This window comes from Adlercreutzia sp. DFI.6.23 (assembly GCF_024462535.1).
Taxonomy (GTDB): Bacteria; Actinomycetota; Coriobacteriia; order Coriobacteriales; family Eggerthellaceae; genus Adlercreutzia; species Adlercreutzia rubneri.
In genome coordinates, this window is the sequence record NZ_JANGBP010000011.1 from 1 (window position 1) to 97643 (window position 97643).

95 protein-coding genes, 2 tRNA genes and 1 pseudogene are annotated in these 97643 nt (G+C 60.4%); 54 read left to right on the forward strand and 44 right to left on the reverse strand.

All coding sequences use genetic code 11. From position 1 onward, the window contains the following. Positions 1 to 411: 411 nt before the first annotated feature. The 7 genes from rpsF to NE591_RS10215 all read left to right on the forward strand — a co-directional run bounded on the left by rpsF (position 412) and on the right by NE591_RS10215 (position 7236). Positions 412 to 705 (forward strand): 30S ribosomal protein S6, encoded by a 294-nt coding sequence (gene rpsF / locus NE591_RS10185; protein ID WP_022738031.1) that lies wholly within the window; start codon positions 412 to 414, stop codon positions 703 to 705. A 54-nt stretch (positions 706 to 759) separates the two neighbouring features. Then, complete coding sequence (locus tag NE591_RS10190; RefSeq protein ID WP_114540538.1) at positions 760 to 1269, forward strand: single-stranded DNA-binding protein; 510 nt, start codon at positions 760 to 762, stop codon at positions 1267 to 1269. Between the two features lie 20 nt (positions 1270 to 1289). Continuing rightward, a complete protein-coding gene (rpsR, locus tag NE591_RS10195; protein WP_022738039.1) occupies positions 1290 to 1550 on the forward strand; it encodes a 30S ribosomal protein S18 in 261 nt (86 codons plus the stop codon). Between the two features lie 17 nt (positions 1551 to 1567). Next, positions 1568 to 2152, forward strand: a complete 585-nt coding sequence (rplI, locus tag NE591_RS10200) for a 50S ribosomal protein L9 (protein WP_114540539.1) — start codon at positions 1568 to 1570, stop codon at positions 2150 to 2152. Positions 2153 to 2332: 180 nt separating this feature from the next. Beyond that, positions 2333 to 3724: a replicative DNA helicase gene (gene dnaB, locus NE591_RS10205; protein WP_227069955.1), complete on the forward strand. Its 1392-nt coding sequence runs from the start codon at positions 2333 to 2335 to the stop codon at positions 3722 to 3724. A gap of 9 nt (positions 3725 to 3733) precedes the next feature. Beyond that, positions 3734 to 5014, forward strand: coding sequence for a DNA repair exonuclease (locus NE591_RS10210; RefSeq protein ID WP_256156663.1), 1281 nt, complete (start codon positions 3734 to 3736; stop codon positions 5012 to 5014). Beyond that, the gene (locus tag NE591_RS10215; RefSeq protein WP_173111258.1) at positions 5011 to 7236 is read left to right on the forward strand and encodes an ATP-binding protein; all 2226 of its coding nucleotides are present in this window, start codon (positions 5011 to 5013) and stop codon (positions 7234 to 7236) included. Before NE591_RS10210 ends, NE591_RS10215 begins: the two co-directional genes overlap by 4 nt. Here NE591_RS10215 and NE591_RS10220 read toward each other — a convergent pair. Then, complete coding sequence (locus NE591_RS10220) at positions 7231 to 7446, reverse strand: hypothetical protein (RefSeq protein ID WP_022738058.1); 216 nt, start codon at positions 7444 to 7446, stop codon at positions 7231 to 7233. The two genes, NE591_RS10215 and NE591_RS10220, sit on opposite strands and share 6 nt — an antisense overlap. A gap of 153 nt (positions 7447 to 7599) precedes the next feature. Between NE591_RS10220 and NE591_RS10225 the strand changes: the two genes are divergently transcribed. The 4 genes from NE591_RS10225 to NE591_RS10240 all read left to right on the forward strand — a co-directional run bounded on the left by NE591_RS10225 (position 7600) and on the right by NE591_RS10240 (position 12669). Next, positions 7600 to 8925, forward strand: coding sequence for an adenylosuccinate synthase (locus tag NE591_RS10225; RefSeq protein ID WP_173111261.1), 1326 nt, complete (start codon positions 7600 to 7602; stop codon positions 8923 to 8925). Positions 8926 to 9115: 190 nt separating this feature from the next. Then, entirely contained in the window at positions 9116 to 10408 is a 1293-nt protein-coding gene (gene purD / locus NE591_RS10230; RefSeq protein WP_173111264.1) for a phosphoribosylamine--glycine ligase, read from the forward strand. A gap of 104 nt (positions 10409 to 10512) precedes the next feature. Next, positions 10513 to 11958 carry a coproporphyrinogen III oxidase family protein gene (locus tag NE591_RS10235; RefSeq protein WP_173111267.1) on the forward strand — a complete coding sequence of 482 codons (1446 nt, stop codon included), beginning with the start codon at positions 10513 to 10515 and terminating at the stop codon, positions 11956 to 11958. Positions 11959 to 11967: 9 nt separating this feature from the next. Then, positions 11968 to 12669, forward strand: a complete 702-nt coding sequence (locus NE591_RS10240) for an A24 family peptidase (RefSeq protein WP_173111270.1) — start codon at positions 11968 to 11970, stop codon at positions 12667 to 12669. Between the two features lie 44 nt (positions 12670 to 12713). Here the strand turns inward: NE591_RS10240 and NE591_RS10245 are convergent, their stop codons facing one another. Then, positions 12714 to 13811 carry an ATP-binding protein gene (locus NE591_RS10245; protein WP_173111273.1) on the reverse strand — a complete coding sequence of 366 codons (1098 nt, stop codon included), beginning with the start codon at positions 13809 to 13811 and terminating at the stop codon, positions 12714 to 12716. A gap of 296 nt (positions 13812 to 14107) precedes the next feature. Here NE591_RS10245 and NE591_RS10250 point away from each other — a divergent pair, with 296 nt between their 5' ends. Continuing rightward, positions 14108 to 15412 carry an ATP-binding protein gene (locus NE591_RS10250; RefSeq protein ID WP_173111276.1) on the forward strand — a complete coding sequence of 435 codons (1305 nt, stop codon included), beginning with the start codon at positions 14108 to 14110 and terminating at the stop codon, positions 15410 to 15412. An 82-nt stretch (positions 15413 to 15494) separates the two neighbouring features. Beyond that, a tRNA-Phe gene (locus NE591_RS10255) sits at positions 15495 to 15570 on the forward strand. Between the two features lie 206 nt (positions 15571 to 15776). On the opposite strand, the gene yfcE is transcribed toward NE591_RS10255, so the two are convergent. Continuing rightward, positions 15777 to 16364 carry a phosphodiesterase gene (gene yfcE / locus NE591_RS10260; protein ID WP_114540549.1) on the reverse strand — a complete coding sequence of 196 codons (588 nt, stop codon included), beginning with the start codon at positions 16362 to 16364 and terminating at the stop codon, positions 15777 to 15779. A 278-nt stretch (positions 16365 to 16642) separates the two neighbouring features. On the opposite strand from yfcE, the gene NE591_RS10265 reads away from it, so the two are divergent. Then, a complete protein-coding gene (locus NE591_RS10265) occupies positions 16643 to 17992 on the forward strand; it encodes a sensor domain-containing diguanylate cyclase (RefSeq protein WP_157013001.1) in 1350 nt (449 codons plus the stop codon). An 89-nt stretch (positions 17993 to 18081) separates the two neighbouring features. Here NE591_RS10265 and NE591_RS10270 read toward each other — a convergent pair whose 3' ends face one another. From NE591_RS10270 to NE591_RS10290, 5 genes are all read right to left on the reverse strand, one after another. Beyond that, positions 18082 to 18990, reverse strand: a complete 909-nt coding sequence (locus tag NE591_RS10270) for a hypothetical protein (protein ID WP_114540551.1) — start codon at positions 18988 to 18990, stop codon at positions 18082 to 18084. Positions 18991 to 19208: 218 nt separating this feature from the next. Next, positions 19209 to 20045 carry a pyrroline-5-carboxylate reductase gene (gene proC / locus NE591_RS10275; RefSeq protein ID WP_114540552.1) on the reverse strand — a complete coding sequence of 279 codons (837 nt, stop codon included), beginning with the start codon at positions 20043 to 20045 and terminating at the stop codon, positions 19209 to 19211. 341 nt (positions 20046 to 20386) lie between these two features. Further along, positions 20387 to 21790 carry an APC family permease gene (locus tag NE591_RS10280; protein ID WP_114540553.1) on the reverse strand — a complete coding sequence of 468 codons (1404 nt, stop codon included), beginning with the start codon at positions 21788 to 21790 and terminating at the stop codon, positions 20387 to 20389. A 302-nt stretch (positions 21791 to 22092) separates the two neighbouring features. Further along, positions 22093 to 22998: an acetamidase/formamidase family protein gene (locus NE591_RS10285; protein ID WP_227069936.1), complete on the reverse strand. Its 906-nt coding sequence runs from the start codon at positions 22996 to 22998 to the stop codon at positions 22093 to 22095. Positions 22999 to 23067: 69 nt separating this feature from the next. Then, positions 23068 to 23529, reverse strand: coding sequence for a pyridoxamine 5'-phosphate oxidase family protein (locus NE591_RS10290; RefSeq protein ID WP_114540554.1), 462 nt, complete (start codon positions 23527 to 23529; stop codon positions 23068 to 23070). A 259-nt stretch (positions 23530 to 23788) separates the two neighbouring features. On the opposite strand from NE591_RS10290, the gene NE591_RS10295 reads away from it, so the two are divergent. The 3 genes from NE591_RS10295 to NE591_RS10305 all read left to right on the forward strand — a co-directional run bounded on the left by NE591_RS10295 (position 23789) and on the right by NE591_RS10305 (position 26936). Beyond that, entirely contained in the window at positions 23789 to 25009 is a 1221-nt protein-coding gene (locus NE591_RS10295; protein WP_114540555.1) for an LPXTG cell wall anchor domain-containing protein, read from the forward strand. A gap of 59 nt (positions 25010 to 25068) precedes the next feature. Further along, complete coding sequence (locus NE591_RS10300; protein WP_114540556.1) at positions 25069 to 25602, forward strand: phosphatase PAP2 family protein; 534 nt, start codon at positions 25069 to 25071, stop codon at positions 25600 to 25602. 218 nt (positions 25603 to 25820) lie between these two features. Next, positions 25821 to 26936 carry a helix-turn-helix transcriptional regulator gene (locus NE591_RS10305; protein WP_114540557.1) on the forward strand — a complete coding sequence of 372 codons (1116 nt, stop codon included), beginning with the start codon at positions 25821 to 25823 and terminating at the stop codon, positions 26934 to 26936. 2 nt (positions 26937 to 26938) lie between these two features. Here NE591_RS10305 and NE591_RS10310 read toward each other — a convergent pair whose 3' ends face one another. From NE591_RS10310 to NE591_RS10325, 5 genes and pseudogenes are all read right to left on the reverse strand, one after another. Further along, complete coding sequence (locus tag NE591_RS10310) at positions 26939 to 28171, reverse strand: PLP-dependent aminotransferase family protein (protein ID WP_114540558.1); 1233 nt, start codon at positions 28169 to 28171, stop codon at positions 26939 to 26941. Positions 28172 to 28543: 372 nt separating this feature from the next. After that, positions 28544 to 29158: a DUF1269 domain-containing protein gene (locus NE591_RS10315; RefSeq protein ID WP_114540559.1), complete on the reverse strand. Its 615-nt coding sequence runs from the start codon at positions 29156 to 29158 to the stop codon at positions 28544 to 28546. Between the two features lie 141 nt (positions 29159 to 29299). Continuing rightward, positions 29300 to 29806 carry a nitroreductase family protein gene (locus NE591_RS16290; protein ID WP_371130585.1) on the reverse strand — a complete coding sequence of 169 codons (507 nt, stop codon included), beginning with the start codon at positions 29804 to 29806 and terminating at the stop codon, positions 29300 to 29302. 42 nt (positions 29807 to 29848) lie between these two features. Further along, positions 29849 to 30214 (reverse strand): annotated as a pseudogene (locus tag NE591_RS16295) (VOC family protein); the annotation flags it as partial. A 66-nt stretch (positions 30215 to 30280) separates the two neighbouring features. Then, positions 30281 to 30697 (reverse strand): hypothetical protein, encoded by a 417-nt coding sequence (locus NE591_RS10325; protein WP_114540560.1) that lies wholly within the window; start codon positions 30695 to 30697, stop codon positions 30281 to 30283. Positions 30698 to 31010: 313 nt separating this feature from the next. On the opposite strand from NE591_RS10325, the gene NE591_RS10330 reads away from it, so the two are divergent. Together NE591_RS10330 and NE591_RS10335 are read left to right on the forward strand one after the other, a co-directional pair. Next, positions 31011 to 31085, forward strand: a tRNA-Gly gene (locus NE591_RS10330). A 207-nt stretch (positions 31086 to 31292) separates the two neighbouring features. Then, positions 31293 to 32030, forward strand: coding sequence for a nitroreductase family protein (locus NE591_RS10335; RefSeq protein ID WP_227069933.1), 738 nt, complete (start codon positions 31293 to 31295; stop codon positions 32028 to 32030). Positions 32031 to 32193: 163 nt separating this feature from the next. Here NE591_RS10335 and NE591_RS10340 read toward each other — a convergent pair whose 3' ends face one another. Both NE591_RS10340 and NE591_RS10345 read right to left on the reverse strand, forming a co-directional pair. Next, entirely contained in the window at positions 32194 to 33651 is a 1458-nt protein-coding gene (locus tag NE591_RS10340; RefSeq protein WP_114538581.1) for an aldehyde dehydrogenase family protein, read from the reverse strand. Positions 33652 to 33675: 24 nt separating this feature from the next. Beyond that, complete coding sequence (locus NE591_RS10345) at positions 33676 to 34455, reverse strand: SDR family oxidoreductase (RefSeq protein ID WP_114538582.1); 780 nt, start codon at positions 34453 to 34455, stop codon at positions 33676 to 33678. Positions 34456 to 34578: 123 nt separating this feature from the next. On the opposite strand from NE591_RS10345, the gene NE591_RS10350 reads away from it, so the two are divergent. Both NE591_RS10350 and NE591_RS10355 read left to right on the forward strand, forming a co-directional pair. Next, the gene (locus NE591_RS10350; protein WP_114538583.1) at positions 34579 to 35265 is read left to right on the forward strand and encodes an HAD family hydrolase; all 687 of its coding nucleotides are present in this window, start codon (positions 34579 to 34581) and stop codon (positions 35263 to 35265) included. A 5-nt stretch (positions 35266 to 35270) separates the two neighbouring features. Continuing rightward, complete coding sequence (locus NE591_RS10355) at positions 35271 to 35729, forward strand: VanZ family protein (protein ID WP_227069931.1); 459 nt, start codon at positions 35271 to 35273, stop codon at positions 35727 to 35729. A gap of 273 nt (positions 35730 to 36002) precedes the next feature. On the opposite strand, the gene galE is transcribed toward NE591_RS10355, so the two are convergent. After that, positions 36003 to 37220, reverse strand: coding sequence for a UDP-glucose 4-epimerase GalE (galE, locus tag NE591_RS10360; protein WP_114538584.1), 1218 nt, complete (start codon positions 37218 to 37220; stop codon positions 36003 to 36005). A 314-nt stretch (positions 37221 to 37534) separates the two neighbouring features. Between galE and NE591_RS10365 the strand changes: the two genes are divergently transcribed. The 4 genes from NE591_RS10365 (at position 37535) to NE591_RS10380 (ending at position 45149) form a co-directional block, all read left to right on the forward strand. Then, positions 37535 to 38947 (forward strand): phosphoglucosamine mutase, encoded by a 1413-nt coding sequence (locus NE591_RS10365; RefSeq protein ID WP_157012183.1) that lies wholly within the window; start codon positions 37535 to 37537, stop codon positions 38945 to 38947. Between the two features lie 430 nt (positions 38948 to 39377). Then, positions 39378 to 42455 carry a type I restriction endonuclease subunit R gene (locus NE591_RS16300; protein WP_256156664.1) on the forward strand — a complete coding sequence of 1026 codons (3078 nt, stop codon included), beginning with the start codon at positions 39378 to 39380 and terminating at the stop codon, positions 42453 to 42455. 8 nt (positions 42456 to 42463) lie between these two features. Then, positions 42464 to 43972: a class I SAM-dependent DNA methyltransferase gene (locus NE591_RS10375; protein WP_173114827.1), complete on the forward strand. Its 1509-nt coding sequence runs from the start codon at positions 42464 to 42466 to the stop codon at positions 43970 to 43972. After that, positions 43896 to 45149, forward strand: coding sequence for a restriction endonuclease subunit S (locus NE591_RS10380; protein ID WP_231699533.1), 1254 nt, complete (start codon positions 43896 to 43898; stop codon positions 45147 to 45149). The genes NE591_RS10375 and NE591_RS10380 overlap by 77 nt, the downstream gene beginning before the upstream one ends. Here NE591_RS10380 and NE591_RS10385 read toward each other — a convergent pair. From NE591_RS10385 to xerA, 3 genes are all read right to left on the reverse strand, one after another. Further along, the gene (locus NE591_RS10385; protein WP_173114821.1) at positions 45115 to 45618 is read right to left on the reverse strand and encodes a restriction endonuclease subunit S; all 504 of its coding nucleotides are present in this window, start codon (positions 45616 to 45618) and stop codon (positions 45115 to 45117) included. The genes NE591_RS10380 and NE591_RS10385 overlap by 35 nt on opposite strands. Beyond that, positions 45615 to 46466 carry a hypothetical protein gene (locus NE591_RS10390; RefSeq protein WP_173114818.1) on the reverse strand — a complete coding sequence of 284 codons (852 nt, stop codon included), beginning with the start codon at positions 46464 to 46466 and terminating at the stop codon, positions 45615 to 45617. The genes NE591_RS10385 and NE591_RS10390 overlap by 4 nt, the downstream gene beginning before the upstream one ends. Before the next feature lie 62 nt (positions 46467 to 46528). Further along, positions 46529 to 47497 (reverse strand): site-specific tyrosine recombinase/integron integrase, encoded by a 969-nt coding sequence (xerA, locus tag NE591_RS10395; RefSeq protein WP_173114816.1) that lies wholly within the window; start codon positions 47495 to 47497, stop codon positions 46529 to 46531. Positions 47498 to 47591: 94 nt separating this feature from the next. On the opposite strand from xerA, the gene NE591_RS10400 reads away from it, so the two are divergent. The 4 genes from NE591_RS10400 to NE591_RS10415 all read left to right on the forward strand — a co-directional run bounded on the left by NE591_RS10400 (position 47592) and on the right by NE591_RS10415 (position 50015). Next, positions 47592 to 47867 carry a type II toxin-antitoxin system RelB/DinJ family antitoxin gene (locus NE591_RS10400; protein WP_256156665.1) on the forward strand — a complete coding sequence of 92 codons (276 nt, stop codon included), beginning with the start codon at positions 47592 to 47594 and terminating at the stop codon, positions 47865 to 47867. Next, complete coding sequence (locus NE591_RS10405) at positions 47864 to 48169, forward strand: type II toxin-antitoxin system YafQ family toxin (RefSeq protein WP_173114814.1); 306 nt, start codon at positions 47864 to 47866, stop codon at positions 48167 to 48169. Before NE591_RS10400 ends, NE591_RS10405 begins: the two co-directional genes overlap by 4 nt. Positions 48170 to 48351: 182 nt before the next feature. Beyond that, a complete protein-coding gene (locus NE591_RS10410) occupies positions 48352 to 48969 on the forward strand; it encodes a restriction endonuclease subunit S (protein ID WP_173114812.1) in 618 nt (205 codons plus the stop codon). Positions 48970 to 49088: 119 nt separating this feature from the next. Then, positions 49089 to 50015 carry a restriction endonuclease gene (locus NE591_RS10415; protein ID WP_173114810.1) on the forward strand — a complete coding sequence of 309 codons (927 nt, stop codon included), beginning with the start codon at positions 49089 to 49091 and terminating at the stop codon, positions 50013 to 50015. Positions 50016 to 50082: 67 nt separating this feature from the next. Here NE591_RS10415 and NE591_RS10420 read toward each other — a convergent pair whose 3' ends face one another. The 3 genes from NE591_RS10420 to glsA all read right to left on the reverse strand — a co-directional run bounded on the left by NE591_RS10420 (position 50083) and on the right by glsA (position 52301). Continuing rightward, complete coding sequence (locus tag NE591_RS10420; protein WP_173114808.1) at positions 50083 to 50499, reverse strand: hypothetical protein; 417 nt, start codon at positions 50497 to 50499, stop codon at positions 50083 to 50085. 17 nt (positions 50500 to 50516) lie between these two features. Then, positions 50517 to 51269 (reverse strand): NAD-dependent protein deacylase, encoded by a 753-nt coding sequence (locus NE591_RS10425; RefSeq protein ID WP_173114805.1) that lies wholly within the window; start codon positions 51267 to 51269, stop codon positions 50517 to 50519. A 63-nt stretch (positions 51270 to 51332) separates the two neighbouring features. After that, a complete protein-coding gene (gene glsA / locus NE591_RS10430) occupies positions 51333 to 52301 on the reverse strand; it encodes a glutaminase A (RefSeq protein WP_173114803.1) in 969 nt (322 codons plus the stop codon). A gap of 120 nt (positions 52302 to 52421) precedes the next feature. Between glsA and NE591_RS10435 the strand changes: the two genes are divergently transcribed. Both NE591_RS10435 and NE591_RS10440 read left to right on the forward strand, forming a co-directional pair. Continuing rightward, a complete protein-coding gene (locus tag NE591_RS10435) occupies positions 52422 to 53072 on the forward strand; it encodes an HAD family hydrolase (protein ID WP_173114801.1) in 651 nt (216 codons plus the stop codon). Between the two features lie 172 nt (positions 53073 to 53244). Continuing rightward, positions 53245 to 54612: an MFS transporter gene (locus tag NE591_RS10440; RefSeq protein ID WP_256156688.1), complete on the forward strand. Its 1368-nt coding sequence runs from the start codon at positions 53245 to 53247 to the stop codon at positions 54610 to 54612. A gap of 310 nt (positions 54613 to 54922) precedes the next feature. Here NE591_RS10440 and NE591_RS10445 read toward each other — a convergent pair whose 3' ends face one another. From NE591_RS10445 to NE591_RS10475, 7 genes are all read right to left on the reverse strand, one after another. After that, positions 54923 to 55444 carry a hypothetical protein gene (locus tag NE591_RS10445; RefSeq protein WP_256156666.1) on the reverse strand — a complete coding sequence of 174 codons (522 nt, stop codon included), beginning with the start codon at positions 55442 to 55444 and terminating at the stop codon, positions 54923 to 54925. Between the two features lie 127 nt (positions 55445 to 55571). Next, positions 55572 to 56048 carry a GNAT family N-acetyltransferase gene (locus tag NE591_RS10450; RefSeq protein ID WP_173114795.1) on the reverse strand — a complete coding sequence of 159 codons (477 nt, stop codon included), beginning with the start codon at positions 56046 to 56048 and terminating at the stop codon, positions 55572 to 55574. 93 nt (positions 56049 to 56141) lie between these two features. Next, a complete protein-coding gene (locus tag NE591_RS10455) occupies positions 56142 to 56591 on the reverse strand; it encodes a zinc ribbon domain-containing protein (RefSeq protein WP_173114793.1) in 450 nt (149 codons plus the stop codon). A gap of 437 nt (positions 56592 to 57028) precedes the next feature. After that, on the reverse strand, positions 57029 to 57739 hold the full coding sequence (locus NE591_RS10460) for a metallophosphoesterase (RefSeq protein WP_173114791.1): 711 nt from the start codon (positions 57737 to 57739) through the stop codon (positions 57029 to 57031). A gap of 39 nt (positions 57740 to 57778) precedes the next feature. After that, positions 57779 to 58198 carry a GIY-YIG nuclease family protein gene (locus NE591_RS10465; RefSeq protein WP_173114782.1) on the reverse strand — a complete coding sequence of 140 codons (420 nt, stop codon included), beginning with the start codon at positions 58196 to 58198 and terminating at the stop codon, positions 57779 to 57781. Between the two features lie 29 nt (positions 58199 to 58227). Next, a complete protein-coding gene (locus tag NE591_RS10470; RefSeq protein WP_371130584.1) occupies positions 58228 to 59085 on the reverse strand; it encodes an alpha/beta hydrolase in 858 nt (285 codons plus the stop codon). A 442-nt stretch (positions 59086 to 59527) separates the two neighbouring features. Then, positions 59528 to 59995 carry a hypothetical protein gene (locus tag NE591_RS10475; RefSeq protein ID WP_256156668.1) on the reverse strand — a complete coding sequence of 156 codons (468 nt, stop codon included), beginning with the start codon at positions 59993 to 59995 and terminating at the stop codon, positions 59528 to 59530. Between the two features lie 221 nt (positions 59996 to 60216). On the opposite strand from NE591_RS10475, the gene NE591_RS10480 reads away from it, so the two are divergent. The 5 genes from NE591_RS10480 (at position 60217) to NE591_RS10500 (ending at position 63515) form a co-directional block, all read left to right on the forward strand. Further along, a complete protein-coding gene (locus NE591_RS10480) occupies positions 60217 to 60489 on the forward strand; it encodes a helix-turn-helix transcriptional regulator (protein ID WP_256156669.1) in 273 nt (90 codons plus the stop codon). A 252-nt stretch (positions 60490 to 60741) separates the two neighbouring features. Continuing rightward, positions 60742 to 60876 carry a hypothetical protein gene (locus NE591_RS10485; protein WP_256156670.1) on the forward strand — a complete coding sequence of 45 codons (135 nt, stop codon included), beginning with the start codon at positions 60742 to 60744 and terminating at the stop codon, positions 60874 to 60876. Between the two features lie 333 nt (positions 60877 to 61209). Next, positions 61210 to 61488 (forward strand): hypothetical protein, encoded by a 279-nt coding sequence (locus NE591_RS10490; protein WP_256156671.1) that lies wholly within the window; start codon positions 61210 to 61212, stop codon positions 61486 to 61488. 113 nt (positions 61489 to 61601) lie between these two features. Further along, on the forward strand, positions 61602 to 62564 hold the full coding sequence (locus NE591_RS10495) for an Abi family protein (RefSeq protein WP_075844146.1): 963 nt from the start codon (positions 61602 to 61604) through the stop codon (positions 62562 to 62564). A gap of 531 nt (positions 62565 to 63095) precedes the next feature. Continuing rightward, the gene (locus NE591_RS10500; RefSeq protein ID WP_256156672.1) at positions 63096 to 63515 is read left to right on the forward strand and encodes a YjdF family protein; all 420 of its coding nucleotides are present in this window, start codon (positions 63096 to 63098) and stop codon (positions 63513 to 63515) included. 83 nt (positions 63516 to 63598) lie between these two features. Here NE591_RS10500 and NE591_RS10505 read toward each other — a convergent pair whose 3' ends face one another. Next, on the reverse strand, positions 63599 to 63925 hold the full coding sequence (locus NE591_RS10505; RefSeq protein ID WP_256156673.1) for a GyrI-like domain-containing protein: 327 nt from the start codon (positions 63923 to 63925) through the stop codon (positions 63599 to 63601). A gap of 68 nt (positions 63926 to 63993) precedes the next feature. Further along, positions 63994 to 64317: a helix-turn-helix domain-containing protein gene (locus tag NE591_RS10510; RefSeq protein ID WP_199409583.1), complete on the reverse strand. Its 324-nt coding sequence runs from the start codon at positions 64315 to 64317 to the stop codon at positions 63994 to 63996. Between the two features lie 155 nt (positions 64318 to 64472). Between NE591_RS10510 and NE591_RS10515 the strand changes: the two genes are divergently transcribed. After that, positions 64473 to 64826, forward strand: coding sequence for a cupin domain-containing protein (locus NE591_RS10515; RefSeq protein ID WP_117820993.1), 354 nt, complete (start codon positions 64473 to 64475; stop codon positions 64824 to 64826). 268 nt (positions 64827 to 65094) lie between these two features. Here the strand turns inward: NE591_RS10515 and NE591_RS10520 are convergent, their stop codons facing one another. Further along, positions 65095 to 65655: a TetR/AcrR family transcriptional regulator gene (locus tag NE591_RS10520; protein ID WP_256156674.1), complete on the reverse strand. Its 561-nt coding sequence runs from the start codon at positions 65653 to 65655 to the stop codon at positions 65095 to 65097. Positions 65656 to 65798: 143 nt separating this feature from the next. Here NE591_RS10520 and NE591_RS10525 point away from each other — a divergent pair, with 143 nt between their 5' ends. Genes NE591_RS10525 through NE591_RS10535 form a run of 3 tightly spaced genes read left to right on the forward strand, consistent with a single transcriptional unit; the run spans position 65799 to position 67581 of the window. Beyond that, positions 65799 to 65999 (forward strand): hypothetical protein, encoded by a 201-nt coding sequence (locus tag NE591_RS10525; RefSeq protein ID WP_089572807.1) that lies wholly within the window; start codon positions 65799 to 65801, stop codon positions 65997 to 65999. Beyond that, on the forward strand, positions 65996 to 66685 hold the full coding sequence (locus NE591_RS10530; RefSeq protein WP_256156675.1) for a radical SAM mobile pair protein A: 690 nt from the start codon (positions 65996 to 65998) through the stop codon (positions 66683 to 66685). Before NE591_RS10525 ends, NE591_RS10530 begins: the two co-directional genes overlap by 4 nt. Then, positions 66673 to 67581, forward strand: coding sequence for a radical SAM mobile pair protein B (locus NE591_RS10535; protein WP_256156676.1), 909 nt, complete (start codon positions 66673 to 66675; stop codon positions 67579 to 67581). Before NE591_RS10530 ends, NE591_RS10535 begins: the two co-directional genes overlap by 13 nt. A gap of 1163 nt (positions 67582 to 68744) precedes the next feature. On the opposite strand, the gene NE591_RS10540 is transcribed toward NE591_RS10535, so the two are convergent. Both NE591_RS10540 and NE591_RS10545 read right to left on the reverse strand, forming a co-directional pair. Continuing rightward, positions 68745 to 69566, reverse strand: coding sequence for a nucleotidyl transferase AbiEii/AbiGii toxin family protein (locus tag NE591_RS10540; RefSeq protein ID WP_256156677.1), 822 nt, complete (start codon positions 69564 to 69566; stop codon positions 68745 to 68747). Further along, positions 69566 to 70096, reverse strand: coding sequence for a type IV toxin-antitoxin system AbiEi family antitoxin domain-containing protein (locus NE591_RS10545; RefSeq protein WP_256156678.1), 531 nt, complete (start codon positions 70094 to 70096; stop codon positions 69566 to 69568). Before NE591_RS10545 ends, NE591_RS10540 begins: the two co-directional genes overlap by 1 nt. 194 nt (positions 70097 to 70290) lie before the next feature. On the opposite strand from NE591_RS10545, the gene NE591_RS10550 reads away from it, so the two are divergent. Genes NE591_RS10550 through NE591_RS10560 form a run of 3 tightly spaced genes read left to right on the forward strand, consistent with a single transcriptional unit; the run spans position 70291 to position 71875 of the window. After that, on the forward strand, positions 70291 to 71292 hold the full coding sequence (locus tag NE591_RS10550) for a hypothetical protein (protein WP_256156679.1): 1002 nt from the start codon (positions 70291 to 70293) through the stop codon (positions 71290 to 71292). Next, a complete protein-coding gene (locus NE591_RS10555; protein WP_256156680.1) occupies positions 71289 to 71519 on the forward strand; it encodes a hypothetical protein in 231 nt (76 codons plus the stop codon). Before NE591_RS10550 ends, NE591_RS10555 begins: the two co-directional genes overlap by 4 nt. 17 nt (positions 71520 to 71536) lie before the next feature. Then, positions 71537 to 71875: a hypothetical protein gene (locus NE591_RS10560; RefSeq protein WP_256156681.1), complete on the forward strand. Its 339-nt coding sequence runs from the start codon at positions 71537 to 71539 to the stop codon at positions 71873 to 71875. 184 nt (positions 71876 to 72059) lie between these two features. Here the strand turns inward: NE591_RS10560 and NE591_RS10565 are convergent, their stop codons facing one another. After that, on the reverse strand, positions 72060 to 73205 hold the full coding sequence (locus tag NE591_RS10565; RefSeq protein WP_256156682.1) for a helix-turn-helix transcriptional regulator: 1146 nt from the start codon (positions 73203 to 73205) through the stop codon (positions 72060 to 72062). Between the two features lie 325 nt (positions 73206 to 73530). Continuing rightward, positions 73531 to 74511, reverse strand: coding sequence for a glutamine-hydrolyzing GMP synthase (gene guaA, locus NE591_RS10570; RefSeq protein WP_256156683.1), 981 nt, complete (start codon positions 74509 to 74511; stop codon positions 73531 to 73533). Between the two features lie 436 nt (positions 74512 to 74947). Here guaA and NE591_RS10575 point away from each other — a divergent pair, with 436 nt between their 5' ends. After that, complete coding sequence (locus NE591_RS10575; protein WP_256156684.1) at positions 74948 to 77164, forward strand: sodium:proton antiporter; 2217 nt, start codon at positions 74948 to 74950, stop codon at positions 77162 to 77164. A gap of 293 nt (positions 77165 to 77457) precedes the next feature. Here the strand turns inward: NE591_RS10575 and NE591_RS10580 are convergent, their stop codons facing one another. Beyond that, positions 77458 to 78714 carry an MFS transporter gene (locus NE591_RS10580; RefSeq protein ID WP_157012457.1) on the reverse strand — a complete coding sequence of 419 codons (1257 nt, stop codon included), beginning with the start codon at positions 78712 to 78714 and terminating at the stop codon, positions 77458 to 77460. 150 nt (positions 78715 to 78864) lie between these two features. On the opposite strand from NE591_RS10580, the gene NE591_RS10585 reads away from it, so the two are divergent. The 3 genes from NE591_RS10585 to NE591_RS10595 all read left to right on the forward strand — a co-directional run bounded on the left by NE591_RS10585 (position 78865) and on the right by NE591_RS10595 (position 82202). Beyond that, positions 78865 to 79194, forward strand: a complete 330-nt coding sequence (locus NE591_RS10585) for a co-chaperone YbbN (protein ID WP_161128117.1) — start codon at positions 78865 to 78867, stop codon at positions 79192 to 79194. Beyond that, positions 79194 to 80684, forward strand: a complete 1491-nt coding sequence (locus NE591_RS10590) for a DUF2252 domain-containing protein (protein ID WP_157012459.1) — start codon at positions 79194 to 79196, stop codon at positions 80682 to 80684. The genes NE591_RS10585 and NE591_RS10590 overlap by 1 nt, the downstream gene beginning before the upstream one ends. A 219-nt stretch (positions 80685 to 80903) precedes the next feature. Then, entirely contained in the window at positions 80904 to 82202 is a 1299-nt protein-coding gene (locus NE591_RS10595; protein WP_157012460.1) for a GGDEF domain-containing protein, read from the forward strand. A 111-nt stretch (positions 82203 to 82313) separates the two neighbouring features. Here the strand turns inward: NE591_RS10595 and NE591_RS10600 are convergent, their stop codons facing one another. Next, a complete protein-coding gene (locus tag NE591_RS10600; RefSeq protein WP_157012461.1) occupies positions 82314 to 82901 on the reverse strand; it encodes a TIGR00730 family Rossman fold protein in 588 nt (195 codons plus the stop codon). Positions 82902 to 83114: 213 nt separating this feature from the next. Between NE591_RS10600 and NE591_RS10605 the strand changes: the two genes are divergently transcribed. Beyond that, positions 83115 to 84137, forward strand: coding sequence for a VanZ family protein (locus tag NE591_RS10605; protein ID WP_157012462.1), 1023 nt, complete (start codon positions 83115 to 83117; stop codon positions 84135 to 84137). Positions 84138 to 84184: 47 nt separating this feature from the next. On the opposite strand, the gene NE591_RS10610 is transcribed toward NE591_RS10605, so the two are convergent. After that, entirely contained in the window at positions 84185 to 84355 is a 171-nt protein-coding gene (locus tag NE591_RS10610) for a response regulator transcription factor (protein ID WP_330037496.1), read from the reverse strand. A 19-nt stretch (positions 84356 to 84374) separates the two neighbouring features. Between NE591_RS10610 and NE591_RS10615 the strand changes: the two genes are divergently transcribed. The 3 genes from NE591_RS10615 (at position 84375) to NE591_RS10625 (ending at position 88238) form a co-directional block, all read left to right on the forward strand. Continuing rightward, positions 84375 to 85250, forward strand: coding sequence for an amino acid permease (locus tag NE591_RS10615; RefSeq protein WP_256156685.1), 876 nt, complete (start codon positions 84375 to 84377; stop codon positions 85248 to 85250). Positions 85251 to 85271: 21 nt separating this feature from the next. Then, positions 85272 to 86393, forward strand: a complete 1122-nt coding sequence (locus tag NE591_RS10620; RefSeq protein ID WP_256156686.1) for an aminotransferase — start codon at positions 85272 to 85274, stop codon at positions 86391 to 86393. Positions 86394 to 86840: 447 nt separating this feature from the next. Beyond that, positions 86841 to 88238, forward strand: coding sequence for a uracil-xanthine permease family protein (locus tag NE591_RS10625; RefSeq protein WP_232325637.1), 1398 nt, complete (start codon positions 86841 to 86843; stop codon positions 88236 to 88238). 298 nt (positions 88239 to 88536) lie between these two features. Here NE591_RS10625 and NE591_RS10630 read toward each other — a convergent pair whose 3' ends face one another. Next, on the reverse strand, positions 88537 to 88902 hold the full coding sequence (locus NE591_RS10630; protein WP_114548547.1) for a DUF488 domain-containing protein: 366 nt from the start codon (positions 88900 to 88902) through the stop codon (positions 88537 to 88539). Between the two features lie 524 nt (positions 88903 to 89426). Between NE591_RS10630 and NE591_RS10635 the strand changes: the two genes are divergently transcribed. Continuing rightward, a complete protein-coding gene (locus tag NE591_RS10635) occupies positions 89427 to 89996 on the forward strand; it encodes an NAD(P)H-dependent oxidoreductase (RefSeq protein ID WP_114548548.1) in 570 nt (189 codons plus the stop codon). Between the two features lie 10 nt (positions 89997 to 90006). Here NE591_RS10635 and NE591_RS10640 read toward each other — a convergent pair whose 3' ends face one another. From NE591_RS10640 to NE591_RS10655, 4 genes are all read right to left on the reverse strand, one after another. Further along, positions 90007 to 91209: an excisionase gene (locus NE591_RS10640; RefSeq protein ID WP_157012466.1), complete on the reverse strand. Its 1203-nt coding sequence runs from the start codon at positions 91207 to 91209 to the stop codon at positions 90007 to 90009. A 180-nt stretch (positions 91210 to 91389) separates the two neighbouring features. Beyond that, positions 91390 to 92856, reverse strand: coding sequence for an MATE family efflux transporter (locus NE591_RS10645; protein WP_227069438.1), 1467 nt, complete (start codon positions 92854 to 92856; stop codon positions 91390 to 91392). Between the two features lie 163 nt (positions 92857 to 93019). Further along, complete coding sequence (locus NE591_RS10650; RefSeq protein ID WP_157012467.1) at positions 93020 to 94270, reverse strand: ATP-binding protein; 1251 nt, start codon at positions 94268 to 94270, stop codon at positions 93020 to 93022. Positions 94271 to 94535: 265 nt separating this feature from the next. After that, positions 94536 to 95459 (reverse strand): LysR family transcriptional regulator, encoded by a 924-nt coding sequence (locus NE591_RS10655; protein ID WP_161128430.1) that lies wholly within the window; start codon positions 95457 to 95459, stop codon positions 94536 to 94538. A 201-nt stretch (positions 95460 to 95660) separates the two neighbouring features. Between NE591_RS10655 and NE591_RS10660 the strand changes: the two genes are divergently transcribed. Both NE591_RS10660 and NE591_RS16305 read left to right on the forward strand, forming a co-directional pair. After that, positions 95661 to 97241: an FAD-dependent oxidoreductase gene (locus NE591_RS10660; protein WP_256156687.1), complete on the forward strand. Its 1581-nt coding sequence runs from the start codon at positions 95661 to 95663 to the stop codon at positions 97239 to 97241. 200 nt (positions 97242 to 97441) lie between these two features. After that, entirely contained in the window at positions 97442 to 97582 is a 141-nt protein-coding gene (locus NE591_RS16305; RefSeq protein WP_371130586.1) for a twin-arginine translocation signal domain-containing protein, read from the forward strand. The last annotated feature ends 61 nt before the right edge of the window (positions 97583 to 97643 follow it).

The window sequence follows — 97643 nt, forward strand, 5'->3', positions numbered from 1 at the left end:
GCCCGCGAGAGACAAGGGCGGTACGGCTTGAACGAAGTGAGAGGCAGCGCCTTTAGACGCTGCCGGCCCCCCTCGGCCTTATAGGCCCAGAGCAAACCACCCCTTTGAGGGGTGGTTCATGATTGCTATCGAAATTAGTTCCGTGGGGGCAACCAGAGTCGTGCCCTGGGGGGACGGAGATACGACGCTGATACGGTTGGCGCGAGGAACGAAACGGGACATTTCCGCGTCATTTTTACGGTTCGCTTGGTTTACCATGGCCCCAGCGACCGAGGCAATGTGTGCTTACCGTGATGGAGAAACGCAGGTTCAACCGCAGCGGGAAAAGCTCTGCTAAGATAGCAAGGCTATTCCTGCTCCGGTGTGTGCCTTCACCAGCCCGGAGCCGTAAAGTCCAAAGGAGGTGAGCTGATGAAGGCGTATGAACTGCTGTTTATTGTTGCTCCGACGATTGACGACGAGACGCGCGCTGGCGTTATGAAGCGCATCGAGACGACGATCACCGACGCCCAGGGCGTGGTGGACAACGTCGACAATTGGGGCAAGCGTAAACTCGCTTATGAGATCAACGGTCTGTCTGATGGCGACTACACTCTCATCGATTTCCATACTGACCCGCAGAGCATTGCCGAGCTCGATCGCGTGCTGCGCATCAACGATGCCGTTGTGCGTCACATGATCGTCGCCCGCACCGATCGCGACTAGTTGGAAACTGAGCGGTCCCGCAAAGGGGAGCGCTCACCATGAGAAGAGGTAGAAATGAGCATTAATCGAGTGATCATCAGCGGCAATCTGACCCGCGACCCCGAGCTGCGCAGCACCCAGTCCGGCATGGACGTCATGAGCTTCGGCGTGGCCGTGAACGACCGTCGTCGTAATCCTCAGACCAACGAATGGGAGGATTATCCGAACTTCGTTGACTGCACCATGTTCGGCAACCGGGCTCGCAGCCTGCACCAGTACTTGTCCAAGGGCACCAAGGTGGCCATCGAGGGCAAGCTTCGCTGGAGCCAGTGGGAGCGCGATGGTCAGAAGCGCAGCAAGCTCGAAGTCATCGTTGACGAGCTCGAGTTCATGTCGAGCCGCAGCGGCGGCGGCGCTCAGTCCTACGGCGGCGATTTCGGCGGCAACCAGGGCTATGCTCCGGCGACTCCGGCCTATAGTGCTCCGGCTCCCATGCCCGCACCGGCCCCGACGCCCGCGCCCATGCCCGCTGCTCCGGTTATCGACGCTTCCTCTTCCGTGTACGATGATGACATTCCGTTTTAAGCGAAACGAAAGAGGTTAATATGGCCGATTACGCTAAGCAGCCTCGTCGTAAGTATTGCCAGTTCTGCAAGGACGACGTGGAGTATATCGATTACAAAGATACTCAAATGCTGCGCAAGTACGTTACCGATCGTGGCAAGATCAAGCCCCGTCGCGTGACCGGTGCCTGCACCCAGCACCAGCGCGACATCGCGGAAGCTGTTAAGCGCGCCCGCGTCATGGCTCTCATGCCCTATGCCGTTCCCGCTGTCAGCGGCCGTGGCGATCGCCGCAACCGCTAGGCGAAGGGAGGAGAACCATGAAAGTTATTCTTCTGAAGGAACTCCAGGGCAAAGGCGGCGAGGGTGACGTCATCGACGTCAACCGCGGCTTTGCCAACAACTTCCTGCTGACCCAGGGCTATGCCGTGAAGGCTACCCCGGGCAACCTGAAGCAGCTTGAGGAGCGCAAGAAGAACATCGCCAAGCGCGAGGAGACTCGCATTGCCGATGCCAACGCTCTGGCCGAGAAGCTGAACGACGCCACCGTGCGCGTTATCGCCCAGGTGGGCGAGGAGGGCGTGCTCTTCGGTTCCGTCACTGCTCCTCTGGTGGCCGACGCCATCGCCGAGCAGCTCGACATCGAAATCGATCGTCGTCGTGTAGAACTGGGCAAGCCCATCAAGATGACCGGTACCTACCATGTGCCCGTGTCTCTGTACCGCGACATCAAGGGTACGGTAACCGTGGTCGTCGCTGGTGAGTCCGAGGCCGAAGAGGCCATCGACGCTATCGAGGAAGCTATCGATATCGCCGAGACTCCGGCCGACGAGATGGTTGAAGTTGACGGCGAAGTTGCCGCCGACGGCACCGTCGAGGTTGAGGTGACCGAGACCGAGGAGTAGTCCTCGTCTTGCGAGACCCTTTGATGGCCCCTCTTCGGAGGGGCCATTTTCTATAATGAGCCTGTTTCCCGTGAAACAGTGGCGGTAAGCCGAGTTCCAGCGTTCGCGGGAAGAAACGCGATACAATAGGCGCACCGACGACGCGAAGGATGTTTCATGCCCTACCAGCCTCAGCCTCCCATGGATGCCAACAATACGCCCGGACTTGCGCCCCGCGCGCAGTTGCCTCAGAACATCGAGGCAGAGCAATCGGTGCTCGCCGCCTGCCTGCTCAACGGGGAGGTGACCGAAGAGGCGGTCATGCGGCTGCGTCCGGAGAATTTCTTCCGTCCGGCCCATCGCATCATCTTCGAGGCCATCATCAGTCTCACGAACCGCCACATTCCCGTTGACCCCATCGCTCTCGCCGACACCTTGAAGTCCACGGGGCAGCTGGAGGCCGTGGGCGGCCGCGCCTATCTGGCCGAGCTAGCCGACAACACCTTCTCGCTCACCAGCTGGGAGCGCCATGTCGACATTGTCAAGCGGCAGTCCATTTTGCGCGAGCTCGTGTTCGCCGCCACGCAGATTAACGCTCTGGCCTATGACGCGCCCGATGATTTGGATCAGGTGGTGGAAGAGGCGGAGAAGACGCTCTTCAACGTAACCGAGAAACGCGTCAGCTCGTCGTTCCGCAAGATGGACGAGTTGGTAAGCGACGCCTACGAGGAAATTTCCCGTCTCGCCAACCAGAAGGACAAGATGGCCGGCGTTCCCACGGGCTTCAAGGACGTCGATGAGCTGTTTCACGGGTTTCGCGGCGGCGATCTGGTTATTCTGGCGGCGCGCCCCGGTGTTGGCAAAACCTCCTTTGCACTGAACCTGGCCACCAACGCGGCTAAATCCGGCGCCGCTGTGGCGTTCTTCTCGTTGGAGATGGGCGCCGAGCAGCTGGTTCAGCGTATCCTGTGCTCCGAGGCTCGCGTGAATCTCTCGAAGCTGCGCAGCGGCTTCATCGCCGAGGGCGACTGGGGTGCCTTGGCCGAAGCCTCGGGCAAGCTCTCCCAGCTGGATATGTTCATCGACGACACCCCAGGCCTCTCGGTACTGGAAGCCCGCGCCAAGGGCCGCCGCGAGCTGCATGGCCTGAAAGAGGGCCAAAAGGGCCTCATCATCGTGGACTACCTGCAGCTCATGCAGCCGGGTCCCATGACGGCCAATAAATCTACCAACGACCAAGTGAGCGAAATTTCCCGCGGACTCAAGATTCTCGCCAAGGAAATGAACATGCCGGTGCTCGCCCTGTCGCAGCTGTCCCGTGCCATCGAACAACGCGGCAAGGACAAGCGCCCCATGCTTTCCGACCTGCGCGACTCCGGCGCCATCGAGCAGGACGCCGATATCGTCATGTTCATCGACCGTTCCATGAACGAGATCGAGGCGGAAAGCGAGTCGCGCCCCGATTTGGGCATGGCCAAGCTCATCGTCGCGAAGCACCGCAACGGCGCCACGCGCGACATCGACTTGGCCTTCAACCCCGAGTTCACGAAGTTCATGGACTTTATTGACGACTCCCGCGTGGGCAGCTTCTAGGGTCTGTTCGTGCCGGAAACGCTGACATTCATCCACGCTGCCGACCTGCACATCGGTGCGCCGTTTCGCGGCCTGAGGGCGCTGTCCGATGAATGGGCGCGCCGTTTGGTAGATGCCATTCCCGGTGCTTGGGATCGCGTAGTGGAGGCGGCCGTGTCGCGCAAGGTCGATTTCGTGGTCGTTTCCGGCGACATCTTCGATTCGGTTCGCGCGTCCTATCGCGACTACCTGCGTTTCTTCGATGGATTGAACCGCCTGGATGCGGAGGGCATTCCCTCCTACCTGTGCACCGGCAACCACGATCCGCTGAGTCTTTGGCAGCAGGATTTCTTCGCGTTGCCCCCGTCCGCTACGATGCTCGCCGCCGATCGTCCCGATTTCGCCCTGTACGAGCGCGACGGGCGTCCCCTTGCGGTCATCGGAGGCCGCGGCTACCCGAACAAGGTGTGGTCGCCCAACGAGGACATCGCCGAGGGTATCACCCGCGCCGCCGCCATTCGGGCATTGGGCCCGCGTGCCGCCGAGGCGCCTTTTGCGGTGGGCGTGCTGCACACCGGGCTTACGCTCGATCCCGTGAAGGCTCCCACCGACCCCGTGGCGCTGCTGCGTGCTGGATTCGACTACTGGGCGCTCGGCCACATTCACAAGCGGTGGGTCAACGACGAGCGTGTGCCGCGCATTGCCTTTTCCGGCTGCATTCAAGGGCGCGATGTGCGTGAAACGGGCCCGCGCGGTGTCAACCTCGTCACGCTGGCGGTTGACGCGCCGCCGAAGGTGAGCTTCATCCCCACGGCCTCGGTGGTGTGGGAAAAGGTTCGCATCGACGTCTCCGATTGCACGAACATTCCGGCTCTGGTGTCCAAAACCATGCGGGAGCTGTTCGCGGTCAACGGCGACGCCTCCTGCGAGATGATGGTGTCGCGCATCATTCTCACCGGAGCGACCTCCCTTCACGAGGTGCTCGGCCGCCCCGGGGTGCTGGAAGAGGTGCGCGCCTCTTTGAACGATGCGTACTCGGAATTCTACTGCGATAGTCTCATCGACGAGACAACGGCTCCCATCGATGAAGAGGCGTTGCGCGCCGAGGGGCTGTTCCCAGCGGTGTTTCTTCGCACCGTTGATCGGCTCTCCGAGGATGTCGAAGGGCAGATCGACTATTTGCAGGAAGAATACCTCGCGCGCAACGTTCCCCTTACGGCGGCGCTTTCCGAGAAGAAGGCGCGCCAGCTCACGAACGAGGCTGCCCGGCTTGTGCTCGACTTGCTGCTGCAGGGGGGCGACGACCGATGACCGAGCCGCGCATCTACCTTCGCTCTATCCACTTGGAGCGCTTCGGCCGCTTTCACGATACGGTGGTCGGGCCCTTCAGCGATCGCATGAACATCGTCCTCGGCGCCAACGAGGCGGGCAAGACGACCGTGGCCTCCTTTGTGGGCGGCGTGCTGTTCGGTTGGGAAGAGGCTCGAGGAAACCGGAACACCTACAAGCCCGAGGGGGCCGAGCGAGCGGGCTCGCTGCTTTTCGCGCGGTCGGCGGGGGCGGACGCGAGCGCGGGTGCGAGGGAAGACGAGGAGACGTTCGTGCTTTCCCGCGCCCGCAATGCCGACGGCCTGCAGGGAGACACCTTCCTGGTGGAAGACATCGACAAGGACACCTATCGCACGATGTTTTCCCTGAACAGCGATGAATTGCGCTCGCTGCGCAACACGACGGACACGACGGCGAAGTTGCTGACGGCCGGTTCGGGCACAGGTTCGTCGCCGGCCCACGCCCTCGCTCATGTGAACGAGCGCTTGGCGGCATTCACCTCCCGCGCCGCCTCGGCCGAGCAGTCGATCCCCCAGCTTCTGGCCCGGCGCAACGCCCTGCGTGCCGAGCAGCAAAGCGCGGCTGACGTCGCCGATGCCTATCGTGCCCAAGATCGCGAGCTGCACGAGCTGGAGCCCGAGCGCGCCGCCATGGGGGAGCGGGTGGAAGAGGCCAACCGCGTGATTGAGGCGCTCACCATGGCCAAAAGTTCTCTGGCGGCTCTGGATGCCGAACGCGACAAGCTTAAGGGGGATATCGCCCGGCTGGCCAAGAGCGAGGAGGAGGCAGCCAACAACTACGAACTTCACGAGCGTTCCTGCGGGCGCCGCCTCGCCCGCCTGACGGCCTCCGACGAGCGGGCCTTGCGTGACCGCTTGGAAAACCTCGCGACCCGTCAATCGCGGCAGGCCCATGCCGTGGAGGTGGCTCGCGCGAACTACACATCCTCCGTGGCAGTGTACGAGGCTCTGCAGGAAACGGCCGACGATGAGGCCGATCGCCGCAGCGAGCGATCGAAGAGGCGCATTCAGGTGGCATTCTGCGTGGTCATTCCCGCCGTGCTGTTTCTTCTGGGCGTCCCTCTTTTCATCGAGGGCCGTGCCCGCGGTGCTCTCAGCTATATGGCCATCGGATTTCTCCTCTCCGTCTTCGCGGCGCTCATGGCCACCGGCGGCTTCGCCATGTTGTTCCGGCCGAACAAGGAGGAAGGCGCCCGCAAAGCCCGTTTCGACGACGCCCATTGGGTGATGATCCAGGATAAGAAGAAGCTGGAAGCGTGCCAGGCTGAGGAGGGATCGGTGGCCGCGCAGGTACGCGAGGCGCTGGATGAAGAAGGGCTGGGCGAGGCCCAAGGGTCGGTGCGCCAGGCTCGGGCACTTCTTGACGAGGCCCGCGAGGCACGTCAGGCCATGGCGCTGTGTCGTCAGCGCCAGCAAGCGGCGGCCGCTCGGCGAGCGGATGCCGAGCATCGCCTTCAGGAAATCGCCTCTGAACGGGCGGCGGCGCTTCAGCGCGCTGGATTGTCGCCTGAAAGCGGGGTAGGCGATGTCGAGGAGGAGCTCGAGCGGCGCGTTCGCCAGCGCACGGGGCTCATTGAGGCGCTGGAGTCCATGAACCAGCGAGCAGGGGAGTTGGCCGCTGTCCTCGCCCAAGCCGAAACGGAGCGCGACTTCGATCGCATCAAAATTGAGGTGCAGGAAGTGACCACGCGCTTGGAAGAGGCGCGCACCGATTTCGCGCGATTGCTTCTGGCCAAGCACATGCTGGAGGCGGCCATTGCCACCTGGGAATCGAAGCGCCAGCCAGAGGTGTATCTGCGGGCGAGCCGGTTGCTGTCCCTCATGACCGAAGGGCGGTGGACTCGCGTGAGCCTTACGCGCGAGGGCACTCTGGAGGTAGCCGACGCCCTCGGGCGCACGCGCCAGCCGGTGCATTTGTCCCTCGGCACGTGCCAGCAACTGTACCTGGCCCTGCGTATTGCGCTTCTTACCTGCGCCGATAACGTGGGGAGGGCCATTCCCATCCTCGCCGACGACATTCTCGTGAATTTCGACGAGCAGCGCCGGCTGGGGGCCGCCCGCGCTTTGGTGGAACTGTCGGAGCAGCGCCAGGTCATTCTCTTCACCTGTCACGAAGGGGTCGCGAGGGCCTTGAAGAAGACCGCGAAGCAATCAGGACGCCCGGCGACGGTGATCAACTTATAGGTTAAACGGGTGTGGCTGCATGAACTCAGTCACCAGAAAGACCACGAAGGACAGCACGAGCAGAATCCCCACAACGATGCTGAAGATGCGCCGGTTGCGCTGCAGGCGTCGCAGTGCCGTGCGCCTTACGAAGGCCCGATCGCCCTCGGGCGTGCCCAGGGGAGGATCTGCCGCAGGGGGCGTGCGGCGCGGTGGCTGGTTGTCGGTCATGTAGGGTCCTTCGCAAGCGGAAGCGTCTTAACTCCGTAAATCTTAGCACGAAGCCCTCCATTCCGAAGCATTAGCCTGTGCGGCTGGTATACTGAGCCCTTGCGGAATGTCGTTTTCAGGGCATTCCCCGCCCAACGTCGAAAGGACTTGAAGATGCCCAGCACAGTGCTCGTCGGCGCCCAGTGGGGCGACGAAGGCAAGGGTAAGATCACCGACCTCATCGCCAGCGACTACGATTACGTGGTGCGCTTCCAGGGAGGCAATAACGCCGGCCACACCGTCATTCACGGCGACAAGAAGCTGGCGCTGCACCTGATGCCCTCCGGGGTCATGTACGAGAACGCCGTGCCGGTCATCGGCAACGGCGTCGTGGTAGACCCGGGCGTGCTCGTGAAGGAAATGGCCATGCTTGAGGCCGAGGGCATCTCCTGCAAGAACCTGAAGATTTCCAACGACGCGCACCTTATCATGCCGTACCACAAGGATCTCGATGGCGCCGACGAGAAGAGCCTCGGCGACAAGAAGATCGGCACCACCAAACGCGGCATCGGCCCCTGCTACCAGGACAAGATGGGTCGCAAGGGCATCCGCATGCAGGACTTGCTGGACGAGAAGATCTTCCGCCTGAAGCTTGAGGCGGTGCTGGCCCAGAAGAACCCCATCTTGGAGAAGATTTACGGTCTGCACACCTACACGGTGGAGGAGATCTGCGACGAGTACCTGCCTTACGCGCGCATTCTGGCTCCCTATGTGTGCGAGTCGGCCCATATGCTGAACGAGGCGCTGGGCGATGGGAAGTCCATCCTCTTCGAAGGCGCCCAGGGCACGCTGCTCGACATCGACCATGGCACCTACCCGTTCGTGACCTCGTCCAGCTGCTGCGCCGGCGGCGCCTCCACGGGCACGGGCGTCGGCCCCAAGGCCATCGACCGCGTGCTGGGCATTCAGAAGGCCTACATCACCCGCGTGGGGGAGGGCCCCTTCCCCACGGAGCTGAAGTTCCCCGAGAACGGCGGCACCGGTCAGGATGCGGAGGACGGCGAGCTTCTGTGCGCCGCCGGTCATGAGTTCGGCGTCACCACGGGTCGCAAGCGCCGCTGCGGCTGGTTCGATGCCGTCATCGGGCGCTACGCCGCCGAGGTGAACGGGCTTACGGACGTGGCCCTCACGAAGCTGGACGTGCTTTCGGCCTTCGACACCATCAAGGTGTGCGTGGCCTACGAATGCGACGGCGTGCGCTACGACTACTTCCCCATGCAGCAATCGGTGCTGCACCACGCGAAGCCCATTTACGTGGAGCTGCCCGGCTGGAAAGACGAGGACATCACCGGTTGCCGCACCTACGAGGAGCTGCCGGAGAACACGCGCAAGTACATCGAGTATTTGGAAGAGGTGTGCGGCGTGCCCATGAGCATCATCTCGGTTGGCCCCGATCGCGACCAGACGATTATCCGCATGTCCTGGTTGAGGGACGAGTAGCTTTTACCTGCTGTCCGGGCGCGTCCCCCCGAGAGGGGTGCCGTGCTCAGACAGATGCGAAATGCGCTCATCCGATTCCGGCTCGCGGAATCGTGGGGCGCACTTCGCATAACTGCGCGCGGCACCCCTCCCGGGGGGACGCGCCCTACGCTAAGAAACAACTTGCTGCAAAGCGAGGAAAGGAACGAACGTGAACATTCTGCTGATCGGTTCGGGTGGGCGCGAACATGCCATCGCGTGGGCGCTGCAGAAGTCTCCGAACACCGACGTGCTGTACGTGGCGCCGGGCAACGGCGGCACGGCGGAAATCGCCGAGAACGTCGATCTGGATATCGCCGACGGCGAGGCGCTGCTGAGTTTCGTGCACGAGCGCAACATCGGGCTGGTGGTCATCGGCCCTGAGGCACCGCTGGTCGATGGCGTGGCCGATCTGCTGCGCGCCGACGGCGTCCCGGTATTCGGGCCCAACGCCGACGGCGCTCAGCTGGAAGGCTCCAAGGCCTATTCCAAGGCATTCATGGAAGCCAACGATATTCCCACGGCCGCTTACGGGCGCTTCGACGACGAGGCCGCTGCGCTTGCCTACGTGCGCGAGCAGGGCGCGCCCATTGTCATCAAGGCTGACGGCCTGGCGGCGGGCAAGGGCGTTGTGGTGGCCGAAACCGTGGAAGATGCCGAGGCTGCCGTGCGCGCCTGCTTCGACGGTGCCTTCGGCGATGCCGGCTCCACCGTGGTCATCGAGGAGTGCATGACGGGCCCCGAATGCTCGCTTCTGTGCTTCGTCACCGCCGGACAGTCGTTCCCCATGGCCCCCGCCCAGGATCACAAGCGCGCCTACGACGGCGACTTGGGCCCCAACACCGGCGGCATGGGCGTGTACTCGCCGGTGCCCATCGTCACCGACGAGGAAATGGCTGCCATGGTGGCCATCATGGAGAAAGCGGCCGCCGCTACGGCCGTTGCTCCCTTCACCAGCGACTATCGCGGCACCCTGTACGGCGGCTTCATGCTGACCCCGGAAGGCCCGAAGATCGTGGAGTTCAACGTGCGCTTCGGCGACCCTGAGACGCAGGTCGTGCTGCCCCGCTTGGAAAGCGATCTGGTGGAGATCATGCTCGCGGTGGCCGAGGGGCGCCCCGAGGACGTGCAGCTGGAGTGGTCCGACGACTGGGCCGTTTCCGTGGTGCTTGCCAGTGAGGGGTACCCGGGCGCTTACGAAAAGGGCAAGGTCATCTTGGGCATCGAAGAGGCCGAGGAGCTGCCCGGCGTGACGGTTTTCCATGCGGGTACTCGCCGCAACTACGATGGCGAGCTGCTCACCAACGGCGGTCGCGTGCTGAATGTGGTGGCCAAAGGCGACGGCTTCGAAGAGGCTCGCGAGCGCGCCTACGAGGCCTGCGACCTCATCAACTTCGAAGGCAAGATGTACCGCCACGACATCGGCAAGAAAGCTTTGCAGGGCCGCAGCGCGTGGGATCAATAGCCGCTGTCTAGAGGTTCAGCGCTAGGGATAGATTCCGTAGGGGCGGACCAAAGGTCCGCCCTTCTCAACCAAGGCAACCAGCCAAGAAAGAAGGAATGCGCGATATGCTTTCAGAACGAATGCTTTCCAAGGTAGTGGAGGCGTGCACGGCCAACTACCTGCAGCTTAAGCCCTGCGACGAGGCGTTCATGCCCTCGCCCAACCCGGGGCAGCCTTATATGCTGTACATGCATGTGCCGTTCTGCGAGCGTTTGTGCCCCTACTGCTCCTTCAACCGCTTCCCCTTCCGCGAGGATCGCGCGAAGCCCTATTTCCAGAACATGCGCCGCGAGATGCGCATGCTGAAGGATCTTGGCTACGACTTCGATTCCGTGTACATCGGCGGCGGCACGCCCACCATTATGATCGACGAGCTGTGTGAGACTATCGATATGGCCCGCGATCTGTTCTCTGTCAAAGAGGTCTCCAGCGAGACAAATCCGAACCATCTCACCCATGAGTACTTGGAAAAGTTGAAGGGCCGTGTGCAGCGCCTGTCCGTGGGTGTGCAGTCCTTCGACGACGACTTGCTGCGCCAGATGGATCGCTACGAGAAGTACGGCAGCGGCCAGGAGATTCTCGAGCGCATTCAGGAGGCGTCGCCGTACTTCGTTTCCATGAATGCCGACATGATCTTTAATTTTCCCGCGCAGAACGAGGACACGCTCATCCGCGACATTGAGATGGTGGTGGCCTCCGGCGCAAGCCAGACGACGTTCTACCCGCTGATGGCCTCGCCGTCGGTGCAGCGGTCACTGGCCGCCACGGTGGGCAAGGTGGACTACAACCGCGAGCGCCGCTTCTACGAGATCATCTGCGATCTGCTGCTGGGAGATTTGCCTGGCGGGCAGCCGGGCCTGTTCGAGTTGGGCAGCGCCTGGACGTTCAACCGCCGCGGCACCGGTGCGGCCGGCGAGGACGCCATGATCGACGAGTACGTGGTCGATTACGAGGAGTACCCGGCCATCGGCAGTGGCGGCATCACCTATCTGGGCGAGAATTTGTACGTGAACACGTTCTCGGTGCGCGAGTACAACACGGCCATCGAGGCGGGGCATATGTCCATGATGGGCAAGACCACGTTCTCGCTGCGCGACCGCATGCGCTACCGCTTTATGATGCAGCTGTTCGGTCTGCGTCTTGATAAGCGCCAGTTTGCGCGCGATTTCGGCATGTCCGTCGAGCGCGGCCTGCCCGTGGAGATGGGCTTCATGCGCGCGTGCGGGGCTTTTGCCACCGACAACGCCGAGGAGCTGACGCTGACCCCCAAGGGCCGCTATCTGGTGGTGGTCATGATGCGCCAGTTCTTCATCGGTGTGAACAACCTGCGCGACCAGGCTCGCGCGGCGCTCACGGGAGAGGAGCGCGAGCTTATCTTCGGCGACGGGAAAGATTGCGGGACCGTGGTGGCCAAGCCGGCATCGGCCGACGCTGTCGCGGCGGAAATTGCTCGGGAAGAGGAGGCCTCGGCGATTCTTGATGGCACTCAAGCCGTGGCTTCGGGGGAATAAACGGCGCCGATGACTTATGTTTCCATCATAACGCTGGTCACGTACGCCCTCGTGCTGGGGTTGCTAGCCGTCGTATCCGTTATCGATGTGCGGTCGCGGCGCGTGCCCAATGTGCTGGCCGGCGCACTGGGTCTTCTGTGGGTGGCTTGGCGTGTGGTGCTCGGGTTCGCGGGAGCGCACATGGGCTTGGGTTTCCGAGCTGAGTTCCTCGGGCCCGCGCCTGATGTGCTGGTGCCTCCCGGGTTGGAAATCGGCGGCATCTCCTTTGCGAGCGGCATCTTAGGCGCTGTGGTGCTCGGCGGAGGCTTGCTTGTGCTGACGACGGTTTACGAGCTTGTTCGGCGCAAGGAGGCTTTCGGCGGCGGTGATATCAAACTCATGGCCGTGCTTGGGTTGTTTCTCGGGTTAGAGCGCGGGGTTGTTTGCCTGCTGACGGCGTGCGTGCTCAGTGTCGCCTATGTGTTTGGCCGCGAGATTGGCCGCCGAGTGATGGGACGAGGGCGGCGCAGCTGTCGGAAAGGCGCGGGAGCGTCCGACGCGTTGCTTGGCCGAGGCCGCGGATCTTCCGATCCGGCTTCTGTTAGTGAGCCCTTCTTGAGCGGCGCCATTCGGGAAGTTACCACCGAGCAGGATCGCGATTCCCTCCTCGCCGGCACGATGCCCTTTGCCCCTTTCATCGCCCTCGGCACCCTCGTCGCCTTCGTGGCGTAAACTGAGCACCAAACATGAGTCGAGGGGGCATTCCCCCCGACTCATCACTCATTCCGTTTGCGAAGGTGCTCGGCGAGGAAGGGGACGTCGAAAGCGACCTTTCCCCGGCCGGCGCTTTTGATGACGCCGCCCTCAATGAGCCGTCGACGGTATTTCTGCGCATAGTCGACCGTTGCACCCATGGCCTCAGCGATGGCGGCTATAGGCGCAGGATCTCCCAGTACGGCCATAGCTTCAAGAAAGTTTACGTCGCGTTCAGAAAGAGCGGCGAGCGTGGTGGCGCAGACGTCACTTTGGAAATCATCGCCCGAGGTTCGGAGCGCTTCGGCGAGGCTTTCTTCAGACACCTTGCCGTTTTCAGCATAGAGACAGGTGTAATGCCCCACAAGCTGAAGAAGATAGGGACTGCCAGCGGTGTACGCCGCCGCGTCACGGCGCAGATCGCTTGCTATAGCGATGCCAAGAGAGTCGAACGATCGCTTGAAGAAGGCATCCACTTCCCCCTGCTCCAGCGGAGGAAGAGTAATCTTCCGCGCTCGGTTGAGGAACGTGAGCACTCTGTCGTTGAGCGTTGTGGAAACAGCTCCCGGCAGACCGGCCATAACAAGGGACACATTCAGCCTCTCGCCCACCATTTCCTGGTAGGTGCCGATGAGGTGACGAACCTCCGGCGACGAGGCCTGCAGTTCATCTATCAGGATAAGCGCCCCCCGATCTTTTGCAGTGAGTTGGCGGCACAGTTGCACGAGTCGCTGTTGGGGGCTTTTGGTTGTTGCCGCGTCCCTCTCTAGTTGGATGCCCGCTGAGAAACCGAGCGCTCCTACGCTGCCGCCGGTGAGATGCAGCTTTCCGTCTGCAGATAGCTGACAGTCGTCCTCGAGCTTTTCGAGAATGCGCTCAAGCATGCCATCTGAGACAATGGTGGGGTTGGCCACGGCGAACCCCTGCTTTCGCATGCGGTCAGCCAGCTCCCAAAGAAGCACCGTCTTCCCGCTTCCTCGCTGGCCCAGTATCACAACAGCTCGCTCGCGGCTGCCCGGCCGCGATTGAAGGCCCTGCTCCAACTGGTCGAGTAGCTGTTCACGGCCCACCAGGAAAGAAGGGCGGTTACCGAAGGAGGGGGAGAACACCTCGTCATACATAGTTTTCCTTTCTTTCCTTTGTTTTCCTTTCTTTCCTATTATTTCCTTTTTTTCCTATTTGTCAAAGTGACGGGTAATTCGCCCGCAGTGCTGCGGCCCCGGTGTCGCTGCTCAGCAGTAGGACATCAGCTCTCAGCTGCCGCTGATTTAGGGGTGTTTTGTCGCAGGGCTCCTTGAGAGGCCTTCTGCGAAGCGCCATTGGACTACAACCCACAAATTCGGATTTTAGTAAATTTTAATTCGGATTTTGGTAAAATGAAACTCGGATTTTAGTAAACAATCCGAGAGGAGTCACTGTGGGTCAAGCATCCGTCAAGCCCCAAGGATACCTTCCTCGCCTCGTTGATGAGCAGGTGGAACGTTGTCTGAGGATATTCGGCGCCGTGGAGATAGAGGGCACGAAGTGGTGCGGAAAGACATGGACGGCGCGGCAACATGGCGCCTCCATCAGCTACGTGGACGAAGAGCTGTCCCTGGCGCAGGACGACCCCTCGCTCATGCTCATGGGGGAGCGCCCGCATGTCATTGACGAGTGGCAGCACGTACCCGCCATCTGGAACCTCGTGCGCCATGGTGTTGACGAGACGAGGGGCCTACGGGGCGCCTGGATCCTCACGGGCTCTTCGACGCCGCCCAATCACCGCAGCGCGGCAGGGGAGGGGGATAAAAGGCACAGCGGCGCGGGGCGAATCGGCCGCATCAAGATGTCCCCTATGACGCTCTCCGAATCGGGGGAATCCGAGAAAAGCGTCTCTCTCGCCCGACTTTTCGAGGAACCCCCTGTTCCGGTTATCGTCGGGGGCAATACGGAGCAGCTCGTCGATGTGACCTGCCGGGGTGGCTGGCCTGAAGCAGTCGACCTTTCTCCCTTGGATGCCCAGGCGATTGTCCGCGAGTACCTCTCTGCGATCTGTTATGAGAGCGCTCCCGACCAAGGTCTTGATCCTTTTGTTGCCGAGCGCATCATCGCCTCGCTGGCTCGCAATTTGGGGCAGGCTGCCACCTATGGCACCATTAGGGAAGACGCCCTGGGGTCAACGGGAGACGACCTCGCCGATCGCCAAATCGGCGAGTATCTCAGCTTCTTCAATCGTATCTATCTTGTCTCGGAGGTTCCCGGCTGGGAGCCCCCGTCCCGCTCGAAGAAACGCCTGCAGGTCAAGCCGAAGCGGTATTTGGCAGACCCTTCGCTCGCCGTCGCAGCGCTCGGCATGTCGCCGGCTGTCCTGCTCGAGGATTGGCAGACGTTTGGACTGGTTTTCGAGAACCTATGTCTTCGCGACCTCGTTGCATATACCCGTGCGCATGAGCTCGCCCGCCCTATTCCCGTTCGCTACTACCGCGATGACTCCGGGCTCGAGGTGGACGCCATCGTGGAGCTGGCGGACGGCCGTTGGGCCGCCTTCGAGATCAAGACGAGTGAAAGTAAGGTCGACCAGGCGGTTTCGAATCTCAAACGGCTTCGCAAGAAACTCTGCGAGAACCCCCGAGCTCAGACGAGGCCCCCAGCGTTCATGGCCGTTATCGTGGGCATAGGGAAGTACGCGCGCGTCGTTGAGGAGGGCATCTACGTTATACCCATTCGTGCGCTGACGGCATAATGCGGCAAAAAAGTTCTTGCAATGGGGAGGGCATCCCGCTAAAATATACGGACGCGCAAGGAACCAGTGGTTTCGCGCCTATGGTCGGGTAGCTCAGTTGGTAGAGCAGCGGACTGAAAATCCGCGTGCCGAGGGTTCAAGTCCCCCTCCGACCACCATGAATTTGAAAAGACCCCCAGTCATGGGGGTCTTTTTGTATCTGGGCAAATCCCCTGGTGGGCCCACGGAAGCAACGGCGATCATTCGCGGTTGCTCCAAACCACAGGACTCAGGGGAATCTCAGAAAGAATCTCTGAATTCAGAGATTAATATCAGAATTCAGAGATTCTTCCGAGATCGCAGGCTGTATCTTAAAAGGCACGGCCTAGAGCTGATGCAGTTCTACGGTGCCGTGCTCGTAGATGGCGTAGCTGGCGGAGCCATCTTTGGGGTGACCGATGCTGCCGGGATTGACGAAGGTGACCGCTGGCGCAGCGAAAGTCCCGGCTCCTTCTTCCTCGCTCGTGCCCCGCGCGGCCGCGATGCCTTTTGCGAACGCCGGCGCCGCTTCCGGCCCGATGCCTTTCACGTGGGTGTGGCCCGAGAGTACGAATGATCCTGCAGGAAGCCCCGCAACGGCGGCCGCCAAATCCAGATGCCCATGGGTGAGCAGCAGCGTCGTCCTCTCGTCCACTACCAGCGCATAATCGCCTAGGCAGGGGAAGTTCAGCACCATCTGATCCACCTCGGAGTCGCAGTTGCCCCGCACTGCCGTGATGCGATCGGCCAGCCCGTTCAGCAGCTTCGCCACCTGGGCCGGCGCGTAGCCCTCGGGCAGGGGGTTACGCGGCCCGTGATACAGCAGGTCGCCAAGCAGCAGCAGCCGGTCGGCGCCCTCTTCGCGAAAGCGCGCCACCAGCATTTCAGCGGCTGGCAGCGCGCCGTGAATATCGGAAGCAATGAGATAGCGCATAGGGCTCTCCTTCAAAACGGGTACGCTCCCATAGCGCCCCATCGATAGTGCCTCGCCAGTATAGCAGCGCTCTTCGAAACATCGGCATTCGTCATAGATTGGCAATAGATCGTGCCGTTGACCTCCGTGTCGCAACAAATAATTACATGCGAGGAAGGAGTTGTTGCAGCAACGGCTTCCGAATGCGTCAGCGGTGGTATGATCGTGGGGGAGAGAACGAGGCGCGAGGAACCGCAGCTGGCGGCTTTTCGTTTGGATGAAGCGCAAAGGGGCTGGTTATGACGATATTTCATCGGGTGACCGAGGGCAAGCTCGGCTCTCATGATGGGTGCGCGATCGAAGATGAGGTGTCCCAGGAATTTCTTGATCGCATTCCCGGAGGTCTGTTTCGCTATCGCGCCGACGATGAAGGCGGCACGATCGATTATGTGAGCCGCGACGTGCTGGAGCTGTTCGGCTGCGCTACCTACGAGGAATTCTGCGCCATTACGGACAACAGCTTTATCGGCATGGTCCACCCGGATGACCGCCGGCGCGTCACCGACGAGATAACCTCCCAGATCAAGTGCGGCAACACCTACGCGGTTACCTATCGGCTGAATCGTCCCGACGGCGCCGAAGTATGGGTGGACGACCGCGGCCGCTATGTGGTGGACGACGAGGGACAGGCGTGGTTCTATGTCACCATCATCGACATCACCGAGAAGATGAGCTACCAGCGCAAGCTGGAACGGGCCGAAGAGCGGGTGGAAATGCTCACAGTGCTCTCGCGCGACGTTATCTTCGATATCGACTGCCAGGCGCAGACCGGCGAGATCTTCGGCGATTTCGAGGCGCGCTTCAACCGTGAGCCGCAGTCGGACGACCTCATTTTGCAGAAGCGTTGCGACAAAGAATGCTCTATCGATCTGGAAGTGCACGACATCGAGCGCATTCGCGACATCGTTGCGCAAGGCGACTTCATCGATATGGAAACCTCGCTACCCAATGCGGAAGGCGACCCCATCTGGTGCCGCTACCAGTCTTTCGTGCTATTCAACGGCGTTGGTTGTCCCGTTCGCCATGTGGGTCGTCTTCTGGACACCCACGAGATGGTCATGCGCGAGGCCACCCTGCGGAAGAAGGCCGAGCTGGATGGCCTTACGGGCATCTTCAATCGCGAGGCCGCCATGACGCGCATCGAAAAGGCGCTGACGAGTGAGGATTGCGCCCAAGGTTGCAGTCTCTTTCTCGTGGACGTGGACAACTTCAAGCAGGTGAACGACGGTTTCGGCCACCCGGAAGGCGATCGGGTGCTGCAGGAGATTGCCGCGTTTCTCAGCCGGAACATGCGTAAGGATGACGTGGTGGCCCGCCTCGGTGGCGACGAGTTCGCCGTGTTTGCCGCCGGTCTCGTGCCTGGGCCGGCTTTAGACCGCGTGCTGTCCCAGCTGTCCGGCGGCATTTACGCCACAACGCCGCGCCCCGCCGATATGCCCGAGGGCTTACACCCCTCCATCACCATCGGCGCGGTGGCCTGCACCCGCACGCCCGTCACCTTCGACGACCTGTACCAGGTGGCTGACGAGGCGCTCTATGTGGCCAAGCGCGCCGGCAAAAGCCAGGCGGCGCTGCGGTACCTCGACTAACTCGACTAATCCTTGCTCCGATAAACGGCCGGCGTCCGTCTTCCTTCGAAGGAGCCGGGCGCTGGCCGTTTTGTGATGTTCGCGAAAGGCTAGCTCACCGTGTAGAAGGCGTACTCGGCCTCGCCCTGGGGGAAGGTGGCCTTTATTTCGTAGAGGTAGTTCGGCTCGATGCGCAGGGCCGTGGTGCCATCGTCGCCCAAGGTGTAGGGCACGTCCTCGCCATCGGCCTGCGGGTCAACTTTCGCCGTATCGCCTTTCACCAAGGGCTGGCGCTCGATTTCTACAGACGTCGGGTTCACGGAGAAGGCTGCGAAGGCGTCGACGCCGCTAGGGATGCGTGCGTCGATCACCGTCTCGTTCAGCGCACCGCTTCCGTCGGCGGCAAACCCATCAACCTGGGACGTGCTGGTTTGGCCGTCTTCTGTTTGCCACTGCCAGTCAAACTCGTAGGGATTCAAGACGACCGAGGTGTCGGCCTGATCCGTTTTGTAGCTGAGGCTGCCGACGGGTACTTGGCTCTGATCGGGGGCAGCGAATACGGTGTCCACGATGTCGGCGTACTGCTCGGCATCGGCAGGGCTGCCCGTTTCAACGACCTCGACCTTTGTGATGCCGGGGTACTGCCCCGGGTAGCTTTCCAGCATGATGCCGTTGCCCGTGACCTGCACGATATTGCCCGCGACCAAGGCCTCTTCGTCGGTCTGCTGCCCGTCGACGATGATGGTCGCGTCATCAATTTCCGTAGGAATGTAGGGAGTCTGCGTCTCCTGGTCGACGAAAAGCACCTGATCGCCGTTGGCGTAGGCAACCATAGCGGTGCTGACGATGTCGCCCTGGGTCGCCTCGCTTGCTCCGTCAGCAGAGCGATTTCCCACGGCATCGGGTTTGCCAGGCGAGTCGTTGGTGCCGCCGGTGCAGCCGGGCAACATGAGCATGAAGCTGGCGGCAGCAAGTGCCACCACGAGCAGAGCAAGGGAGGTGCGAATATGTTTCCTCATGGCGAGACCTTTCAACGAGGAGCAGAGGGGCGTTTTGAAGGAATGCCTTGCGCTGTTCCAGAACGTCGCCTCCTTAATGCGGTTGACTTTCCCATGATAATGCACAGAAAAGCGAGGAGGATTTGAGCGATTGCGAAACGTTCCTGGCTTGCTACGCAATTTCACCCATTCTGCACGGTTTTCCAGCGGAACGTGCCTGCGTGTGGATTTTGCGGCGCCTAAAGGGCCTTCGCCTTTTCTACGCAGGCGACGATGGCGTTCATGACCGACGCACGGAAGGCACCCTCTTCCAGGGCTTTCACGCCTTCGATCGTGGTGCCGCCCGGTGAGCAGACCATATCCTTCAGGTCGCCGGGATGCCGTCCTGTTTCCAGAACGAGCTGGGCCGAACCGGCCACGGCGGCGGCGGCGAACTCATAAGCTTGGGCGCGCGGCATCCCAGCGGCCACGGCCCCGTCGGCCAAAGCTTCGATGAACATGAAGACAAACGCGGGGGAGGAGCCAGCTGCGGCGCTGGCGGCGTCCATCAGGCGCTCGGGAATGACGATGGCCCGGCCGAAACTTTCCATGAGTCGTAGGCAGAGGGCTTCGTCGGCCTCCGTCGCCCCCGGCCCAGGCACGACGGCGGTGCACCCGGCGTTTACGAGGGCCGGGGTGTTCGGCATGCAGCGGATGAGCCGCATGGCGGTAACATCGCGATTGAAAAGGGCCGCGATGCGCTCGAGTGTGAGACCAGCGGCGATAGAGATAACCAGTGTGTTCTCGTTTACGACCTCGCGAATTTCGGCGATCACTTCGGGGAAGAACTGGGGCTTTACGGCGAGCACCAGCACATCGGCCGCTTCGGCAACTTCGCGGTTGCTGGCAGTGACGGCGATGCCGAATTGCTCGGCGCGCTTCTGTCGCGTGGCCTCGGTCTTGGCCGAGCCGATGATGTTGGCAGCGGTGATCACCGTCGCGTCGCCGTCTTCGCCGCTGAACGTTGTGCCCTCGCGCAGCAGGCCTCCGATAATGGCCGTGGCCATATTCCCCAGCCCAACGAAACCGATCTTCATGGGAATCCTCCCCTTTCCTTTCTGCAAGGACCCGCAAACTGATTCCATCATTTTCGCGCGTCCAGAGGTGTTGAGTTCTCTCGAAACTCCCATCTATTTCTGGTTCGCCCCTCGAAACTCCCATCTATTTCTATTCTGCGGTTACTAGACTGATCTGGGAAAACGCAAAGAAGTTCCTGGTCAGCGCATTGGAAATAGATGGGAGTTTCGAGGGGCGAACCTAGTATACAAGAAGAGCCCCCGACATGGCCGGGGGCTCGAAAGATGCCGTGCGCTACGGCGGGCAAAGCTGCTGGATCGGTGGATGCCTTTCGGAACCGTTAGGCCCGCAGGAACAGCGGCTACACTTCCAGGTTCTTGAAGGCGTCGGGCACTTCTTTGAAGCCCTTGGAAATGACAGCGGCAATGATGAGGCCCACGATGAACCAGCTGATGCCCACGCCATAGGTGAGCGCATCGAAGCCGGTGAACACGTAGATCAGAATAAGGATACCGATCCAGGGGCAGATGAGGTAGCGCAAGACGGCCTTGGCGCCGCGCTGCTTCTCCTTGCACCAGAAGTACCAAAACACGCCGAAGTTCAGGACGATGAACGACGCCAGCGCGCCGAAGTTCACCATGGGGGCGAGCACCGTCATGCCGCCGAATTGACCGGCGGTCAGAGTGAGGACCAGCGAGAACGCGCCCAGGAAGATAGCGGCCACCCAGGGGGTCTGGTACTTGGGATGCACCTTGCCGAGCACGCGGGGCAGCACGCCGTCGCGGCCCATGGAGAACAGCAGGCGCGAAGAGGCGATCTGGGCATTCATGATGTTGGCGATGCCGATGGCGACGATGTTGATAACCAGCATGAAGTTCTGCAGCAGCAGACCGCCGGCAGCGTAGCAGGCATCGAAGAAGCCCATGTCGGGATCGGTATTCGCCCAGTCGGGAAGAATGAGAGCGGCCACATAAGTCTGAGCCACGAACACGACGATCATGATGCACAGCGCGATGAGGATGCCCTTGCCGATGTTCTTCTCGGGCTTGTAGGTTTCCTCGGCCAGGGTGGACATGCCGTCGAAACCGAGGAACGACAGGCAGGCCAGGGATACGGCCGTGGCCACAAAGTGGAGGTCGACCTCGCCGGGCTTGTAGAACGGCTCGGTGGAGAACTCGCCGTAGCCGCCGCCGCCGGAGACATACATGCAGCCCACAGCGATGAACACGATGAGCGCCAGGATCTCCACGGCGAAGATGATCCAGTCAACGCCCTTCGACATGGTGATGCCGCGCACGTTCACAAACGTGTTGAAAGCGATGAACACGACCACCCAAAGCCACCAAGGCGAGCCAGGCACGAGGGTGGTTCCCCAGTTGGCGACCATGACCAGCAGAAGAGAGGGCACCAGGATGTAGTCCAGCAGGATGAGCCAACCGGACATGAAGCCCACATGCGGGTTGATGGCGCGCTGCACGTAGGAGTACACCGAGCCCGCGATGGGGAACTTGCTGGACATCGCGGCGTAGCTCAGGGCTGTGAAGCTGATGGCAACGAATCCGATGATGTACACGAGCGGGGTCAGACCACCGGAATCAACCTGCAGCGAGCCCCAGATGGACTGCGGTGCGATGAGCACCATGAACAAAACGCCGTACAGAACGACGTCGTGAAGCTGAAGGCCGCGCCTCAGCTCCTGCTTGTAGCCGAACGCCTCGATGTCCTCGCCGAGGCCGATAGTCGGCTCTTGGATGGGTTGTGACATAGACGTCTCCTCTCTATCCCTTCCAAGTCTTCTCCTCGTGAATCGTGCGGCCCGTGATCCCTCCCAACACGGGTCGGGCGATTCCCCTTTCCTGCGCATTGTGCGCGGCCATAGCTTACCATTTGACTCAAGGTAAAAGGACAAGAACAAGGGAAAACTCGCCTGTATAGGCATGATATTGGGGGAAGTGCGGGGAAGAGGGGCGAGGCGAGAACGTCAAACGAATAAAAAAGCAGCAAAGCAGAAAGAGGCCGGCGTGCGAGCCGGCCTCTCGGAGGGGGTGCTGTTGCGGGTGCTGGCGTCTACCCCACCAGCGGCGGGAACTCGGTCAGCTTCGGGGTGCCGATGCGCAGGGACAGCTGCACCTCGCAGGGCTTGCAGCCCTGGCTGATCTCCACGTCGGATTGCACCGACATGTACATGTAGGTTTCCACGGCGTCCCATCCGGTGATGCGCATGAGCAAGCGCTGCATCTCCTTCGACGCGCACACGAGCGCCTCGTTGTACTCCTGGGCGCTGGTGTTCACGTACCACTTGCCCGCCGGGCCGAAGGTTTCCAGCACCGGCCAATGCAGCTCGAAGTTCTTCAACACGTTCACGCGGACGGTGATCTGCGCGGCGATCTCGATACCGGTGCCGCACAGTTCGGCGTCGCCCATGGTGGCGTGCACGTCGCCCATCTGCAAAAGCGCGCCGGGAACGCGCACGGGGAAGTAGAGACGGGTGCCCTTGGTGATGAGCTTGTTGTCCATGTTGCCGCCGTAGTTGCCCACGAAGCCATCGGCCGGTGCCCCCTCGTCTGGCGCGGTGCCGATGACGCCGATCATGGGGTTGATGGGGAAGCGCACGCCGTTGAAGTCGGCCATGCCGCCCTCGATCTTGATCTTCTTCGTGCGGTAATCGGTGCCCTCGAACAGAGGACCGCAATGGTCGTCAGTGGCGATGGTGCCCTCGTCGGCCACCTGGATGTCGTAGATGTCCACGACGAGCACGTCGCCCACTTCAGCGCCTTCCACGTACACAGGGCCGGCGGCGGGGTTGGTGATGTTGTAGGAGAAGTCCATGTCCTTCATGGTGACGGTTTCGTCGGTCAGGCGGCCCGAGAAGCAGTCGAGCGTGTTGAACTGCAGCACCTCGCCCGGCTGGGCGGTGTAGCACGGCGGATTGTCCTTCGAGAATGCGTACACCCTGTCTTCGATGATTTGCACGGTTTCCTCCTCTGCTTGCGTGATGGCGCGACCCCTTGCCGCGCTGGGTTCCATCATACTCTTCTTAGATTACTCGTGCAGGCGGGCCTTCGCGGTTATCTCGGTCGTGGTGATTTTCCACACGAGCGTGTGTGAAAGCTCCTCAGCCAGGGCGGTGTCGAAATGGGCGAGGTTCTCGGCAGCGTAGCGCTCGACGATGGCGTGCAGGGCGGCAATGCGCTCGGCGTCGTCGGTCACCTCGGCGATGGTGCCGCGCACCACGGCGCTGGCATACTCGGTGGAGTACGCCTCGGGCAGCGGCACGACATCGCGCACGCCTACCAGGCACACTGCGGGGTGCTCGCGCAGAAGCTTCGACTTTGTGCCGTGCTTGGCGGAATGAACGTAGATGGCGCCCTCGAGCACCGCCGGAGACACGGGGATGCTGTAGGGAAGCCCCTCGTCGTCGGTGGTCGAAAGTATGGCGTAGGGGCACGTCTCAAGCACGTCCCAGCCGAATTCCTCGCTTTGCTCGCGGTCCTTCCTGCGCATGGATGCCCCTTTCGACGCTCGTGGATGCTGTCCGCATTATAGCGCGGGAAACTTTAGGAGAGCATCGCCAATTCAATGCGGAAAAGTCATCAATGTTTAACTTATGGAATGGGAGCATTCTCGTGCTTTTCCTGGGGATAGGTGATTGAATACCTATCCCGTTTTTAGTACAGTTTCTCTGTAAGTCTAGCAATATACTAGACATTAATAAGATGAGCGATGTCGGCCCCGGGCCGACGCTGATTGAAAAGAGTTTCACGTGAAAACGCTGCTTACTTTTGCTTCGCGATCTTGTGCTGCGCTGAAAAGCCGCCTCGGCGTGCCGGTGATGGCCGGCGTTCTCGCCCTTGCCCTTGCCGCGGCACCGCTTCCGGCCATGGCCATGGAAGATGACCGCACTGACGAGTCGGTCTTGGCGGTCCCTGCGACCGCCAGCGGTGAGGCGGCCGGCGAGAAGACCGGTGCCGACGCTAATGCCGATGAGGAGGCGACGCAAACGGTCACCATCTACCATTTCGAGCTCGTGCACTACGACGACCCGACGCTCGAGGATTGGGGCGTTCCTGAGCTGACCGGTACGCGTCTGCTCGGCACCACGACGGTGGAAGGCTTGAAGCCGGGCGATGTGGTGAAGGCATGGGATCATGTGGGCACCAACCCCGGGTTCGCCTTCTTCGACGGCTGGCCGCGTGAGCTGACCGTTTCGGAAGACCCGTCGAAGAACGCCATTCGGCTGAACTACTTCCGTCAGTCCAGCGATGTGACGGTGAACTACTACGAGGCGTCCTTGCTGGACGCTTCAGGGTCGATGCCGCTGTACAACCATACGGTGGTCGAGACGATCGGCGATCATACGGTCGGGTTCACGAAGATGGGCAGCGAGGTACGTAGCAACGAGCTGTTCGCCGACGTTCTAACGGGCGATGAGCTGACCGAGGCGACTGAACCCGTTGATGGTCTGGCCTATGTGGGCAGCTACCCCGAGGACGTGTTCGTGAACATGGACTCCTCGAAAAACGAGATCAACCTCGTCTACACGTGTCCTGTGGTGCGACCCGATGAGATTGAAGTGGGAACCGAATCGACCGAGACGCCCGACGATCCGGACGCGGGCGAGACGCCTGGTGATCCTGTCGCGCCGGAGGCTCCGGATGCAACGCCCGACGGGCCCTCCGACGGCGTCACGGGCGATGGGGGCAGCGCGCCGGGGACGCCGGGCGGCTCCTCGGGCAGCGGTTCGGACGCGAGCAAGCCGAACGCGGGAGCGACTTCCAACGGCGGCAGCCAAGGCACCCAAGTGATCGATGAGGCTGCGGCGGAGAATGCCAATCACGCCGAAGCGGAGGCTGCTTCCAAAGACGGTGTGCTGACGCTTCCTCAGACGGGCGACGAGAAGGGCCTGGTGTTCGCCGTGATCCTTCTTGTGAGTGGCGTTGCCGCCGTTGGGGCCGCCATGGCGTTTCGCAAGATTCGCCGTTAGCGCGCGTTTCTTCGTTGTACACTCTGGGAGGCAATCTTCAGTAAGAGGAAGCGACAACGGTGGGAACGAATCAGGCACGCTGCGAACAACATTACGAGCAACGCTATGAGCAATGGGCGGCTCCCCTGCGGGGCCGCCCTGGCGTTGTTCGGGCGCTCAACATCGTCAACCGCGGCATCGTGATAGTGTTCTATGTGGTCTATGCTTTGTTGCTCGGGTGGGCCTGCGTGAGCGATCCGTGGAGGCTGGTTCCCCTCGTCGGCGTCACCGCCGTGGGGTTCGTCGCAGTGAGTTTCTTCCGGAGGCGGTTCAATGCGCCGCGGCCCTACGAGTGCTGCGCCATCGCGCCGCTCATTGCTCGCGATGGCGCGGGTAAGTCGTTTCCGAGTCGGCATACCTTCTCGGCCTTCGCCATTGCGGCAAGTTGGTTCGTGGCCAGTGTGCCCGTTGCCGTCGTGCTGCTGGTCGCGGCCGGTGTGCTCGCGGTTTGCCGCGTTCTCGGCGGCGTGCACTTTCCGCGTGACGTTGTTGCCGGTGCCCTCATTGGCTCCGCTACGGGTGCGCTTGCTGCTTTTCTTGCGGCGCTGCTCTAAAGGCTTGACCTGGGGTTTGCAACCAGAAGGCGCTTGTGCGTTGCGGAAATTGATGCCGTAAGTTGGTAGAATGCACCTTGCGTGACAGGTAAAGTGATCGTTGTTGATCAACCGAACTTGTCCTTTGGGGAAGGCGACGACTGATGGCACGGGTTCCTTCGCGGCGCCCGAAAGCACAGGGCAGCGGCCTTCCCTCGTTCAGAGAAAGTAGGCCCACCATGAGCTTCCGTGATAACCTTCAACATCTTCGCGCTACCCATGCGATGACCCAGGAACAGCTGGCCCTCATGCTTGGCGTCAGCCGTCAGTCCGTCACGAAGTGGGAGGCCGAGAAGTCCTATCCCGAAATGGACAAGCTGCTGAAGCTGTGCCAGATCTTCGACGTGACGTTGGACGACCTTGTGCAGGGCGATCTGACGACCAGCGCGCCCACCCCCGCTGTGCAAGCGCGTGCCGCCATCTTGCGCGAGGCCGCCGGTGGGCCGCCTCAAGATGTGTGCGGCTACGACGAGCACATGCGCACCTTTGCGTGGAAGATCGCCTGGGGCGTGTTCGCCATTCTCGCTGGAGTGGCGCTGCTCATGGCCTGGGGCGGCTGGGCCGAGGCCTCGGCGCCTTCCCTGGAGGCCGTTGGGCTCATACCGCTGTTCGCCGGCATCGCCATCGGCCTTGCCTTCATTCTCACCGGCGCCTTCCAGCACACGGAGTTCCAGCGCAGCCATCCCTTCATCCAGGACTTCTACACGGTGGAGGACCGTCAGCGCGCCCAGCGACTCTTCGCGTGGCTGCTTGTTGCGGGCATCGTGCTCATCTTCACGGGCATTGTGGCTCTTGCTCTGACCGAGGGGGCCAGCGAGTTCGTTCAGGAAGAAATGGCTGCCCTTATGATGGGGCTCGTTGCAGCGGGCGTGTGGTGCATCGTCTACGGTTCTATGATGCTGGGTCGGTTGAACATCGCCAACTACAATGACGCGCGCGAGCAGACCATCGCCGAGAGCGACGAGGGGAAGCTCATCGTGAACTCCGACGCCGCGGCGCTGCGCGCGATGTACACCGACGAGCAAATCTGCTCGCTGCTCGGCGTGCCCGAGGCGACCGATGACGAGATCGATCGCGCTCGGGCCCGTATCGAGCGCAAGCGCCGCAAGGATCAGCTGGCGAGCGGCTTGTGCGCCATCATCATGATCATCGCCACTATTGCCGGTTTGGTCATGCTGTTTGTGCCCGAGTATCGGACGCCGTATTTCTGGCTCGCGTGGGCCATTGGCGGCCTGCTGTGCGCCGTGGCCGCCATCGCGGTCGGCTCCTTCGTGAAGGACCAGCCGAGCCAGTAGCCTTACAGCGCCTCAGCGATGGCCTCGGCGAGGCGGCGGATGCCGTCGCGGATGGTCTCCTCATCGGCGTTAGTGAAGTTCAAGCGCATAGTGGAGCGAGCACCCGGCTCAGCATAGAAGGGCTCGCCAGGCACGAAGGCGACGTTGCGCTCGAGGGCCTTCGGGAACAAGTCCATGGTGTTGATGCCCTCGGGCAGCGTTGCCCACAAAAACATGCCGCCCTCCGGCTTGGTGAAGGACACCTCGGCCGGGAAGCACTCGGCCATGGCGTCGGTCATGGCGCGGGCCTGGTCGCGGTACAAATTGCGGATCTTCACCAGGTGCTCGTCCAGGTCGTTGTGCTCCAGGTAATCCAAGATGACGTACTGGGCGAACACGTTGGTGTGCAGGTCAGCCGCCTCCTTGGCCGTGTTGATGGCCTTCAGCAGCGCGTGGTCCTTGGTGAGGATGTAGCCCATGCGGAAGCCGGGCGTGACCGTCTTCGAGAACGACCCCATGATGACGCCGTGGGGCAGCGCCGTGCCGCCGATGTAGGGTAGCGACTCGCCTTCGAAACGCAGCTCGCCGTAGGGATCGTCTTCCACGACCACGATGTTACGGCCGGTCAGCGCCTCGCGCACCTGGCGGCGCCCCTCGGCGGAGTAGGTGAGCCCCGTGGGATTCTGGAAGTTCGGAATGAGGTAGATCATTTTCGCGCCGGCGTCGAGTGCCGCGTTCAGCTCGTCGATGTTCAGGCCGTCCTCGGTCAGTTCCACCTCGTGGAAGGTCGGCTGGTTCAGCGCGAAGGCCTGAATGGCGGCCAGATAGGTCGGCTTCTCCACGATGACGCCGTCGCCCTTGTCCAGCAGCACCTTCCCCAGAAGGTCGAGGATCTGCTGGGAACCGGTGGTGATGAGCACGTCGTCGGCGGTGTAATCGGTGCCGAAGCGCTTGTTGTAGCGGCGGGCGATCCAATCGCGCAGCCCCTCGATGCCGGCGGTGGCGGAGTACTGAAAGGCGTCAGCGCCGCGCTCGGCCACCACACGCTGCATCGATTCCAGCAGCGCCTCCTGCGGGAATGAGATGGGGTTGGGCAGGCCGCCAGCGAAGGAGGTCACCGCGGGGTCGGAGGCGGCGGCCAAGATGGCGCGCACGAACGACGGCGGCGTGTTGGTGATGCCGTCGGACAGAAGCTCGTCGATGGGGAGTTCCCCGACGGCCTCGGTGGTCTCGGTCGCGATGGTCTCGTTGCTCATGGTGTTGCCTCCGCTCGGTTGAAAGCGCTTCGTCGATGGCGTTGCGTTCGTTGACTGACTTGCGTACCTTTCCATTTTTCCACGAACCGGCCCGTGTGCAACCATTATTTCGGCTTACGTGTAGAAGTGCTCCGCTTAGGGCGCAAAGTTCGGCGGCGAGTTGGGATAGCGGTATGGTTGGGATGATGTTGTGGTTAGGGTGTCGCTGAGGCCGGGGCGCGGCATGGGGGGCGCCGGCGAGGGAAGATGCCAAACCGCTTCATATTGCCGGCGCCAGGCGCGACGAGGGATACCGAACTGACGATCTTGCCCGGGCACATGCAATGCTGGGACATGGAAGGGCGGCCGAAGCCGCCCTGTGGGAATCACGCGTTACAGCCGCGCTTTGAAGTCCTCGAACTTTTGGTGGATGGCGGCGCGCTTTTCGGCTCGCTCCTTCTCGCGATCGGCCTTCTTCTGGGCGCGCAGCTTTTCGCGGGCTTCCTTGGCCAGCTGCTTCTGCTGCTCTTCGGCTTGCTCCACCTCGTCGGCGATCTCGCCGGCGTCCCAGCGGGTGATGGTGCACCGGTAGTCGGCCAGGCGCAGATCGAAGGCCTTCTCGTCGCTCTCCTGCACCAGTGCCACAATGGCCGTCTTGCCCTCGCCGAGCGCCTGGCTGCCGTACAGGATGAGCGAGCTGTTGTCGTCGGCGTCATTGGCGTCCATGATGCTGCCCGTGAGCAGCCCGATGCTGGCGCCGAGCAGCACGCCGAGCGGGCCACCGAGGATGCCCACGACGCTGCCGATAAGGCCGCCGGTCCAGGTGTCGTCGGTAGAGTCGATGCCGGAATCGAAGCCGTCGACGGGGACGATCTTGCCGTCCCCGTTCTTAATCACGGCCATCTGCAAGATGGTGTAGGCGGAGTTCACTGAATCGTTCTTCAGCTGGGAGAAGGCCTGGTAGGCCTGGGCTTCCACGTCGAAGGTGATCATAACCACGTTTTCCATGATGTTCCTCTCGTTTACGGGTCAAGGGGCGCGCTGCCGTCCCGCTTTCAGGCAGCAGCAGCTGCGTCGCATCATAGCCGCCAAAGAGAAGGGAACCGCCTGGGGCGCCCCGCCGTTACCGAACAGAGACGCCCTTGATGATTAGAAGCGCTCTTCGTGCACCTTCCCCAGCAGTGCTTCATCGAAGGGGCGCCGCGGGGCTTCGGCTTCGGGCATGCCGAGAGAGAGGATGGCCTCCAGCTGGTAGGGGGCTGGCACCTTCAGGAGGTTCGCAACGAACTCGTGGGTCGAGCGTCCATCGGCCGCCTGGCGAAGGCGTCCCTGAATCCAGCAGCTGCCCACGCCCGAGGCTGCCGCCTCCAGCTGCATGTTCGCCATGACGATGGAGCAGTCCTCCACCCAGGTGTCGGCCAGAGTCGGGTCGGCCACGACGACGATGGCGGCGTCGGCTCCGGCGAGCATGGCCGCGCCCTGTTCGCGGCATTCGGCCAGGTCGTCCAGCATGGCTCGGTCGTGCACGACGATGAGTTCCCACGGCCGCCGCGAGCGTCCCGACGCCGAGCGCAGTCCCGCCTCCAGAATGCGGTCGAGCAGCGCTTGCGGAACCGACTCGCCGGAATAGCGGCGCAAGCTGCGGCGACGCGCCATGGCGTCCAGCACATCCACGCCGCCCTGAGGCGTGAACTCGGCCTTGTTCGGCAGAATCTCCAGCCAGCAGCCGTCGGGGTCTTCAATGAAGTACAGCCCCATGGCCTCGTTCACGTGGCAAATGCAGCCCATCTCCTCATGCAATGCGCGGGCGGCCTCGTAGTCGTCCACGGTGAAGGCCAGATGCGAGTCGCGGCCGCCGTTATCGTAGGGCTCGGTGCGCCCGCGGTTCCAGGTGAGTTCCAATTGGAAGCCCGAGGCGTCGCTGCCCATGAACACGTTGGTCCACGAGCCGTCCTCGGGCCCCATGCGGCGAATCTCGGTCATGCCGAGCGCCTTCCCGTAAAACGCGATCGATTTCTCCAAATCCAACACGTGCAGGCACCGGTGAATAGCTTTTCCGTCCATGAGATTCCTTTCTCAAGCGTTCGCGAAGATGTGAGTCCGCTGGCATTTTAGCCGAGGACTGGCTCTCTACGACTTCGTCGTGAACTGGTTGCGGCACTTCGGGCACGTGATCTTCAGCGTTCCCTTGCCCTTGGGCACCGAAAGCGACTGGCCACACTGCGGGCACTTCAGGAACTTGGTCGTCTTGCGCTGATCCCACCGCGTATTGAAACGGGCCCAGGCAGCGCGCGGTTTGGCCGTCAAGGCGATGTAGCGGGCGTTTTCCCGAGCGCGGGCGGCAATATTGCGCGAGAAGCAGCGGAACATGAAGTACAGCAGGAACACCATGCCGATAAGCGAGCAGATGCCCAGGCCGGTAATGATTTCCAGGAATGTGAACAGTACGCCCATCCACAGCGCCGCGCGCGCCAGCGCATCCGGCCCGTTGCGCCCGACCATAAAGTTCGCCAGTTTGTAGGGCAGATTTTGGAAGAAGTTGCTCATAGGTGCCTCCTTGGCTGTTCGACAGGCACCTTAGCATGGGCACAAATGGTTGCATGAAACAATTATTAAACTGGCATAACTGCAACATCTCTTGATATCGTGCTGCTGAGAAGGCTTTATTGCTGGGCCGTCGAAACCCCGTAGGGGCGGACTTTAGTCCGCCCTCGTGTTCCGATAGTGGCTACGCCTGGGGTTGGGGGGGGGGGTGACTAAAGTCGCCCTCTGCGTCCTCTGCGGGAAGGCCGATCAACCATGTCGAAATATGTGTTTCTTCTCGAACGGGGAAAGGTGCGCTATAATTCCCTTCACGCATGCGGGCGTCGCCAAGTGGTAAGGCCCAAGCTTCCCAAGCTTGTATTCGCGGGTTCGAGTCCCGTCGCCCGCTCCATGAACTTCCCGACCCTGCCTTCCGGCGGGGTCGTTCTTTTTTGGGCGGGGATAGGGTTAAGTTTCAAAAAGTGTGTCCGATCGGATTATTCAACGTCGGTAATTCGTGGGCATGTGGAATTCGGATATTCGGGACGAGGGCAATCGCTACTCGGGCGCATCTTGCTTGTGCTATGCTGAACGCGGCAACCTCGCTGAAAGGACTTCCATGGCCGCTCCGCAATCCGACCCCCTCGCGCTCCTTCGCTTTTCCGCCGGACAGCTCACGCCGATGCAGGCGATTGAGGCGCGCCATGCCGTGCGCAGCTACACCGACGAGCCTCTCGCGCCCGAGGCGGTGGAGGTGCTGCGGGAGGCCATCGTCCGGGTGAACGAGGAAGCGAACCTGAACATTCAGCTTGTGCTTGATGAGCCGCGGGCTTTTACCGGCTTTAAGGCGCGGCTTGTGAACTTCACAAATGTGCGCAACTACCTGGCGCTCGTGGGGCCTGAGTGCAAGGAGCTCGACGGCATTCTGGGTTACTACGGCGAGCAGCTGGTGCTGCTGGCCCAGTCGCTCGGGCTGAACAGCTGTTGGGTCGGCGGCACCTACAAGGTGGTGAACCGCGCCTACAATGTGGATCTGGGCCAGAAGCTGGCCGCGGTAGTGGCCCTCGGCTGCGGAACCACGCGGGGGGTGCCGCACCGGTCGAAGGCGCCTCAGGAGGTGGCGCCGGGCTACGCCGACGCTCCGGAGTGGTTCCAGCGCGGAGTGGATGCGGCCCTGCTCGCGCCCACGGCCCTGAACCAGCAGAAGTTCTCCTTTGCGCTGGGCGTCGAAGAGGACGGCGCGCCGGTGGTGCGGGCGACCACCAAGCGCGGAGCTTTCACCCAGATGGATCTCGGCATCGCCCAATGCCACTTCGAGATCGGTGCCGGCCCAGCCCTCTACCGCTGGGCGGAATAACCGACTTGAAGAGCCAAGAGAACCGCTCTCTTGGCTCCCGCTCAGATCCCCGTAGGGGGCGACCTTGGTCGCCCCTGTTTTGTCGTGAGCGGTTGTCCCGCTCGCGAGGGCTGACCAAGGTCAGCCCCTACGGGGAGGCGTTCGGAAAAGGGAGCGGCGCCCGCTATTTCCCGGGCATGACCAGCTTCAGCAGGCGCAGCTTCTGCTCGTTGAAGGGCGGGTTGCGGATGCCGGTCTCGATGAGGGTCGATTTCTTCATGGTTGACTTGTAGTGGGTGAACGCGTCAAAGCCCACCTTGCCGTGGTAGGCGCCGATGCCGGAGTTCTGCACGCCGCCGAAGTCCATCCGATTGCTGCTTGCGTGAATGACCACGTCGTTGATGGCGGCCCCGCCGCAGCGCACGGCATCCAGGATGTGCCGCTGGAATGTGCGGCTCTCCGAGAAGATGTAGCAGGCCAGTGGATGCTTGATCGACCGCACAATGTCCAGCGCCTCGTCCACATCGCGCCAGGTGATGACGGGCAGCGCCGGGCCGAAGATCTCCTGGCTCATGAGCGGGTCGTCGATGCGCACGCCCGTCACTACGGTTGGTTCAATCTGCAGTGTCGTGGGGTTGCGCCGGCCGCCGAAGGCGATACGGGTGCCTTGGGGGCGATCGTCGATGAGCTGGCACACCATGTCGAAGTGCTTCTGGTTGATCATGTGCGGGTAGTCGGGGCTGGCCAGCACGTCCTCGCCGTAGTACTCGTGAATCCACCGCTGCAATTCTTCCACGAACTCGTCGGCCACGTCCTCGTGCACAAGCGCGTAGTCGGGCCCCACGCAGGTCTGGCCCGAGTTCAGGCACTTGCCCCAGGCGATGCGCTGGGCGGCGCGACGGATGTCGGCATCGGCGGCGATGAACACAGGGCTCTTGCCGCCAAGCTCCAGGGTGACGCTTGTCAGGTTCTGGGCCGCGGCCGTCATGATCTCACGCCCCACACGCGGGCTGCCGGTGAACATGATCTTGTCGAATTCCACCTGCAACAGCCAGTCGTTCATGTCGTTTGATCCGTGCCAGCAGTACACGTAGCGCGGGTCGAACAGCTCGCGGCACATATCGCGCAGAAACTGCGACGTGTGCGGCGAGGTCTTCGACGGCTTCAGGGCCACGCAGTTGCCCGCGCCGATGGCGTCCACTAGCGGAATGAGCGTCAGCTGCAGCGGGTAGTTCCACGGCGAGAGCACGGCGGCCACGCCGAAGGGGTAGGGGTACACCGTGGACGAGGAGGGGAAATGCGCAAGTGGCGTAGGCACGCGCCGCGGGCGCGCCCATTGGCGCAGCTTTCTCAGGTAAAGGCGAATCTCGTCGTAAACGAGCCCCAGCTCAGTGGCGTACGACTCGAAGGCGGATTTTCCCAGGTCGGCATGGAGGGCATCCAAGGCCTCCTGCTCGTGGGCAAGCAAGTAGGCTTGCAGCCGGCGCAGCTGGCGCAGGCGGAAATCCACGGGTAAGGTGGCGCCGGTTTCGAAGAAGGCCTCCATCTCGTTGATCTGGTTCTGCACGTCAGCCATGGAGGTGGCAACGCCGTAGTTGTTGGGGATGGGGGTCGCGGAAGGCGTGGAAGAGGTATCGTTCATGAGGGGGTTCCTTTCGAGGGAAAGTTACAACCGACGCAGCACGTTCCAGCCGGCCATGGTGATGCAGGAGGGAACGACCTTGCCGATGAGGCGCAGCGCCGCCGACTGAGGGCTCGCGCAGGCCACGGCGAAATGGGCCTTGTTCGCGCAAAGCGCTCGGCGCACCACGTCCTGCGGCGTCTGCTCGCCGAGGAGGTGCCCCACGTCGTGGCCGCCGCCGGAGGTGCGTGCCACCTTCTCGAAGCCGGTCTTCACCCAGGTGGGGCACAGCGCCGTGGCGGTGATACCCGTGCCGTGCAGCTCCCAGCGAAGGGCGCGCGTGTAATGCAGCACGAATGACTTAGTGGCGGCGTACACATTCATATGGGGCAAGGGCGTGAAAGCAGCGGCGGAGGCCACCTGGATGATGCGGCTGCCCCGTTCCATATAGGGCAGCGTCGCACGAGTCATATCCACCAGCCCGCGGCAGTTCAGGTCGATCATGGAATCCACCGCGGCATCGGAGATGGTCTGCCAATCGCCGAACTTGCCGAAGCCGGCCGCGTTCACCAAGAACGTGACGCGGGGGTCTTCCGCGGAAAGCGTTGCGCGAATGTTCGCGATGTCGGCCTCGCTGGTGAGGTCGGCGGCTACCGCGCGGGAGGGCGTGTCCAGCTCGCCGGCCACGTCTGTCAGGGCCTTCTCGTTGCGCGCGACCAGCCACAGCTCGTCGGCCACCTGCCGCGCATCTAGCTGCCGCGCGAACTCGCGCCCCAGCCCGGAGGACGCGCCCGTGATGATGGCTACTCGTTTCGAAGGATTCATGGAAAGCCTCTTTTCTGAACAACCGTGGGTTTAACCTAACAGTCAGAAGGCTGTTTCCGCATTGGAAGCGGGCAACCGTTACAATGATGTGGCTCTATAAAAGCTCGAAAGGACCAAAGCCTCATGGCTGCTGAAAAACCAACGCCGCCCTTCGACACGTTCGTGTTCGACGTGGACGGCACGCTGCTCGATACGCTTGACGACCTCGTCGTGCTCACTAACGACGCGCTTGCCGAATTCAACCTGCCTCCGCGCACCCGCGAGGAGATCAACTCCTATGTGGGCAACGGCGTGAAGGCGCTCATGTACCAGGCGGTTCCTGAAGGGACGCCCCAGGACGTGGCCGACGCCTGCCTCGCCCGCTGGAAGGAGAACTACGGCACCTATCCCAACGACCTGACGAAGCCCTACCCGGGCATCCCCGCCCTGCTAGCCGAGCTGCGTCGGCGCGGCTGCAAGCTGGGCGTGCTGTCGAACAAGTTCGATGGAGGCGTGCAGTTCATCATGAACAAGTGTCTCCCCGACGCTGTGGATGTGCAGCATGGGGAAGGCGGCCCGCAGAACTTCCCACGCAAGCCCGACCCCACAGGGCTGCTCACCACCATTGAAGAGCTGGGAAGCGCGCCGGCGCGCACGGTGTACATCGGCGACTCCCCGGGCGACATCCACGTGGCCCGCAATGCCGGCTGCTATGCGGTCGGTGTGGACTGGGGCTACCATGACCCGGCCGATTTCGCCGCCGAAGGCTGGGAACCCGACCTGCTCGTGAGCGATCCGAAGCAGATTCTCGTTCTTGCTCCGGAAGTCTAGCGCCTGTGTCGCAGCGAGCCCACCTCATACTCTCCTGGGTTATCGTCGCCCTGTGGACGGGCGTGATCTTCTTCATGTCCGCCCACACCGGCAGCGATTTCGACGGCACCGGCCCGCTGGCCGCGATCAAGCGTTGGCTCGTGGGCCTTGCTGCCCCCGTTTTCGGCCCCGATACCGACATCGTGAATGTGGCAGCTCATTTTACCGAGTACCTGATATTCGGTGTGCTGCTCGTTGTGGCCGCGCGGCGCACCTGGCCCGCGCTGGGATGGGGAAAGCTCGCGCTCGTCGCCGTCGCCCTCGCCAGTCTTTACGCCGTGACCGATGAGTTCCACCAGTCCTTCGTCCCCGGCCGCATGTGCGACCCCGCCGACTGGCTCACCGATACGCTGGGGGCTGCATTAGGAGCTGGCACTGCTGTTCTTGCGCTTGAAAAGATGTTGGCAAAGAGGCAAATGGGTTGATCGGGCGAGGCAAGCGGCGGGATCAGAGAGCGAAAGTCTCCGGCAGATCTGGAGGGCGATTTCGGGCGGAAATTTCGACTTGTTAGGCATGTGCATAGGTTCAAGTACGCACCGAATTGCTATGTATAATGTAATTCATGTATTAATATGCGAATCGAATACGATCATCTAATTCGCACTATTATTGAGCGCCTGGCAAACTCTAACAAGTCGAAATTATTGTCCTCGCAAAGCGCCAGTTCTGCGAGAAATGGGCACGAGAAGCTCCTGCGCCTATTCCGCGTCCCCGTAGCCGTCGGGGTTCTGGGACTGCCAGCGCCAGCCGTCTTCGCACATGCGGGCCATGTCGTATTCGGCCGTCCAGCCCAGCTCGTCGCGGGCCTTCGTGGCGTCGGCGTAGCACTCCGCGATGTCGCCGGGGCGCCGGGCCATGATGCGGTAGGGAATCTCGTGACCGCACGCAGCCTCGAAGGCGTGAATCACGTCGAGTACCGACGAGCCCTTCCCCGTGCCCAGGTTGAAGATGCCCACGCCACGGCGCGTTCCGTCTTCCGCCGGCTCGCCGGCCACCGAGCCCACGCCGATCGGCGCGCCGGTACCCACGCGCCCGGCCATCCAATCGAGCGCCGCCACATGGCCGCGGGCCAAGTCCACCACGTGAATGTAGTCGCGCACGCCGGTGCCGTCAGGGGTGGGGTAGTCGTCGCCGAACACACCGACCTGCTCCAGCTTGCCTACGGCCACCTGAGCCACATAGGGCAGCAGGTTGTTCGGAATGCCCTTGGGATCCTCGCCGATGCGACCGGATTCGTGGGCGCCGATGGGATTGAAATAGCGCAGCAGCACGACGTTCCACTCGTTATCGCCCGTGTACAGGTCGGAAAGGATCTGCTCGAGCATCGATTTGGTCCAGCCATAGGGGTTGGTGGCGTCGTGCTTCGGGCAACTCTCAGTGATGGGCACGAACTCCGGCTCGCCGTACACGGTGGCGCTCGACGAGAACACGATGTTCTTGCAGCCGTGCTCGCGAGCAACTTCGCACAGAACCAGGGTGCCGGCGATGTTGTTCCAGTAGTACTCAAGCGGCTTGGCCACCGACTCGCCTACGGCTTTGAAGCCGGCGAAGTGGATAATGACGTCCACGGCGTGCATGGTGAAAATGGTCTCCAGGGCCGCGCGGTCCAGAATGTTCGCCTCGTAGAAGGTGAGAGAGGGCCCCGGCGCAACCTTGCGTACCGCAGCGCCGGCCACAGCCGCGACGGCCTCGGCCTCTTCCTCGTTGGGCAGATCGGCAAACACGGGCGCCACGCCGGTGATTTCGCCCACGCGCCGCACGGCCTCGCGACTGGAATTGCTCAGGTCGTCCACGATGACGACCTGGTAGTTACGCTCGAGCAGTTCCACCACGGTGTGGCTACCGATGAACCCGGCACCCCCCGTCACCAGTACGCAGGTTTCGGCGGGATCTTTCGCAAGCAGGGCGTTCGCCATGGGAGCCTTCTTTCTTGGAAACGACGACGCAGGTTTTGCGCTCTTGAATCGCATGACGCTATGGTATCAGGTTGGGATGGCTTGCCGCTATATTTGATGGAAAGCGCATGGTCAGGGCGGCCAGCGAGTTAGGGGGTTCTCCTGACTCGCTTAGGGCAAGTCAGGAGTCGAGAGAACCGTCCTCCGACTCGCGCCCCCGCCTCACCCGCGCCCAAAGAAAGCCGCCTTCAACGAAAAGGCGACTTCTATGGCTCGCATCCTCTATAATCGTTCTCGCAACAAAACTCGCAGAAAAGGCCCAGGAGGCATTGCTCATGGCTGACATTCATTTTGGAACCGACGGCTGGCGCGCCATCATCGGCGAAGATTTCACGCCCGACAATCTGAACCGCGTCGTCGCGGCGGCGGCCCGCATCTTCAAGGAGGAGGCCGTGGCCGCTGGCCGCGATCCGCAAGCCCCGGGTACGCTCATCGTCGGCCATGATTGCCGCCAGGACGCCCACGCCTATGCCGAGCTGGCCGCGCAGGTGGCCGCAGGCGAGGGCTTCAACGTGCTGCTCACCGAGGACTATTGCCCCACGCCCACGCTGTGCTGGTCGGTGGCCCATAACGACGACGCGGTGGGCGGCATCATGCTCACGAGCTCCCATAACCCCGCCGAGTATCTGGGCGTGAAGCTGCGCATGGCCGACGGCGGCGCGAGCCCCGCCGAGTTCACCGACCGCGTCGAAGCCGTGCTGCCGCCCGAGCCGACGGACATTCTCGGCCCCTTCCAAACGGCCGACCTCATGACCGACTACCTGGCCGCCCTGCGCGAGCTGGTCGACGTCGAGGCCATCCGCGGCGCCAACCTGCGCGTGGTGTGCGATCCGCTTTACGGCGCCGGCCGCCACTATCTGGCTGGCCTTCTGCGCGACATGGGCGTGGAGGTCGTGGAAATCCACAACACGGAGGACCCCACCTTTGCCGGGCTGCATCCCGAGCCCATTCAGCCTTGGGTCGATGAAGGCCTCGCGAAAGTGGGCGAGCTGGGCTACGATGCCCTGTTCATCAACGATGGCGACGCCGACCGCATTGCCGCTGGCGACTCGCGCGGCAACTACGTGAACGCTCACCGCATCATCACGCTGCTCACGAAGCACATGGTCGACCGCGGCGAGACGGGCCGCGTGGTGTCCACGGTGACGGCGTCGGCCATGCTCGACCGCATGTGCCGCAAGCTGGGGCTGGAGCTCGTCAGTACGCCCGTCGGCTTCAAGTGGATCTACGGCGAGATGGAAAAGGGCGGCGTCATGATCGGCGGCGAGGAGTCCGGCGGCATCGGGCTTCCCGATCACGTGAAGGAACGCGACGGCCTGCTCATGGCGCTTTTGCTCACGGAATGCATGGCCCAGTCGGGGAAGGACTTGGGCACGATCATCGACGAGATGCTCGCCGATATCGGCCGCTTGGAGTTCGCTCGCCGCGGCCTTTCTGTCACCGACGATCAGATGGCCCGCTTCCGCGCCGAAACCGTGCCCACGTACACGGCCGACGAGATTGCCGGCAAGCGCGTGCTGGACGTGGATCGTCGCGATGGCGTGAAGCTGCTTTTGGAAGGCGACGCCTGGGTGATGATGCGCCCCTCCGGCACCGAGCCGCTCGTGCGGATCTACGCCGAGGCGGCCACCACCGACGAGGTAAACGAGCTTCTGGACGCTGCCGAAACGGTGGTCACGAGCCTGTAGGCCGTCTCGGCACAACGCGCCCGAAAGGCCGCCAGAGCCACTGTGCCCTGGCGGCCGCCCGACTTTTGAAGCACTGTTTGTAAAACAACCAAAATAGCGAAAAAATAGTGAAATTGGAAGTTGCGTATTGGTGGGGCCGGCGGGAATTTCCTTGGCGGCCGCATATTTGGATAGAGCTGACGCCCTAAAAAGCCAAGAAGCTTTTGAGGGGGCCAGAGAAAATGCGATTCTAGGTCGCGATTGTTTCTGGCGCGCAATGAGTGGTCGCTCCTTTAACCCCTATTCTTCCAACCTATTTCATAGGATGAAGGCTCTCTGCGATGAATTAGGCATAGAAATAAGCAAGAAGGCAGAGAATAGATGGAACGATCAGTCTTTTAGCGAATAAGGTAGAATAGTCAAAACCCCTTGTCAGCGTGAGGAGAACGCGGTGGGACAGTTTCGGTACGGAGTGGTTAAGATCAATGAAGGATTCTTCGAAGACGTCGTTGTTGAGCATTTGGTAGAGGAGCTCGGGTATGAGCATCTTTACGGCCCCGATGTTGAGCGCACCGATGACCGCTATAGAGACGTTTTTCTGCCAAGGGTTTTGCCCGATGCATTGCGGCGCATCAATCCGGCCCTTCCGAGAGTTGCCGTCGAGGAAGCCGTTAGGAAGCTGAACGACATCGATGCTGGTTCGCTTGAACAACGCAACGAAATCTTCAATGGCTATTTGCAAAATGGTGTGGAAGTGCATTTTTTCGACGGCAAGGAAGATCGCGACGACATAGTTTACCTGATCGACTACTCTAATCCCGACAACAACGACTTCCATGTTGTTAACCAATGGACTTTTGTGGAGCACTCCGAGAAGCGTCCCGATGTGATTGTTTTCGTGAACGGTATGCCGCTTGTACTGTTCGAGCTGAAGAGCCCTTCACGAGAGGAAACAGATGCGTCCGAGGCGTACCTTCAATTGCGAAATTACATGAAGCACGTCCCTTCGTTGTTTGTCCCCAATGTTTTCTGCGTCATGAGCGACATGAGCGAGACCCGGGTTGGAACGATTACCGCTGACGAGGACCGCTATGTGGCATGGAAGTCCGTGGATGGCGATTACTCCCAAACTCGCGCTGCGGGCTGGAGCACCATGCTTGATGGGATGCTACGCAAAGATCGGCTTCTCGACTTAGTTAAGAACTTCGTTTGCTTTAACAACAATGCAGGCGGTTCGGTCAAAATTCTCGCCGCCTATCATCAATACTTCGCCGTGAAGAAGGCGGTCATCCGTGCTAGAGAAGCAATCGAAGGCGACGGCAAGATCGGCGTTTTCTGGCATACCCAAGGATCGGGAAAATCCCTCTCAATGGTATTCTTTGCCCATTTGTTGCAAGACGCTCTTGATAGTCCCACCATTGTTGTGATTACTGATCGGAATGATTTAGACGATCAGCTCTTCGGCCAATTCTCGCGTTGCGCGCCATTCCTTCGCCAAACTGCCGTGCAGGCAGAAAGCCGTAAACATCTCAAAGAGCTGCTGGTCGGGCGAGAAGCGAATGGCATTATCTTCACCACCATGCAAAAGTTCATGGACGGAGATGAGCCCCTGTGTGACCGAAGCAACGTCGTCGTGATGGTGGACGAGGCTCATCGTGGGCAGTATGGACTGACTGAAAGAATAGATGCCGAGGGCAACATATCCATCGGGGCCGCGCGCATTGTCCGAAAGGCGCTTCCGAACGCATCCTATATTGGCTTTACGGGTACGCCCATTTCTACGCAAGATAGAAGTACGCGGGAGATTTTCGGTGACTATATCGATGTATACGACATGACGCAGGCGGTTGAAGATAACGCGACGCGTCCCGTGTACTACGAGAGTCGCGTTGTGGCCCTCAAGCTCGATCCCGAAACGCTCGGTACCTTGGATGCCGTTTACAGCGAATTCGCCGATGAGGCCGATGAGGCGACGCTCGTGAAAAGCAAGCGTGACTTGGGTGGCATGGACGCCATCTTTGGCGCTCCGGAGACCATTGATGCTCTTTGTAAAGACATCATTGACCACTATGAAAACAATCGCGCTGATGTTCTTGCTGGAAAAGCATTAGTGGTCGCTTATAGCAGGGCGATTGCCATGAAGATCTACGAGCGCATGATGGAATTGCGCCCCAATTGGACGGACAAGCTTGGTGTAGTCATGACCATGGGGAACCAAGACCCCGAAGAGTGGTTCAGCGTATGCGGAGGAGCCACGCATAAAAAAGAGATGGAGCGTAAGTTCAAGGACGAAAACGACCCGTTAAAGATCGCCATTGTTGTTGATATGTGGCTCACTGGCTTCGATGTGCCCAGTCTCGCCACGATGTATGTTTTCAAGCCGATGAAGGGCCACAATCTCATGCAGGCCATCGCGCGTGTGAATCGTGTTTGCCGGGGCAAAGAGGGCGGTCTGGTCGTTGATTATATCGGCATCGCCCGTGCGCTCAAGCAAGCCATGAGGGATTACACCAATCGAGACCAGCGCAACTATGGCGACATGGATGTGTCGGTCACAGCTTATCCCCGCTTTTTGGAAAAGCTCGACGTGTGCCGTGATTTGCTCTACGGGTTTAATTACGAGGAGATGGTTTTCTCCGGTAGCAAGGCGCAGCTGGCTGAAGCAATTTCCGAAGGGACCGACTGGCTGCTTGAGCCTGATCGACATGAGGATAGGGAAGAATTCTTAAAGCAGTGTCAGCTCATGAATCAAGCGCTCTCGCTTTGCAAAAGTCTTGTAAGCGAAAAGGATCAGCATGAAGCAGCGTACATGAGCGTGCTCCGCGTGCAAGTGCTAAGGCTAACGGGGCGCAAGTCATCAAGTGGCAGAGGGATGACCTATAAAGAGTTCAACCAAAAAGCTAGTGCCATTCTTGAGCAAACGGTGCATGCTGAAGGGGTCATTGACCTTTTCGAAGAGGACAGCGTTGAGATCTCGCTTTTTGATGAGGCCTTTCTGGAAGAGCTCTCCCGCATGAAGCAAAGAAACATCGCTGTGGAGAGCTTGAAGCGGCTTATCAAAGAGCAGGTGAAGGCCTACCAAAAAACCAGCGTGGTAAAGGCGGCAAAATTCAGTGAGATGCTGCAAGGCACCCTAAACGCTTACCTGAACGGGATGCTCACCAATGCCCAGGTCATCGAAGAGCTTGTGAAGATGGCCAAAGAAATGATGCGGGATCGCTCGGAGGCTGAGGCGTTGGGGCTGACCGACGAAGAGATGGCTTTCTACGATGCCATCACCAAGCCGCAAGCGGTAAAGGACTTCTACGACAATGACCAGCTCGTGGCCATTACGCGGGAGCTTACTGAGGCCATGCGGCGCAGCGCCACTATCGATTGGCAGCGCAAAGAGAATGCTCGCGCGGGAATGCGCCGAGCCATTAAGCGGTTGCTCCGAAAATACAAGTATCCTCCTGAGGGAGTGGACGACGCCATGGAGACGGTTATGGCACAATGTGAGTTGTGGGCCGATACGAAGATCTACGAATAGGAATGCGAATGGCTAAGAAAGAGAACACGCAGGAAATCGGTTTCGAGCAACAGATTTGGAAAGCTGCCGACAAGCTGCGCGGCAATCTAGACGCGTCGGAATACAAAAGCGTCGTGCTGGGACTCATCTTTCTGAAGTACATCTCTGATAAATTCGAAGAGCGCTATTCGGAGCTGCTCGAAGAAGGTGACGGGTTCGAAGAAGACCGTGACGAGTATACCTATCAAAGCATCTTTTTCGTGCCTCCTCAGGCACGCTGGTCGACGATTGCGGCACAGGCTCATACGCCGGAGATTGGCAAGGTGATCGACGAGGCGATGCGTCAGATCGAATACGAGAACCCGAAATTGAAAGGTGTGTTGCCTAAGAATTTCGCACGACAGGAATTGGACAAGCGACGTTTGGGCGATGTGGTTGATCTATTCACGAATGTGAAAATGGCCGAGAAGGGCGACACCCGAGACATTCTCGGGCGCACCTACGAGTACTGTCTTTCGAAGTTTGCCGAGCAGGAAGGGAAGAACGCCGGAGAGTTCTATACCCCAACCTGTATTGTTCGAACGCTGGTTGAGGTTATCCAGCCCTATCATGGCCGTGTGTACGACCCGTGCTGCGGATCCGGTGGCATGTTCGTGCAGTCGACCGATTTCGTGAAGCACCATGCTGGCAAGATCAACGATCTGTCTATCTATGGCCAGGAGAGCAATCCCACTACCTGGAAGATGGCCACGATGAACCTTGCCATACGAGGTATCGAGGCCGATTTGGGACAGTTCAATGCAGATACATTTTTCAAGGACTGCCACAAGGACAAGCGCTTCGATTTCATTCTGGCAAACCCGCCCTTTAACATGAAGGAGTGGGGCGGAGACCAATTGAAGGATGATCGTCGCTGGAAGTATGGCGTACCGCCTGAGGGTAATGCCAACTTCGCGTGGCTACAGCATATGATTTACCATCTGTACGAAGATCATGGCCGAATAGGCATGGTACTTGCTAATGGCTCTCTTTCCTCTCAGACCAACAACGAAGGAGATATTCGCCGCGCTATAGTCGAAGATGATCTCGTGGAAGGCATCATTGCTATGCCGACGCAGCTGTTTTATCGTACGCAAATTCCGGTATCGCTGTGGATTCTTGACAGACAGAAAAAGCGCCCCAGGAAAACGCTATTTATTGACGCCCGCAACATGGGGACGATGGTAACCAGAAGTCTCCGTGAGTTTACGGCTGACGATATCGCCAAGGTTGCCGATGCATTTAATGCTTTCCGCGATGGCACTTTAGAGAACGAGAAGGGCTTTTGTGCGGCTGTTTCAACTGATGACATTGCCAAGCAAGACTACGTGCTTACACCAGGTCGCTATGTCGGAATTGCCGAAGTTGAAGACGATGGGGAGCCCTTCGAAGAGAAAATGACCCGACTCACCAAGGAGCTCGGTGAAGTGTTCGAAGAGTCCAATCGCTTACAAGAGCAAATTAAAAAGAACCTGGAGGCGATTGGCTTTGGAATGTAAAACGCTGAGTGATATCTGTTTGAGAATCTGTTCGGGCGGAACGCCCAAACGTAGTTGTCGAGAGTATTACGATGGCGGCACTATCCCTTGGCTGAATACCGCTGAGGTAAACTTCAATCGAATTAGATCAACCGCATCCCATATCACAGAGCAAGGGCTAGACAATTCGTCTACGAGATGGGTGCCTAAGGATACTGTCATTGTGGCGATGTATGGCGCAACAGCTGGACGGGTGGCTATTGCGGGAATACCTCTTACCACGAATCAGGCATGTTGCAATCTTGTGATTGACTGCGCGCTTGCGGATCCGAAATATGTGTACTACTGGTTGAAAAATAGGCATTGTGAGATTGCTGGGCTTGCCAACGGTGGCGCCCAGCAGAATTTGAGCGTAAGAGTCCTAAAGGAAGTGGAGATTGTCCTTCCGGCGCTATCTGTGCAGCATGCTGTTGCGGACTACTTAGCAGTGCTAGACGAAAAGATCGAGCTCAACTCTCGGATAAATGACCATTTACTCGAAATGGCACTCTCTGAATACAAGGAGCTGTCACGGCAAAGTAGCAGCAAACGCACATTGCAGGACTGCACTTCTCTGCTGTGTCGCGGGGGTGCGCCCAAGTATTGCGAAAAAGGAAAATTCCACGCACTGAATCAACGTTGTATTCGCAACCATAAGATTGATGATGCGAACGCCAGAAGAATCGAAAATCCTAGATCTAGAGAGAAGCTTTTGCGTTATGGAGACATTCTTATCTGCTCAACAGGCACCGGAACATTAGGGAGGTCAGCGCAGGTATTGTGTCACGATGAGCGGGTGACCGTTGACTCACACGTAACAATAGTGCGGCCTGCGTATGAGGCGCTGGTGGAATACTTAGGCTGCTGGGCGCTATCGTCGGAAGACCAGTTTGAGTCAATGGCCAAGGGAAGTACCGGGCAAACAGAACTGCCACGCACCGAGCTTGCTGAGCTCGAGATCGGCTTCCCTGATGCGGCCTCCTTGAACGACTTCTCTGGAAAAACTAAACCGCTATTCGAGGCCATCCAAAGCAATGTTAGAGAAAACCAGAGCTTGGAGTGCCTTCGCGACGCCCTTCTCCCGAAGCTCATGTCCGGCGAGATTGACGTTTCGCGGATCGGTCTCAGGCAGCTAAATGGTCATTTATCCGAGAGTTGATGGCTAGCTGTTGTTGGAAGGGCCTCAAAATCCGGACAATCGCTTCCTGGAGCTGACGGTTATGTTTTTGGATGGGGTAGTCTAGCAGTGCATTCTTGTCACCGCGAGGCATCTTCGTCCCTTTTGCTGTTGCGGAAGCATAATCGAAAAATTTATCATTGCATAATAGCCAGTATAAATACTCGCTTGAGCAATGTTCGTTTGACGTAAAAACCAAGATGTCGTTCGAGCAACCGCCGTCTCTATCTGCAAGCCAAATCTTTTTAAAATAGGGGCGAATGTTGGAAACAAGGATGTCGTCTTTAAGATAGCGAGTAACTTTGCCATGCGCAGGAGGTATCGAGAAACGAAAGATGCCTTTTTTGTTCGAAGCCATACCATCGGTCGACACATAAGAATTACTTTGTAAGCTCTGAGGGTCTATTTTTTCTTTTCTGTATGAGCATATTGTTTTGAGTGTGGTCATCATAGTGGTGCCTTTCGAGAAAGTTTGTGGCTGGTCGCTTCGGGTGTTAAAGATGGCTCATCCGCCAAGATGCAGTTTGTGTATATCGAAAAAAGAGTCAGCAGGAACTGATCCTCCAAATGAGAGATCTCTTCTCCTGCCCAGCATCCCGGGCATCCGTAAATATCAGTGCTTGATGGAGCCGCGTAGACCACTATGTATTGCGCTTCGACGGATAAAGCCCAGCAGCAAAAAACCTCAGAGCATGTTCTGAGGTTCAGCTCATCTGCCAGCGCATTCAGAACTGGGATGCCTCTTGCAATCTTTGTGTGATTGCTAAGCATGTCCGTAATCCTACTCGTGGTCTCAAAGGAGCTTTCCGGCACCTTCAGTGCCCCATATTGATTTAGAGTACGTTCCATGTACTGGTCAAACATATAAAAAAGGTTAGCGTCAGCAGGAAACCCCACCTTTAATATCTGCCGAAATTTCTCGAGGCAGTTCCGATATAGGTCTTCGTGTTTGACTGGATTGAGTGACCAATCGCTCAAGTCGATGATTGCGCGTTGCATTTCTCGAGAACAACTGCAGAACTCGCGATACATTTCCCGGCGATACGGAAAAGTGCAATCGTGCATGGCCGCGATGGCGCAGAGCGGTATAAGCCCTCGGTCAGCGTAATACCGAGAGATAAAAGCTGCGGCATTGCTCTCGATTTGCTCGCGCTGGCGTTGCGCCTCCCTATCGCGCATTTCTTGATCAAGTGCGTTGATTGCCCTGTCCTGCCTGCATTGGCGCCAGTAGATGAAAGCAGATAGCATCAGGGGCGGGATTGCGCATCCGATAGTCACCCAGTCAGAAATGCTTAGCATGGAAATCCTCGGTTACTAACAGGCTGGCGTCAGGACGTGCGAAGTGTTTTGGTGAAGTTTTATCAATCCAGATACCTTCTGTGCGATGCCTTTACGTTGTTCTGACTCACCATAGCATAGTGCATGGTGGTGTCTATTTTCGCATGACCGAGGAGTTTTTGCACTTGCTCAATGGGCATCCCTTTGCCAATGGCATAAGTGGCCAGGGTGCGCCGGAACTTATGGGGGTGGACGCGATGCATATCGAGGCGCTGTCCAATTTTGCGAAGTCGTAGCTCTATGGCGCCTATAGTTAGACGATCATGAGGCTTTGAGAGCGTCACGAAAAGAGCCGGATTGCAGTCCGTTCGATGATGCAGGTAATCTTCGAGGTGCAATTTTGCCCGCGCGTCAAAGTAGACCATGCGCTGCTTGTTTCCTTTCCCAAGAACAATGCACTCTCTTTCGTTTAGATCAATATCCTCTCGATTGAGCTTAACGAGCTCTCCGACGCGCATTCCCGTTGAGACGAGAAGGTCGACGAGAGCCAGGTCGCGGCGATTAAGGCAACTTTCGCGGATGATTTCGAGATCTTCGTCAGAAAAAGTTTCTTTAATGACTAGGGCCACCTTTACGCGATGAATGCGTCTTACGGGACTTTTGACGATATAGTCCTCCTCTTCAAGCCATGAAAAGAAGCTGGACATGATGCGTCTTATGTTGTCGATAGTAACCTTGCTTGATCCGCGCTCACGCTCGTATTTGGTTAGATAGCTGCGTAGATCTGCTGTCTCTACTTGAGTGAATGACATTTTAAGAGATGCCTGAAGTTTTTCCAGGGTGTTGCGGTAGTAGTCTAGGGTCTTGGGAGAGCATCCCTCAACTTGCTTTGCTTCGATGAAGGCGGCAACGAGGTCTTCATCGCGCTTCGTTTCCATTGGCCTGGATTGAGAGAACGTGCATTTAAGCACTTCGCGCAACTTTTTCATTTGATCGCAATTAAGGAAAGGCTGCATTTGGATAGAGATCGCGTCAATAGTGGTCGCATGCATGGGTTCCTCGTTTCTGTTACGGTTTGCTTCAATGAATTGACGTTTGCACTTACAAACGTTATCATATGCTTGCTGAAATTTGAATGAGGAGGCAATGATGGCTGCCAGCACTTTGACGATTCGCCTTGATAGCAACTTGAAGGACGAGGCTTCCAGGGTTGTCGAGCACTACGGCCTTGATATTTCTACGGCTATGCGAGCATTCTTGACGCAGATTGTGAATACCAATGCAATTCCTCTCTCGCTTGATTACGAACAGCCGAATGAGGAGAGTCTGATTGCCATACGCGAGACGAAGGAGATGATTACTAACGGATCGGGCGAGAGCTACAGCAACGCTCACGATCTGATTCAGGCGGCTTTGGCATGAGCGCGCGACTTGAAGCGAAGTTTGCCCCAGCATTTAGCCGAGATTTAAAAAGGAAAGCTCGTAAGCGAGAGTGGGATCTTGCTGAGCTAGAAGCAGTCATTGGTCTTATCTTGGAAAACAGCACCGAATCCATCGAGATCCTCAAACACAGACACAATATGCATAGGCTTTCGGGCAGATGGGAAGGAAGCAATGAATGCCATGTTGCCAATGCCGGCGATTGGCTTCTCATCTGGTGCGTAGATGGCGATACAGCCTACCTTCAACGCACTGGCTCCCATGACGAACTGTTCCGACAGTAGCTGCTGGGGGTGCGGCTTGCGCTCTGGCCATATTGGATAGGCAGCTAAATGACCATTTACTCGAATACGCGAGAACGATTTTTGAGAAATGGCTCGCTAGCACTCATATCAACTATGTGCCTGTTGCTGACATAGCTGAATTCAATCCAGATAATTACTCTCCCAGAGAGCAATGGCCACTCGTGCAATACCTTGACACAGGGAATATCACCCGTGGAATCGTTGAGAGCTATCAGGCGATAGATCCCCAAAGCGAGAGGTTGCCTAGCAGGGCGCGACGCAAAGTCACGTCGGGCGACATCATTTATTCATCTGTTCGTCCAATTCAAAAGCACTACGGGCTTATTCTCAGCCCTGCCAAAAATGTACTGGTGTCAACGGGCTTCACCGTAATACGTGCCAACGACCGACTCGTTTGTCCGGAGTTGCTGTACCTATTTCTTACGCAAGACAGCGTGACGAAAACCCTTCAGCAAATTGCGGAGCAAAGTGTTTCGACTTATCCGTCGATTAAAGCCGACGATCTCGGTGCGCTCCAGTTCCCTCTCCCGTCCTCAAAGGAGGCAGCCGAACTGCAGCCTGCTCTAAAGGACATTTTTGGTGCGATAGACTCAAATAGGCAGGAATGCAAGCAGCTTGCAAAGCTGCGCGACGCCCTTCTTCCCAAGCTCATGTCCGGCGAGATTGACGTTTCGTGGATCGACCTCAAGCAGCTAAATGGTCATTTAGTTCGGTTGCGTACCCTGGTGATCGTATCTAGGAGCACAGTGTATTGCATGCGGGCACCTTTCGTTGGGTGATGGCGCTTGGGTTGCGCTATGAGTAAGTAATGCGATAAAAGAGGAATCAGGTACAATAAGCGAAGAATAGACAGTTTGTAGGGTAGGAGCGAGTGGTGGCGGTTCCGAGGTACGATGAGATGATGGTTCCGGTTCTGCGGCGTATTGCGGAGACGCCTGGAGACACTGTGACGAGCAAGCAGCTTCGGCGGTTTGTTATCGACTACTGGGGTTTGAGCGACAACGAAGTGGCTGAAACGATTTCGAGTGGGTTCGAACGCTATGCCAACAATATGCTGTGGGCCTGCACTTATCTTAAGCAGGCAAAATGTATCGAGTCGCCAAAGAGGGGGACCTACCTGGTCACCCAGCGTGGGGTAGACTTGCTCAACAGTGGCGTTGAAAAGCTCGATCGTCAGGCGCTTATGCAGTTTCCTGAGTTCTGCGACTTTCTAAACCGAAGCCGCAAAGGAAAGGGCGTCTCCGCAAAAGAGGCCAAGGAGGCGGCCGTCCAACCTGTGATTGTCGAAGAGAACGAGTCTCCAGAAGACACGATAGACGAGGCATTTCGCAGTATTGAGACGGCGTTGGTGTCGGATATCCTTGAAGCCATTATGCAGCAATCGCCGGCGTTCTTCGAGCGTCTCGTTGTTCAGCTTTTGCTCGCCATGGGATATGGTGACTCGCTCGACGATTCGGGCTCGGTCACCCCTCTCTCGAACGACGGAGGCATTGACGGGGTGATCCGCGAAGATAAGTTGGGGTTCGACAACATTTATATCCAAGCAAAACGATGGGATTTAAATGCAAGCGTCGGGCGTCCCGATCTTCAGGCGTTTGTGGGCGCGCTAACGGGTACAGGGGCAACGAAAGGCCTCTTCATCACAACAGCGCGGTTTTCGAAAGGTGCGCTTGAATATGCGGGCATGCAGCATGCGGTAAAGCTTGTCCTTGTCGACGGCGACCAGCTTGCGCGTCTTATGATTGCGCACAATGTCGGTGTGTCGGTGCGGCATACCTATGAGATCAAAGGAATTGACAGGGATTACTTCGATATCGATAGTTGAGCTGGTAAGAGCGAGTTCGGCCTCTGAGGTTCTTGCAAGCATTTGGCCGCATTGGAAGTGCCGCAAGTTACTGCCTCTCGAAGTAGTCGCGGTCGGTTAGGTAGTAGGTGCGGAGGTAGCCGGCGGGGGATACGACGACGAATTCGCCGGTGGATTCCAGGAAGTAGAGGTCGTCGCCGTCCTCGGCTTGCAGCTTGTGGAGGGCGGCCGGATTGGCAACGACGGCGTTGGCGGCGGCGAGGTATTCCTCGGCCGTGGCGCAGCCGGTTTCCTGCCCGTGCTTCTCGAAGTGCTGCTGCAGCTTGTCTTCGGTGCGGAAGGTGAGGTGCGAAGCGGCTTCGGGGGCGCTCGCGTCGCGGGTCGGCTCATTGCCGGCTTCAGGGGCGGGCGCGCCATGGGAAGGGGCAGCGGACTTGTCGGGGGCAGCCCCGCAACCCGACAGGCCTAGGAGCGCCGCCAGTGCGAGGGCGAGAATCCTCCGCATGGCTTTCTTCCGCATGGCTAATATCCCAGCACTTCGCCGACGTTGGTGGCGATGCAGAGGTCGGCGTGGGCGTCGCGCGGAGTGGGGGTGCGGTTGATGATGGCCAAGTGATCGCCACTGAAGTAGTCGATGAGGCCCGCGGCCGGGTACACCGCCAGGCTCGTGCCGGCGATCACCAGCAGGTCGGCGCTAGCGATGGCGCGCACGGCCGCGGTCACGGTGCCGTCGTCCAACGGCTCCTCGTATAGCACCACGTCCGGCTTCACGATGGCTCCGCACTTCGAGCAGTGCGGTACGCCGTCGGGGCTCTGTTCGCGCAGGGCCAGCAGCTCTTCCACGGTGTAGGGTGCGCCGCAGTCCATGCAGAAGTTGCGCCACACGCTGCCGTGCAGCTCCAGCACGTTTCGGCTGCCGGCCTTCTGGTGCAGCCCGTCGATGTTCTGGGTCACGACGGCTGAAAGCGTTCCCTCCCGCTCCAGTTCGGCCAGCTTTCGGTGCGCGGCGTTGGGCTCGGCGTCCAGGGCCAGCATGCGGTCGCAGTAGAAGTCGAAGAACTCACGCGGATGGGCATCGAAGAAGCTGCGGGATACCATGGTCTCGGGCGGATAGGGGTAGCGCTGGGCGTAGAGCCCGTCGGCACTGCGGAAGTCGGGGATGCCGCTTTCCGTGGACACGCCGGCACCCCCGAAGAACACCATACGGCCCGGCGCGCACTCGTCAATCCACTGGCGCAGCTGCTCAATGTCGCGCTCGGTTTGGTCGCAGATCATGGCTCGTCCTTTCCACATCCCGTTGTTCGGGGCCTCGAGGCTTTCCAAGAATTGTACCCGACTCTAGGCCTCGACGAGATCGAAGTGGGTGTTGGAGAAGACGTTCAGATTCAGGCTCTTCATCAGGTGCTTGAGCGCCGCCTGGGCCTTCACGGAATTGCCCGCGTCATCCAGCGGCGGCGCGAAGGCGCACACGCCGAAAAGCCCGGGCATGACGCCGATGACGGCGCCGCCCACGCCGGTCTTCGCGGGCAGTCCCGTGGCATACAGCCAGTCGCCCGAGTGCTCGTAGAAACCGACGGCGCTCATAAGCGCGACCACCTTGGGAGTGAGTTCCGCGCCGAACACGCGCCGCTTCGTGATGGGGTTCGCGCCGTCGTCGGCGATGGTGGCCGCCGAGATGGCCAGCTGCTCGGCCGTCACGCCCAGCGAGCATTGGCGCGTGTACAAATCAAGCGACATCTTGGGGTCGTCGTAGATGCGGCCGTATTCTTGCAGCAGCCAGGTGATGGAGCGGTTGTCGAAGTTCGTGGCGGATTCAGAATGGTACAACTCGTCGATGAGCACCGGCTCGCTTCCCAGAAGCGCGGTCATGTTGTCGAAGATGGCCTTCCATTTCCCATCGGCATCGCCGTGGGGCTTGACGAGCGAACAGGCCGCGATGGCGCCGGCGTTCACGAGCGGCGTGGAGGGCCGGTCGTTTTCCAGCAGGATGGCGAAGATGGAGTTGAACGGCAGCCCTGTGGCATCGGCGCCGATGTTGTCGAGGATCGCCTGCGCGCCGTGCTGTTCCAGTGCCAGAATAGCCGTGTGCACCTTCGAGACCGACTCGATGCCGAAGCGGTAGTCGGTGTCGCCCACAGAGATGAGCCGGCCGTCCGGCAGGCACAGACTGATGCCGAACAGGTCGGAATTCACGTTGGCGAGATAGGGAATGTAGTGGGCGTTCTGGCCGCCCTTGATGTCCTTGCAGGCTTCGTAGGCGTCGTGTACTGCAGTGCTGATCTGATCGAAGGTGAGACGGGTGATCATGGCGCGCTCCTCGCTCCTTGGTGAGAGTTTTCCTCATGGTACGCCGCTACTTGCACCCTTTGCCTCCATTTGTCCTACAATGGCGATAACCTGTTTACCGATTTTTCCAGAAAGGTCTCCATGAACGATATCCGGGGCGTGCTGTTCGATGCGGATGGCACGCTGATCGACACCTATGACATCATTCTCACTTCGATGCGCTATGCCGTGAACGACGTGTTGGGCTGCTCGCTTGACGACGCCGAGCTGATGGCGGGGGTTGGCACGCCGCTTTACGACCAGATGCTGCACTTTACCGGCGGCGACGAGACGCGGGCTACGGAGATCACGCAGATCTATCGTGATCACAACGACGGCGTCCACGACGCGCGCATTCGCGCCTTCGGCGACACGAAGGCGGCGCTCGAGCGGTTTCAGGCGGCGGGCATCCCGATGGGCGTAGTCACGTCGAAGCGTCACGCCATGGCCCAGCGCGGGCTTGAAATGAGCGGCATCGCCGGCTACTTCCAATTTCTCATCGGCCACGACGATTGGCCCGAGCACAAGCCGGCGCCTGGCCCCATCCTGCGAGGCTGTGAGCTTTTGGGCACAGCGCCGGAGCGCAGTCTCTATGTGGGCGACAGCCCCTTCGACATCCAGGCGGGCAACGCTGCTGGCTGCGCTACCGTCGCCGCCCTCTGGGGCATGTTCCCGCGCGAGGCCCTGGCGGCCGAGCGTCCCACATTCATGTGCGATTCGCTAACAGAACTCGCGGATCGGCTGGGCATCTAGGCCAGCTTACAGCTGCACAACCATATCGCGCTTTCAGCAAGTAGCGCCGATGTTCTCTCGTACTATGGCTTCTTGGTACGAAGCGCAGCGCGCTCTTTGAGCCCTGCGACGCAAAATAGGAGTTGCTGATATGGCTGTTCAAAACAAGCAGACCGCAAAACACCGCCAGGCGATGATCGTGGTGCTGTTCGCGTGCAACCTGCTTGCCTCTTTGATGCAGTCGCTCATGAACGTCGCGCTCGACTATGTTTCGGCAGAGTACCACGTGAGTCTGTCCGAGGCGAACCTTCTGGTGCTCGGCTATTCCATCGTGGCGGGTATTGTCATTGTGCTTGCAGCCCTCTCGCTCCACCGCTTCGGTTTGAGGAAGGTCATGCTCTTCGGGCTGATCGTGTCGTTCGTCGGCTCCATGCTTGGCGTGGTGGCCTGGGATTTTCCCTCCTTGGTGGCGGCGCGACTCATTCAGGCCGTTGCCACGGGCCTCTATTTCCCCGTCGTGAACGAGGCCCTGCTCAATCTTTCGCCTAAAAATGGGGCTGGTCGTCTGCTTGCCATCAATAGCGGTATTATCGGAATAGGGCTTGCGGTGGCTCCCATCGTTGCGGGCCTTGTCATTACCTATTGGGGGTTGCGGGTGCTGTTCGCCATTCCCGCAGTGACGGCATTCGTCCTCTTTTTCATTGCGCGTCGCACGATCGTCGATATTATGCCGCGTCAGAAGCTGCCCGTCGACGGGCTGAGCGTCGTGCTCATTGCCGTGGGGCTTTCCGCCTTCATGATCGGTTTAAACGAGGTTACGCGCAACCCGCTGCCGATGGCGGCGCTCATGATCGCGGGAATTGCCGTGTGTGCGTGGTTCATCCGCCGTCAAGGACGCCTCGCCCATCCGCTTTTGGACATGCGTCCGCTTCGCAACAAGACTTATGCTCTGGGGGAGACCCTCATCGTTCTCAGCTATATGAGCTCAATTTACCTCAGTCTGCTCATTCCGCTTTATTTGGAAGGGGTGGCGGGTTTCACGCCGTTCATTGCTGGTTGCTTGCTGGCTCCGGCGACGCTGTGCTATGCGGGTCTGTGCTTTGTCAGCGGCCGGACGCTCGGGAAGGCGGGGGTGTGGCCGCTTGTGCCCGTCGGATTCGGCGTGTGCCTTGTCGGGTTCGTGGCGCTTGCGGTGTTCACGCGGTTCGATCTTGCGCTGGCCATCGTGGGCTGCATGGCGCTTGCGTGCGCGGGGATCGGCACTGAGTATCCTGCGATTAAGAGCGTCGATCTGGAGGTGCTCTTGCCTGAGCTGTCCGCGAGCGGCTCGTCGATCCATTCCACTTTGGTGCAGATCGCGGGATCTATTTCGTCGGCGCTCTTCGTCGGTCTCATGTCGGGGCAGGTTCACCGCCTGATGGCCGATGGTATGGCGAAAGCGCAGGCCTATAGCGCAGGTTTCTCGATCACCGTGTACCTGGCGGTCGCCTTTGTAGTGGTAGCGGCCATCTTATCGGTGGTTTATGCACGCCATGTGGTCAAGCTGACCCGCGGGAAATAGGGCACAGGCGCTCATGCCACGAGCGGTAATCGCTAATCCTGCGCGTTAGCGCCGCTGGCTGTTCGCGCCAGTCAGTCAAGGTGCTCCATTTTGCAGCAAATCGCGAGCTATAAGCGTCTGGGGGGTGCGGTTGAGTCGGCGACTTCGAAAGAATCTGAAGAAATGCCTGGTCACAATCTTGCCTCTATCGAGAGGTTCGCAAGGCTTTCGTCGGGAGCGCCCCCGAGACGCTCATAACTGGCGATCTCATGCAAAAATCGGGGGTTCGTCGACGGAAGGTCGCCGAAGGGCTATTCCCTGCTGGGTTGCTTTACAGCAACAGGGGCAGTATGGCCGAGAAAATGCCGACGACTCCTAAGGGAAGCGCTCCGGCTATGAAGGACGGCGTGGCGGCCAGGCGGTAATACAGAACGTAGCAGGTAAGTGACAGGGCGAACACGCAGAAGATGATCGCAACGAGACACCATGTGGCGGTAAGGCCAAGGGTACCGCCCGCTTCCAGAGCACAGGTGGCATAAAGCTCCAAAGCGCCCCACGCCACGAATAGCAGCAGCTCGGTGGTGATGGGGCGATTCCAGAAATGCGCGGTTGCCCAGGCCAAAAGTATGTAGGCGGCGATGGCGCCCAGCGCGAACCACCAGCCGTTCGGTCCTGTTCCGGCTGCGAGACCGCTTGCGCCCAGAGCGATGAAGACCGCGCCGGTGATGCCCGCAATGGCGGCCACAACGAGACATCCGGCGCCGATCCAGTACAACGGCCCCTGCACCTTCCCGGCATCAGGGCGGAAGAACACGACCCACCAGGCCAGGTAGAGCACCGCGCATAGGGCCATGAGCCCGTGGCCTCCTTGAAGTTGCCCCAGTGCGCTTTGCGCCGTCTCTTGTATCATGTCTTTGCCGCCTTTCCGCGGTCATCCGGCAGAAACATAGCACAGCGACGAAGGAGACTGCGGCCCAGCGTCAATCCGTAGCGATTTCGTGCTGTCGCGGCAAGTGCATGTGTAGGATGGGGAAGGGGTCGCCCATGGCGTCGGTTGCCGAGCGGTCGAACACCTCGAAGCCGCAGTGCTCATAGAAGCCGACGGCTTGCTCGTTCTGCTCGTTCACATCCACGAGGGTGACGCCGTGCTCGCTTATGGCATGGTCGAGCAGGAGTGGTCCCAGCCCGCAGCCGCGAAGGGACGGGTGGATGAACAGCATCTCGATCATAGCGCCATCGACACCGATAAAGCCTGCGACCTGATCGCTTTCATCCCTGCAAACGGTGAGGTGCGCGACGGACGCAATTGCACCCGGCACATACCCTGCGATGCGCTCGATATCGTCCGGCGTGAGAAACGTGTGCGTTGCTTCAACGGAGGCCCGCCAGCAGGCGACCAGCTCGGCTAGCAGGCTCGTGTCGTCGCCAAGCTCAATGTCTTCGACGCAGAATGCCATAGCGCCCCTTCCATTCACTTGCGAAACTGTGGGGATAGCATACCGTGCGACAGGGGCTGATGGCGCGACGGCGAACCAGCCCTCCCCGGTGCGCTACTTCTGCCAGTGCTTCAGGTGAGGGACGAGGACGCCCATGAAGGAGACGGCCTCTTCCTGCGACATGCCGGTGGCCTCCATGAGGAAGGGTGCTGTCTTCTCGATGAGCTCGTCCTCGCTTTGGTATGCGAACTGGCCGTCGTCGTAGCACCATTTGCAGTACGAGTCGTTCTCCGTGCCGTCGGCGTCGGTGCCGTGGGGCATGTTGGGAACGGTGAAGGGGGTGCCACAGCATTGGCACAGCTGGCTCACGTCGATGTCGAAGAGCTGGATGACCGGTACGTCAAGCACAGCCGCGATGAGCTTGCGCATGTCCACGGACGGCTCGGTCTCGCCGTTTTCCCAGCGCGACACCGCCTGGCGCGTAACGTAAAGCTTCTCGGCCAGCGCCTGCTGGGTCATGCCTCGCTGCTCCCGCGCCGCGGCAAGGGTTTCCTTGAACGCCATGTTCGTCCTTTCTTGCAGGGCCCCCGGGTGGTTGCCCGCGTTCCGCAGGGCGTCCGAGCGGTTGCGCTCATTTTTTGCATGAGCCCATTTTGCTTGGTCGTGCTTTCCCTTTCAAGCAACGTTTTGTTGCGTGCGGGCGCTCATGACTGCTCTGCAATGAGCGCGGGCTCTCGCCGGACGAGTGCTCGGTCGGCGAACACCCCGATTTTTGCATGAGATCTCGAGTTATAAGCGTCTCGGGGGTGCCTGAAGGACAAGCTTGGCAAACCTTTCGGAAAAGGCGAGGCTGCAACCAGGCGTTTCTTCGCAGCTCTTCAAAGTCAATGGCTCGAACGGGAGAGCTAGGGGCTTATAACTCGCGATTTGCTGCAGAAAAGTGCCTCTTCGCCAACCGACGCGTGCGCGGAGGGGCGTCTGGTGATGCTCGTCGCAGACGACTAGTGCTTAAGTCCGGCGGCGAACTCTTCTACGTCGCCGAACAGGAAGTCGATGCGGTCGATGTGCTTGTTGATGTGCCAGTGGCCGCAGTACCAGCGCTGATAGGTCAGCCGATCCTCGATGGTGTCCAGCCAGTTCTCGGTGGACTTGTCCACTTTACTCTGGTCGATTCCGGGGAAGTAGGTTTCGGTGGGCGTGTACTTCGCCGGGCACGTGTGGGAGAGCACCACATCCACCTTCCAGCTGCGCTCGGAGAGGACCCGCTCGGCGCGCTGCTTGGTTTGCGCGCTTGGTTGCTCGTCGGGAAACCACGGAATGCCGTTCTCGCGTCGCCATTGGGCGTCGATGCTGTAGGCTCCTCCGATAGCGATGGTGGAGAACCCTTCGATGTCGTAGATCTCGCCATCCACTGCGAAGAGGATGTTTGGGAAGGCGTCTTCCGTCATGACGGCGCCACCGAAGCGCTGCTCTTCATGGTAGAGCTCGGGAAGCGACTGCGGCCGAGCCTCGTGGTTGCCGTGGATGCATAGCAGCGTAGCGGGAATGCGCGCCGCCAGCTTCTTCGCCTTGCGGTCGCGCCCGTGCAGGTAGAAGTTGAAGCCCGTGTCGCCGAGGATGATGATGGTGTCGTCGGCCGTGAGTGAATGGGCCTCGCTAAAGCGAAGCAAATCGCGCGGATCGCCGTGTATGTCACCTGTGATGTAAACCATGTCCGCGCATTCTACCACCAGGTATCTGGCGATAGCGACTCAAAAGGCAGTTAGTTTGTGCTTTCGTAATCCGTCCCAGAATCCAAAGCAGCCTACCGGCGCCGGGCGCCGTGGGCGGCTTTCGGCTTGGTGGCTTCCGGGTGCTCGGCCAGACAGAGGTCGAGGAGCGTTTTCAAGCTCCTCGGCGATGTCCGTATCCGCGTCGCTGGGGTCGAGACGCTGCAGCACGCCGAACTCGAAGGCGTCTTCGCCGCGCTGATCCCAGAGGGCTTGCAGCCGCTTGTCCGGGTAAAGCCCCGACGACAGCTGGAAGCGCATTCGGTTGAACGCCGCCGGAGAGTCTACGACGTCCGCGAGGAACATCTCGCCGGTCGCGCCGCACGTGACGAAGACGACGCCCGCTTCCCGTGGGCGTTCCTTGTAGGCGGCGCGCAACTCCTTCTTCTTATCAGTATCCATAGTTGGGTCCTTTCGGTTGAGGGTCTATTTTAGTCGAGAGAGGGAGGGATTCTTTGCGGGGCGAAATAGTGCTCGGTGGCGTAGAGGTAGTGCTCTTCGAAATGCCGCACGGCTTCCTTCGACTTCTTCGCGAAGGGGAGCAGCATGTCGTAGGCATGGAACCAGTGGGGGTATACGTCTACGGAAGCCTCTGTGCCTGCGCGTTTGAGGTTCGCGACGTACTCAAGCGTTTCGCAATAGAACGGTTCTTCGGTGCCGACATAGGTGTAGGCAGGGGGCAGCCCCGCGTAATTGGTCTCGCGGGCAGGGGCGGCGTAGGACGGTGGCGTTACGCCGTCTAGGTCGCGGAGATAGTACTTCCAGGCGAACCGGTTGGTGCGCGTGTTCCACACCGGCGCGTGATTGTCCCGCGAGGAAGCGGTCTCCCGGTCGTCCAGCATGGGGTAGAGGGGCATCTGGTAGGCGATGTTGACCTCGCCGAGGTCGCGCGCCAAAAGGCAGGTAGCCACGGTGAGGCCGCCCCCGGCGCTTTCCCCGCCCACCATAATCTGTGCGTCGTTGATTCCCAGCTCGTCGGCGTGGACCTTCAGGAAGAGCAGGGCGGCGTAGCAATCTTCCAAATCGGCGGGAAACGGCTTCTCGAAGGCGGTGCGGTATTCCGGGGCCACCACCACGGCGCCGTACTTTTCCACCAGAAGGCGGGCATGGGGCAGGAGCATCTTCTGGTACATGCCGTGAAGATGGCCCCCTCCGTGAAGCCACAGGATGCCTGGAGTGCTTTCTTGTGGCCGCGCGTTTTCTGTAGGGCGCATGATGAGAACCCGTATGTCGCGATCCGAGGACGGGATCATTCTTTTCTCAACGGTGTGCAATTTGCGCGCGACCATGTTCGCCCTCCGGATTCCCGTAGTTTTCTGCTTAGCGTAATATACCGCCGAAAGGCAAGGGGCCAGACGAGAAAGCCCGAGTGTGCATTTGGCGATGCAATGCGTTCTATGGCCGAGGGTCTGCCCTTGCCGACCTTTCGGTCGACGAACCCCCGGTTTCTGCAGCAGATCTTGAGTTGTAAGCGTCTGCTTCCGCTTGCGGTAGAAGACGCATCGAAGAGTCTGAGAGAAATGCCTGGTCAGAGCACTCCAGATGAAGCCGGTTTTGCTGGATGGCCGGCAACGTCGCCCTTTACGCGCTCATAACTCGAGATTTCATGCAGAATAGGGCACCTTCGTCGACTGAAGTCCAGTGTGGGATGCGGTCGGTGCCCCTGCTGCGAAAGCCTATGAGACCATCAACGTCGCTGTTCGACAACGCTGAGTGTTAGCGGGGGAAGCCCTATTCGCACGACGCCTTGCGCCCGAGCTCGCTGAGGGCTTGCAGGGTTGATTGCACGTTCTCGGCGTGCCAGTTCTTGTAGCCGCCGGCGTACTGGGTGGCGTATATGCCGGATAGGCGCAGGTCGCTCAGCTTTTTTTGCTGGGTGGTGAGGCGCACGCCGCCGGTGCCGGTTTCAATGTCGATGACCACGTTGAGCAGGTCGTCGATAAGCTTCACGGATTCAATGTCCGCATAGGGGATCACGAGCGAGACATCCCGTTCCAGCGTTCCCCAAAAGGACTCGAAAGGAAGTAGGATAAGCTCGTTCTCGCACATCTGGAGAACCGCCATATCCCATGTCTCGAAAAAGCGGACGATCTTTTCGCTCAGGTCTCCCGCCGCGCCCTTGACGATGATGCACCGGTCTTCCAAGGGCGTGAAGCCGGCGTCCATCGCATATTCCCAAACCTTCTCTTCGCGGGCCATAACCGTTTCGCTCCTTTCACTTGGATTTGCGTCGATGGGCATTATTTTCCCGATTCACCTCCCTGTCCGCAAATGGATCGTGCTAGCAAACTACCTGTTCAAAGGGCCTGTAAAAGACTTTTGACAGCTGTGTCTGCATCGTTTTGCAAGGCTGGTGGGGTATCATTCCGATGCGCACGCGCGACGTGGCGCGCCAACGGGCAATCGAAAGGAAGGAACCGATGGAACTGGCTCGGCAGTTGAGGGCCAAGCGGGAGGAGCGCGGGCTTTCCCAGGACGAGGTTTCGAAGGCGATATTCGTGTCGCACCAGACCATTTCGAATTGGGAGAACGACAAGACCTACCCGGACGTGCAGAGCCTGCTGCTTCTCAGCCAGCTGTTCGAGGTTTCCATCGACGAGCTTGTGAGGGGAGATGTGGTCGCCATGCAGCAGGCTATCGCGGAAGACTCGCGCATACTGCTTGCAGGGTTGTTGCTCGCTTTGGAAGGATAGGCTGCCAATCGCACTGACATATTAGCATAGATTCAGTGTGACTGTTTAAATCTGTGAATACCACTTTGCGCGACAGAGGATTATGTCCGGACTTCTCCCTAGCGTTCTATCGCGAGCAGGCTGTCGCGGATGTCTTTTTGAACCAGGGGGCGCATGCTGTCTGCGTAGCGGGCGACGTTGGCGTCTCTTAGTGCGGAGACGATTTTGGGCGCGAGGGCGGGCTTGGCCTCGGCAAGCAGGGGGAGCAACTTTATGTACTGTCTCGCAGGTGGGCTTTTCGTCGGTTATGTGCTCCAGGTGCTCATCGATTATTCCGTCGATTTTGCCGTCGACGTCCCACTTCGCGTTGTGGGCTACCAGCGCGAGCCCGCGCGTGCGAACGTATGAGTTGCCGCTGCTCACCATTGCGAGGAACTTGTCCATGTGCGGGTAGAGGCAGCTGCTCTCGGCGCTCATTTCCTCCAGCACTTTCAGCGCCTGATACGCTTGCGAGTTGTTCCGTGACGTTAGAAACTCAAGCAGCTCTTCGACCTTCTCGATCATCGTGTCTCCCTTTTCGCTACTTTGCTGCAAGCAGGTGGCAAGTCGGGCGCTCCTCGACGAAGGGCGCCCGACAGGTCGATTGAAAGCTGGCGCGGGGTTTTATTCCCACTCGATGGCTTTGGTTCTGCCGTCCCGTCATTCCAGTTACACCCAGTTTTCGGCATCGACACGGAACGCGTGCCGCCGAATGACGCGATGTCGCGTTTCGTCGGCTTCGGGGACAAAAGTTGGGACAACCTCAAAAACTTTTTTCAAACTCAGGGCTTTGAGTTTTTGTTTTTGTCCCAAAGTGCGCGGCGGGTCGCCTTTGGAGGCTCGATGGCGCCGAAAACGCCCGTTTTGAAACTCAACCGCCCTTTTGCCTGCAAGTCGCCAGCTGCAATCGCAAGTGAATTAACGCGGGTGGCTTGCGCGCCATTTGCAAAACCCCAGGTCGCAGGTCTTCGCCATTCGTGAACAAAGTGAGTAGTCTCAGGTGGCTTGCTTATGAGTTGGCGAACGGGCCTTCAGGATTCAGGGCAAACATGCTGGTAGAATAGGATTCTCAAATCAATGACAGGAGAACGAGCATGGCCGAACCCCACGATAGGAAGCCGATCCTCACGATTGAGCAGCAGATAGAGCACCTCAAGCAGAAGGGCGTAGCCTTCGAGCTGTGTTCCGAGGAAGAGGCCGCGGACTACCTGCGTGACAAGTGCAACTTCTTCAAGCTCGCATCCTACCGCAAACTCTTCTCGAAATACGAGGGAGGCCCGCGCGACGGCCGCTACGTAGACCTCGACTTCGGCCAGCTGCGCCTGCTCGCGGCGCTCGACCAGGAGCTGCGCCACGCCCTGCTCGGCATGACGCTCGACATCGAGCACTTCCAGAAGGTGACACTGCTTCGCGAGATGGAGGACCGCGGAGAGGACGGCTACGCCATCGTGGCCGACTACATGGCATCGCTTACCACTGCAAACAGGGAGTACCGCCTGCGCGAGCTCAAGATGAGCGGCCGCAGCCCCTACAGCTCGAGCCTCTACGCGAAGTACTCCGGCGACATGCCTGCCTGGGCCTTCCTTGAGCTCACCTCGTTCGGCACCCTCATCGACTTCGTGCGCTTCTGCGCCAGGCGATGGGGCGACAGGCGCCTCGAGGCCTCCCACTACGACCTCAAGCGCGTGAAGTCCGTCCGCAACTGCGCCGCGCACGGCTCGTGCCTGATCAACTGCTTCGCCGAGAGGGGCGCCGCCCGGGGCTCGGCGTCCAGCGGTGTCTCCCGAAGGGTCGCCGCCGTGGGAATTCCCAAGGCGACCAGGAGGAAGTGGATGGGGAACACGGCCATGCAGGAGGTCGCGACCGTGCTCGTGGCGCACTCCGGCTTGGTACCCGAGGGCTCCTCGCGCTCGCGCGCCGCATCCGAGCTCGCCGAGATGTTCGCCAGGGCCGACGGCGAAACCGAGGCGCTGCCCGACAAGGGGCCCGACGCCGCAGCTCGCTCCGCGCTCGAGTTTCTTCGCAGGTTGACAGAATCGCTCGGGTTGGTAGAATAGCCTGCAGATAGCAAAACCTTCACGGTTTTAGGGGCGGACTTGCGCAAGCGACTCTGCCCTATTTTTATATTCACTCGCTATAGGAGACGGGTGATACCTGGGTCAATGACAGAACTGAGAAGCTCGGAATAATGGAGCCAGTTAGAAACCCTCGGGTTTGCGGGGCGGGATCGTGAGAGCGATTCTGCCCTATTTTTTCCTCCGTCTGTTCCAAATCAAGTAGTTCGAAGATAGCCTGTAGGTGTCCTCGTGGGCGCCTTTTATTTTCAGGGAATCAGTCGTGAGCTAATGAACGCGGCCATCGGCCGCTTCATGAACGAGCGACCGGCTTGACCTAGATCGAACCGCCTTCATCTCCGTCCAGGCGCCGACAATCAACATCGTAAATCCGCGCGTGCTACAATGCGGCCATCAGAGATGAAAACACAGTCCCCGTCGGGTAGTCGTGGGCGTGCGGGAGTCCGCATCAGTAACCTGCCTCCTTGGTTGTCCCTTCTCTGCATGGTCATCTACATAAAGGAGGAACCAACCATGCAGATCAGCGTGTCGTCCACCCTGACCGTATATCACGACGGCCAGTTTTGGGTCGGGCTGGCGGAGCGCGTCGAGGGCGGAAGGTACGGCGTCGCCCGCATCGTCTTCGGCGCAGAGCCGTCCGATGAGGAGATCCTGCGATTCGTTACTAGCGAATGGGAGAAGCTCTCGTTCTTCGGTGGCGATTCTGCCAAGGCGAGCGAGCCCGCGAGGAACCCTAAGCGCCGCGTTCGCGAGGCAGCGAAAGCCCTTAAACGGCCCGCGGTGAGCACCAAGGCGCAACAGGCGCTCGCGGCACAGCGGGAAGCGATGAAGCGGGAGTCGGCTCAAGCAAGAAGTCAGCGTCGCGCGGATGAGGTGGAGGCGCGCTTCGAGCAGCGGAAGTTGAAGCGCAAGCGGAAGCATCGAGGGCATTGATCGCCATTTGCAGCAAGCCTCATACAGAAGCGGTGTCGGTTCCATTTGAACCGACACCGCTATCTATTGCGTCGCTCGTTTCGCTAAATCAACTTTATAGGATGGCGGATCACGGTCTTGAGCTTCTCCGGCGCGCACTTGCGCGGGTCGGAGAGGTAGATCTCGTGATGGAGACGGGATTCGGAGAAATCGGGGTCGTAGCCCTCCTCCGCTGCAAATGCGCGCATGGCGTCTATGGTCGCCGGCTCGCCGTCGTAAGGCCCGGTGTGCATGCACTGAACGCAAAGGCCCTCGCCGACCCTCAGCAGCTCGACCGCCGAGAAGTCCAGCTTCTTCTTGGCGGCAGCTTCCGAAACGGCCCAGTCGAAGTCCTCTCGGGTGACGAAATCGGGCGGGCGGATGTTCGGCATTTTGCCGCTCCAGCAGCGCCTCGTTTCCCACGCCGTCGTGAAGCGAGTGCCGCCGAGTGACGCGTCTGCTACGGAACAATCGCCTTGTAATAGGCGCCGAAGTCTGCGAGCGAGTCTATAACGGGCATCATTTGCCGGCCGAGCTCGGTGAGCCCGTACTCAACGCGGGGAGGGTTTTCACCATAGTCGTGGCGAAAGACGAGGCCGTCATCCTCCAGCTGGCGCAGGCTGTCGGTAAGCACCTTCTGAGAGATGCCTTCAAGGTCGCGGCGCAACTCGTTGAAGCGCCAGGGCCGCTTGCGCAAGTTGCGAATGATGAGCAGCTTCCACTTGCCGCCGATGAGCGCCACCGCCGTCGCTACCGGACACTCCGGAAGTTCCTCTTTGGCCATCACGGGAGGCCCTCCTTCTTGATCGCGCCGGTTTCACAAAAAAGTACGTAGTTACAAATAAGTGCGTACTCGCTTTTGCATGCACTATCACGTGAAATATAGCTCAAGCGGGATATGCCCGCAAGGCAAATCGGTTCTCTGAGAGAGGAACTACTATGGTTAATTACGCGAAGACCAGCACTGGTGACGAAGGTCGCGTCGAGCTGCACGAGGCGCTCGGCCTCACCGGGGCAGAGGTGAGCATCAACAAGCTTCCCGCCGGCGCCGACGTTCCGTTCGTCCATGCGCACAAGGAAAACGAGGAAATCTACGGCGTGCTCGAGGGCGCTGGCACGGCCACCATCGACGATGAGGATATCGAGCTTGCAGCCGGCGACTGGCTGCGCATCTCCCCCGCTGCGCGCCGCAGGTTCCGCGCCGCGGCCGACTCGGGCATCACCTACGTCTGCATCCAGGTCAAGCAGGGCTCCCTCGGCGCCTTCACCGCCGACGACGCCATTATGTGCTAATTCTGATTCGGGAATACGGCAAGGCTACTAACCCCATCTTTGAGGTGTTCTACCTTGACAATGCCCACGGTATCATCGTCGTTGTCTCTGCCTTTTGCAGGGATGGGTTTCTCCGATGCGTTCTTGCCGTATATCCGCACGAAGCTGGGCATTGCTGCGCAAAACTCGGGCCCTGCCGGGTTTTCGCTTGACGCAAGGCCGTGTTCGAGGAGCAGAAGGCCCGCATGGAGTTGGAGATACGCGCCGCCTGCCCAGAATGGGCCTACGCTTAAGATGAGCTACGGGAATCGTGGCGACTTGACACCGCTCGCATGCCTCCTTCGGAATAGGCGCCGAGCAGCTCCTGTGCATGGGCGAACTCAGGCCCTCGCCTCCAACCGAGCAGGCGGTTGACCGCGAGATTTCCCTGGACGTTGTGGACGAAGAGCAGGTAGGCGTCTTCGTGCGAAAGCCCGGTCTTCTCCATGATCGAGGGAACCATTTGCTCGGCGCCGCGCTCGACGACGTGCTGTGCCACGCGGGCATACGCGTCGTCATCCAAGTAGAGCAGATAATAGTCCTCGTTTGCCGGCGGGCGCTGGCAGAGGGCCCCCGCTTCCGTTCCTTCGAGTGGGGGTGCCGCCGCCAGGGCCTCGTCGATAAGCGCGTCGAGCAGCGCGAACTTGTCCTCGTAGTGCAGATAGAACGTGCCGCGGTTGATATCAGCGCGGCGGCAGATGTCCGCCACCGTCATCTTCGCGAAGCCGACCTCGGCCAGCAGCGCGAAGAACGCCTCCTGTATGACCGAGAGGGTGTAGCGCCGCCGGCGGTCAATCTTGGTTTCTCCCATCGCCTCTCCAATCTGAGTCGTTTGACAATGTCCAGTAGCTGTTCGTTTATCGACAGGTGCACGCGTTTGTTCATTGCCCCTGCGAAAATCAACAAGGATACTGTTTATAGACACCTGTTTATTATAGCTGAAAGGGAGCACGGATGACCCTGTGCGAGAAGCTCGGCATTGGGCTTGTCAGCCGATCGTTTTCCCATCGGGCCGTCTATCGAAACGGCGGCACGTCATACGATTTGAGCGATTGCGAGCCTGCTGCTTGCAAGCAAGATATCGAGGCTTTTGCCCGCAAGGTGGGGGAGGCTGATTGCGTGTTTACGGGAGAGGCAGGTAGGCAGGCGTTATGAGCATCTGCATCAAAAATCAGATTCAGAATATGAATATCGTCATCGGCTGCACGGTGGGGTGTCCATATTGTTATGCCCGTAACAATGTGAAACGTTGGCATATGATTGACGACTTCGCTGATCCTGCGTTCTTCCCGAGCAAGCTCAAGATGATGGAAAAGAAACGCCCGCAGAACTTTCTCCTTACCGGCATGAGCGATTTCTCCGGGTGGAAGCTGGAATGGCGAGACGAGGTATTTGCAAAGATCCATGAGAATCCACAGCATCAGTTCCTGTTCCTGACCAAGAGACCCGATTTGCTGAATTTAGATACCGACCTGGAAAACGCATGGTTCGGCGTTACGGTGACGAGGAAAGCGGAGCTGTGGCGTATCGACGCCCTTCGGAAAAACGTCAAAGCAAATCACTTCTTCGTTACTTTTGAGCCGCTATTCGACGATCCCGGTACGGTCGACCTTTCCGGAATCAACTGGGTCGTCGTCGGTACCATGACCGGGGCGCAGAGCAGGAAGGTTCATACGGAACCGGAGTGGGCATGGTCTTTGACGGACCAGGCGCACGCGCTTGGCATTCCAATGTTTATGAAGGAAGACCTCGTCTCTGTCATAGGGGACGAAAACATGATTCAGGAATTGCCGGAAGAATTCGAAAGAGTGCTGGAGGTGCAGAGAACATGGCGGAAGTGATCGATGGAATCCTCATTAATGAGGTGGAAGCAAAGAACATCATGACCAAGTCCAGCCTGCCGGTAGGCGGCTACTCGGTCAATCCCTATGTAGGCTGCACGCATGCCTGCAAGTATTGCTATGCCTCCTTTATGAAGCGCTTTACCGGACACAAGGAGGAATGGGGCACCTTTCTTGATGTGAAGCATTGGCCGGAAATCAAGAATCCGAAGAAATACGCTGGACAGCGGGTGGTTATCGGTTCTGTGACGGATGGCTACAATCCACAGGAGGAGCGATTCGGGAATACCAGGAAACTCCTGGAGCAGCTGATTGGCAGCGATGCAGATATTCTGATCTGCACAAAGTCCGATCTTGTGGTACGGGATATCGATCTGCTGAAGAAGCTTGGACGAGTGACCGTTTCATGGTCGATCAACACGCTGGATGAGAACTTCAAGAACGATATGGACTCCGCGTCGAGCATCGAGCGTCGTATCGCTGCTATGAAGCAGGTGTACGACGAAGGTATCCGTACGGTCTGCTTCGTGTCCCCGGTATTTCCCGGCATCACGGATTTTGAGATGATTTTTGAGCGAGTAAAGGATCGGTGCGATTTGTTTTGGCTCGAAAATCTCAATCTTCGGGGTGGTTTCAAAAAAGCGATCCTGGATTATATCGCCGAGAAACATCCCGATCTCGTACCGCTTTACGATGAAATCTATAACAAGCGCAACCGTAGCTATTTTGAAGCGCTTGAAGTAAAAGTCGAGGAAATGGCCAAGGAGTACGATTGCCCCTTTATGGACAACGAAATGCCTTATGGCAGAGTCCCCCAGGGGCATCCGGTGATCGTGGACTACTTCTATCACGAGGAAGTCCGAGGGTCGGATAATAGCGGAAAAAGAAATCGTTAAACGGAAACCGACGACGATTCGCTCGAGCGATTAGCGTCCATGCGTGGCTTCTGCCGATTGGCGCAACGGGCGACGGATTAAGGGATCGCTCGGGCGGATGATCCCGTTGCAGTACAGGCGGTCGCTCAATTTAGCGGCATGAGCGTTTTCGCACGGAAAACCAGTATCCCCTGTGCCGAGTTTAATCGTAGCGAATACAATGGGCACTAAGCATCGATCGAAAGTAGTCGATGGAGATGGATATGCAACTGGCAACCGAGCGGCTGATACTGCGCCCATGGGCCGAAACGGACGCAGAGGACCTGTACAGATACGCGAAGGACGACAGGGTGGGTACGCCGCGGCATTTCCCCTGATTACTCCCGTTTTCATTGAGACGGAGAGATTCTTTACTCCCCATTAACCACCTGGGGTAACGCCGTGCAGAGACCGCAAAAATGCCCATTGAGTTCGATTTGAGTTTCACGGGCCACGAAACGGCCCCGTTTCGCACCCGGGGACAAAAAGCGCGCGTCTACTCACTCGGGATAAATCCTTACTCCCATTCCTCCGAATACCGCCCTGTGCCTTGTCGTCTTGAAATACGGGGAGTAAATTGCGAAATCGCAGGTGAAAGGGAGTAAATAGCCAAAGAAAAAGCCTCCGTCCCAACATGGGAACGGAGGCTAGATCATCGTATTTACTCACCGCCGTCGCCGGCGGCTTTGCCGTGACTTTCGTACGAAACGAAACTCAGCAGCACAGTGCGGCACTCAAAATTGCAGGTCAGAACCCTGTCGTCCTACTCCCACTCGATGGTGGGAGTGGCGGATAGTTGTTCGAGCAGTATCATGTCGTATCACCTCGTTGCAGGATGTCCAGCGAGTGCCGAGCATTCCCAGTACCGTTTTGAACTCACTCGTTTCGCGATCTCTGGTCTTAACGTGAGGGAGTAAATCGTAAAACTAGAAAACACATCGTCTGGCCAGCAGAAACTCTTTCCACACATTATAGTTGAGTTCAACCGTCTATTGCATAGGGCGCATTTTTACACCCAGGAATAACGCAGGAATAAAACCAGGGCATGGGTGTAAAAGCCTGAGCTGCTCAAATGTAAAACCATGAGTTCAAAGTGAGTTCACGATGAGTTCACGTTTTCTGAGAGCAAATGTCGGAATGCAGCGCTATGAATTCGCAATCTCGTTGACGAATCCGTTGACCCACTCGACCGCCTCGGCAAGATTCTGGGTGACGCCCAAGCCTTCTGCGGCTTCTGCATACAGGGATGTCCAATTCGACCCGGCCTCAATCGGGGGAGGCCACGCTTGCTGTCCCCTATACGCGAACAGCCGCTCGCACGTCTCGCGGGTTTGAGGAAGATCGATCTGCCCTTTCAGGCCTATCAGCTGCAGGTCCACGAGATCATGCGCGCGCTTTGACCCCTCTTCGGACAAACCGTGCAGCTTTTGGGCAATCTGGTGGCTGAGGCGCATGACGGGGACGGGGGATGGCGGATCGAAGCCAAGCGCCTCGAAGAGCGTTGCCGCGTCCTTCGGGACGATCATGTCCGGATCGTCGGCATCGCCTATCTCGTTATGCCCGACCTCAAGCGGCACCGTCACCCAAGATTTTCCGAGGTAGCTTAACTTTACATCGTAGGGCTGCATGACGTAGGCTGCGGGAACTCCGGTTGGCGTGGCTGGCTCTCTTCTGACGGCAGCTCCGGTAAAGCCCTGCCACCCCTCCTCAAGCGCGGCGTTCAGCACACCTATGTACTCGTCGATGCCAGAGACCCGTGCGGTATCGAGGTCCTCGCTGAAACGGGTGCCCGCAGCGCCGAATCTGAGCTTCAGGGCGCTTCCTCCTTTGACGGCCCCGTCGGGCAGCATCTGCGCGACGACGGCATCCGCCATGAGCGTCCGCGCCTGGACGAACGCCGGGCCGCGCCCGGCAACGCGCTCGATCGCGATATCCAGATTCCTGCGACTGTTCGGCCTCTTCGCCATCAGCTTCCCACCTCGCTATCGACCCTGTCGGCCTCTTCTTTCTTCAAAAGCCCCTGCCGAAGCGCCTCTTCGACCGCCGCGTGGAGCCTCTCGGGCATGAGCTTTCCGATGCATGAGCGGATGGCGGCTCCCACCTCCTGGGAAGGAATGCCCTCGTAGCACGTCACGTCCGATGCGCCCTTGCGCCGCACGACCTTCATTCTTTCGGGCAGCTTCCGGCGCACGCGCCTAGGAGTGGCAACAAACATCTTTGCCGGATTGGTCGGACAAAGAGAGAACATCGCGAGCACGGACTCGCCGTAGAGATAGGCGCCAGGGCCCACTGCGGCGACGCTTTCCGCGTAGGGGTCAAAAGGGCTTGGAGCATGGTGCCTTACGCGGTAGACGCCATGCCCGATGCGCGTCAGTTTTCCGTCGGATGCAAGCCTTGAGAGCTCCTTGTCTGAAACTCCCATCGCTACCGCTTCGTCTCGCGTTACGAGCCCGTAATTGTCGGCAGCCACCTCGTATATGTCCTCATATTTGCTCATGTCAAAACCTTACCATATTTGGGAAGGTTTTGACAGACAAGGCGTGTGTCTTGCGCTATCCGTGCTCCGAGATATGCGCTATCAGAGACGGGGTGGGCGTGCCGGCAAGATGCAGGGAGGTTGCGTGGAGAGCCGGCCTTCGCCGGAGGGGTGCTCACTGGTAGAATTGCACTGTGGACTAGAGAGGAGAACGAGTGGATATAGCGAGGAGCCAGCGAAGGGCCCTCGTCGCCTTCTGCGCGGCGGCGGTGGCGCTCTACGCCTACGGCGTATTATCGGCGGGATGCATCCCCCGCCACATCGAGGGTATAGTACTGCCGCTCGACTTCATGGCGGGGATCCCCCTGGGGTTCTACCTGCTGGTCGTGCGCCCGAGGCGGCTGACGCTGCTCTCCGTGATCCCCGTCATCTGGATCGGGTACGGGCTCAGCGCCCTCGCGCTCGGCTCGCCGGACGCGGGCATCCTGCCCTTCCTGCTCGCCGCGCTCCTCCCGGTCGAGGCCGCCATCGCCGCAAGGGAGTGCCTGAGGATCGCCAGGGCGTTCAAGGCGGCGAGGGCGAGGAGCTGCGACCCCATGGCCTGGTTCAGGGAGACCATGCTCTACCTTGTGCGCAAGGAGGCCGCCGCGGGCGTCACCTCGGCGGAGCTTAGCGTCTGGTACTACGCGCTGCTCTCCTGGCGCAAGGGGCCCTATGTGCTCCCGGGCGAGAAGACGTTCAGCTACCACAACGCGGGCGGCTACATGAACATGATGCTCGGCCTCGCGCTGGCCTTCCCCGTGGAGATAGTGGCCGTGCACCTGCTGCTGTCGCAGTGGAGCGCCGTCGCTGCCGTCGTCGTGACGGCGCTTTCCGTCTACGCGGCCGGCTGGCTCGTCGGCGACGCGCGGGCGCGGGCGATGCGTCCCATCGCCGTCGGGGAGGACCATGTCCGGATCGAGTGCGGCATCCAGATGGAGGCGGTGATCCCGCTCTCCGAGATCGAGTCGGTCGCGTTCTCCGAGGGCGATATCTCGCACATCGGGGAGCCCGACAGGCTCAACTACGGCGCATTCTACCGTCCCGACGTTTGGATCGTCGCGAAGGGGTCGGTCGAGGTTCGGACGCTGCTCGGGACCAAGCGCGTGCGCGCCATCGGCGTGAGCGTCGACGACCCGAGGGCGCTCGCCTCCGCTCTGTGCGGGGCGTCGGCATGATATCCGCTCTCGCGCCGGCCCTCGTGGCGCTCGCCTTCGCGATCGCGATCGTCTCGGTTTGGCTATCGAAGCCCGTCAACAAAGGGCCGCTGTTCCACGACACGGGCTACGACGAGAAGTACCCGCCCTCGCCGCAGGAGTGGCGCAACGTCCGCATCGGGTACACGGCGCTGCTCGTCTTCCTCGGCATCCTGTTTACTGTTCTGACTTGGATGTGCATGCGATGAGGATGCCGACGCCGAACATGCTCGTCTTTTGGGCATTGGTCGTCGCCGCGCCGTTCGTCGTGTCCGCCATAGCCCTCTCGACGCTTCCGCCCGGGACGACCGAGGTGCCCATGCACGTCGCGTTCGACGGCAGCGTGGAGATGGGCGATCCTTCGGGGTTCTGGCTCGTCGCCGCGGGGCTCGCCCTCTGCAACGCCCTCTTCGCCGCGAGTTACTGCGCGAACGACTTCCTGTACGACCATGGGCTGGTCCACGGCGTCAGCCGGAAGGGCGCGCTCAAGGTGTACGTGGCTTTCGCGGCAGCGGTGGTTGTGCTGCAAGCCGCGCTTCTGGCCTTCATGCTGTCCGTCGGGTGAGCGAGTGTCGACAAGAGCGCCCTGAAGCGAATGCCGAGCGACCTGAACAGCTGCTCCTCCGCAGTGGGCGCCAGCTCGAAGGCGTCGACCAGGGGCCATGGCGATTGGAAGGTCTGCGCCCACGCGCAGGCGAGCTGGAGCGCGGCATAGATAATCGCGTACCTCAGAGCGAGGTCGACGGTCTTCATAGGGATTCCTCCTTGACCTCCAATCGGCGCAAGACCTCGTCGAACCCCGGATCTCCGCGAAGGGCGACCAAGCTCTCGTCCGAGACAATGCGGCTTGCGAACGTGGCGCGCAACGTCGCCGCCGCGTCGCCCCTGGCCGCGTCGATACCCTTGTCGCCCTCTTGCCACAGGAGCTCCTGAACGCAGTCGAAGAACGGCGGGTTCTGCGGGTTTGCGAGCGTGTCGCAGCATCCATCGAGGTCCCGGGAGAACTGCCGCAGCTCGTCAAGCGCGCGGGCCGCGTCCCCCGCCTCCGCAAGGCGGGTGGCGAGGGAAAGGCGGATGATGGGCACGAGCGCCGGCGAGAGCGACGCGAACCCCCGCGGCGCTTGTATGCCTTCGGCTAGAACCACGAGCTGTTCGAGATTTCCCATGTCCAGGCTCTGGATCCCGGTGAGGGCCTGGGCGCAGCTCGCGACTTCGAGCAGCGAGAAGAGCAGCTGCTGCTTGAGCGCCTTCTCCGCCGCCGCAAAGTTCCCGGTTCGCAGTCCGATCCCGGCGAGGGCGATCGCCGCCGTGCTGGGCTTGCCCGGGACCATGCCCTGGACGAGCTCGGCAGCCTGCGCGTCCTTCCCCTCGGAGGCGAGCAGCATGCAGAGCGCCTGCAGGGTGAAGTCGGCGGACGGGCCGTCCGGATCGAGCTGCAGCGTCCGGCGCAGAATCCTCTCGGCAAGCTCGGCCAGGCCGGAATCCGTCTCGACTCGATCGGCGCCGGCTGAGGCGCTCGGCTCGATCGCCTTCGCGTAGAGCGTCAGGGATACCGTTCGGAGGAGTTCCGCGTCGGACCAGTGCAGGGCGGACTGCTCCTCGGCGTAGCCGCACGCCTCGGCTGTGTTTTCCCCCAGAAGAGCGAGGAGCCGTGCGCGGACCTCTTCCCGCTTCCCCTCGCTGGCGATGGGCTCGTAGCCGAACAGCTGGTCAATGGTAATGGAGAACAGCGAGGCGATCTTGGGGAGGAGGGAGATGTCGGGCATGCTCTGCCCGCACTCCCATTTCGAGACGGCGGCCTTCGACACCCCGAGGCGCCGCGCCAGCTCCTCTTGCGTGAACCCGCTGCGGGAGCGCTCCCTCTGGATGCGCTCCGATAGAAGCACTTGATTCATCGGCTCTCCTTTCCTCGCCCCCAATTATCCTCGCGTCAACATGGCGCCACAAGCGAGAGGAATTTGACTTTCCGATGCGCCAAGTCAACCAACGGTTGACACGGCTTTGCTTCACCCACCTAGGAAGAAACAGGCCTACCGAGGTTTTGATGGATCTTTTTCGCAGCTATTAAGTTTGAGAGGTCTCGCTAGCAGCTGGCCGCTTTTGGGTTGTGACTCAAAAATAAAAGTGGCCGGGGGACACCCCCGGCCACTTGGTAGAAGCAAAAGACTCCGGTAGCTTTATATCACGAAAGCTACCGGGAGCTCAATTAATGGCGCTGACCTACTCCCACTCCACCGTCCCAACAGGTTTGGGGGTGAGGTCGTAGCAGACGCGGCAGATGCCCGGCACCTCGTGGGTGATGCGGTCGGTCATGCGCTTGAGCAGGGCCCAGTCCAGCTCGGGCACCTCGGAGGTCATGACGTCCACGGTGTTGATGGCGCGGATGATGGCCGGCCACTCGTAGGCGCGCACGCCGTCGCGCACGCCGGTGGCGCGCATGTCGGGCACCACGGCGAAGTACTGCCAGGCGCCCACGTTCGCCGCTTCCATCTCCTCGCGGACGATGGCGTCGGCCTCGCGCAGGGCCTCCAGGCGATCGCGGGTGATGGCGCCCAAGCAGCGCACGCCCAGGCCCGGGCCGGGGAAGGGCTGGCGCTCAACCATGTTCTCGGGCAGTCCCAGCTCGCGGCCGACGACGCGCACCTCGTCCTTGTACAGCAGCTTCACGGGTTCTACCAAGTCGAACTGCAAGTCCTCCGGCAGGCCGCCGACGTTGTGATGGGCCTTCACGCCGTCCTTCGACTCCAGAATGTCGGGGTAGATGGTGCCCTGGGCGAGGAAGTCCACCTCGTCGCCCACCTTGCGGGCCTCCTCCTCGAACACGCGGATGAACTCGCCACCGATGATCTTGCGCTTCGTCTCGGGCTCGTCCACGTCGGACAGGAGATCCAGGAAGCGGTCGGTGGCGTCCACGTACACCAAATTCGCGTTCATCTGGTTCTGGAACACGTCGATGACCTGCTCGGACTCGCCCTTGCGCATGAGCCCGTGGTTCACGTGCACGCACACGAGGTTCTTCCCGATGGCCTTGATGAGCAGCGCCGCCACCACCGAGGAATCCACGCCGCCGGACAGCGCCAGCAGCACCTTCTTGTCGCCCACCTGCTCGCGAATGGCGGCAACCTGTTCGTCGATGAACGCCTGTGCCAGCTCGGGGGTGGTGATGCGCTCCATGTCGTCGGGGCGAACGTTCTCGTCCATTGAGACCTCCTCGGTTTCAGTGCGGCTTTTCCGATGGCGAGATTATAGCGTACAGGGGCAGGGGACGACGGAGCCTGCCCTCCGGTTTGGCGGCGAACTGCGGTCAAGTGTGCAGGATTTTGCGATAGGGAGAGTGCTTCGGAATCGTTGTGTGCAAGATTTTGCGATAGGGAGAGTATGAACGCCCTTTTTGCGCCCGTTGAGTTCTCCCTATCGCAAAATCCTGCGCGAATTCCCTGCGTGCTCTGCCGAACGGGGCAGTACGCGGATGAACGGGGCGATGGGCCTGCGATGCCCGGGATGCTTTTCCGCAGCGCGAGACGTGACGGGGGCGTGACGGGGATGAAACGGGTGCGGGACGTTGGCACCACGGAAATCGCGGCGTCGGCATAATAGAAGCCGTCAATGGGAAATTGCGTGAGGAGAAGAGGCGCACGTGGAAGTTTTGGAACTGGCGCTCATTGTGCTGGCTTGTGTCATCGGCTCGGCGGTGCTGTGCCAAGTTGTGCCGCGGCTGTCGTTACCGCTCGTGCAGATCGCTGTCGGCGCGGTAGTGGCCCTGGCCGTTCCGGCTGTCCGCGACGTGAGCATCTCCTCCGAGCTGTTCCTCGTGCTGTTCATTGCCCCGCTGCTGTTCAACGAGGCCCGCGAGACGAACCCTCGCGACCTGTGGGAGAACAAGGGCTCCATTCTGTCGCTGGCCGTGGGGCTTGTGCTGCTCACGGTGCTTGTGGTGGGCTTCGTGCTGAACTGGTTCGTGCCCTCTATCCCGTTGGCTGCCGCCTTCGCCTGCGCCGCCGCCCTGGCCCCCACCGATGCCGCCGCTGTGGGCGCGCTTGCGTCGTCGGTCAGTCTGAAGAGGCGTCAGTCGACACTGCTCTCCGGCGAGTCGCTCATCAACGACGCATCCGGTGTGGTGGCCTTCCAGTTCGCCAGCGCCGCCGCCCTCACCGGCGCCTTCTCGGCCCTCGATGCCGCCGAGGAGTTCGGCCGCCTGTTTCTCGGCGGTATCGCTGCCGGCGTGGTCGTGGGCGTCGTGGGGCTGTACTCCATGCGGGCCCTGCGGCGCGGCGGCTACGAGAGCACCACCATCAACGTGCTCTACGAGGTATTCTCGCCGTTCTTCGTGTACCTGTTCGCCGAATGGCTCGGCACCTCTGGCATTCTGGCTGTGGTGGCCGCGGGCCTCATCATGGCCGATCGCTCCCAGCGCCTCACCTCCGCCTCCATCGCCCAGCGCCAGCTGGTGTCCCGCAGCTTCTGGCGCATCATCGTGTTCCTCATCAACTCGGTGGTGTTCGTTCTTCTGGGTATGCAGCTGCCCCAGGCCTTCACGCCGGCCATTGCCGACCACTTCTCGCTGCCGTTTCTTTTGGGGGTGGTGGCCCTGGTCACGGCACTTATCGTGGGGTGCCGCTTCGGGTGGGTGCTCGTCATGGAGGAGGTCTATCGCGTCGGCCGTCGTCGCAGCCGGCGCCGCACGCTGCGGAAGAAGGCGTCGAAGGTGGAAACGGTGGAGACGAACCAGCCTTCGCCCACGCCGCACCTGCGCCATCGCCGCCCCCATTGGCGCGAGCGCATCGGCAGCTTGCTGAAGAACGCGCTGGTGCTTACCGTGGGCGGTCCGAAGGGCGCCGTCACCCTTTCTATCATCTTTACGTTGCCGCTCACGATGCCCGACGGCGCGACGTCCTTTCCCGAGCGCGATCTTATCGTGTTCCTCACGGCGAGCGTCATCCTGTGCACGTTGCTCCTGGCCGACGGCCTGCTGCCGCTGCTCTCGCCGCGTGTGGCGGAAGCTTCCAACGAGCAGGAACTGTCCCGCGCTGCCATCCGCGTTTTGGAAGGCACCTTGCGCGAGTTGCAGGCCATGCTGGCCTCCGACGAAAACACTCAGTACGATCCGGCTTTGCGCCTGACCATCGCTCACTACCGGGTGCGCCTGGCCCGTGCGCGCGAGTCGGTGGACGATACGTGCAGCCAGCAGATCGGCGCTCTGGCGACCCAGGTGCGCGAGGTGCAGGAGAAAGCCGCCGATGCCATTCACGAGAAAGGTGGCTACGACAACGGCACGCGGGCTCCTTACTACGCCATGCTGCGCGAGGTGCGTCGCTCGCTGGGCTACGATGGTGCCGACGTGAAGGTGGGCTCGCGGTTTTCCACTCTGCGCGGCCGAGCGCGACTTCTGTGGCAGCGCACGAAGCCGCCGGCGGTGGAAAGCGACCAGGACGAGCGCGTCTACTACGACACCTGTCTGTTTGCCATCGAACTTGAGCATGCGGCCATCGATTATCTGCAGGATGTTGTCGACCAGCATGACGGCCGCCAGGGTGCCGCGCAGCTGCTTTTGGAGGAGCATCGCATGGTGCTGAACTCCCTGTGGAACCGCATCAACCACGGCCAGGACGTGAAACAGCAGGATCGCCCCGACATCACGCTGACCCACCACCAGGCCCTTCCCGACGGCATGCAGCCCCTGTTCGGCGGCCAGTTCGCCGAGGCCGCCCGCTACGCCGACGAGGTGGACGCCGACGCCCTTTCCATCGAGCTCGACCAAATCCGGCACTTGCAGGATCACGGGGAAATCTCCCTGCCCGTTGCCAACGAACTGCGCCAACGCGTCTACGTCCTGCAAATGAGCCTGGGGGAGTAGCGTGTCCGGAGGCTGGAAATGCACTCAATGAGTGCAGTACAGGGCAAGAATGCGCACTCAGTGAGTGCAGCAATTTCGCGGATTTCGGAAATCCTTAGGTAAATGCCACTTCGACCCCGTAATGGTCGATGCGCTCGAGGGCCCTCTGCCATTACGGGTCTGAAGTGGCAGAAAAATGCCAGTTGAGGGCAGCTATGGCAGAGGGGGAAAATCCGAGGCTTGCCATTTCGGGGTCGAAGTGGCATCCCCCTCTCGCTTCCGCGAAAAAGCAAGGTAGGAGTCTCGCCTCGTCGCTATCCTTCATCCAATGCGCGCACGGATTTGGGGAGGTACAGCACGAGGCCGAGGGCCAGGCAGGCGAGGCCGTCTACGATGAAGAAGGGAGCGACGCCCATGGCCTCGGCGGCCACGCCGCCGATCGCGATGCCGATCGGAGTGGCGAGCCCCATGGCGGCGGTGAGCAGGCCCATGGCGCGGCCCATCTTATCGTCGGGCACGTTGCGCTGGGTGAGCGTCATGGTGGGGCCGTTGAACCAGGCGCAGGCTACGGCCATGACGGCGACGAGAACGATGAAGGCTGGGAAGGCGTCGGGCGGCAAAAACCCGCAGGCTGCCGTGGCCGCGCCCACGATGACGGCCGCCACGGCGATGAGCCCCGCCAGGCGCTTGCCGCCGCCCCAGGCGATGAGGACGCCCGAACCCACGAGCATGCCCACCCCGAAGGCCGCCTCGGCCAGAGACGCCGCATAGCCGTCGCCGCCGAAATGCTGATAGGTCATGAGCGGGAACACCGCCGACAGCGGCCCGAAGATCATCATGCCGACGGTGACGCCGCCGATCAACAGCACGAGCCCGCGCGTCTTCGCAATGGCGCGCCAGCCATCGCGCAGGTTCGCCAGTACGTGCTGACCTTCGGCCGTCGCATCCACCACCGTGGGAATCTTCGCCAGGGCCAGGCCGAGGATGGCCACGCAGGCTCCGGCGAAATCGAGGAACATCACCGAGGAGAAGCCGAGGGTGGTGTACAAGAAGATGCCGAAGGCCGGCGCTCCGATGGAGGCCACCGAGCCCAAAAGCTGATCCAAGGTGTTGATGCGCAACAGATGCTTGTCGGGCACGAGCATGGGCATGGCCGCCATCATGGCCGGACTGTGGAAGGCCTGGCCCACGGCGCGCGCGATGCACACGGCGAGCAGCAAGGGGATGGACACGTCGCCGGCCAAAATGAACACGCCCGCCACCAGCGAGATAACGCCCACAGCGCCGTCGGCCGCAATCATGATGAGCTTGCGGTTGTGCTTGTCGGCCACGATGCCGCCGAAGGGCGAGATGAGCCCCACGGGCAGCATGACGGCGATGTTCATGGCCGCCAGCATAAGCGCGCTGCCGGTGCTCTCGGTGACATACCACACCACCGCATAGCCGGCAGCGTAGCTCGTTATCATAGAGGCGGCCTGCCCGGCCCAAATGAACGCGATGATGGCGAGCCAATTCTTCGGCAGCGGCAGCCCGGCGGCACTCAAAGACGTGGCGTCGTGCAGTTCCGCCATCGAAACACCCAACCTAGGTCGATTCCAATGTCGCCCAGTGTAAGAGAGCATTTTATGCTTGTCAATCCGACTACGATGCGCGAAGGATCCGAGCGATGGAGTTCTCGCTCGCTATACTGGGCTCAGTGCAAAGCGGGGAAGGAGCGCGGCATGGTGGAACTGACGAAAGAGAATTTCGATGCGCAGGTGACCAATGCGGAAGGGATGGTGCTCGTTGATTTCTGGAGTCCGGGCTGCGGTCCGTGCCGAGCCATGGAGTCGGTGCTGGAAGCAGCGGCCGCGCGGCATCCTGAGGTGCGCTTTGCGAAGTTGAACGCGGCGGACTATCCCGACATAGCCTGGGCCTTCAAGGTGGTGAGCGTGCCCACCCTCGTGCTCTTTCGCGGCGGCGTGCCCGTGGACGACATCGTCGGCGCGGTGCCCGCCCAGCGCATCGAGGAGCTATTGGTTGAGAGCGGGCGCGAAGGGAGAGGAGCCTGATGGGCAAAAAGGCAGAGGCGCTCCACAAATCGCTAACCGGGCAAGGGCTGGCGAGCCGCGCGACGGGCTCCTCGCTCGTGCACAAGGTGGCGAGCCGCCAGGTGAAGACCCGGGAAGCGCCCGTTCGAGGGCCTGAATACGAGGCGTCCCAGCAAAAGGGGCAGGCCTGTCGACAAAAGCTGCCTCGCAGCGATCTGGGAAAATGGGAGGTACGTCCAGGCCGCAGCGAGGCGGTCGACCTCATCTTCCAGCAGGATGCCGATCGCCTGTCCTTCCTGGTGCCTGAGCGGCACCGCCGCATGGCGGCCTCGCCGTTCGCCTTCTTTCGCGGCGCGGCCCTTCCCATGGCCGCTGATTTGTCCACGCTGCCCACCACGGGGCTTTTGGTGCAGGCGTGTGGCGACGCGCACATCGCGAACTTCGGCGGCTACCGCTCCCCGGAATCGCACCTCGTGTTCGACTTGAACGATTTCGACGAAACCGCCCGCGGCCATTGGGAATGGGACGTGGAGCGCTTGGTGGCCAGCGTCGCCATTTGCGGGCGCACGCGCGGCTTCGGTGACAAATGGTGCCGCGAGGCCGTGCGTCTGGCGGCCCAGAGCTACCGGGAGTCCCTGGCGTTCTTCGCCACGCAGGGATCCTTCGATGTGTGGCGGGCCTACCTCGATGTGGCCGAGGTACTTCAGGGACTTGCCGACAAGGTGTCCAAGGCCGATCGGCGCCAGGTGGCCGACGATTTGGAGCGGGCATTCTCCAAGACCAACGAGCGAGCCTTCGAGAAACTGGTGCACATGGAAGACGGCGAGCCGCAGATGGTCTACGACCCGCCGGACATCGTGCCCCTCAGCCATTTTCTCTCCCTGGACAACCAGCGGCGCGTCCGACGCAGCCTGGTGCGTATGCTCGATGACTATCGCGCGACGGTGAGGCCGCCCTACCAGGAGCTGCTGAAGAACTACCGGTTCATCGGTGCGGCGCAGAAGGTGGTGGGTGTGGGCAGCGTGGGCACCCGCTGCTGGGTAGCGGCGTTCTCGGGCAATCAGATGGCCGACCCGCTGGTGCTCCAGATAAAGGAGGCGAACGCATCGGTGCTCGAGCGGTTCTGCGGCCGAAGCCCCTGCCTTTCCCATGGCGAGCGCGTCGTGGCGGGGCAGCGCCTCATGCAGACAACCAGCGGAGTGCTGCTCGGTTGGACCCATGCCCGGGACGAGCATGGCCGCCGGCGCGACTACTACGTGCGTCAGTTGTGGAATTGGAAGATGTCAGTCGACTTGGACCATGTCAGCGCCGATGAGCTGGAGATTTACGGCCAGTTGTGCGCCTGGACGCTCGCCCGCGCCCACGCCCGCACGGGCGAGCGTGTGGCCATGGCCTCCTACCTGGGAACGTCGGACAAGTTCGATGCGTCCATGGTGTCGTTCGCGCAGAGCTACGCCGATCAGAACGAAGCCGACTACGAGCAGTTCCTGAAGCGCATAACAGTAAGCTGAGCTCCTGTTTCAAAGCGATAAAGCATATTCCGTGGTGGATGGCCGTTTTGCTTCGGCCGTTCAGTCTGGAAAATTGTTGACAAAACTGCATATCTTCCATCCGATTTTGCAGGAGCGGCGAAAGGGCAGAGTGCTATCATAGGAACTTACCTCACGAGGATGGCAGCGTGTCTCGTTGCCGCTTCGGGCCTATGAGAGGTTGAGGAAAAGGAAGGTTTCATGGTGTCTTTGAGCCGCCTCTTTCACAAGACGGACGAACGTGAAAAACCCGCGACCGCTGCGACGGCTCCGGCGGAGCCGGCCTGCGCGCCGACGGCCAAGGCGACGGTGGCTCCCGTAGAGCTTCCGCAAGAATTTCTCGACAAGTTCCCTGGCGGCATGCTCCGTTACAAGGCCGAGGAGGCCGGCGCGATCGACCGGGTGAGCTCGGGGCTCGTGCGCCTGTTCGGGTGCTCGGATGCCGAGCAGTTCCGCGCGCTTACGGGCAATACGTTCAAGGGCATCGTGCATCCCGACGATTGGGAATGGGTCAGCGCGTCCATCAGCGAGCAGATGGAGCGCAGCGACAGCGACTACGTGCGCTACCGCATCATCCGCGCCGATGGCGAGGTGCGCTGGGTGGACGACTGGGGGCATTTGGTGGAAGACGCCTCCGGCACCCGCTGGTTCTACGCAACGATCATGGACGCCACCGAGCGCGTGCGCGAGAAGGAAGAGCTGCGTCGGGCGAACGAGCGGCTGGAAATTCTCACGGCGCTCTCCAACGACGTGCTCTTCGATATCGAGTGCGGCACGGGCAAAGCCCACGTGTACGGCGATTTCGAGGGTCGCTTCGGTCGCGCGCCCCAGCAAGAGGATTTCGTGGTGAACCGCCGCTGCCAAAAGCCGTGCGAGCTGGCTATTACTTCCCACGACCTGACGCCGCTCATGACACAGATCGGCGAGAACTCACTCGTCGATTTTGAAACCTCGGCGCCCGGTGCCGACGGGGAGCCGGTGTGGTACCGCTACCAATCGGTGGTCCTCTACGACGAGGAAGGCGGTCCGGTGCGCCATGTCGGCCGGCTGCTGGACACGAGCGAGGCGGCCATGCGCGAGAGCCAGTTCCGACGCAAGGCCGAGCGCGACAGCCTCACGGGGCTCTACAACCGCGCCGCCGCCCTCGACCGTATCGAGACCGCGCTGCGTACCGAGAACCGCCCTTGCACGCTCATCGTCGTCGACGTGGACGACTTTAAGGCCGTGAACGACACTTACGGGCATCCCGAGGGCGATTACGTCCTGAAAAAGCTGGCGATCTTCTTGTCCCAGGTCATGCGCAAGGAGGACATCGTGGCCCGCATTGGGGGCGACGAGTTCCTCATTTTTGCCCCGGGCTTGGCGACCGGTCCTGCCGCCGAGCGCGTGCTCGAGCATTTGGCTCGCGGGCCCTTCGCCGGCCAGCGGGCCACCGACGAGGTCGTCGACCCGACCTATCACGCGGCGCCCACCATCAGCGTGGGGCGGCCTGCTGCTTGACGCCGCCGATGCCCTTCGAGGTGCTCTACGCGGCGGCCGACAGCACGCTGTACCAGGTGAAAGAAGCGGGGAAGGCCCAGTACCAGTTAACGGTCATCGGCTAGCAAGCTTCTACCCTGCTTTCTGCAGCAGGGGGCCGTCGCAGCGGACGATGCGGCGCGTGCCTGCGGTGGCCAAAAGGCGCTCCAGCTCCTCCACCGAGCGCGGGAAGTGGCAGCGGTCGAGGTCGCACTGGTCGAAAAACCGGCGTTCGACCATCGACTGCAGGAACAAGCGAAGCGGGTCGTAGAACCCGTCGATGTTCAGCAGGAAGCACTCGTGGGGGCCCATATCGAGGCGCACGCGGGTAAAGATTTCCGAGATCTCCTCCAAGGTGCCCACGCCGCCCGGCAGCGCTACGAATGCATCGCCCAGCTCGATCATCTTCGATTTGCGCTCGCCCATGGTCTCCACGACGATGAGCTCGGTCAGGTCGTGCTGGGCCACGCCGGCCTCAATGAAGAACTCCGGCTCTACGCCGATGACCGGCGCGCCGCCCTCGATGGCAGCACGGGAGACGGCGCCCATGAGTCCGACGGAGCTGCCGCCGTAAACGAGGGTGTGGCCGGCGCGGGCGATCCAGGCGCCCAAGTCGTGGGCGGCCTCTTCGAAATGCGGGTTGTCGCCGAAGTTCGACCCGCAGTACACGGTGATGTTCATGGTTCTCTCCTCTGCGGTGGGTTTGATCTGTTCGGAGAAAGTCCTCAGCATAGCACCACTATCGTTCGGGAGCAAATGAGTCGAGGGGAAGGCGCTCCTTACGAGCCGCTATCGCTTCACTTACCTTGTTGTCACCTTTGCTGCACTGCTTGCGCGCGTCCGTTATGCTGGCTTTGCAAGAGGAGAAGCGCGGAGGCGAGCGAGGAAACCGGCATGAACGCAGTCAAGCATTTTTTGGGAAGCTATAGCGATAACTTCGCTGCGGCATTGGTGCTGTGGCCGGTGCTTTCGTTCATGTTCACGCTGCCGATTCTGGCCTACCTCTATCATCGTGACGGGCGGCTGCGCTTCGGCACGTTTGTGGGAGCCTACCTCACGGTGCTCTACGTCTGCGGCCTCGGCTGCTTCACGCTGTACCCGTTGCCCCAAGGAGACGCGGGTCTCGGCATCACCTACGGCGTCGCCCCCAACTTCAACCCGATGAACTTCATGAACGATATCGCGAAGGACGGCCTGAAAGCGGTGTTCCAGCTGGCCTTCAACGTAGTGTTCTTCATGCCGCTGGGCTTTATCGCCGGGCGGCTTTTGCGCCTGCGCTTCCTTCCGTCGGTGCTGCTGGGCCTGGCGGCATCCCTGCTCATCGAGGTGTCCCAGCTCACGGGCCTGTTCGGCATCTACCCCTACGCCTACCGCTGCTGCGATGTGGACGACGTGATCACCAACACCCTGGGTGCTGCCCTCGGCTGGGTGTGCGCATGGCTGCTCGGCCGCGTAGTACCTCCAGGGCAGTTGGCCGATGCAGAGCCGACGGAGCATCCCGGCTTCGTGCGTCGCTGCGTGGCCCTGTGGATCGACCTCGTCATCGTGTGGCTGGTGGCGGTCGTGCCCTACGGTGCCGTGGCCGTGGGCTTTGAAGTGGCCGGCCAAGCCCCTCCGACGTTCCCTGATATGACGGCGAACCAGATGGCCGCCCTCGTCATCAACGGCTTGGCGATCGTCACGCTCGTCGTGGTGGAAGTGGTCATCCCCTGGTTCCACGATGGATCCACCCCGGGCGGCTCGTTCGTGCGCATGACCTTCGAGACCCATCCCCGCACGACGGGCTACCGGGTGGTGTTCTACGCGGCGCGCTCGGCCACCCTGGTGCTCGCCTACCTTTGGGTGCCGTGGATGGTGATCATCTTGCTTGTCTTTTACCTGGTGAAACGGGAAATGCCCTACGACCTCATTCCGTAGGGGAGCGTCTTACGCCGTGTGTCAGCCTTCTTGTGGCGGCTAGGCAGCTAGGCGCTTCGCCAGAAATCCTGGATGAGGGCCTGGCGGTTCTCGCATTCCGTTTTCTGCAGAAGGCGGTGCACGTATACCTTCACGGTGCTCGGCGCGATAGTGAGCGTCGAGGCGATGTTCTGGTTGTCCTTCCCCTGCAGAATGAGGCGCAGGACCTCGCTCTTCACGGCCGACTTCTGGGGCAACGTGTACGACAACGCCGTGGCCGCGGGGCAGTACGGACCCGACGCGGCGCCTCTCGGGGGCGTCGGCACCCAGATCTTCAACTGCATGATCATCATGATGTGGTGCTTCGTCGGCATCGAGGGCGCCTCGGTCGTGTCCTCCCGCGCCGCCCGCAAGACCGACGTGGGCAAGGCCACGCTCATCGGCTTCATCTGCCTGATGCTCATCTACGTGGGCGCTTCCGTGCTGCCCTACGGCTACATGTCCTCCACCGAGGTGGCCGCGCTCGATTACCCCGCGCTCGTCTACGTGTTCTCCTCCATGGCTCCCGGCTGGGGCGGCCCGTTCATCTCCATCGCCATCATTATCTCCATCCTGGGCTCCTGGCTGTCGTTCACCATTCTGCCCGCCGAGACGACCTCCGAGATGGCCGACTACAAGCTGCTGCCGGCCTCGTGGGGCAAGCTGAACAGCCATAACGCTCCTTCCATGAGTCTGCTCATCGTGGGCGCGTGCACCCAGGCCTTCCTGATCGTGCTTCTGTTCTCGGCCGACGCCTACGACTTCGCGTTCTCCATGTGCACCGTGGCTATCGTCATCACCTGGGCCTTCGCAGCCGCCTACCAGGCCAAGTGGGGCGTGCAGAACAAGAACATGGTGCAGGCCGCCATCGGTTTCGTGGCCGTGGCCTTCCAGGTGATCGGCGTGCTGTTCAACGGCTGGTCCTTCCTGCTGCTGACCTGCGTGGGTTACATCCCCGGCTTCTTCATCTACGTGAAGGCGCGCAAGGACTACGGCAACGCCATCACCATGGGCGAGAAGGTGTGCATGGGCGTCGTGTCCGCCCTCGGCGTGCTGTCCCTCGTGCTGCTCGCCATGGGCGTCATCTCGATCTAGTCGATAAAAGGAGCAAGTTCCATGGACATCAAGACTATCGGTGTTGAAGACTGGCTGAACGTGTGGGAGAAGAGCGCGACTTACGACATCGCTCAGTCCACGATTGCCTCTATGACGATGGGGGAGATCCTGCAGCTGGACGGTCAGGCGGGTGCCACCTTCTACGATCGCCTGAACCAGGAGAAGATGAATTACGGCTGGATCGAGGGTTCGCCGGAGTTCAAGGCCGAGGTGGCCAAGCTCTACCGCACCCAGATCGATCCGGACTGCATCCTGCAGACCAACGGCACCACGGGCGCGAACCTGATGGCGCTCATGCAGCTGGTGGAGCCGGGCGACCACGTGATTGCGGAGTACCCCACCTACCAGCCGCTTTACGAGATTCCCCGCACACTGGGCGCCGAGGTGGAGTACTGGCACCTGCGCGAGGAGAACGGCTGGAACCCCTCTATCGACGAGCTGAAGGAACTGGTGCGCCCCGACACGAAGCTCATCTGCATCAACAACGCTTCGAACCCGCTCGGCGCGGTGCTCGATCGCGAGACGCTGGAGCAGATCGTGGAAATCGCCCAGTCGGTGGGCGCCTACGTGCTCTCCGACGAGGTGTACCTGCCGCTGGAGAACACGGAGAACTTCTGGTCCATGGCCGACCTGTACGACAAGGCCGTGGTCACCAACTCCATCTCGAAGACGCACTCGGTGCCCGGCGCGCGTATTGGCTGGACGGTGTCGAACCGCGAGCTGGCCGACAAGTTCCGCGTGTACCGTGACTACACGATGATCTGCTGTGGCGAGTTCAACGACGCGCTGGCCACCTACATTCTGCAGAATCGCGAGGCCGTGCTCGAGCGCAACCGCGAGATTGTGTTCCGCAATATGGCCATCGCTCAGGAGTGGATCGACAACGAGCCGCGCGTCACCTGGCAGGCGCCCAAGGGCGTGTCGGTGGCCTATATCAAGTGGGACATCCCGATGGACGACGAGGAGTTCTGCATCAAGCTGCTGAAGGAAGAGGGCGTGCTGCTCGTGCCCGGCAACCGCTTCGAGCTCCCCGGCGGCGCGCGTCTGGGCTACTGCGCGCCCGAACCGGTGCTGCGCGAGGGCCTCGCGCGTCTCGGCCGAGCCCTGCGCCAGTTCGACTAACCGCTTTTGCGTTCATCGCGGCTGGTCGGATCGATGCGGCCAGCGTGCGACACCCGCCATTTCACTTCCTCCGAAACGTCTGCCTTAACCTTCGTTTCCGGAGCTGACGATTGGGGCCGCCCCTCCTATCTCGGGGCGGCCCTTTGTGCAAAATAGGGTACTTCTCGTAGTCTTTCGAGCGAAAAGCCGGGAATTATGCAGATACCACCTGGGGAAACGCTTGGGAAGAGACGGGAAGGCCCGCGAGAAATTACGAGAAGTGCCCGGTTTTGCTCATTTCAGCGAAAGAGGCAGCTCTTAACATGAGAGCGCCGGGCGGTTTGCGGGGCGCTTGGCCCCTTCGCGGGCGCGAAACCCAGTGGCAACGGAAGCCGTGCCATAATGGGCGGCGACCGATTCCCGCGATGATTCGAGGTTTCCGTGAGCGATCCCAAGACCGTGCCCACCATGGGCGCCCCCGACGCGTCCGATGCCGTCTACGATGCCCGTACATTGGGTGCGCCGAAGATGACCGTCTTCGGCATCCAGCACATGTTCGCCATGTTCGGCGCCACCATCTTGGTGCCGACGCTTACCGGGCTCTCGGTTTCGGCCACGTTGCTGTTCGCGGGCTTGGGCACGCTGCTGTTCCATTTCCTTGCGAAGGGGAAAGTGCCGGCGTTCCTTGGATCGTCGTTTGCGTTCATTGCGGGGTACGCGGCCATCGCGCCCAACGGGGAAGCGCATCTGCTACCCTACGCTTGTCTGGGCGTGGCTTGCGCGGGGCTTCTGTACTTGGTGGTGTCGGCGCTGTTCAAGGCGTTCGGTCCGCAGCGCATCATGCGGTTCTTTCCGCCGGTGGTCACGGGCCCCATCGTCATCTGCATCGGGCTTATTCTGGCAAGCTCGGCCATTGCCAACTGCGAGACGAACTGGCCTATCGCGCTCGTGGCTATCATCATTATCGTCATTAGCAACATCTGGGGCCGCGGCATGATCCGCATCATTCCCATCCTTCTCGGTGTTGTGGGCTCCTATCTGGCCGCGGCCATCGGGGGCATCGTCGATTTTACGCCGGTGGTCGAGGCGCCTTGGATCGGTTTGCCGGTGCTGTGGGACAACACGGTGTTCGCACTGTTCGGCCCCAGCTTCGACGCGGGGCTTGCCATCACGGCCATCATCACCATCATGCCCTTGGCCTTCGCCACCATCATCGAGCACATCGGCGACATGTCGGCCATCAGCTCTACCTGCAATCGCAATTTCATCGCCGAGCCGGGGCTGCACCGCACGCTGCTCGGCGACGGCCTGGCCACCATCGTGGCGTCGCTGTTCGGCGCGCCGGCCAACACCACCTACGGCGAGAACACCGGCGTGCTCGCCCTCACCCGTGTCTTCGACCCGCGCGTGGTGCGCATCGCCGCTGGGTTCGCCATCTTGCTGTCGTTCTGCCCGAAGTTCGCGGCGGTCATCTCCTGCATGCCGGCGTGCGTGATCGGCGGCGTGTCGCTGGTGCTGTACGGCATGATCTCGGCGGTGGGCATCCGCAACCTCGTGGAGAACCACGTGGACTTCATGCTGAGCCGCAACGTGCTGATCACGGCGCTCATCTTGGTGCTCTCGCTCGGCATCGCCTACAGCGCGGCCGGGGCCGTCACCTTCGAAGTGGGCGGCGTGACGGTGGCGCTCTCGGGTTTGGCCGTGGGTTCGGTGGTGGGCATCGTGCTGAACATCATCCTGCCGGGCAAGGCCGACTTCGACGCCTGGGACGGAGGCCTCGCCGCCGAGGCCGAAGCCGACGACGTGCCCCTGCCCCTGGAAGCGGAAGTGACCAACCTGCCCATTCGGGAGCAGAGGAGAGGATAGGGAAGATCAGGGCGGTCAATCGGCTGCCCGGTCGATCTGCTGTCCGCTCAATCGGCTGCCCGGTCGATCTGCATCCTACTTTCGGGCGAAAAATTCGAGTTGTTAGAGCTTTGCTTCACGTATTTCTGCGGAGGTTGGGGCTTCGAAGAGGTTTTCCCTGCATAGGCGTAGCGCCATGGCTGCGATTTGCGATTTTTGCGACGCTCTTTTCTGCTGCAAAGTCTAACAACTCAAAATTCTGAGCTAAAAATGTCGCTGATATTGCCTGGGAGTGTCCGAAAATCGCTTTCGCTTTTTCTTATTCGTGCGCGGGGAGCCACTTCTGAAGGACGACGGCCTCGTTCTCTTTTTCGTCGCGGGCGGCGTATATCAGGGTGACACGCGGGTATTTGGCCATTTCGGGGCTGGACAGCTTCTTCGCGAACTTTAGCGCCTCGGGGTTCGCGTCCAGCTCCGCCACATACTTTTCTTGGAAAGTGGCCCAATGGGATGGGTCGTGGCCGAAGGCCTTCCGCAATTCGGTTGAGGGCGCAAGGAACTTCGCCCATTCATCGTAGTGCACCCGGGCCTTGGTGAGGCCGCGGGGCCACAGCCGGTCGACGAGCACCCGGTACCCGTCGCTTTCTTCGTAAGGTTCGTACACGCGCTTGATGGCTATCTTCATGAGAACGCCTCCTTGGGGCATGGTAGATAATGAGCAGGACACAGTAAGCTCACCTGCGATTATCGTGCGCCATGCCCATCGTCGGCACCTGGCGCGTCTCCTGTAAGCAAAGCGCCCCTGCCTCGTTACGAAGCAGGGGCGCTTCCCGAGGGTTGATTCGACTTTGCCTGTAGTGCGCGCGAGTCGCAGGGTGCCAATCTGGCAAGTTTTCGGCGTTGTTCGACGTATTTCGCACCCCGGAGGTTCAAGTAGCTGCGAGGTCTTCCTCCAGGTATGTTTCCGACCTGGGAAAACGTAGTGCAGGCCATAATGCGTATCCCTTGCTGCGTCCCCTGATGTCGAAAACCGCCGAAAACTTGCCAGATTTGCCGATTGTTTTTGCGCGGATGCCCTGCGAACGTCTCCTGAGGCATCCGAATGAGGGTGTCTGACGCTGCGGATGTCGATTCGTGGCTGAAGGTGGCGCGAGGTGAGTGGCGGCTCGCGGTACAATGGCGTCGTTCAATGGGAAAAGGAGGAACGCCATGACCGTGCTGTTCGTGAATGCCTGCCTGCGCGGAGACGAGTCGCGCACGCTTACGCTGTGCCGCGAGTATCTGGAAGGTATCGAGGACGTGAAGGAAGTGAACCTGTCCGAGATGCGCCTCGAGCCCTACTACGGCGACTCGGCGGCCTATCGCGCCCAGTTGGAGGCCAAGGGCCTGTTCGACGACCCCATGTTCGACATTGGCAAGGACTTCGCCGAGGCGGATGAGATCGTCATCGGCGCTCCCTACTGGGATCTGTCGTTCCCGGCAGCGCTGAAGATATACATCGAGCACGCGGCCGTTATGGGCATGACCTTCCACTACACGGAGGAGGGACGCTGCGAGGGGTTGTGCCGCGCCAAGCACCTCACCTACATCACCACGGGCGGCGGTCAGGTGAGCGCCATGAACTACGGCTACGAGTACCTCTGCGGCATCGCCAGCATGTTCGGCATTCCCGAGACGCGCTTCGCCGCCGCCGAAAACTTGGACGTGGTGGGCGCCGATATCGAGGCGAACCTGAATGAGGCTCGCAAGGTGCTCAGCCGTCTGAAGGCGACGCGGTAGGGAAGAGACGCTATCGCGCGATGCGAGTGAGCAGATCCACCTTGCTGCGGACAGCGTCGACGATAGTGGCCACGCGTCGCTCGGGAATATTGGGATTCTGGGAGAGGATCGCGCCCACTTCCTCGGGGTAGCCGTCCAGCATGACCGGGTCGAACCAGTCGAAATAGCCGTCGAACAGGCGCAGCTGGTCGACCGGCTTCATGCCGTTCATTTTGAAGGGCTTGGCCATATACAGGAAATCGCCGGGCACTTCCAGGAACTCCGCGTCGGACCACAAGCACGATCCGGAGTCGAACACCGGCGCGATGCCCGTCACCTCAAGCGTCTCCACGTTGCGGATGATGCCGAAGTTGCGGTAGTGACGGTCGCGGTTGGCCAGCACGAAGTCGCCGGCGAACATCTTGGCCAGCGAGGTCATGGTGGCGTCGGCGTCAAGCCCCAGATCCTCCAGGTGCTTCACGTAGAAGCGCAGATCGGACAAGTTGTTCGGCTGTTTCACGTTGCGGATGACGTCCCAGGCGGCCACCAGTTCCTCGTCGGGCCCCAGCAGGTTCGGGCAGGCAGAGTACACCCGGCGTCCGTCCTCGAACAGCGTATAGGGAGTGAACTCGCCGGGTTCCATCAACCGACGGTGCAACGCCGTAGCGGCCACCTCGTTGTAGGGCTCCTGATTCACGAAGCCCACTCCTGACTTCAGCAGCACGCGCTCGCCGTTTACGATCTTCCACTTCTTCAGAAGGTCGCCTCCCAAGGTGCTGTTGGGGGAGGACAGGCTTACCGTGCGGTAGTCCGGCGCATCGGGGGAAGACCCCGCTAAGTCCTGGCCCAAGGTGAGAAATCCCAGGTCATCAGAGAAGTCGTTGTCGAAGAAGTTGACGGCGTCCCACGAGGCGGGATCGTCCTCGTCGTTCAGCCAGTAGCGGTCGGAAAGCGACAGCCCGAAGCTCTTCTCGGCGAGCACCAGCGTGCTTTCCAGCTGCAGGTTCTCCAGAAGACGTTTGACATGCGCACGGGAAGCAGGGATGGCGCGGTGGCGCCACCAGTAGTTCAACTCGGCCTTGGAAATGTCGCCCCGGCGATCGACGAACCCGAACGGCGCCGCCTCGGGGGCGAACACCTCGCGGATGCGCACGGCCTTGTGGTCACCCAGGTCGTAGTCGAACGACAACACGGGCGTGTTTTTGTTCATGAGCACGTAATGGGCAAGGGTCACGAGGTTCACCGCCTTTCGGAGCATGGGGCGCCGCGACTTGGGACGCGGGACGTTGGGGCTGAGGGTTCGGCGTTGAGCCCATTATACGGGAAACCGTCGACCTATGCCGACCTACGCCGCTGCGGGTTCGATGGGGCGCGACCGTCCCACGCCGCTACGGATCCAATGGGGCACGCCGTCCTACGCAGCCGCAGGCTCAATAGACCGGTAGCAGCGGCGGCGCACGATGAAATAGGAGACGAGCATGGCCACGATCATGAACGACCAGGTGACCGGATAAATCACCATAAGGGTGTCCCAGGTGCCCGAAAGCGGGAACACCCAGGTCACCAGCGCCACGCGCAGCACGCAGGAACCGAGGATGGTGATGACCGCCGGCAGGGTGGACCAGCCCATGCCCCGCATGGCGCCGGCGGGCACTTCGTAGAAGGTGGTCAGGCAGTCAGGCAGCTCCACGAACCACAGTCGCACGAGACCGAAGCTGAGGGCGGCCGCGTCTGTGGTGAACAGCCCTAGCGCCCGGGTGCCCAACGCCGTGAACGTCACGCCCAAAATAAGCGACGAGGTGAACCCGAACAGTACGCACCAGCGGAAGATGGCCCGGCAGCGGTCGGCGTTCTTCGCGGCGAAGTTCTGGCCGGTAAAGGTGACGGCGGTCTGACCGAAGGCGTTCACAAAGAAGTAGGTGTAGTACTCGAAGTTCAACGTGGCCGCCGAGCCCGCGATGGCCGCCGAGCCGAAGCCGTTAATGGTCGCCTGAACGACGGTGTTGGAAAGCGAGAACACGGCGCCCTGAATGCCGGCGGGAATGCCGATGCGCAGGATGCCGGCCAGCTCGGGGCCGCAGATGCGCAGCTCGCGCAGGTGCAGGCGGAAGGGGCCTTCCTCGCGCATAAGGAACGCCACCACGATGACGGCGCTCAGGGCAGCGGCGATGACGGTGGCGATGCCGATGCCGGCGGTGCCCCAGCCGAACAGGCGCACGAAGGCGAGGTCGAGGACGAAGTTCACCACGACGGCGGCAGCGAGGGCGTACAGCGGCCGTTTCGCATCGCCGTGGGCCCGCAGTAGCGCCGACCCGAAGTTGTAGATGGTGAGAAACGGGATGGCGCAGAAGTAAAGCCGCACATAGGTGAGCGCGTCGGCGAGGGAGTCTTCGGGCATGCCGATGGCATCTAGCACCCAGGGGGCCAGGGCGAGCCCCGCCCCGCCCAGGACCACCCCGGCGATGAGTGAGAGCGCCATGGCCGTGTGGACGCTCTTCTTGATGCTGTGGAACTCGCCGGCACCCACATGCATGGCCACCACCACGTTGGCGCCGATGGAGAGCCCCACGAACAGGTTCACGAACATAGCCGTCACCGGGTTCACGCCGCCGATGCCCGCGAGCGAGAAGCTGCTGACGAACTGTCCGGCAATGGAGGCATCCGCCGAGTTCAGCAACTGCTGGAGGATGCTGCTCAGCGCCAGGGGAATGGCGAACCGCAGAATCTTGCCCGGCAAGGGGCCGTTGAGCATATCGATGCCGTTGTCGCGCTTATCGCGTCGATTTCGCTTAGGGCGGGTGGCCGGGCTGTTTGACTTGTCGAGCTCGTCGCGCCCATCGGGCCGACGCGCGTCCCTCTCATCCGATATGTCTCGCTGCAAAGATTCCATAACGAGCGAATCATAACGCGGCCGCCACGGCCGCGCCCCACGATTATGCCATCGGCGTGCGAGACGGCTGCAATGGGATTGTGACCGTTGAGCTGCTCGTTGCGAGGAGGATGCGGTTTGGTGTTACAGAGAAATATCGAAGGGCTTTCTCCCGCTAGTTTCTCTCGTAGCGGACGGAGCGGCCTTCGCCGACCTTAGTTACGAGTCCTTTCTCAACCAATGCATTCAGAGTTCTGATAGCCTTGCTTTTCGATAGCTGCGTCTTTTCGCTTATCTGGGATCGTGTGAGAGCAGAGCCCTTGGCGAGCACGGCAAGTATGGCTTCCTCGTCGAGTGTTACGTTCTCAAGCACTGTCACGGGAAGCATCACCGTAATCGAGCTATCGCGCAGAGCGAAAGAGGGCGATACTGTTTCATGGGCGTATTCGTCCAGGATGCGCGGGATGCCCGTACCGAACCGTTCTATATGTCCCAGTCGAAAGAAAACGTTCGCAAGGATTGGGTTGCGAGCCACTGAAGGGCCTCCTGCGAGGTAGAGCTCCTCTGTGATTCCGGCAGGCAGTCCTCCTGGCGAGGTTATTTCAATGCGATCGGCAAACATGCCCACTTTTATGTTGGCGCGAACGTCCCAGCAACGGTGGACAAGCGCATTGGCGATAGCCTCCCGAAAAGCCTCCCGCGGTACGAGCGTCTTCGCTATGCGCTCGAATCCGACGATTTCTTCGTAGGCGTAGTAGGTGTCGAACACTTCTAGCGTGCGTTGCATCTGCTCAAGAACCGACATGTGCTCGAACGTGTGCCGGGCGTTGATGATGTTGATGCTCTCGCCGAAGCGCGCAATATCAATGCCAGGGAAATGATTGCTATCGGCGAGAAGGGCGGCCGCGTTGCAGTATTCGCCGGAAGGTGTCATAAGCTCAAGCGAAATAAGGGAATTTTGATCGAGGGGTTTGAGCCCCAGTTTGGAGGCGAGCTCCTTCTCGAGATGGCCAAATGCGAGGTCCTGCTCTTTTGCGACGAGGGCGTCGAAGCTGACATGCTCACCCGTCAAGACGAGCCTGCCGTACTCAAGGCGGCTCACTTCGACGGTTGAGGTGTCGGCTCTACGATAGGCGCGTCCAGAGAAAAGATAGGGTTTGTCGGGGCCTTCATGCACCGTTAGTGTGACTGTTCTTGTGTCCTCTTCGATGGACAGCTCGAAACGAGGCACTGGATCGATCGAGTCGTTAATCGCATGTTCGACGCGAAGGCAGGTGTCTTGCGGATCGGTCAATCCGACGGGCGTGCCGTCGTCTGCGATGCCGAAAATGATCTTCCCCGTGCCGTAGTTGGCATAGGCGCTGACGGTCTTCAGGTAGCTTTTCGACAGCTGCTGCTTAAACTCGAGAGTGGTTGTTTCGCGCATAGTGTCCGCCTTTTCGTCGCATCGTTGCAGACATTATGCAACGAAAACAATTTTCGTTTCAAGTGATTGCAACGAAAACAGGCAATTTGTGCCTATCGTCGCAGGGCGCGGGGCGTTTCGATGTCGTGATAAAAGGCGCCAGTCTTCCTCCTATAATCCGAAATGTCGTAAGAAACTGGGAGTTTATTGCGACATTTTCAAAAGAGTTACGCGCCACCTGCCTGAGTAACTTATCAGTTTTATGTCTAGCGCATTCAGTTAGCGCTTAGCTCGCAAGTCCGTTTTCCTTTCTGCAAGCCTCCATGCACTCGAGAACGATGGCTGCACCTTCACGAACCCAATCGCTGGCGTCAGCTGAATACGTGAGAGAGGTGGGCATGCCGAAGGGCTTTCCGTCGAGCTCTTCGAAGAGCACCACGTCGGCGCGGTCGGCGAACCAGTGGCGGTTTTCGGACAGCCCGCAAATATGCAGCCCATCGCCGTAGGTGGCGAAGGCCAGACCGCTCATGCCGTTGATAGGCTGCAGGCTGAAGTGCAGATCCAGATTGTCACCCAGCATGCGCTCGTAAAGATAGCGGATGCGGTCGTAATTGTGGGCATCGTTGATGATGATGGACGCGCCACTAAGGTCGTTGCGCGAAAGAGCGGGCCTGCTTGCCAAAGGGTTCGACGCCATCATGCTGATACTCATGCGGAAGGCCAAGCATGTTCTCGTTACCAGGTCGAGGGCGCTCGCTTCCTTTACGAGCGAGGCGAAAGGCGTGTAGTCGTAATCGAGCACGATGTCGGCCGTGCCATTGACGATGGGCTGGAAGATGGGATCCCGGTAATCGTGCTCGACGAAAGCAAAGGGCACGGATAGGCGCTCTTTGAGCTTGGCTGCGAACGAGGGCGTTGGATATTGAACAGCGATGCGAAGAGTGGCGTCGGGATCGCCCATCTCTCGGCACCGTGCCAGCGTCTCGTCGAGTCCGTCCAGCAGCGTTCGGGCGCCGTCGAGGAAAACGGCCCCTTTGTCGGTGAGTCGGTTGCCCGCTTTCCGATCGATGAGCGAAAAGCCCACGTCGCTTTCGAGCGCAGCAATATGGGTGCTTAGCGTTGATTGGGCGATGAACAACTCTTTGGCGGCTTCGGTGAAGCTTAAGTGGCGAGAGAAGACGACGAACTCTCGCAAGTACTCGGTTCTCATAGCGGACCTCCTCCCTTGCTTTTTGCATTATCGCATGTTGCGCAAAGCAGGAGCACGACGTCCGAGACGACGATATCGGATTTCACGAACAGCCATCATGAAACGTGATAGAGAATCGCGCATTTGCATTTAGCTATCGGCCTGGCGCCAGCGCACTATGGGGTCGTGCCGAAGGGCGACTAATGTAAGGAAAGGGGAAACATGAATTTGAACGAAGGTCTCAATCGCCGTAGCTTTCTGAAGGGCGCGGCCCTCATGGGTGGTGCCGCCGCTTTTGCCGGCATGGTTGGCTGCGCGCCCCAAACGTCCGCTTCTCAGGAACTGAGCTCCGCGAGCGATTCGGCGTGGGACAAAGAAGTGGACGTTGTGATCGCCGGCGCCGGCGGCGGTGGCCTGGCTGCGGCCGTTGAGGCCTCTGCGGCGGGCAAGGAAGTTGTCGTGTGCGAAGTGATGAGCAGCGCCACCATGTCCAATTCAGCCCTGTGCGCCGGTATGATTCAGGGTGCTTGCACGAAGCTGCAGAAAGAGGCCGGCATCGATGATTCGGTCGAGGAGTTCGACAAGTATCTGACGGCCGTGGCCGAGGGCTTCGAGAACCCCGAGCTGCGCCGCCTGTATGCCGAGAAATCCGGCGAGACTATCGACTGGTTGGCCGAGCAGGGTGCGGCCCTTTCCACCGATCGCCTGTCGACCCAGGGAACCATGGTCGACTACTACACTGACGTGACGCCGGCTGTGGCGCGTATGCATCAGAACGCCGACGGCATCGGCGCCGGCTTCACCGAGCCGCTGCGCAAGAAGGCCGAGGAGCAGGGTGCGGAATTCATGTTCGATACCCAGGTCACGCGTTTGCTGACCAACGCTGACGGCGAGGTGGAGGGCGTTATCGTCGCAGATGGCGGCAAGGAGCAGCGCATCAAGGCGCGTCTGGGCGTCATCCTGAACACGGGCGGTTTCTCCCGCAACGCCGACATGGTGCGTAGCTTCATGTCGCCGGCCATGCCGGGCATGTTTAACGACCGCCCCGTCATGGGCTCCTATGGCTCGCCGTGGCAGCAGGGCGACGGCATTATGATGGCCTGCGCGCTCGGTGCCAAGCTGGTGAATCCTTGGTGCGCCTACAATGTGGCCCCTGGTCTGGAGCGCAAGGTTGAGGATAATTCCGCAGGCTACATTTCCATGCCGGGTATATTTGTTTCTACTGACGGCCAGCGCCACGTTCTGGAGAGCGGTCGTCCCACCGAGAACGTGGTGGGCGATGTTTGGAAGCAGCCGAACGGTTATGTGTGGAACATCTGGGATCAGGGTCTCGCGGACGCGACGGCTGATTTCGGCGGCCCTGTCGTGTACTGCAGCGATGGATTCGAGGAAGAGCTTTCCGGCGGCTATATCGTCAAGGCCGACACTGTGGAAGAGTTAGCGGCGGCTCTTGATTTGGATGCGGACACGCTTAAGAAGACTATCGACGACTTCAATGAAGGTGCGGCCGCCGGTGCCGATGCCTTGGGTCGCCAGGGCGCAATGCCCCTGATGCAGCCGCCTTTCTTCGCAGGTCGCGTCATCGCCGTTTCGCCCGATACAGCTGGCGGTGTTGACGTGAACACTAACACCCAGGTGCTCAACGTGTTCGGCGAGGTTATCCCGCGCTTGTACGCGGTGGGCAACATGGTCGGTGGCTTCAAGGGCAAGGTGAACGCCGGCTGCGGCCAGGCGCTCGGCTGGACCTACACCTCCGGTCGCATCGCCGGCCAGCACGTAGTCACGCTGGAACCGCTTGCATAACTACTTCGATGCCGCCCACCAAGTTCCCCCTCCCGCTTGGTGGCGCGGCGCAATGCGAATGGGGCTGGAGATGGCATTCGCTAGCCCCATCATATCGATAGTACGAATTGACCAAGTTCGAACAAGAGTTTTTAGGGAGCAGGAGCATGGGAAGCTTGGGACAAAGGTTCCAGCAAATAACTACGAAAGGGGTTAACAAAATGGATCGTCGCAATTTCTTGGCAGGGGCTGCAGTTGCCGCAGGAGCAGCAGCATTGACTGGAATGACGGGCTGTTATTGGAGTCAGGTTAAATCAGCCACACCCAAGTCGGAGATAAATCGCCAATCCCGGCCAATTTAATTTCGCCAATACGCCAGTGATTCTAGTTGCGATTTACCTTTGCCTTCTGCTGCCTTATGCG

Coding starts and splice junctions, on each gene's coding strand:
- rpsF (WP_022738031.1), top strand. CDS start 412: ATGAAGGCGTATGAACTGCTGTTTATTGTTGCTCCGACGATTGACGAC.
- NE591_RS10190 (WP_114540538.1), top strand. CDS start 760: ATGAGCATTAATCGAGTGATCATCAGCGGCAATCTGACCCGCGACCCC.
- rpsR (WP_022738039.1), top strand. CDS start 1,290: ATGGCCGATTACGCTAAGCAGCCTCGTCGTAAGTATTGCCAGTTCTGC.
- rplI (WP_114540539.1), top strand. CDS start 1,568: ATGAAAGTTATTCTTCTGAAGGAACTCCAGGGCAAAGGCGGCGAGGGT.
- dnaB (WP_227069955.1), top strand. CDS start 2,333: ATGGATGCCAACAATACGCCCGGACTTGCGCCCCGCGCGCAGTTGCCT.
- NE591_RS10215 (WP_173111258.1), top strand. CDS start 5,011: ATGACCGAGCCGCGCATCTACCTTCGCTCTATCCACTTGGAGCGCTTC.
- NE591_RS10220 (WP_022738058.1), bottom strand. CDS start 7,446: ATGACCGACAACCAGCCACCGCGCCGCACGCCCCCTGCGGCAGATCCT.
- NE591_RS10225 (WP_173111261.1), top strand. CDS start 7,600: ATGCCCAGCACAGTGCTCGTCGGCGCCCAGTGGGGCGACGAAGGCAAG.
- NE591_RS10235 (WP_173111267.1), top strand. CDS start 10,513: ATGCTTTCAGAACGAATGCTTTCCAAGGTAGTGGAGGCGTGCACGGCC.
- NE591_RS10240 (WP_173111270.1), top strand. CDS start 11,968: ATGACTTATGTTTCCATCATAACGCTGGTCACGTACGCCCTCGTGCTG.
- NE591_RS10245 (WP_173111273.1), bottom strand. CDS start 13,811: ATGTATGACGAGGTGTTCTCCCCCTCCTTCGGTAACCGCCCTTCTTTC.
- yfcE (WP_114540549.1), bottom strand. CDS start 16,364: ATGCGCTATCTCATTGCTTCCGATATTCACGGCGCGCTGCCAGCCGCT.
- NE591_RS10265 (WP_157013001.1), top strand. CDS start 16,643: ATGACGATATTTCATCGGGTGACCGAGGGCAAGCTCGGCTCTCATGAT.
- NE591_RS10270 (WP_114540551.1), bottom strand. CDS start 18,990: ATGAGGAAACATATTCGCACCTCCCTTGCTCTGCTCGTGGTGGCACTT.
- proC (WP_114540552.1), bottom strand. CDS start 20,045: ATGAAGATCGGTTTCGTTGGGCTGGGGAATATGGCCACGGCCATTATC.
- NE591_RS10280 (WP_114540553.1), bottom strand. CDS start 21,790: ATGTCACAACCCATCCAAGAGCCGACTATCGGCCTCGGCGAGGACATC.
- NE591_RS10290 (WP_114540554.1), bottom strand. CDS start 23,529: ATGCGCAGGAAGGACCGCGAGCAAAGCGAGGAATTCGGCTGGGACGTG.
- NE591_RS10305 (WP_114540557.1), top strand. CDS start 25,821: ATGAGCTTCCGTGATAACCTTCAACATCTTCGCGCTACCCATGCGATG.
- NE591_RS10310 (WP_114540558.1), bottom strand. CDS start 28,171: ATGAGCAACGAGACCATCGCGACCGAGACCACCGAGGCCGTCGGGGAA.
- NE591_RS10315 (WP_114540559.1), bottom strand. CDS start 29,158: ATGGAAAACGTGGTTATGATCACCTTCGACGTGGAAGCCCAGGCCTAC.
- NE591_RS16290 (WP_371130585.1), bottom strand. CDS start 29,806: ATGGCGCGTCGCCGCAGCTTGCGCCGCTATTCCGGCGAGTCGGTTCCG.
- NE591_RS10325 (WP_114540560.1), bottom strand. CDS start 30,697: ATGAGCAACTTCTTCCAAAATCTGCCCTACAAACTGGCGAACTTTATG.
- NE591_RS10335 (WP_227069933.1), top strand. CDS start 31,293: ATGGCCGCTCCGCAATCCGACCCCCTCGCGCTCCTTCGCTTTTCCGCC.
- NE591_RS10340 (WP_114538581.1), bottom strand. CDS start 33,651: ATGAACGATACCTCTTCCACGCCTTCCGCGACCCCCATCCCCAACAAC.
- NE591_RS10345 (WP_114538582.1), bottom strand. CDS start 34,455: ATGAATCCTTCGAAACGAGTAGCCATCATCACGGGCGCGTCCTCCGGG.
- NE591_RS10350 (WP_114538583.1), top strand. CDS start 34,579: ATGGCTGCTGAAAAACCAACGCCGCCCTTCGACACGTTCGTGTTCGAC.
- galE (WP_114538584.1), bottom strand. CDS start 37,220: ATGGCGAACGCCCTGCTTGCGAAAGATCCCGCCGAAACCTGCGTACTG.
- NE591_RS10365 (WP_157012183.1), top strand. CDS start 37,535: ATGGCTGACATTCATTTTGGAACCGACGGCTGGCGCGCCATCATCGGC.
- NE591_RS10375 (WP_173114827.1), top strand. CDS start 42,464: ATGGCTAAGAAAGAGAACACGCAGGAAATCGGTTTCGAGCAACAGATT.
- NE591_RS10385 (WP_173114821.1), bottom strand. CDS start 45,618: ATGATGACCACACTCAAAACAATATGCTCATACAGAAAAGAAAAAATA.
- NE591_RS10390 (WP_173114818.1), bottom strand. CDS start 46,466: ATGCTAAGCATTTCTGACTGGGTGACTATCGGATGCGCAATCCCGCCC.
- xerA (WP_173114816.1), bottom strand. CDS start 47,497: ATGCATGCGACCACTATTGACGCGATCTCTATCCAAATGCAGCCTTTC.
- NE591_RS10400 (WP_256156665.1), top strand. CDS start 47,592: ATGATGGCTGCCAGCACTTTGACGATTCGCCTTGATAGCAACTTGAAG.
- NE591_RS10405 (WP_173114814.1), top strand. CDS start 47,864: ATGAGCGCGCGACTTGAAGCGAAGTTTGCCCCAGCATTTAGCCGAGAT.
- NE591_RS10415 (WP_173114810.1), top strand. CDS start 49,089: ATGATGGTTCCGGTTCTGCGGCGTATTGCGGAGACGCCTGGAGACACT.
- NE591_RS10420 (WP_173114808.1), bottom strand. CDS start 50,499: ATGCGGAGGATTCTCGCCCTCGCACTGGCGGCGCTCCTAGGCCTGTCG.
- NE591_RS10425 (WP_173114805.1), bottom strand. CDS start 51,269: ATGATCTGCGACCAAACCGAGCGCGACATTGAGCAGCTGCGCCAGTGG.
- glsA (WP_173114803.1), bottom strand. CDS start 52,301: ATGATCACCCGTCTCACCTTCGATCAGATCAGCACTGCAGTACACGAC.
- NE591_RS10435 (WP_173114801.1), top strand. CDS start 52,422: ATGAACGATATCCGGGGCGTGCTGTTCGATGCGGATGGCACGCTGATC.
- NE591_RS10440 (WP_256156688.1), top strand. CDS start 53,245: ATGATCGTGGTGCTGTTCGCGTGCAACCTGCTTGCCTCTTTGATGCAG.
- NE591_RS10445 (WP_256156666.1), bottom strand. CDS start 55,444: ATGGCCCTATGCGCGGTGCTCTACCTGGCCTGGTGGGTCGTGTTCTTC.
- NE591_RS10450 (WP_173114795.1), bottom strand. CDS start 56,048: ATGGCATTCTGCGTCGAAGACATTGAGCTTGGCGACGACACGAGCCTG.
- NE591_RS10455 (WP_173114793.1), bottom strand. CDS start 56,591: ATGGCGTTCAAGGAAACCCTTGCCGCGGCGCGGGAGCAGCGAGGCATG.
- NE591_RS10460 (WP_173114791.1), bottom strand. CDS start 57,739: ATGGTTTACATCACAGGTGACATACACGGCGATCCGCGCGATTTGCTT.
- NE591_RS10465 (WP_173114782.1), bottom strand. CDS start 58,198: ATGGATACTGATAAGAAGAAGGAGTTGCGCGCCGCCTACAAGGAACGC.
- NE591_RS10470 (WP_371130584.1), bottom strand. CDS start 59,085: ATGGTCGCGCGCAAATTGCACACCGTTGAGAAAAGAATGATCCCGTCC.
- NE591_RS10475 (WP_256156668.1), bottom strand. CDS start 59,995: ATGGCCCGCGAAGAGAAGGTTTGGGAATATGCGATGGACGCCGGCTTC.
- NE591_RS10480 (WP_256156669.1), top strand. CDS start 60,217: ATGGAACTGGCTCGGCAGTTGAGGGCCAAGCGGGAGGAGCGCGGGCTT.
- NE591_RS10485 (WP_256156670.1), top strand. CDS start 60,742: ATGTACTGTCTCGCAGGTGGGCTTTTCGTCGGTTATGTGCTCCAGGTG.
- NE591_RS10495 (WP_075844146.1), top strand. CDS start 61,602: ATGGCCGAACCCCACGATAGGAAGCCGATCCTCACGATTGAGCAGCAG.
- NE591_RS10500 (WP_256156672.1), top strand. CDS start 63,096: ATGCAGATCAGCGTGTCGTCCACCCTGACCGTATATCACGACGGCCAG.
- NE591_RS10505 (WP_256156673.1), bottom strand. CDS start 63,925: ATGCCGAACATCCGCCCGCCCGATTTCGTCACCCGAGAGGACTTCGAC.
- NE591_RS10510 (WP_199409583.1), bottom strand. CDS start 64,317: ATGGCCAAAGAGGAACTTCCGGAGTGTCCGGTAGCGACGGCGGTGGCG.
- NE591_RS10515 (WP_117820993.1), top strand. CDS start 64,473: ATGGTTAATTACGCGAAGACCAGCACTGGTGACGAAGGTCGCGTCGAG.
- NE591_RS10520 (WP_256156674.1), bottom strand. CDS start 65,655: ATGGGAGAAACCAAGATTGACCGCCGGCGGCGCTACACCCTCTCGGTC.
- NE591_RS10525 (WP_089572807.1), top strand. CDS start 65,799: ATGACCCTGTGCGAGAAGCTCGGCATTGGGCTTGTCAGCCGATCGTTT.
- NE591_RS10530 (WP_256156675.1), top strand. CDS start 65,996: ATGAGCATCTGCATCAAAAATCAGATTCAGAATATGAATATCGTCATC.
- NE591_RS10535 (WP_256156676.1), top strand. CDS start 66,673: ATGGCGGAAGTGATCGATGGAATCCTCATTAATGAGGTGGAAGCAAAG.
- NE591_RS10540 (WP_256156677.1), bottom strand. CDS start 69,566: ATGGCGAAGAGGCCGAACAGTCGCAGGAATCTGGATATCGCGATCGAG.
- NE591_RS10545 (WP_256156678.1), bottom strand. CDS start 70,096: ATGAGCAAATATGAGGACATATACGAGGTGGCTGCCGACAATTACGGG.
- NE591_RS10555 (WP_256156680.1), top strand. CDS start 71,289: ATGATATCCGCTCTCGCGCCGGCCCTCGTGGCGCTCGCCTTCGCGATC.
- NE591_RS10560 (WP_256156681.1), top strand. CDS start 71,537: ATGCTCGTCTTTTGGGCATTGGTCGTCGCCGCGCCGTTCGTCGTGTCC.
- NE591_RS10565 (WP_256156682.1), bottom strand. CDS start 73,205: ATGAATCAAGTGCTTCTATCGGAGCGCATCCAGAGGGAGCGCTCCCGC.
- guaA (WP_256156683.1), bottom strand. CDS start 74,511: ATGGACGAGAACGTTCGCCCCGACGACATGGAGCGCATCACCACCCCC.
- NE591_RS10580 (WP_157012457.1), bottom strand. CDS start 78,714: ATGGCGGAACTGCACGACGCCACGTCTTTGAGTGCCGCCGGGCTGCCG.
- NE591_RS10585 (WP_161128117.1), top strand. CDS start 78,865: ATGGTGGAACTGACGAAAGAGAATTTCGATGCGCAGGTGACCAATGCG.
- NE591_RS10590 (WP_157012459.1), top strand. CDS start 79,194: ATGGGCAAAAAGGCAGAGGCGCTCCACAAATCGCTAACCGGGCAAGGG.
- NE591_RS10595 (WP_157012460.1), top strand. CDS start 80,904: ATGGTGTCTTTGAGCCGCCTCTTTCACAAGACGGACGAACGTGAAAAA.
- NE591_RS10600 (WP_157012461.1), bottom strand. CDS start 82,901: ATGAACATCACCGTGTACTGCGGGTCGAACTTCGGCGACAACCCGCAT.
- NE591_RS10605 (WP_157012462.1), top strand. CDS start 83,115: ATGAACGCAGTCAAGCATTTTTTGGGAAGCTATAGCGATAACTTCGCT.
- NE591_RS10620 (WP_256156686.1), top strand. CDS start 85,272: ATGGACATCAAGACTATCGGTGTTGAAGACTGGCTGAACGTGTGGGAG.
- NE591_RS10625 (WP_232325637.1), top strand. CDS start 86,841: ATGGGCGCCCCCGACGCGTCCGATGCCGTCTACGATGCCCGTACATTG.
- NE591_RS10630 (WP_114548547.1), bottom strand. CDS start 88,902: ATGAAGATAGCCATCAAGCGCGTGTACGAACCTTACGAAGAAAGCGAC.
- NE591_RS10635 (WP_114548548.1), top strand. CDS start 89,427: ATGACCGTGCTGTTCGTGAATGCCTGCCTGCGCGGAGACGAGTCGCGC.
- NE591_RS10650 (WP_157012467.1), bottom strand. CDS start 94,270: ATGCGCGAAACAACCACTCTCGAGTTTAAGCAGCAGCTGTCGAAAAGC.
- NE591_RS10655 (WP_161128430.1), bottom strand. CDS start 95,459: ATGAGAACCGAGTACTTGCGAGAGTTCGTCGTCTTCTCTCGCCACTTA.
- NE591_RS10660 (WP_256156687.1), top strand. CDS start 95,661: ATGAATTTGAACGAAGGTCTCAATCGCCGTAGCTTTCTGAAGGGCGCG.
- NE591_RS16305 (WP_371130586.1), top strand. CDS start 97,442: ATGGATCGTCGCAATTTCTTGGCAGGGGCTGCAGTTGCCGCAGGAGCA.